General features: G+C 56.1%; 98 protein-coding genes and 2 pseudogenes (1 of these 100 running past the window's edge). 45 read left to right on the top strand and 55 right to left on the bottom strand.

Annotated features, from left to right (window positions below; all coding sequences use genetic code 11):
* Positions 1 to 85: 85 nt before the first annotated feature.
* From VQ830_RS12180 to VQ830_RS12170, 3 genes are read right to left on the bottom strand one after another with little or no spacing between them, the layout of a single operon-like run.
* Positions 86 to 862: a MetQ/NlpA family ABC transporter substrate-binding protein gene (locus tag VQ830_RS12180; protein ID WP_337268366.1), complete on the bottom strand. Its 777-nt coding sequence runs from the start codon at positions 860 to 862 to the stop codon at positions 86 to 88.
* A 42-nt stretch (positions 863 to 904) separates the two neighbouring features.
* Entirely contained in the window at positions 905 to 1,573 is a 669-nt protein-coding gene (locus VQ830_RS12175) for a methionine ABC transporter permease (RefSeq protein WP_337268365.1), read from the bottom strand.
* A complete protein-coding gene (locus VQ830_RS12170; RefSeq protein ID WP_337268398.1) occupies positions 1,563 to 2,594 on the bottom strand; it encodes a methionine ABC transporter ATP-binding protein in 1,032 nt (343 codons plus the stop codon). Before VQ830_RS12170 ends, VQ830_RS12175 begins: the two co-directional genes overlap by 11 nt.
* A 535-nt stretch (positions 2,595 to 3,129) precedes the next feature.
* Between VQ830_RS12170 and VQ830_RS12165 the strand changes: the two genes are divergently transcribed.
* Positions 3,130 to 4,299 carry a hypothetical protein gene (locus VQ830_RS12165; protein WP_337268364.1) on the top strand — a complete coding sequence of 390 codons (1,170 nt, stop codon included), beginning with the start codon at positions 3,130 to 3,132 and terminating at the stop codon, positions 4,297 to 4,299.
* A gap of 181 nt (positions 4,300 to 4,480) precedes the next feature.
* Here VQ830_RS12165 and VQ830_RS12160 read toward each other — a convergent pair whose 3' ends face one another.
* The 8 genes from VQ830_RS12160 to VQ830_RS12125 all read right to left on the bottom strand — a co-directional run bounded on the left by VQ830_RS12160 (position 4,481) and on the right by VQ830_RS12125 (position 12,222).
* Entirely contained in the window at positions 4,481 to 4,732 is a 252-nt protein-coding gene (locus VQ830_RS12160; protein WP_337268363.1) for a hypothetical protein, read from the bottom strand.
* A 284-nt stretch (positions 4,733 to 5,016) separates the two neighbouring features.
* The gene (locus VQ830_RS12155; protein WP_337268362.1) at positions 5,017 to 5,721 is read right to left on the bottom strand and encodes a TfuA-like protein; all 705 of its coding nucleotides are present in this window, start codon (positions 5,719 to 5,721) and stop codon (positions 5,017 to 5,019) included.
* The gene (locus VQ830_RS12150) at positions 5,718 to 6,947 is read right to left on the bottom strand and encodes a YcaO-like family protein (RefSeq protein ID WP_337268361.1); all 1,230 of its coding nucleotides are present in this window, start codon (positions 6,945 to 6,947) and stop codon (positions 5,718 to 5,720) included. The genes VQ830_RS12155 and VQ830_RS12150 overlap by 4 nt, the downstream gene beginning before the upstream one ends.
* Positions 6,948 to 6,972: 25 nt before the next feature.
* A complete protein-coding gene (locus VQ830_RS12145; RefSeq protein ID WP_337268360.1) occupies positions 6,973 to 7,191 on the bottom strand; it encodes a hypothetical protein in 219 nt (72 codons plus the stop codon).
* A 35-nt stretch (positions 7,192 to 7,226) separates the two neighbouring features.
* Positions 7,227 to 9,179 (bottom strand): hypothetical protein, encoded by a 1,953-nt coding sequence (locus tag VQ830_RS12140; protein ID WP_337268359.1) that lies wholly within the window; start codon positions 9,177 to 9,179, stop codon positions 7,227 to 7,229.
* Positions 9,180 to 9,496: 317 nt separating this feature from the next.
* A complete protein-coding gene (locus VQ830_RS12135) occupies positions 9,497 to 10,291 on the bottom strand; it encodes an SDR family oxidoreductase (protein WP_337268358.1) in 795 nt (264 codons plus the stop codon).
* A complete protein-coding gene (gene dgoD / locus VQ830_RS12130) occupies positions 10,285 to 11,433 on the bottom strand; it encodes a galactonate dehydratase (protein ID WP_337268357.1) in 1,149 nt (382 codons plus the stop codon). The genes VQ830_RS12135 and dgoD overlap by 7 nt, the downstream gene beginning before the upstream one ends.
* Before the next feature lie 42 nt (positions 11,434 to 11,475).
* Positions 11,476 to 12,222, bottom strand: coding sequence for a FadR/GntR family transcriptional regulator (locus tag VQ830_RS12125; RefSeq protein WP_337268356.1), 747 nt, complete (start codon positions 12,220 to 12,222; stop codon positions 11,476 to 11,478).
* Positions 12,223 to 12,381: 159 nt separating this feature from the next.
* On the opposite strand from VQ830_RS12125, the gene VQ830_RS12120 reads away from it, so the two are divergent.
* The 4 genes from VQ830_RS12120 (at position 12,382) to VQ830_RS12105 (ending at position 16,842) form a co-directional block, all read left to right on the top strand.
* The gene (locus VQ830_RS12120; protein WP_337268355.1) at positions 12,382 to 13,365 is read left to right on the top strand and encodes an arabinose ABC transporter substrate-binding protein; all 984 of its coding nucleotides are present in this window, start codon (positions 12,382 to 12,384) and stop codon (positions 13,363 to 13,365) included.
* 74 nt (positions 13,366 to 13,439) lie between these two features.
* Positions 13,440 to 14,945 carry an L-arabinose ABC transporter ATP-binding protein AraG gene (araG, locus tag VQ830_RS12115; RefSeq protein WP_337268354.1) on the top strand — a complete coding sequence of 502 codons (1,506 nt, stop codon included), beginning with the start codon at positions 13,440 to 13,442 and terminating at the stop codon, positions 14,943 to 14,945.
* Between the two features lie 38 nt (positions 14,946 to 14,983).
* The gene (araH, locus tag VQ830_RS12110; RefSeq protein ID WP_337268353.1) at positions 14,984 to 15,937 is read left to right on the top strand and encodes an L-arabinose ABC transporter permease AraH; all 954 of its coding nucleotides are present in this window, start codon (positions 14,984 to 14,986) and stop codon (positions 15,935 to 15,937) included.
* Positions 15,938 to 15,945: 8 nt separating this feature from the next.
* Positions 15,946 to 16,842 (top strand): aldose 1-epimerase, encoded by an 897-nt coding sequence (locus tag VQ830_RS12105; RefSeq protein ID WP_337268352.1) that lies wholly within the window; start codon positions 15,946 to 15,948, stop codon positions 16,840 to 16,842.
* 87 nt (positions 16,843 to 16,929) lie between these two features.
* On the opposite strand, the gene VQ830_RS12100 is transcribed toward VQ830_RS12105, so the two are convergent.
* The 5 genes from VQ830_RS12100 to hutI are packed head-to-tail and all read right to left on the bottom strand — an operon-like array spanning position 16,930 to position 22,803.
* Positions 16,930 to 17,496, bottom strand: coding sequence for a HutD/Ves family protein (locus tag VQ830_RS12100; RefSeq protein WP_337268351.1), 567 nt, complete (start codon positions 17,494 to 17,496; stop codon positions 16,930 to 16,932).
* Positions 17,497 to 17,527: 31 nt separating this feature from the next.
* A complete protein-coding gene (gene hutU / locus VQ830_RS12095; RefSeq protein ID WP_337268350.1) occupies positions 17,528 to 19,201 on the bottom strand; it encodes a urocanate hydratase in 1,674 nt (557 codons plus the stop codon).
* Between the two features lie 15 nt (positions 19,202 to 19,216).
* Entirely contained in the window at positions 19,217 to 20,017 is an 801-nt protein-coding gene (hutG, locus tag VQ830_RS12090; protein ID WP_337268349.1) for an N-formylglutamate deformylase, read from the bottom strand.
* Positions 20,018 to 21,553, bottom strand: a complete 1,536-nt coding sequence (gene hutH / locus VQ830_RS12085) for a histidine ammonia-lyase (RefSeq protein WP_337268348.1) — start codon at positions 21,551 to 21,553, stop codon at positions 20,018 to 20,020.
* Entirely contained in the window at positions 21,550 to 22,803 is a 1,254-nt protein-coding gene (gene hutI, locus VQ830_RS12080; protein WP_337268347.1) for an imidazolonepropionase, read from the bottom strand. Before hutI ends, hutH begins: the two co-directional genes overlap by 4 nt.
* A gap of 119 nt (positions 22,804 to 22,922) precedes the next feature.
* On the opposite strand from hutI, the pseudogene VQ830_RS12075 reads away from it, so the two are divergent.
* The 3 genes and pseudogenes from VQ830_RS12075 to hutC (VQ830_RS12065) all read left to right on the top strand — a co-directional run.
* Positions 22,923 to 23,882: pseudogene (locus VQ830_RS12075) on the top strand (formimidoylglutamate deiminase); the annotation flags it as partial.
* 14 nt (positions 23,883 to 23,896) lie between these two features.
* Positions 23,897 to 24,397, top strand: a pseudogene (locus VQ830_RS12070) (amidohydrolase family protein); the annotation flags it as partial.
* 62 nt (positions 24,398 to 24,459) lie between these two features.
* Positions 24,460 to 25,194 (top strand): histidine utilization transcriptional repressor HutC, encoded by a 735-nt coding sequence (gene hutC / locus VQ830_RS12065; RefSeq protein ID WP_337268345.1) that lies wholly within the window; start codon positions 24,460 to 24,462, stop codon positions 25,192 to 25,194.
* A gap of 70 nt (positions 25,195 to 25,264) precedes the next feature.
* On the opposite strand, the gene hutC (VQ830_RS12060) is transcribed toward hutC (VQ830_RS12065), so the two are convergent.
* On the bottom strand, positions 25,265 to 26,020 hold the full coding sequence (hutC, locus tag VQ830_RS12060) for a histidine utilization transcriptional repressor HutC (protein ID WP_337268344.1): 756 nt from the start codon (positions 26,018 to 26,020) through the stop codon (positions 25,265 to 25,267).
* 171 nt (positions 26,021 to 26,191) lie between these two features.
* Between hutC (VQ830_RS12060) and VQ830_RS12055 the strand changes: the two genes are divergently transcribed.
* The 6 genes from VQ830_RS12055 to solA all read left to right on the top strand — a co-directional run bounded on the left by VQ830_RS12055 (position 26,192) and on the right by solA (position 31,972).
* On the top strand, positions 26,192 to 27,028 hold the full coding sequence (locus VQ830_RS12055) for a transporter substrate-binding domain-containing protein (protein WP_337268343.1): 837 nt from the start codon (positions 26,192 to 26,194) through the stop codon (positions 27,026 to 27,028).
* Positions 27,029 to 27,116: 88 nt separating this feature from the next.
* Positions 27,117 to 27,842 (top strand): ABC transporter permease, encoded by a 726-nt coding sequence (locus VQ830_RS12050; RefSeq protein WP_337268342.1) that lies wholly within the window; start codon positions 27,117 to 27,119, stop codon positions 27,840 to 27,842.
* A complete protein-coding gene (locus VQ830_RS12045) occupies positions 27,842 to 28,546 on the top strand; it encodes an ABC transporter permease (protein ID WP_337268341.1) in 705 nt (234 codons plus the stop codon). The genes VQ830_RS12050 and VQ830_RS12045 overlap by 1 nt, the downstream gene beginning before the upstream one ends.
* Before the next feature lie 12 nt (positions 28,547 to 28,558).
* A complete protein-coding gene (locus VQ830_RS12040) occupies positions 28,559 to 29,335 on the top strand; it encodes an ABC transporter ATP-binding protein (protein WP_337268340.1) in 777 nt (258 codons plus the stop codon).
* Positions 29,332 to 30,849 (top strand): HAL/PAL/TAL family ammonia-lyase, encoded by a 1,518-nt coding sequence (locus VQ830_RS12035; RefSeq protein WP_337268339.1) that lies wholly within the window; start codon positions 29,332 to 29,334, stop codon positions 30,847 to 30,849. Before VQ830_RS12040 ends, VQ830_RS12035 begins: the two co-directional genes overlap by 4 nt.
* The gene (gene solA, locus VQ830_RS12030; protein ID WP_337268338.1) at positions 30,833 to 31,972 is read left to right on the top strand and encodes an N-methyl-L-tryptophan oxidase; all 1,140 of its coding nucleotides are present in this window, start codon (positions 30,833 to 30,835) and stop codon (positions 31,970 to 31,972) included. The genes VQ830_RS12035 and solA overlap by 17 nt, the downstream gene beginning before the upstream one ends.
* Before the next feature lie 94 nt (positions 31,973 to 32,066).
* Here solA and VQ830_RS12025 read toward each other — a convergent pair whose 3' ends face one another.
* From VQ830_RS12025 to VQ830_RS12015, 3 genes are all read right to left on the bottom strand, one after another.
* Positions 32,067 to 32,258, bottom strand: coding sequence for a CsbD family protein (locus VQ830_RS12025; protein ID WP_337268337.1), 192 nt, complete (start codon positions 32,256 to 32,258; stop codon positions 32,067 to 32,069).
* A 338-nt stretch (positions 32,259 to 32,596) separates the two neighbouring features.
* Entirely contained in the window at positions 32,597 to 34,939 is a 2,343-nt protein-coding gene (locus VQ830_RS12020; RefSeq protein WP_337268397.1) for a methyl-accepting chemotaxis protein, read from the bottom strand.
* A 240-nt stretch (positions 34,940 to 35,179) separates the two neighbouring features.
* A complete protein-coding gene (locus tag VQ830_RS12015) occupies positions 35,180 to 36,922 on the bottom strand; it encodes a putative bifunctional diguanylate cyclase/phosphodiesterase (protein ID WP_337268336.1) in 1,743 nt (580 codons plus the stop codon).
* A 338-nt stretch (positions 36,923 to 37,260) separates the two neighbouring features.
* Here VQ830_RS12015 and VQ830_RS12010 point away from each other — a divergent pair, with 338 nt between their 5' ends.
* A complete protein-coding gene (locus VQ830_RS12010) occupies positions 37,261 to 37,569 on the top strand; it encodes a hypothetical protein (protein ID WP_337268335.1) in 309 nt (102 codons plus the stop codon).
* A 55-nt stretch (positions 37,570 to 37,624) separates the two neighbouring features.
* Here VQ830_RS12010 and VQ830_RS12005 read toward each other — a convergent pair whose 3' ends face one another.
* A complete protein-coding gene (locus tag VQ830_RS12005) occupies positions 37,625 to 38,899 on the bottom strand; it encodes a D-tagatose-bisphosphate aldolase, class II, non-catalytic subunit (RefSeq protein ID WP_337268334.1) in 1,275 nt (424 codons plus the stop codon).
* A gap of 140 nt (positions 38,900 to 39,039) precedes the next feature.
* On the opposite strand from VQ830_RS12005, the gene VQ830_RS12000 reads away from it, so the two are divergent.
* The 7 genes from VQ830_RS12000 (at position 39,040) to VQ830_RS11970 (ending at position 45,903) form a co-directional block, all read left to right on the top strand.
* Complete coding sequence (locus tag VQ830_RS12000; protein WP_337268333.1) at positions 39,040 to 39,825, top strand: DeoR/GlpR family DNA-binding transcription regulator; 786 nt, start codon at positions 39,040 to 39,042, stop codon at positions 39,823 to 39,825.
* Complete coding sequence (locus VQ830_RS11995; RefSeq protein ID WP_337268332.1) at positions 39,822 to 40,778, top strand: N-acetylglucosamine kinase; 957 nt, start codon at positions 39,822 to 39,824, stop codon at positions 40,776 to 40,778. The genes VQ830_RS12000 and VQ830_RS11995 overlap by 4 nt, the downstream gene beginning before the upstream one ends.
* A gap of 1 nt (position 40,779) precedes the next feature.
* On the top strand, positions 40,780 to 42,030 hold the full coding sequence (locus VQ830_RS11990) for an extracellular solute-binding protein (protein ID WP_337268331.1): 1,251 nt from the start codon (positions 40,780 to 40,782) through the stop codon (positions 42,028 to 42,030).
* Entirely contained in the window at positions 42,030 to 42,932 is a 903-nt protein-coding gene (locus tag VQ830_RS11985; RefSeq protein WP_337268330.1) for a carbohydrate ABC transporter permease, read from the top strand. The genes VQ830_RS11990 and VQ830_RS11985 overlap by 1 nt, the downstream gene beginning before the upstream one ends.
* A complete protein-coding gene (locus VQ830_RS11980; protein WP_337268329.1) occupies positions 42,932 to 43,783 on the top strand; it encodes a carbohydrate ABC transporter permease in 852 nt (283 codons plus the stop codon). The genes VQ830_RS11985 and VQ830_RS11980 overlap by 1 nt, the downstream gene beginning before the upstream one ends.
* A 13-nt stretch (positions 43,784 to 43,796) precedes the next feature.
* A complete protein-coding gene (locus VQ830_RS11975) occupies positions 43,797 to 44,741 on the top strand; it encodes an SIS domain-containing protein (RefSeq protein WP_337268328.1) in 945 nt (314 codons plus the stop codon).
* Positions 44,742 to 44,844: 103 nt separating this feature from the next.
* On the top strand, positions 44,845 to 45,903 hold the full coding sequence (locus tag VQ830_RS11970) for an ABC transporter ATP-binding protein (protein WP_337268327.1): 1,059 nt from the start codon (positions 44,845 to 44,847) through the stop codon (positions 45,901 to 45,903).
* A gap of 20 nt (positions 45,904 to 45,923) precedes the next feature.
* Here VQ830_RS11970 and VQ830_RS11965 read toward each other — a convergent pair whose 3' ends face one another.
* Together VQ830_RS11965 and VQ830_RS11960 are read right to left on the bottom strand one after the other, a co-directional pair.
* Positions 45,924 to 47,756, bottom strand: a complete 1,833-nt coding sequence (locus VQ830_RS11965; protein WP_337268326.1) for an ABC transporter ATP-binding protein — start codon at positions 47,754 to 47,756, stop codon at positions 45,924 to 45,926.
* 25 nt (positions 47,757 to 47,781) lie between these two features.
* Positions 47,782 to 48,978, bottom strand: coding sequence for an aminotransferase class V-fold PLP-dependent enzyme (locus VQ830_RS11960; RefSeq protein WP_337268325.1), 1,197 nt, complete (start codon positions 48,976 to 48,978; stop codon positions 47,782 to 47,784).
* A gap of 195 nt (positions 48,979 to 49,173) precedes the next feature.
* Between VQ830_RS11960 and VQ830_RS11955 the strand changes: the two genes are divergently transcribed.
* Positions 49,174 to 49,911 carry an IclR family transcriptional regulator gene (locus tag VQ830_RS11955; RefSeq protein ID WP_337268396.1) on the top strand — a complete coding sequence of 246 codons (738 nt, stop codon included), beginning with the start codon at positions 49,174 to 49,176 and terminating at the stop codon, positions 49,909 to 49,911.
* Between the two features lie 8 nt (positions 49,912 to 49,919).
* On the opposite strand, the gene VQ830_RS11950 is transcribed toward VQ830_RS11955, so the two are convergent.
* From VQ830_RS11950 to VQ830_RS11920, 7 genes are all read right to left on the bottom strand, one after another.
* Entirely contained in the window at positions 49,920 to 50,414 is a 495-nt protein-coding gene (locus VQ830_RS11950; RefSeq protein WP_337268324.1) for a RidA family protein, read from the bottom strand.
* A 33-nt stretch (positions 50,415 to 50,447) separates the two neighbouring features.
* A complete protein-coding gene (locus VQ830_RS11945) occupies positions 50,448 to 51,656 on the bottom strand; it encodes an amidohydrolase/deacetylase family metallohydrolase (protein WP_337268323.1) in 1,209 nt (402 codons plus the stop codon).
* Positions 51,657 to 52,481 carry an ABC transporter permease gene (locus VQ830_RS11940; RefSeq protein ID WP_337268395.1) on the bottom strand — a complete coding sequence of 275 codons (825 nt, stop codon included), beginning with the start codon at positions 52,479 to 52,481 and terminating at the stop codon, positions 51,657 to 51,659.
* 50 nt (positions 52,482 to 52,531) lie between these two features.
* Positions 52,532 to 53,473 (bottom strand): ABC transporter permease, encoded by a 942-nt coding sequence (locus VQ830_RS11935; protein ID WP_337268322.1) that lies wholly within the window; start codon positions 53,471 to 53,473, stop codon positions 52,532 to 52,534.
* 60 nt (positions 53,474 to 53,533) lie between these two features.
* Positions 53,534 to 55,063, bottom strand: a complete 1,530-nt coding sequence (locus tag VQ830_RS11930) for an ABC transporter substrate-binding protein (RefSeq protein ID WP_337268321.1) — start codon at positions 55,061 to 55,063, stop codon at positions 53,534 to 53,536.
* 251 nt (positions 55,064 to 55,314) lie between these two features.
* Complete coding sequence (locus VQ830_RS11925) at positions 55,315 to 57,150, bottom strand: CHASE2 domain-containing protein (RefSeq protein WP_337268320.1); 1,836 nt, start codon at positions 57,148 to 57,150, stop codon at positions 55,315 to 55,317.
* Between the two features lies 1 nt (position 57,151).
* The gene (locus VQ830_RS11920) at positions 57,152 to 60,775 is read right to left on the bottom strand and encodes a FecR domain-containing protein (RefSeq protein WP_337268319.1); all 3,624 of its coding nucleotides are present in this window, start codon (positions 60,773 to 60,775) and stop codon (positions 57,152 to 57,154) included.
* 130 nt (positions 60,776 to 60,905) lie between these two features.
* On the opposite strand from VQ830_RS11920, the gene VQ830_RS11915 reads away from it, so the two are divergent.
* Positions 60,906 to 61,445 carry a Pycsar system effector family protein gene (locus tag VQ830_RS11915; RefSeq protein ID WP_337268318.1) on the top strand — a complete coding sequence of 180 codons (540 nt, stop codon included), beginning with the start codon at positions 60,906 to 60,908 and terminating at the stop codon, positions 61,443 to 61,445.
* A 57-nt stretch (positions 61,446 to 61,502) separates the two neighbouring features.
* On the opposite strand, the gene VQ830_RS11910 is transcribed toward VQ830_RS11915, so the two are convergent.
* Positions 61,503 to 62,774, bottom strand: coding sequence for an ROK family transcriptional regulator (locus VQ830_RS11910; protein ID WP_337268317.1), 1,272 nt, complete (start codon positions 62,772 to 62,774; stop codon positions 61,503 to 61,505).
* A gap of 163 nt (positions 62,775 to 62,937) precedes the next feature.
* On the opposite strand from VQ830_RS11910, the gene VQ830_RS11905 reads away from it, so the two are divergent.
* From VQ830_RS11905 to VQ830_RS11875, 7 genes are all read left to right on the top strand, one after another.
* On the top strand, positions 62,938 to 64,494 hold the full coding sequence (locus VQ830_RS11905) for an FGGY-family carbohydrate kinase (RefSeq protein ID WP_337268316.1): 1,557 nt from the start codon (positions 62,938 to 62,940) through the stop codon (positions 64,492 to 64,494).
* Positions 64,495 to 64,655: 161 nt separating this feature from the next.
* Positions 64,656 to 65,669, top strand: coding sequence for a substrate-binding domain-containing protein (locus VQ830_RS11900; protein WP_337268315.1), 1,014 nt, complete (start codon positions 64,656 to 64,658; stop codon positions 65,667 to 65,669).
* A gap of 115 nt (positions 65,670 to 65,784) precedes the next feature.
* Entirely contained in the window at positions 65,785 to 66,771 is a 987-nt protein-coding gene (locus VQ830_RS11895; protein WP_337268314.1) for an ABC transporter permease, read from the top strand.
* Positions 66,771 to 67,574, top strand: coding sequence for an ATP-binding cassette domain-containing protein (locus VQ830_RS11890; RefSeq protein WP_337268313.1), 804 nt, complete (start codon positions 66,771 to 66,773; stop codon positions 67,572 to 67,574). Before VQ830_RS11895 ends, VQ830_RS11890 begins: the two co-directional genes overlap by 1 nt.
* 51 nt (positions 67,575 to 67,625) lie before the next feature.
* Positions 67,626 to 68,657, top strand: a complete 1,032-nt coding sequence (locus VQ830_RS11885; protein ID WP_337268312.1) for a hypothetical protein — start codon at positions 67,626 to 67,628, stop codon at positions 68,655 to 68,657.
* Complete coding sequence (locus VQ830_RS11880) at positions 68,654 to 69,673, top strand: carbohydrate kinase family protein (protein ID WP_337268311.1); 1,020 nt, start codon at positions 68,654 to 68,656, stop codon at positions 69,671 to 69,673. The genes VQ830_RS11885 and VQ830_RS11880 overlap by 4 nt, the downstream gene beginning before the upstream one ends.
* Positions 69,674 to 69,983: 310 nt before the next feature.
* Entirely contained in the window at positions 69,984 to 70,403 is a 420-nt protein-coding gene (locus VQ830_RS11875) for a response regulator (RefSeq protein WP_337268310.1), read from the top strand.
* A gap of 33 nt (positions 70,404 to 70,436) precedes the next feature.
* Here VQ830_RS11875 and VQ830_RS11870 read toward each other — a convergent pair whose 3' ends face one another.
* From VQ830_RS11870 to VQ830_RS11860, 3 genes are all read right to left on the bottom strand, one after another.
* Entirely contained in the window at positions 70,437 to 71,561 is a 1,125-nt protein-coding gene (locus tag VQ830_RS11870; protein ID WP_337268309.1) for an NAD(P)/FAD-dependent oxidoreductase, read from the bottom strand.
* Between the two features lie 39 nt (positions 71,562 to 71,600).
* On the bottom strand, positions 71,601 to 73,115 hold the full coding sequence (locus VQ830_RS11865; protein ID WP_337268308.1) for an amino acid ABC transporter permease/ATP-binding protein: 1,515 nt from the start codon (positions 73,113 to 73,115) through the stop codon (positions 71,601 to 71,603).
* Between the two features lie 85 nt (positions 73,116 to 73,200).
* Complete coding sequence (locus VQ830_RS11860; protein WP_337268307.1) at positions 73,201 to 74,037, bottom strand: ABC transporter substrate-binding protein; 837 nt, start codon at positions 74,035 to 74,037, stop codon at positions 73,201 to 73,203.
* A 215-nt stretch (positions 74,038 to 74,252) separates the two neighbouring features.
* On the opposite strand from VQ830_RS11860, the gene VQ830_RS11855 reads away from it, so the two are divergent.
* Positions 74,253 to 75,323 (top strand): LacI family DNA-binding transcriptional regulator, encoded by a 1,071-nt coding sequence (locus tag VQ830_RS11855; RefSeq protein WP_337268306.1) that lies wholly within the window; start codon positions 74,253 to 74,255, stop codon positions 75,321 to 75,323.
* Here the strand turns inward: VQ830_RS11855 and VQ830_RS11850 are convergent.
* The 3 genes from VQ830_RS11850 to VQ830_RS11840 are packed head-to-tail and all read right to left on the bottom strand — an operon-like array spanning position 75,304 to position 77,887.
* Positions 75,304 to 75,840, bottom strand: coding sequence for a flavin reductase family protein (locus VQ830_RS11850; protein ID WP_337268305.1), 537 nt, complete (start codon positions 75,838 to 75,840; stop codon positions 75,304 to 75,306). The two genes, VQ830_RS11855 and VQ830_RS11850, sit on opposite strands and share 20 nt — an antisense overlap.
* A complete protein-coding gene (locus tag VQ830_RS11845) occupies positions 75,837 to 76,730 on the bottom strand; it encodes an aldo/keto reductase (protein WP_337268304.1) in 894 nt (297 codons plus the stop codon). Before VQ830_RS11845 ends, VQ830_RS11850 begins: the two co-directional genes overlap by 4 nt.
* On the bottom strand, positions 76,730 to 77,887 hold the full coding sequence (locus VQ830_RS11840) for an LLM class flavin-dependent oxidoreductase (RefSeq protein WP_337268303.1): 1,158 nt from the start codon (positions 77,885 to 77,887) through the stop codon (positions 76,730 to 76,732). The genes VQ830_RS11845 and VQ830_RS11840 overlap by 1 nt, the downstream gene beginning before the upstream one ends.
* Positions 77,888 to 77,977: 90 nt before the next feature.
* On the opposite strand from VQ830_RS11840, the gene VQ830_RS11835 reads away from it, so the two are divergent.
* From VQ830_RS11835 to VQ830_RS11810, 6 genes are all read left to right on the top strand, one after another.
* The gene (locus VQ830_RS11835; RefSeq protein ID WP_337268302.1) at positions 77,978 to 78,682 is read left to right on the top strand and encodes a GntR family transcriptional regulator; all 705 of its coding nucleotides are present in this window, start codon (positions 77,978 to 77,980) and stop codon (positions 78,680 to 78,682) included.
* A 168-nt stretch (positions 78,683 to 78,850) separates the two neighbouring features.
* Complete coding sequence (locus VQ830_RS11830; RefSeq protein WP_337268301.1) at positions 78,851 to 79,927, top strand: ABC transporter ATP-binding protein; 1,077 nt, start codon at positions 78,851 to 78,853, stop codon at positions 79,925 to 79,927.
* A 47-nt stretch (positions 79,928 to 79,974) separates the two neighbouring features.
* On the top strand, positions 79,975 to 81,210 hold the full coding sequence (locus tag VQ830_RS11825; RefSeq protein ID WP_438617754.1) for an ABC transporter substrate-binding protein: 1,236 nt from the start codon (positions 79,975 to 79,977) through the stop codon (positions 81,208 to 81,210).
* Positions 81,211 to 81,325: 115 nt separating this feature from the next.
* Positions 81,326 to 82,252, top strand: a complete 927-nt coding sequence (locus VQ830_RS11820; protein WP_337268393.1) for a carbohydrate ABC transporter permease — start codon at positions 81,326 to 81,328, stop codon at positions 82,250 to 82,252.
* 3 nt (positions 82,253 to 82,255) lie between these two features.
* Positions 82,256 to 83,113, top strand: a complete 858-nt coding sequence (locus tag VQ830_RS11815; protein WP_337268300.1) for a carbohydrate ABC transporter permease — start codon at positions 82,256 to 82,258, stop codon at positions 83,111 to 83,113.
* Between the two features lie 86 nt (positions 83,114 to 83,199).
* On the top strand, positions 83,200 to 85,197 hold the full coding sequence (locus VQ830_RS11810; protein WP_438617785.1) for an alpha-glucosidase: 1,998 nt from the start codon (positions 83,200 to 83,202) through the stop codon (positions 85,195 to 85,197).
* Positions 85,198 to 85,435: 238 nt separating this feature from the next.
* Here VQ830_RS11810 and VQ830_RS11805 read toward each other — a convergent pair whose 3' ends face one another.
* Positions 85,436 to 88,519: an efflux RND transporter permease subunit gene (locus tag VQ830_RS11805; protein WP_337268298.1), complete on the bottom strand. Its 3,084-nt coding sequence runs from the start codon at positions 88,517 to 88,519 to the stop codon at positions 85,436 to 85,438.
* Complete coding sequence (locus VQ830_RS11800) at positions 88,516 to 89,616, bottom strand: efflux RND transporter periplasmic adaptor subunit (RefSeq protein ID WP_337268297.1); 1,101 nt, start codon at positions 89,614 to 89,616, stop codon at positions 88,516 to 88,518. The genes VQ830_RS11805 and VQ830_RS11800 overlap by 4 nt, the downstream gene beginning before the upstream one ends.
* A 218-nt stretch (positions 89,617 to 89,834) precedes the next feature.
* On the opposite strand from VQ830_RS11800, the gene VQ830_RS11795 reads away from it, so the two are divergent.
* On the top strand, positions 89,835 to 90,581 hold the full coding sequence (locus VQ830_RS11795) for a response regulator (RefSeq protein ID WP_337268296.1): 747 nt from the start codon (positions 89,835 to 89,837) through the stop codon (positions 90,579 to 90,581).
* Positions 90,574 to 91,914 (top strand): ATP-binding protein, encoded by a 1,341-nt coding sequence (locus VQ830_RS11790; RefSeq protein WP_337268295.1) that lies wholly within the window; start codon positions 90,574 to 90,576, stop codon positions 91,912 to 91,914. Before VQ830_RS11795 ends, VQ830_RS11790 begins: the two co-directional genes overlap by 8 nt.
* Before the next feature lie 97 nt (positions 91,915 to 92,011).
* Here VQ830_RS11790 and VQ830_RS11785 read toward each other — a convergent pair whose 3' ends face one another.
* Complete coding sequence (locus tag VQ830_RS11785) at positions 92,012 to 93,028, bottom strand: YeiH family protein (protein ID WP_337268294.1); 1,017 nt, start codon at positions 93,026 to 93,028, stop codon at positions 92,012 to 92,014.
* Between the two features lie 686 nt (positions 93,029 to 93,714).
* Between VQ830_RS11785 and VQ830_RS11780 the strand changes: the two genes are divergently transcribed.
* Together VQ830_RS11780 and VQ830_RS11775 are read left to right on the top strand one after the other, a co-directional pair.
* The gene (locus VQ830_RS11780; protein ID WP_337268293.1) at positions 93,715 to 95,523 is read left to right on the top strand and encodes an IlvD/Edd family dehydratase; all 1,809 of its coding nucleotides are present in this window, start codon (positions 93,715 to 93,717) and stop codon (positions 95,521 to 95,523) included.
* Positions 95,524 to 95,752: 229 nt separating this feature from the next.
* Positions 95,753 to 96,511: an SDR family NAD(P)-dependent oxidoreductase gene (locus VQ830_RS11775; RefSeq protein WP_337268292.1), complete on the top strand. Its 759-nt coding sequence runs from the start codon at positions 95,753 to 95,755 to the stop codon at positions 96,509 to 96,511.
* Between the two features lie 13 nt (positions 96,512 to 96,524).
* Here the strand turns inward: VQ830_RS11775 and lldD are convergent, their stop codons facing one another.
* Positions 96,525 to 97,691, bottom strand: a complete 1,167-nt coding sequence (lldD, locus tag VQ830_RS11770) for an FMN-dependent L-lactate dehydrogenase LldD (RefSeq protein ID WP_337268291.1) — start codon at positions 97,689 to 97,691, stop codon at positions 96,525 to 96,527.
* A complete protein-coding gene (locus tag VQ830_RS11765) occupies positions 97,688 to 98,437 on the bottom strand; it encodes an FCD domain-containing protein (protein WP_337268290.1) in 750 nt (249 codons plus the stop codon). The genes lldD and VQ830_RS11765 overlap by 4 nt, the downstream gene beginning before the upstream one ends.
* A 171-nt stretch (positions 98,438 to 98,608) precedes the next feature.
* Between VQ830_RS11765 and VQ830_RS11760 the strand changes: the two genes are divergently transcribed.
* A complete protein-coding gene (locus VQ830_RS11760) occupies positions 98,609 to 99,052 on the top strand; it encodes a hypothetical protein (protein ID WP_337268289.1) in 444 nt (147 codons plus the stop codon).
* 207 nt (positions 99,053 to 99,259) lie between these two features.
* Positions 99,260 to 99,649, top strand: a complete 390-nt coding sequence (locus VQ830_RS11755) for a RidA family protein (RefSeq protein WP_337268288.1) — start codon at positions 99,260 to 99,262, stop codon at positions 99,647 to 99,649.
* 76 nt (positions 99,650 to 99,725) lie between these two features.
* On the opposite strand, the gene VQ830_RS11750 is transcribed toward VQ830_RS11755, so the two are convergent.
* The 6 genes from VQ830_RS11750 to VQ830_RS11725 are packed head-to-tail and all read right to left on the bottom strand — an operon-like array spanning position 99,726 to position 105,758.
* Positions 99,726 to 100,307, bottom strand: a complete 582-nt coding sequence (locus VQ830_RS11750; RefSeq protein WP_337268287.1) for an NAD(P)H-dependent oxidoreductase — start codon at positions 100,305 to 100,307, stop codon at positions 99,726 to 99,728.
* Entirely contained in the window at positions 100,304 to 101,713 is a 1,410-nt protein-coding gene (locus VQ830_RS11745; protein ID WP_337268286.1) for an FAD-binding oxidoreductase, read from the bottom strand. The genes VQ830_RS11750 and VQ830_RS11745 overlap by 4 nt, the downstream gene beginning before the upstream one ends.
* A gap of 1 nt (position 101,714) precedes the next feature.
* Complete coding sequence (locus VQ830_RS11740) at positions 101,715 to 103,028, bottom strand: cytosine deaminase (protein ID WP_337268285.1); 1,314 nt, start codon at positions 103,026 to 103,028, stop codon at positions 101,715 to 101,717.
* Positions 103,028 to 103,867 carry an ABC transporter permease gene (locus VQ830_RS11735; RefSeq protein WP_337268284.1) on the bottom strand — a complete coding sequence of 280 codons (840 nt, stop codon included), beginning with the start codon at positions 103,865 to 103,867 and terminating at the stop codon, positions 103,028 to 103,030. Before VQ830_RS11735 ends, VQ830_RS11740 begins: the two co-directional genes overlap by 1 nt.
* Positions 103,864 to 104,706: an ABC transporter ATP-binding protein gene (locus VQ830_RS11730; protein WP_337268283.1), complete on the bottom strand. Its 843-nt coding sequence runs from the start codon at positions 104,704 to 104,706 to the stop codon at positions 103,864 to 103,866. Before VQ830_RS11730 ends, VQ830_RS11735 begins: the two co-directional genes overlap by 4 nt.
* 35 nt (positions 104,707 to 104,741) lie before the next feature.
* Entirely contained in the window at positions 104,742 to 105,758 is a 1,017-nt protein-coding gene (locus VQ830_RS11725) for an ABC transporter substrate-binding protein (RefSeq protein WP_337268282.1), read from the bottom strand.
* A 152-nt stretch (positions 105,759 to 105,910) separates the two neighbouring features.
* Between VQ830_RS11725 and VQ830_RS11720 the strand changes: the two genes are divergently transcribed.
* Positions 105,911 to 106,861 carry a LysR family transcriptional regulator gene (locus tag VQ830_RS11720; RefSeq protein WP_337268281.1) on the top strand — a complete coding sequence of 317 codons (951 nt, stop codon included), beginning with the start codon at positions 105,911 to 105,913 and terminating at the stop codon, positions 106,859 to 106,861.
* A 1-nt stretch (position 106,862) separates the two neighbouring features.
* On the opposite strand, the gene VQ830_RS11715 is transcribed toward VQ830_RS11720, so the two are convergent.
* From VQ830_RS11715 to VQ830_RS11685, 7 genes are all read right to left on the bottom strand, one after another.
* On the bottom strand, positions 106,863 to 107,657 hold the full coding sequence (locus VQ830_RS11715) for a creatininase family protein (protein ID WP_337268280.1): 795 nt from the start codon (positions 107,655 to 107,657) through the stop codon (positions 106,863 to 106,865).
* Between the two features lie 634 nt (positions 107,658 to 108,291).
* A complete protein-coding gene (dinB, locus tag VQ830_RS11710) occupies positions 108,292 to 109,389 on the bottom strand; it encodes a DNA polymerase IV (protein WP_337268392.1) in 1,098 nt (365 codons plus the stop codon).
* A gap of 146 nt (positions 109,390 to 109,535) precedes the next feature.
* Positions 109,536 to 109,949: a methylmalonyl-CoA epimerase gene (gene mce / locus VQ830_RS11705; protein WP_337268279.1), complete on the bottom strand. Its 414-nt coding sequence runs from the start codon at positions 109,947 to 109,949 to the stop codon at positions 109,536 to 109,538.
* A 10-nt stretch (positions 109,950 to 109,959) separates the two neighbouring features.
* Entirely contained in the window at positions 109,960 to 112,098 is a 2,139-nt protein-coding gene (gene scpA, locus VQ830_RS11700; protein WP_337268278.1) for a methylmalonyl-CoA mutase, read from the bottom strand.
* A 161-nt stretch (positions 112,099 to 112,259) separates the two neighbouring features.
* Positions 112,260 to 114,272: an acetyl-CoA carboxylase biotin carboxylase subunit gene (locus VQ830_RS11695; RefSeq protein ID WP_337268277.1), complete on the bottom strand. Its 2,013-nt coding sequence runs from the start codon at positions 114,270 to 114,272 to the stop codon at positions 112,260 to 112,262.
* A 3-nt stretch (positions 114,273 to 114,275) separates the two neighbouring features.
* Entirely contained in the window at positions 114,276 to 114,653 is a 378-nt protein-coding gene (locus VQ830_RS11690; protein WP_337268276.1) for a hypothetical protein, read from the bottom strand.
* Positions 114,654 to 114,671: 18 nt separating this feature from the next.
* Positions 114,672 to 115,343: the 3' portion of an acyl-CoA carboxylase subunit beta gene (locus VQ830_RS11685; protein WP_337268275.1), read on the bottom strand. 852 nt of this gene lie beyond the right edge of the window; only the last 672 of its 1,524 coding nucleotides appear in the window; its start codon lies off the right edge, out of view — the gene reads right to left on this strand; it ends in the stop codon at positions 114,672 to 114,674.

Raw genomic sequence — 115,343 nt, 5'->3', positions numbered from 1 at the left:
GATGCAACCCTGTTGTGCCGCAGAGGTAAAACGCTGCAGAGTTGAGAATGCGGCCCATCGCGGCAAACCGCATTCTCGTGAGAGCTTACCACGAAGCGATCAACGCGCCTTTGAACTGATCGTTGATGAACTTGCGAATGCTTTCATCGTGATAGGATTCGACAAGGGTTTTCGCCCAGGGTGCATTCTTATCAGCGGCACGCACGACAATAACGTTCGCATAAGGAGACTTATCGCTTTCGATGGCAATAGCATCCTTGCGCGGGTTAAGCCCAGCTTCCATCGCATAATTCGTATTGATGACGGCGGCATCGACGTCTTCGAGCGAGCGCGGCAACTGAGCTGCGTCTATTTCTGCAAAGTCGATTTTCTTCGGGTTCTCGGCGATATCAGCCACGGTCACCTTGATGCCAGGATTTTCCTTAAACTTGATCAGTCCTTTGCTGGCGAGAACCAAGAGCGCACGACCTCCATTGGTGGGATCGTTCGGAATAGCAACGGTCGCGCCTTCCTTGAGGTCGTCAAGGCTCTTCACCTTCTTGGAATAAACGCCCATTGGCGTTGTGATGGTGGTGCCAATGCTGACAAGATCGAATTTACGGTCGGCGATCTGATTGTCGAGATAGGGCTGATGCTGGAATGAATTGGCCTGAATGTCGCCATCGGCGAGCGCCTGATTGGGAACGACATAGTCGGAGAATTCGACGACTTCGATGTCCAGTCCCTTCGTCTTTGCGACCTCAGCAACCTTTTCCATGATCTGTGCATGTTCGCCAGGTGTCACGCCAACTTTGATTGTTTCAGCAAAAGCCGATCCTGCTGCGAGAGCGGCCAAAGCTGCCGCGATGATGAGTCTCTTCATTGGATGTCTCCTTGGTGAGTTTATTGTTGTGTCTTTCGAAAATCAGCTCTTGCGGCTTCGTTTGTCGAAGCGACGTGCCAACCAATCCCCAGCGCTTTGAACGGCCTGGACCAGGATGATCAGCACCAGAACGACAATGGCCATCATTTCCGGGTTAAACCGTTGATAGCCGAAGCGAATGCCAAGGTCGCCCAACCCCCCGCCGCCGACGGCCCCGACCATGGCAGAATACCCGATCAGGCTGACAATGGTCATCGTCAGCGCCATCAGAATGCTGGGTCGGGCTTCAGCCAGCAGCACCTTGAAAACAATCTGGGAGGGCGTTGCGCCCATCGCACGCGCCGCTTCGATGAGCCCTTTATCCACTTCTCGAATGGCCGCTTCCACAAGACGAGCAAAAAACGGAATGGTGGCGATCGTAAGAGGCACGATTGCCGCCCAAGTGCCGATCGAAGTGCCAGTCAAAAGTCGCGTTAATGGGACGATCGCGACAACTAGAATGATAAAGGGCGTCGAGCGCGCCGCATTGACGAGAAGTCCGAGTGTCTTGTTGACGGCCGGTGCAGGGAAGAGCTCTCCCTTGCCGCTGGTCGCCAGGAAGACACCCAGGGGAAGCCCGATCAATGAACCAACGATGCCTGCGACAAAAACCATTTGCAGGGTCTGAACCAAGGCTTTGGAGAGAAGGTTGAAGATCATATCAGGCGACATAACCGAGCACCTCCGTCTTGAGCTGCGTTTCTGCGTAGAAGCGATCGGCACGGGCAACGACGTCGGGCTCTGCCGAATAGGATACGACGAGCGAGCCAAAAGGCTCGCCGGCAATTTCCTCGATAGCGCCGGCAAGGATGTTGACGTCCGCGCCGAGTTCCGCGACCAGCCGTCCGGTCAGCGGCCTGAAGGCCGTTTCGCCGAAAAATACCAGCCTGACCAAAAGTCGGTCGCCGGCAGACGGTTGTGGCTTGATCGCGGAACTGAGCCAAGGCGGCAGTTTCAATGCAGAGGACAGCAAGGTGCGCGTCGTGTCGTGTTGCGGTCTTGTATAAACATCGAAAGTACGGCCTGACTCGACAATATGTCCGCCGTCAATCACCGCAACATGGCTCGCAATCGCTTTGACGACGTCCATCTCATGCGTGATCAAGAGGACAGTCAGGCCAAGCTCACTGTTGATCCGTTTCAGGAGCTCCAGGATCGACTGTGTCGTCTCGGGATCGAGCGCGGAGGTTGCTTCATCTGACAGCAATAATTTTGGATCTGTCGCAAGAGCGCGGGCAATGCCGACACGTTGCTTTTGGCCGCCGGAGAGTTCGGCTGGATAGTTCGCAGCTTTGTCTGAGAGCCCAACGAGTTCAAGCAGAGGGCCGACCTTGGCGCGGATTGCCGCTTGATCGAAGCCCGCAATTTCCAGAGGCAGTGCCACATTCTCGAAGGCGCTGCGCGACGACAGGAGGTTGAAGTGTTGGAAGATCATACCGATCTGCCGCCGAAGATCGCGAAGCTGCTGAGCACCAAGCGCTCCAACATCGACACCATCCACCAGCACCTTTCCCGATGTGACGCTCTCAAGTCCGTTGACCATTCGAATGAGAGTGGATTTTCCAGCGCCTGAGCGGCCGATGATGCCCATGATCGCGCCGCGGTCAACGGCAAGGTTTATATCGGCAACGGCCATGAACCCGCCATCGCCGGCCGCGCCGTAGCGCTTGCTCGCTTTTTCAAATACGACCATAGGATGTGGATGCATGGCGCCCGCAGCCGTCGTTCGGCCTGTATCGTGCCCCGCATTTTGCACTGTCATCTAAACTTCTCGCGTTTCAGTATCGCAAACTGGCGGCTCTATAACTGCAAATCCGCAGCTTGGGCAATCGGGTCCTATGACCGACACACACCATGTGACAAGCGAGATTTTGAATGGAAAGAGGCGGCGAAATATCTGCGGGTTTGTTCCATCAGCGGGTTATCTCATGCTGACCGGCGGCTGCCGAGGGATCATTGTTCGTGCAACTGATGCGGCAAAGAAAATATTCCTAAGACGTCGGCTCGATTTCACGATCTATTTTTTTTAAAAGCACAAGATATCGAGCCATGCGACACGCTTTGTCCGAGAGCCCGCGGTTGATGCAATGCCGAATGTTCGAGCGCGAAAGCTTTTTGGGTTGACTCATGGCTGCTATCGGATTGAGGCGAAAGCACAACTCTACTAAGACGTTCATCAACCCGTATTTTACACAGCTATGACGGGCGGGCCGCGGGAATACCGATGAATGATGATGATCAAAGGGTCGATGAAATTAATGGATAACACCTCCACACCCGCTGCCGACATGAGATGGACCTTAGCGGATCTTCTGAGCAGCTACCGCTTTTGGGCGCTTTATCTTGCAACACTCTTCGCCACGATTGGCGTCCAGATCCTCAATCTATCGCTTCCTTTGATTTCATCCTCACTCGGCGCCAGTTATCAGGAGATTGGCATCTTTTCACTCGGCTCCAATATCGGTTTGATCCTCGGTGCGTTTACAGCTTTTTCCGTCGCGGGACGCAGTCCCCGTGCCAGTTTGATGATCCCGCTAATCGTCGCGGCCGCTGTGGCGCTGGCTTTCCTGCTAGTCCCTGGCTTGTGGACGAGCCCTTTGCTTCTTTTCGCAATGGGCGCTACGATTGGTACCGTCCACACGCTATTTCCACTGGCCACCGCAACTTTTCTGGTCGGCGCGCGGCCATCCAAGATCGACTTCGGCTGTGCTCTTGCGCTTCTGTCCATGACATCGCTAAGCACCACCGCTGCCTCCTTCATGCCAGTTTATCAAAATGATCGAAGTGGCGAGACTGTCATTTTTGCCTTGCTCGCTTGTTTGGTTTTGGCTGCAATTGTCTTGGCTCCGGTGCGTGATCTCGATTTCAGCAAGGCGCCCCGACCTCGACACAAAGCGTTCGCGCCACGCCGTCGCTCTCCGCTCCTCATCGCGATTATCTATATCTTACCCATCATCGCTCTTCTGAGGCTTCTTTTTATCGCCGCTTCCGGTCAAGGCGAAGCCCTAGAGAGCCCAAGCTATGGGCCGTTTGGATCGGTTGCTTCGCTTGCGATCTTCCTGGTCGCTATGCTCATATATCTGGCATACTGGGTCTACCGTATTCATGGCGAGCTGGCGGGTGTCGCTGCCTCACAGCGGCTTTTGACGCCATTCAGCGCGATGTGTATTGCGATCTTGATACCGCTTGGGTTACCCGTCATTCTTATGACGCTCGCTGATTTTATAAATGATCGCGCGCGGGAAAATGGAACCAAACCGCTGATCTCCATTCCGGTGGTCGTAACCTTGAGCTTGATATTCCCGCCTCTTGCGATTGCTTTGGTTCAATATGGCGCCAACAAGAGCTATGGGATAAAGATAATCGAGCCCTCGCAGATTTCCGGACAGGCAATGTGATCCCGTTCTTGAAGTGGCGAGAATTTCGGCCAAACTGATTGGATGTTGCAGGTACAACGGACCCTCAGTGCATCAGGTCAAGGTGAGGGTCGATCAAACAATACCGGCCCGGAATATGGATTTCCGGGCCGGCTAAATGTCCAGGATTTGGACTATTCCTGCGATTCCTTGGGGTGAAGGCTCAGTGCGAGGAACTCGATGCCAGTCGCGCAGCAGACTTTTCGAGGACGACCCCATTCACATCTCTTACGCCGCACTTCGCCAGCTCTTCGAGGAGCGAGCTCAAAGCCTGATCCAGGCAATAGGCCGAATTCATAACGTCAAGCTGCTTGCAGCTTTCGCGGGCATAGGTAACCAAACGCGCAATGGCAGCAAGATCGCTGACCCGATCTTCCAGTTCGATAGCGGCATATTCAGACGATTTCGTAGGCATACTTATTCTCTTACCCTCTCGGCAGTTGGCCTTCGGGGAATAGATAGCCAATGAGCGTCATGAATGCGCGTGACACCGGCGTGACACAGCTTCAGTGATTATCCCGGTCACGCGCGCAACCTATAGTCGCTGTAGTGAGCGCGCGTTTTTTAATGGGTCTTGAGACACAAGCACATTGGACGAGACGGGGGAAAGGTGATCAGAAATTTTTATTTATAACCCAATACTTTAGATCTTTTCGTCCGTCTGCTCGAACGGATTGACCGAAATTTCTGCCATTGATCTCAAAGGCTCCGGCGCCATTGCGCTGTCGAAATGAAGCTCCAATCCTTTTCTGCTGAGTGACGAATATCTTCAGCCGCCTCCACCGCAGCAATGAGCTCCAACGCATCGCGTCGCTTTTGATCGACGGCATTGCTGAGAAGAAGGTCTTCCAGCCTATTGCGACTGGAGCCGTCTGATAGGTCGGCCCGGGCAACGACACTGCGATAAGTCCGATCCTTGAAGAAAAGTCTTTCGGCGCTTGCGCGCAGAATTTCATATTCCTGTCGATCGAGCTTTTGCCGTGACAGAAGATGATCGAGCGTGGCAATCACGTTCACGAGCGGTTCGGATAGTGGGAGATAATTCAGCTCCGTCGGACCATGGATCTGGGCAACATCTGAATCGTCGATTAGCTGGCCATTTGCATAGGACGTGAAAATCTTGCCGATCCCGATCATTCCATAGACTTGGCATTCCGCAGCCCGAAGCGCGCCCATGCTCCCGGCGCCATAAACACGCACGCCCTTGGCTAGGGCAAAGAGAATTTCCTTATGACGCACCGGTGCGGCATCTTCAAAACAACCATCGACAATTCCGATGACAGTTGCGCCTTCATTGGTCGCGTCGAGTATATCCCTGTGCATAGCAGGACCTCTTATTTCGATTGTATCGGAAACGAGATCTGTCGCATCGGTCACTGTCGGTCCGACAAAAATGATTTTCATGACGCTGCCAAGCTTTGCATGATGGCCCGCGCGCCAAAGCGGCGTCTGCGGTTGCCGGCTGGATTTTCGAGGCTAGGAACAATAACCTTCACAACAGCGATGGGAACGTTGACAGGCGTTAGCGACACCGCGATCACCGGTCCAATGTTCCTTTGACGAAGGCGGTCGAGAAGATCGGAGAACATCTGCTCGAGAGGCTCCGACACAGGTTTAAATGACGCCTGTCGTTCAGACAGCCGCCCTTGCGGGTGTGCCTCGAAAAGGCGTTGGATCTCGCGGGGGAGGGAGCGCGTGAATGTGTCCGGATCGATATCGTCGCGCGCCCCGCTTATATAGGTGAGTCTCGACTGGATCGCTTCGGTCATGGCTCTAATGACTGCCCGCACCGCAACTGGATGTGCGCCGTTGCCTTTGGCGACCTCGGTGAGACGGACGCAGGTTTTCGTTTCAATGCCGGCAGGGCCGATGAAGGCCGCAAAGCATGGAACGCCGAGGTCACTCGTGATGTCGAAAAGCCGATGCGTCAATCCAGCCGCCTCAATCCGACGCACGAGATCGTCGATGACATGATTATCAAAGCTTGTAGCGTCACAGCAGCTGTCAAAACGTTGCTTCAGTGTGGAAACATTCCAAAGTGTCTCCGCGTCTCGCTCGATACGTTCTAGGAGCCCATGGAAACTCGCTTCGGCAAAGGTATTGCCCGAGGCCAATCCATCGGACGATTGCCAGAAACGAGGCGTGTCGGATCTGCGATCGAGAACCACAGCGTCGCGGGGCACCCACATCGTTCCTCCGCCGAGGATTTCGCAGCCTTGAACCCACTCGAGGGTTTCATCCTCGGCAATATCCTGCGCCCCGTGAGCGATCAGATTGTCGAGCCGGTCAATGGCATCTCCTACTGACGAAAGGTATGCTTGCGTCTCGCGAACCGAGGTGATCGCCGGCTCTGCAGCGATGGCCCGCTCGAGCGCTTCCATTGTTGCGGAGATCCGGGCGTCGGCATCAGTAATACCTTTGCCATGATGCGTAACAATAGAGTAGGCGTTGGGTGTAACAGCACTCCAGACCGGTACGCCGATCCTGTCGAGGCCGGTCAGTCGACAAACGCGAGTTATGCCGTATTGCGCCAGAAGCGGTTCTACGCGACGAAGCGTTTCGTCAGGTGGACAAACACGGTCGCTATACGTGAGTCGGTCGCCTCTGGCGTCGGATCGTGCCGCTGTCATGGAGCGAAGCAGCCAGCCGTTCAGCCTACCCGTCGAGGTGGCCGGACAGCGCCTCGGCCGCCGAACCAACGACGACAGAAAAGTCGACGCCCTTGATGATCGTTGCCCCGCTCGCCCGCAATTTCAAAGCCTCTCCCAACGGGCCCGATGCCGGCGTTGCCAAGGGCGTAACCGTGCCGGCGTCCAGATCGGCAACCCATAGCTTATCTTCTCCCGGCAATCCGATTACGACGACTTTTGCCATTTTTCCTGTCCCTCACTGTTGATGATGCCGCTGCTTTAAAAGCCTGCTTTTCGCAGACCCTCGCGATAATGATCTTTTTGCCATTGTTCCTTGAACGGAACGGCGGCAAGCCAAGTGTCGATCTCAAAATCCGGGTTGGTGTCGCGCGCCTTGCGCACGAAATATCTCGCGCGTCGCTGATCGCCCAGCATCGCCCAACTGGCGGCCGACAGACGATTTGCAAGGCCTCGGTCGGACATCCGGCCGATGTAGGATAGCGCTGCCTGATAGTTGCCGAGGCAGTAGCTCGCACCCGCTGCGGTCCATAGATACACATCCGGCGAAAGAGGATTAAGATCGATCGCCTTCTCGATCTTCACGAGCGCTTCACGAGGCTGCGATGCGTGCACCAGAGTATCGGCGTAGTCCGCCGCGACATCGGCATAATGCGGACTGAGCTTTTCCGCGAGTTCCAGCGCTTCAACGCTTCCATCGATGTTGCCCAGCAAGAGGGTTGCTACGCCAAGCTCCTTATAGCCGGCAACCATGCCTTCACCGGTCTCGATCGCCCGGCCAGCATATTTTTCCGCTTCCTTCAGAAGTTGGGCATCGCCGCGTGCCGTGATCAGCCATTCGCGGGCGTATGTTCGGGCTATTCCGCTCAAGGCCGGAGAAAAATATCTGCTGTCGGTCAGCGCGGTCCGAAACTCGCGGCGCGCCCGTCTGATGTCTGGAAGGGTGAGGTGCTTTAGGTGTCGCTGTCCAAGAAGATAGTGATGGTAAGCAACAGGACTGCTTTCGAAATATTCCCTTGAGACCTCGTTCCGTTTGATTTGATCGCCGATCGCGATCGCTATTCGTGCTGCAATCTGTCTTCGCTGCTCGGCCAGCTTGTCTGCGTCCATGTCGTATCGGTCTGCCCAAATAACCTCGTCATTGGCGAAGTAGATCAATTGAGCAAAGAGGCTGGGCTGGCCGCCCTGAACGGATAGTTTTGTATCAAGCACATAGGAGATCGCGTGACGCGCAATTGTCTCAGCTTTGTCCGATTGGCGTCCGATCTGGGCTGCAGTGTAAGGCGCGATGACGGAGACCGACGCGAGCGAGCAGAGCCCTATCGTGACGTCTTCGATCAGGGCCTCTGCAAAGGGCAACAACTTATGGGATGCCGCCGTACCACCCAAGGGAGGAAGAAGCACAAGTCGCGGGACCGACCGAGGCACGATTGCCGCCGTTTCGGTTGATCCAACACCGCGGTCGTTCTTTGCCGGATCCAAAGCATTGGCGGGCTGCGGCTCTAAACTCCTCGTAGCGGGATCCTCGAAATGCTCATCGCCGCGTGGAAAATTTTTCAAGTCACCATGGATTTGGCGAATGATGCTGCCAGTACCTGCCGGCACCGCTTCGGCTAGCGACTGTTCTTCGTTCAGAAGAGCAAGGACTGCCTCATTGTTTGGATCGTGCTGAAAGACCTCGAGCGCAGACTTGCGCACCAATGCCCGTTCGGATGCGGATTTCGCATGGGGAATCGCTTCCATGAGCGTGCCGGAAAGTTTGCTGAGATGGCTGCGCTGTTGTTGGTAAATCCAATTCCCAAGGGCTCGTCCAGGGTTTTCAATCCTGTCGAGAAACAGCTGGCTCGGCAGTCCCGCCAGTAGACGTAGATCGCTGAGGGGATCGGGAGATGGAGGTGCCTGCAAGGCGGCGAGATCGCATTCAAGTGCACCCTCCAGCAGTGTAATCTGGGTCGGGCTAGTCTCAAGAAATCGAGCACCAAGCTCTTGCTGACGGGCATCCATGCGGGACAGGGTCTTGCGTAGGTTGGCATAAGCCTGCGCCGGCTCAAGATTGTCCCATAACAGCTTTGCCAGCGTCGATCGCAGTTCGAAACGCTGCGGGCAGGTGTAAAGATAAGCAAGGATGATCAGACCCTTCTCAGGGAATGGCACCTGCTGTTCCATGGGATCGAGAAGCCGAAGCCAGCCTATTGTATGCAGTTTGAAGACCATCGCTTGCTCGCTGCTGTTGCTCACATCCTGATAGACCAAATTGCGCGGGACGCTACAGTATTGGCGCGAAAATCAAAATTGATTTTCAAGATAAACGGCTGCGTAGGCACAGACGATTGTCGCTTGCGTTAGAAGATGACGTCGGCATCGGGCGCGCCAACTGTTCCTGCTCTGGCTATTGAGAAAGCAGCTTTTTGGCAAGACGATCTTATGGCAAAGACGAGGTGTGACTGGCTCCCGCTGGTTCTCGCCAGGCCGAATTCGAGCACATACGTCCTGTGCAGCGCGGCGGCAGTCCGGAGGAGATTTATCGCAGTTTATTGGTGCTGTATGACGCTTAGTCCGCCATCAATCGTCAAGCAGGCGGCGTTCATAAACCGGCACTCGTCTGAGATCATGAAAACCGCGGCAAGGGCAATTTCTTCTGGACGCGCAATTCGGCCTTGAGGATGCAGCTTCATTGTCTCGGCCTTGGCTGCTTTTGGATCGGCAAAGCTATTCCAGTAGTCAATGACTTTCTGCGTTTCTACATAGCCCGGCGCCAGCGCATTAACCCGCACCCCGCGCCCGGCATATTCGATGGCGAGTGACTTTGTCAGCCCCAGCAAGGCATGCTTGGCAAGAGGGTAAGGAAAGGTGCTTGGAATGATGGTGAATGCGTGTGTGGATGCGATATTTAAAATGGCTCCGCCGCCTTCTTCGATCATGAGGGGAAGAACGGTGCGGCAGCAGTTCCAGGCGCCCTTCAGGTTGATGTCGAAGCAGCGGTCCCATTCCTCATTGCTGATCGAGAGCGGCTCTGAAAACACGTTGACGCCGGCGTTGTTGATGAGCGCGTTCGGTTGACCGATTGCCTCTGCGCCCTTCGCAATGGCGGCAGCGATGCCGGTCTGTTCGGTGATGTCGGCCTCCGCGTGAAAAAGCTGTCCTTCTTCGACTCCTAGCGCGGCCACCTCGCGACCGAGGAGATCGCCATCTCGGTCGAGGAGGATCAGGCTTGCTTCTTCGTCAAGGCATGCCTTTGCGATGGCAAGGCCAATGCCTTGGGCAGCGCCTGTGATGACGATGCGCTTTCCGGACAGCCGGCCCCTGCGCTGCGTCCCCCTCACCATTCCGCAAAGCTCCCATCTTCGTGCCGCCAGACCGGGTTGCGCCAGCGATGCCCTTCCTTTGACCTTTCGATCACATAGTCTTCGTTGACCTCCACGCCGAGGCCGGGTCCTTGCGGGATCGCGACCATGCCATCGGCATAGGCAAAGACCTCCGGATTGGAAATGTAATCGAGAATGTCGTTGCTCGCGTTATAATGGATGCCGAGGCTCTGCTCCTGAATAAAGGCATTGTGGCTGACTGCATCCACTTGAAGACAGGCGGCGAGTGCAATGGGGCCAAGAGGGCAATGCGGCGCCAACGCAACGTCATAGGCCTCCGCCATCGCCGCGATTTTGCGGCATTCGGTGATGCCCCCCGCATGCGACAGATCCGGCTGGATGATATCGACATACCCGTCCGCCAAGACCTGCTTGAAGTCCCAACGCGAAAAAAGCCGCTCTCCCAACGCGATCGGGGTCGAACTGTGATTGGCAATTTCTCTCAGCGCCTCTCGATTTTCGGAAAGCACCGGCTCCTCGATGAACATCAACTTGTAAGGCTCAAGCTCCTTTGCGAGGACCTTCGCCATCGGTTTTTGCACTCGGCCATGAAAATCGACCCCAATCCCGATATGCGGACCGATCGCATCTCGGATCGTCGCGATGGTCTCGACCGCCTTGTCGATTTTTTCCCAGCTATCGACAATTTGCAGTTCTTCGCAACCGTTAAGCTTGATTGCCTTGAAGCCGCGGGCCACCACCTCCCGGGCATTGCGGGCCACATCGCCGGGTCGATCCCCACCGATCCAGGAATAGACTTTGATCCGGTCACGCAACTGGCCACCTAGAAGTGAATGCACCGGCTGGCCGAGCGCCTTGCCCTTGATATCCCAAAGCGCTTGATCGATCCCGGCGATGGCGCTCATGTGCACAGCGCCGCCCCGATAAAATCCGCCACGATACATGACCGTCCAGTGATCCTCGATGAGAAACGGATCTTTGCCGATCAGATAATCTTCCAGTTCGTGCACGGCAGCTTCGACGGTGAGGGCGCGGCCTTCAACGACAGGTTCGCCCCATCCGACAATCCCTTCATCGGTCTCGATCTTGAGGAAGAGCCACCGTGGCGGCACGATGTAAGTAGTAAGCTTGGTGATTTTCATGGAAGATATCCGTGATGTTGAAAACGCCTGCTCTGTGGCGGCTCACTTGTGCTTGAGGGCCGAGGCAAGATCGCGCGCTGCCAACTCCAGCATGCGGGTCGAGCATTCGCGTGCCGCAGCGCTGTCGCGCATCCGTAGCGCTTCAACGAGCTCGCGATGGATATCCAGCGCTTCGTCGTGGCGCTCAACCGCCTGGTTGGAGGTCGAAAGCGAATATTTCAGCGCAGCGTGAATTATGCCGGATAGCTGACGGAAGACTTGGTTATGGCTAGCGCGCAGCAGAATGGTGTGGAACGCCACATCGGCTTCAGTGAAGCGATCATTGTTCCCCTCGAGCTCACGCATGGCAATCCAGGCCTTTTCAAGGTCGGCGACGTCCTGTGTAGTTGCCCTGGCTGCGGCAAGTTCGGCTGCCACCGGCTCAATTGTGCGGCGAGCCTCCAAGATGCAACCGACAAGATCGAAGTCATAGATACGCGGACCGATCCAGTCGAGCACCTGTGCGTCAAGGATATTCCAGTCGTCCTTGTCACAAACGGTAGTCCCGACCCGCGATCGGCTTTTCACCATGCCTTTCGATTCGAGGATTTTGAGCGACTCGCGGATCACAGTTCGACTGACGCCGTAGAGTTCGCAAAGATCGCTTTCGCGCGGTAGAAGCGTGCCGGGGGAGTAACGATCGTCGCAGATATCGAGCGCGAGGGCGGCGGTGACGTTCTTGCTGACGCGGGGACGTTTGCCCTTACCTGCCGGCTCGTCTATCGCCGAACCTGTCGCTGCTTCGTCCATCTGTATCTCCCTGCCGCCGCCCGCTTTCACATCGGTGGATTAGCGGATTTATGTCAGACACTGTTACCTTATTCATCATACCAATACAATTGACTGGTAGGATGAAAGCGCATAATCATCCACTATCTGCATGCAGCAGTGTTTTTTGGGAGGAAGACAATGCACTTTTTCAAGGCCGCCATCCTGGCGGGTACAGTTGCCATGATCGCGGCAGGCTCAGCCTTGGCTGCCGACATCAAAATCGGCTTTGTCGTCAAGCAACCGGAAGAACCATGGTTTCAAGACGAATGGAAATTTGCGGAAGTAGCCGCGAAGGAAAAAGGCTTTCAGCTCGTCAAGATCGGCGCAGAAGACGGCGAAAAAGTGCAGTCCGCGATCGACAATCTGGGTGCGCAAGGCGCGCAAGGCTTCATTATCTGCACGCCGGATGTGAAGCTCGGTCCCGGCATCGTGGCAAAGTCCGCGGCGAATAACCTAAAGCTCATGACAGTGGACGACCGGCTGGTCGGCGCCGATGGCAAGCCACTCGAAGCCGTGCCGCATATGGGGATTTCGGCGACAAAGATTGGTGAAGCTGTTGGGCAGGCGATCGTGGATGAAGTTAAGAAGCGGGGCTGGGATCCAAAGACGGTTGGCGCAATCCGCGTCTCCTATGACCAGCTTCCAACCGCCGTTGACCGCGTCGAAGGTGCCATTTCCGTGCTCGAAAAGAATGGATTTCCCAAGGCCAACATATTCGACGCTCCGCAGGCAAAGACCGATACTGAAGCTGCTCTGAACGCTGCTACGACGGTCCTCAACAAGCATGCAGACATCAAAAACTGGGTCGCATTCGGCTTGAACGATGAGGCGGCTCTTGGTGCCGTACGGGCAACCGAAAGCGTTGGCATTGCACCTGAAAATGTAGTGGCCGTTGGCATCGGCGGTGCGGAGTCGGCCATCAACGAGTTTAAAAAGCCAAAGCCCACCGGCTTCGTTGGAACCGTGATTATCTCGCCGAAGCGTCACGGCTATGAAACCGCGATTAACATGTATGAATGGGTTGCGAATAACAAGGAGCCTGAAAAGCTGATCTTAACTGCCGGTCAGCTTGCACTGCGCAGCGATTATGCAGAGGTGCGCAAGCAACTGGGTATCGAATAGGTCCAACAGGGTCAATTAACCGAACTGGTCTGGCGGCAGACGCCGTCGGACCAGCCGTCGTGAAAGGGGCAGGCGTGGCAGATTTTCTGGAATTTCGCGGAATTTCCAAAGGATATCCTGGCGTTCAGGCTCTCTTGGACGTCAGTTTTGGCGTTGCACGCGGTACCGTTCATGGATTGATGGGTGAAAATGGTGCCGGCAAGTCGACATTGATCCGTCTTCTTTCTGGAGATCAGCATGCCGATAGCGGTGAAATCATAATTGACGGCACGGTGCAGACCTATTCTTCCGTGCGCGACGCCTTTGATGCCGGCGTTCTCGTCATTCATCAGGAGCTGCAGCTTGTTCCGGAATTGACTGTTGCAGAGAACCTTTGGCTTGGCCGCTTTCCAGCTCGTGCAGGTGTGCTCGACCGCAAGCGGCTTATCTCAGAAGTCAGCGCGAGGTTGCGCGACTTCGGGATCGACGTCAGTCCATCGGCCAAGATCGCATCGCTGTCGATCGGCGAGCGACAGATGGTTGAAATCGCGAAGGCTGTGATGCTCGACGCGCGGGTCATTGCGCTGGATGAACCAACCTCTTCGCTCTCTTCCAAGGAAAGTGAAATTCTGTTCTCGCTCATCGCGCGGCTGAAAGCGGGGGGTACCGTCATTCTTTACGTCTCCCATCGGCTCGACGAGATCTTCCGATTGTGTGACAGCATGAGCGTTCTACGGGACGGCAAACTCGCGGCCCATCATCCCAATATCTCGGCGATCAGCCGGGATCAGGTCATTGCCGAAATGGTCGGCCGCGAAATATCGAATATCTGGGGCTATCGACCCCGACCGCTTGGCAATGTACGGCTGACGGTTGAGAACCTTTCAGGGCCTCGTCTTCCCAAACCCATTGGGTTTGAGGTGAAGGCAGGTGAAATTTTGGGCTTCTTTGGTCTAATCGGCGCGGGACGAAGCGAGATGACACGCCTTATATTCGGCGCGGATATCCGGCGCTCGGGACGTGTCCTCATAGACGGAAAGGCGGTTGCGCACGACAGTCCACCATCCGCCATCCGTGCCGGTCTCGTTCTATGCCCGGAAGATCGCAAGCATGAAGGCATCGTTCAGGGGCGGTCTGTTGAAGAGAATATTGCTATTTCCGCACGCCGCCTGTTTTCGCCTTTCGGGCTCATTCGACCGAAGAAGGAGGCGGCATTGGCTGATCGTTTCATCGGTCAACTGAGAATCCGTACGCCCTCGCGCCAGCAGGACATCGTCAATCTTTCTGGTGGCAATCAGCAGAAAGTCATTCTCGCACGTTGGTTGGCGGAGGAGGGTGTCAAAGTCCTTGTGATCGACGAGCCAACGCGCGGGATCGATGTCGGTGCAAAATCCGAAATCTATGCGCTTCTTTATGATCTGGCGGCAAGCGGCATTGCTATCGTCGTCATATCCAGCGAACTGCCGGAAGTCATGGGGATCACCGATCGCATCATGGTGATGTGCGCAGGTGAGGTCACCCGGGAGTTTCAGCGCGCCGATTACGATGAGCGGGCCATCTTGGCCGCCGCCTTCCCCGATAGGCGTCAAGACGTCGCTTGAACCCGAATTTTGATCCGCCTTTGACAGAGAGCCGGCACATGCAATCAATCAAGAAAATTCTTCTCGGCGAACAAGGGCTGGTCGTCATCTTCGCGCTCGCCTTCGTTCTTGTGTCGGTGACCGTGCCGAATTTCCTGACCGAGCGTAATATGCTTGGTCTGCTTCAGTCGGTGGTTACGATCGGGATCGTTGCCTGCACGATGATGTTCTGCCTTGCCTCCCGAGATTTCGACTTGTCGGTCGGTTCGATCGTCGCCTTCTCGGGAATGGTGGCGGTCATGGCCTCCAACACAACCGGCTCGATCTTTCTTGGGCTTCTGGCCGCGATTGCCTGCGGGGCGATTGTCGGCTTCATCAACGGCGTGGTGATTGCCCGATTTCGCATCAACGCCTTGATCACGACCCTTGCCACCATGCAGATCGTCCGTGGTTTTGCACTTATTTCCTCAGATGGCCGCGCCGTTGGGATCAACGATCCTGCATTTTACGATCTGGCCTTGTCACGTTTCCTTGGCGTGCCGGCTCCGGTTTGGCTCATGGGCCTCTTTTTCGTCATCTTCGGCTTCGTGCTTAATCGCACGATCTTTGGAAAGAATACGCTGGCGATCGGCGGAAATCCGGAAGCTGCGCGCCTTGCTGGCGTTAATGTCGTCACGATGCGGATCTGGATCTTTGCCCTGCAAGGGCTCGTTTGCGGCGTTGCCGGTATTTTGCTTGCCTCGCGCATCACCTCCGGTCAGCCGAACGCCGCGACTGGTCTTGAACTTTCCGTCATCTCCGCTTGTGTCCTCGGCGGCGTTTCGCTTGCCGGCGGACGCGCCGCGATGACCGGCGTGATTGTGGGCGTGCTCATCATGGGAATTGCGGAAAACGTGATGAATCTCTTGAATATTCAAGCATTCTATCAGTATGTCGTGCGTGGCATCATTCTGCTGATTGCTGTTCTTCTCGACAATCTGCGTGTTTCAACAGGTGTCCGCGGGCGCCGCTAGGACATGCTATGTCGGACATCGTCGAATTGCGGAATGGAGATTGCAGGGCGGTGGTTTCGCCGGCCGCCGGTGCGGTTCTCAGCGCTGAGGTGCGGGATGAATTGCTCCTGATACCGGTAAAGACGCCGGGCCTCGCCTCGCAGCGGCATGGCCGCGAGGCCTGCTTTCCTTTGGTTCCGTTCGGCGGGCGTGTCGAGGGCAACGCCTTTCAGTTTGATGGCAGACATCATCTCCTTGCTCCAAATACTGAAGACCCATTGGTTCTGCATGGCGACGGCTGGCTGCGCGAGTGGGACGTCGCTGAGGTTTCTGAAAAGCATGTGGACCTGACATTCGAACATCAAGATAACGAACGTTCGCCTTACGCCTATCAAGCCGCACAGCGCATCGAGATTTCAAACAATGGCTTGCGCCTTAGCCTCTCAGTCGAGAACCAGGGGCGGCAAGCTCTTCCGTTCGGCATTGGCTTTCATCCCTATCTTCCGGCGACATCAGATTGTACTGTGCAATTTGATGCCGGTGCTTATTGGACAGAAAGACAAATGCATCTGCCGGGTGAAAAACGTGCGATGGATACGGATAACGATTTCTCTCAGCCGAGGACGGTGCCTGATCGTTGGATCAACAGCTGTTACGAATCGTGGTCCGGTTTCGCCTCGATAAGGTACAGCTCCGGCTCCATGATCCGGATAAGCGCCGATCCGCTCTTCAACCGCCTGATGGTATACAAACCGGCCGGTCGGCACGATTATCTGTGTTTGGAGCCGATGAGCCATCGCCCAAACTCGCATGCCTGTCCACTGTTAGATGGTCTGGTTGCATTGCCGTGCGGCCACCGGCTTAGCGGTTCTATAAGCATAGAGCGAGTTTTGATCGACGACAAGGTCTTGACTCATAACGCCTAAAGCAAATCGGAAATACCGATCAAGGCCCTGAGGCGCGGTCAGTTACGCAACGGAAGTGAAGCCCATCATCGCACCGCTATCATTGTGCTATCGTACCGCAAAGATGTCGATGCGGAAGAAATTGCCCGATGCCTCGACCAAAACGTGCTCTTTAAAAGAAATGCTTTGGAAGATAGCTGCATCCAAGGGACCCAGTTCTCGCTCATCGATGCGCGCGGCGCTTAAAGCGAGTAGGATCGTCACCTCTGCAGTCTGGTCGAAGGAGATCTGCTGCAGTCCCTCGACCTTCTTCACGCGGTGCGAAAACCGACCGCGGCGCGTCATAATGTTAAGATCCTTGATCGGGCCGTTCAAAAGAGAGGCACTGGTTTGGACATCTCCAGGAAACGAGAATGGTTGCGAGCCGATGTTCAGCGAGATGGGATCAGCACCGGCAACCGAAAGCTTAATTCCTTGCCCCTCGATGACACTCAACGTGCGATCTATGTCATCGAAGAGTGAAAATGGTCCATCAGTATCGACTGAGGCTGTGCTGACGCGCCAGCCAAAGTCGCCAATTGCCGCATTTGATGGGAAAACGGCGATTTCTACCGTCTCCCCTTTTCCGTTCTTCCACGGCATGTGCTTGTGATCGCAGGCGCGACGTAGTTCCAAAAGCCCTGTCTCCGTGCCAGCTGGTTTATGATCAATTGCCGAGAATGCCTGGCAACCGCAGACCTTTTTCTTTCGCGCAGTCGATGGCAATGTCGTAACCTGCATCGGCATGACGCATGACGCCGGTTGCCGGATCATTCCATAAAACACGTTCCAAACGACGTGCTGCATCGTCCGTACCATCTGCGCAAATAACAACGCCCGAATGTTGCGAGAAGCCCATCCCGACCCCACCGCCATGGTGCAGCGAAACCCAAGTTGCCCCTGATGCGGTATTGAGAAGCGCGTTGAGGAGCGGCCAGTCGGAAACGGCGTCGGATCCATCTTTCATCGCTTCCGTCTCGCGATTGGGCGAGGCAACAGAGCCGGAGTCAAGATGGTCGCGACCGATCACGATCGGCGCTTTCAGCTCGCCATTTTTGACCATCTCGTTGAAAGCAAGCGCGAGGCGATGACGATCTCCCAGTCCAACCCAGCAGATACGTGCCGGAAGGCCTTGGAAGGCGATCCGCTCACGCGCCATATCGAGCCAGTTGTGAAGATGCTTATTATCGGGCAGAAGCTCCTTAACCTTGGCATCCGTCTTGTAGATATCCTCGGGATCCCCCGACAGGGCTGCCCAGCGGAACGGGCCGATGCCGCGGCAGAACAGCGGACGAATGTAAGCCGGGACGAATCCTGGAAACGCGAAGGCATTCTCCAGCCCTTCATCCTTGGCGACCTGGCGGATATTGTTGCCATAGTCCAAGGTTGGAACGCCAGCATTCCAGAAGTCGACCATCGCCTGCACATGCACCTTCATCGAGGCGCGTGCAGCTGCCTCGACTGCTTTGGGATCGCTCTCCTGCTTGGCGCGCCATTCACCGACCGTCCAGCCGGAGGGCAGATAGCCATGCACTGGATCATGTGCCGAGGTCTGGTCGGTGACAATATCGGGACGAACGCCGCGGCGCACGAGTTCCGGAAAGATGTCAGCGGCATTGCCGATCAGCCCGACAGACTTTGCCTCGCCTGCCTTTGTCCAGGTGTCGATCATGGCAAGTGCTTCATCCAGTGTATGCGCCTTTGCGTCGACATAGCGGGTCCGAAGGCGAAAATCGACACGGGTCTCGTCGCATTCGACCGCCAGGCAGCAAGCGCCGGCCATTACAGCAGCAAGTGGTTGCGCACCGCCCATGCCACCCAATCCGCCGGTCAGGATCCATTTGCCTTTGAGGTTTCCGTCATAGTGCTGGCGACCGGCCTCGACGAAGGTCTCGTACGTGCCCTGAACTATACCCTGCGTACCGATATAAATCCACGAACCGGCAGTCATCTGCCCATACATCGCAAGGCCCTTTTTATCGAGCTCGTTGAAATGCTCCCAGGTCGCCCAATGCGGAACGAGGTTCGAGTTTGCGATCAAGACGCGCGGTGCGTCCTTGTGCGTGCGGAACACGCCAACCGGTTTGCCCGATTGAACGAGAAGTGTTTCATCCTCGTTAAGATCCTTCAGTGTCGCGGCGATACGATCGAAGTCATCCCATGTGCGGGCGGCACGACCGATCCCGCCGTAAACGACAAGTTCATGCGGGCGCTCAGCTACATCAGGATCGAGATTGTTCATCAGCATCCGAAGCGGTGCTTCGGTCATCCAGCTCTTGGCATTCAGTTCGCTTCCCCGTGGGGCGCGAATCTCGCGTTCATTATGGCGCGGATCGGTCATTCGAGTTCTCCCTCTTTATTGCTTTAAGCTGTGCGCGGCATCTTCCATGCGCGTCAAAATTTCTTTCAAATGGAAGCGCAATCGGTCGGCTTTGCTCTTGTCGTAAGCAAATGGCGGCGCCTCCGTTTCAAGATGTGTTGATTGTGCCAGCTCCATCTGGATGGCATGAACCTGCTGTTGAGGCTGGCCATAATGACGGGTCGTCCAGCCGCCTTTGAACCTGCCGTTCAGTACACTCGTAAAGCCGGCGGCATCGCACGTCACGTTAACGGCAATCTGTTCGATCGATGGATCGCAGGTTTTGCCCATGTCAGTCCCGATATTGAAATCAGGAAGCACGCCTTCAAAAAGGAACGGGATTTTCGAGCGGATAGAATGGCAGTCATAGAGGATCGCGACGCCGTGAATCGCTTTGACACGCTCTAACTCCCGAAGCAGCGCTTCATGATAGGGGCGATGAAACTCTTGCAGCCGGTGAGCGATGTCTGTTTCAGTCGGCTCTTCACCAGTTTTCCAGATCGGAGCACCGTCAAAATCTGTCGTCGGCACAAGCCCTGTCGTATTCTGTCCCGGATAAAGGCTGGCCCCTGATGGATCGCGATTGGCGTCGATGACGTAGCGGTGAAACGTGGCTCTGACGGTTGTGGCGTCATTGAGCAGGCCATCGTAAAGCTCATGAATATGCCAATCGGTGTCCGCGAGGAGCCGTCCGTTTTCGTTCAGTCTTTGCGCAATTTCTTCTGGCACAAAAGTACCGGTGTGGGGCAGGCCCAGGATCACGGGCGAGGAGCCCTGCCTTACGTCAACGACATTCATTCAAGCCTCCAGCTTTGGAAGGATACCATCGGAAACGGAAGAGATAAGGTTTCCGGACGAAACGAGATCGCTCGCTATGGCAAGGTCCGGGGCCATGTATCGATCATCTTCGAGGCTTGGGATCGAGGCGCGCAACGTCGCCATTACTTTCTCAAGTTCCTCGCTTGTCTTCAGCGGGCCGCGCAGTTCGATACCCTGAATTGCGGTCAGTGCTTCAATGCCAAGGATGGTGAAGAGGTTTTGCGTCATAGCGAGCAGACGGCGTGCCCCATGGCATGCCATCGAGACATGATCCTCCTGATTGGCGGAGGTTGGTGTGGAATCGACCGATGCTGGGTGAGACATCTGCTTGTTTTCGCTCATCAGCGCAGCCGAAGTGACTTCCGCAATCATCAAGCCGGAGTTGAGGCCGGGCTTCTTCGACAAGAATGCCGGCAGCCCATATGAAAGCGAAGGGTCGACGAGCAGGGCGATTCGCCGCTGTGCAATCGCTCCGATTTCGCAGATGGCGAGTGCCGTTTGATCTGCGGCGAAAGCAACCGGTTCTGCGTGGAAATTGCCGCCGGAGACGACGGAGTTATCCGACAGAACGAGTGGATTGTCAGTTACGGCATTGGCTTCGATTTCCATCGTCCTTGCCACCTGGCGCAGAAGATCAAGGCAAGCGCCATCGACCTGAGGCTGGCAGCGGATGCAGTACGGATCCTGAACGCGCTCGTCGCCCTCGATATGGCTCACCCGGATCTCGGAGCCTTCCAGAAGCTGCCGTAGTGCGGCACCGGCATCGATCTGGCCTTGGTGGCCGCGAAGCGTGTGAATATCGGGGTGGAATGGAGCGGAAGAACCCATTGCCGCATCGGTCGACATCGCACCGGTGACCAACGCGGTTTGCGCTGCCCTGTGCGCTCTGAAGAGGCCGGCAAGCGCGAGCGCCGTCGAGGTTTGCGTTCCATTGATGAGGGCGAGCCCCTCTTTGGCTGCCAGAACGACGGGCTTCAGGCCAGCGGCTGCCAGCGCCTCGGCGCCGGGCTGTCGCTTGCCTTGGTAAAAGGCTTCTCCTTCTCCCATCATAACGGCGGCCATGTGCGCCAACGGCGCGAGATCTCCCGAAGCGCCAACAGACCCTTTTTCAGGAATGACTGGCGTAACGCCGCTTTCCAACATCGATTCGATGAGCCGAACAAGCTCAAGCCTGACGCCGGAAGCGCCGCGTCCCAGCGAGACGAGCTTCAAGGCCATGATCAGGCGAACGACATTTTCAGGCAGCGGCTCCCCGACGCCGCAGCAATGGGATAAAATCAGGTTGCGCTGCAGGGTTGCGAGATCTGCTGAATCGATCTTGATGGACGCTAATTTCCCAAAACCGGTATTGATCCCATAGACGGGCGCGTTTCCAGCCGCGATTTCCGCGATGCGTCGTGCGCCCTTTTCGATAGCCGCATCGAAAGAGCGGTCGAGCTTTGCCGATGCGCCATTCCAGTAAATGTCAGCCAAAACCGTCAGGCTCACCGTCCCCGGCTGCAGAACAACGCTCATGATAGGCTTTCTCCCTTAAAAATACGCGCATGCACCGGATTGAACCCGATGCGGTAGACCAGTTCTGCCGGGCGCTCGATATTCCAGATCGTAAAGTCTGCGGACTTGCCAGCCTCCAGCGTTCCGGTCTCATGTAAAAGGCCAAGCGCACGGGCCGCTTCCCGCGTTGCACCGGCAAGGCATTCCTCGACCGTGAGGCGGAAAAAGGTCGCAGCCATGTTCATCGTCAAAAGCAATGATGTCAGCGGCGATGTGCCTGGATTGCAATCCGTGGCAATGGCAATTTTTGCCCCCGCCTGACGCAAGGCGGCGATCGGCGGCAATCGGGTTTCCCTGATGGCATAAAAAGCGCCCGGAAGCAGAACAGCAACAGCGCCTGCAGCTGCCATTGCAGCGACACCCTCGTCATCGAGATATTCGAGATGATCTGCAGACAGCGCGCTAAAAGATGCCGCAAGTTTTGCTCCGCCCAAATTCGACAGTTGCTCTGCGTGAAGCTTCACCGGCAGACCGAGGGATTTCGCCTTTTCGAAAACGAGACGCATTTCCTCCACGGAGAAGGCGATGCCTTCGCAGAAGCCGTCGACAGCATCGATCAGCCCGGCTGAATGGCCCTGCTCCATCCCAGGGAGAATTACTTCGTTGATATAGTCGCCGTTGCGATTCTTATACTCGGCTGGCGTCGCATGTGCCGCAAGATAAGAGGTCACGACGCGAACGGGACGCATTTTCTCCAGCATACGCGCAACGCGCAGCATCTTGAGTTCCGAGTCGATCGAAAGGCCGTAGCCCGACTTTATTTCTATGGTTGAGATCCCTTCTGCGAGCAGGGTATCCAGCCGGGGCAGCGCCTCAGCCGCAAGCTCCTGTTCGCTGAGAGCTCTCGTGCCGCGAACGGAAGAAACGATCCCGCCCCCTGCCTTGGCGATCTCTTCATAGGTGGCGCCGTTCAAGCGCATCTCGAATTCCATGGCGCGATTGCCGCCGAAGACCAAATGAGTGTGGCAGTCGATCAGCGAGGGCATGACGACGCGCCCTTCACAATCGTGAACAGTCGAAAATTCCTTGGCGTCGAAAGGCATGGAGGCCTCTGGCCCAACATAAGCAAGACGACCATCGTCGACGACGATTGCCCCTGCCTCAATTGGATCAAGCCCGGGACGATCTTCTGCCAACGACAGTATGCGTGCATTTCGCCAGAGGCAGAGGCGCTTGGAACCGGGGGAGGCTGAATTTTCGCTTTCGCTCATTCCGATTTGCCTTTCATTCTCTCTCAACATGTATATACATATTTTTGACGTGACAAGGAAAATCTGCGCTCTTCGCAGCATGGCGAGGGCAGGATTGACGGGAGCCCAAGGGGATGTCGATGAGCACGACTTTATTTGCAGGTCAGGCACTGTTGCCGCATGGCTGGGAAAGCAATGTGCGCTTGACGATAGCGGATGGTGCAATTGCGAATGTAGAAGCCGGGGCATCGCCGGGCGCCGGCGATGAGCGCCACGCCGTCCTTGTTCCTGCGATGCCAAACATTCATAGTCACGCCTTCCAGCGTGCCATGGCTGGGCTCGCAGAAATTCGCGGGTCTGAGGGCGATAATTTTTGGAGCTGGCGGACAGTGATGTATCGCTTTGCTCTTTCAATGACCCCGGATCACGTCGAAGCCGTGGCGGCCCAGCTTTACATGGAAATGCTCGAAACCGGCTTTTCGCGTGTCGGCGAATTTCATTACCTCCATCATGATAAGGACGGTAAACCCTACGCAAATCCTGGTGAAATGGCCGAGCGTATTGCGGCAGCATGCACGGAGACTGGTCTGGGTCTGACTTTGCTGCCGGTTTTCTATGCTCATTCAGGTTTTGGTGGTTCTGCACCCATTGAAGGGCAGCGGCGTTTTATCAACGATCTCGACCAATTTTCGCGCCTTATGGAAAATTGCCGGACGATCGTCAAAGCTCTACCGGGCGCGCGTCTCGGTGTTGCTCCGCACAGCCTACGCGCAGTTACGCCAGATGAGCTTTCAGCGCTCCTATCCGTTGCCGAAGGCCCGATCCACATCCATATTGCGGAACAGGTCAAAGAAGTGGAAGATTGCGTAGCCTGGTCAGGCGCAAGACCGGTCGAGTGGCTTCTCGATCATGCGCCGGTAGATAAAAACTGGTGCTTGATCCATGCGACGCATTTGATTGAGCGTGAGGTCAAGGCGATGGCCAAAAGTGGTGCCGTTGCAGGTCTGTGCCCGATCACGGAAGCAAATTTGGGTGATGGAACATTCGAAGCGCCAGGCTACCTAGAGAACGGCGGAAATCTCGGTATCGGGTCGGATTCCAATGTGCTTATCNAAGTGGTGCCGTTGCAGGTCTGTGCCCGATCACGGAAGCAAATTTGGGTGATGGAACATTCGAAGCGCCAGGCTACCTAGAGAACGGCGGAAATCTCGGTATCGGGTCGGATTCCAATGTGCTTATCTCTGTAGCCGGCGAACTGCGACAGCTTGAATATTCGCAGCGCCTGGCGCGGCGCTCTCGTAACGTCATCGCCGCAAAGAATGGTTCTGTCGGCCGCCGGCTTTTCGATTGCGCCCTGTCCGGCGGCGGCATGGCGCTGCATGCGCCGAGCAATCTATCTGTCCGATCGCAGGCGGACATCGTTTCCCTCGATATCAAAGCAGCGCCCTATCTTACCGCAGACAATATTCTCGATCACTGGCTTTTTGCCGGCGGCCCATGTGTCGAAAGTGTTTGGGTGGCAGGGGTTAAGAGGGTGGAGGGCGGCCGGCATGTCAACCGCGAGGCTATTCACAAACGATTCCTGGCGGCAATGCAGGAATTATTGAACGGCTGACTATTCTTTTACGCTGATGCTATGCACCGCAAAGAAGACCTCATAAAAGTGACAGGCAGCCGTTGAGCGAAGCGACCCTCCATAAAAAAATCCTGACGGACATCGAGCAGCGGATCGTGTCCGGCGAGTGGCCGCCCGGCCATCGGCTTCCATTTGAGATCGACCTTGCCCAGCAATATGGTTGCTCTCGAATGACGATGAACAAAGTCATGGCGGAACTGGTCAGGGCCGGCTTGATCGAAAGACGAAAAAAGTCGGGAAGCTTCGTCACCCAGCCAAAGGCGCAATCTGCTGTTCTCGATATCCATGATATCAAGGATGAGGTTCAATCGCTCAGCCTTGCCTACCGCTACAAGCTTGTTTCACAGGTGCGTCGGAAAGCAAAGGCAAGCGACAAAGCACGACTCGGTCTTGCTGACGACGCCGATATTCTTGATATCACCGCTTTGCACTTTGCGGCCGAAACGCCATTCTGTCTCGAAGAACGGTTGATTAATCTCAGCTGTGTTCCGCAAGCCGCCGACTTCGATTTTAAAGATGTGGCCCCTGGCCCATTTCTTTTGGCGCAGGTGCCATGGACAAGCGCGCAACATCGCATTCAAGCTGTTTCAGCCGGTAAATCCGAAGCCAAGCTGCTCACCCTTGATCCCCGACAAGCCTGTCTTGTCATCGAGCGCCAGACCTGGGGGCAGGGCGGCCCCGTGACGCTCGTCCGCTTCACATATCCCGGGGAACGCCACATTCTGACGGCACGCTTTCAACCCACTGCCACGAGCGATTTACCTGCCTCATCTTAATGAATTGAGCGAGTTGTCGGACAACCTCACCTTCATATTTCTCGTAATATGCGCCCGGTCCCATATACAACTAGAATTCAGGAATTGTGCCGTTGCGGCTTTCCAATCGGTAACGGTGCCCAGGATAAACGATGCGCGCCAGCGAGATGACGTCGCGGCCGGACCAAGTGCGCCGACGGATCATTAAGCATGGTTCCGTCTTAAGCATCATCAGCAGCTTGCATTCCCATGGCTGCGGCATGATGGCCTCGACGACGTGCTCGGAGCCGCTTAACGGCGCCACCTCAGAAAGATAGGCATTCGGCGTCGTCAGCGAGAAATCCTGGGCGAGATAATCCGGGGCGCGCTCGGGATGAACATACCTGTCTTCGATCTGGACCGGTACGCCCTCTTCGTGATGCACGATCAGGGAATGAAACACATCCGCGCCGATTTCAACGCCGAGCGCGTCAGCAATATCAGGTGCTGCGGCCTTTTTTGCCAGCACAACAACTTTTGCCACATGTGCGTGGCCCCTGTCCGCAATCTCATCGGCAATGTTTCGAACCTCGAAGAGGGCCGATACACCTTTTCGTTCCGCAACGAATGAACCGACGCCTTGGACGCGTATCAGTTCGCCCTCATTCGCAAGCTCGCGCAAGGCCCGGTTGGCGGTCATTTTGCTCACGCCGAGCTCGATCACCAATTCGGTTTCGGACGGAACGCGGTGCTTCGGCGGCCATTCGCCGCTGTGGATCTTATCGAGAATGATTTGCTTGACGCCGACATAAAGAGGCGTAGCGTCATTGGCCACAAGGTCTTTCTTGATCAAGCCAGTACGCTTCATTGCCTATCCTCTGGGCATCACAGTCATTTGCTGCAAAAGTAAACTTCTTTCTTGCGCAATTCAAATTTTTTCTTATGGTACCATATACAACTTGGTGAGAGCCAAGCGGCAAGCCGGCGGCAAGATCGGTGACGAAAGTAATGCGAACCAAACTTCAGAGGACGAAGAAAAATGAATTTCCGTAGATCGATTTTGATTGGCTCAGCTCTGTTCGCTGCTTTTGCCATGCCGGCAGCCGCGAAAGATTGGAAGAGCGTCACCATTACCCTTGAAGGCGCTTACGCTCCTTGGAATTTGACGAATGCGGATGGCAGCCTCGGCGGCTTCGAGCCGGAGCTGGCCAAGGTTCTGTGCGAACGGGCAAAGCTCGAATGCAAGCTCGTTGCCTCGGACTGGGATGGCATGATCCCCGCGCTGAATGCCGGAAAGTTCGATGTCATCATGGACGCGCTTTCGATCACTGACGAAAGAAAGAAGATCATCGACTTCACGATCCCTTACGCTGCAACGCCGGCGGCTTTTGCAACGGCGAAGGACGGCCCGCTTGCCAAAGCAGCGGGAACTGGAGCGACGATCAAGATGACGCCTGGCCAGACGGGCGTGAAGGAAATCGAAGCGCTCAAGGAAGCATTCAAGGGTAAGACGATCGGCATTCAGGCTGCGACCGTCTACGCCAAATTCGTCTACGACAACTTCGGATCGATTGCCGAAATTCGCGAGTACAAGACCGGCGCCGACCGCGATCTTGATCTCCAGAACGGTCGCATCGACCTTGGTTTCGACGACGCTGTGTATTTTGCGAATGCCTTTGCTACCAACGATGCGCTTGCATTCACCGGCCCAGAGATCGCGGGCTCAATCTGGGGCGAGGGCGAAGGCCTTGGCATCCGCAAGGCCGACACGGACCTTCGCGACAAATTCAATGAGGCGATCAAGTCTACTCTCGCCGACGGGACCGTCAAGAACCTCTCGATGAAGTGGTTCAAGATGGACGTGACGCCGCAATAACAAACGCGGTCTCCTTCGTAGAGGATCTTCGGCTTGATGCCGAAGGTCCTTGCTCTTGTTCCGCGCGCCGTCGACGGGAGAAGGTCTTATGGCTAGTTTGACGTTGTTGGGCTTCGGTCCGACTGGATGGGGCGCTCTCCTTCTGGTCGCTACACTTTTGACGCTGGCGGTGACGGCTGCCGCGCTTTTGGTTGGTGCTGTTCTAGGAACGTTGGTTGCGGCGGCGAAGCTCTCCGGCAATCTGGTGCTTGTAACGCTCGGCAATTGCTACACGACCGTTTTCAGGGGTGTTCCTGAGCTGCTGATCATTTATCTGATTTACTTTGGCGGATCTTCTGCCGTGACCGCTTTGGGCCAGTGGCTGGGTTACGACGGCTTTCTCGGTCTGCCATCCTTCGCCGCAGGCGCACTCGCTGTCGGGATCATATCGGGCGCATATCAGGCGGAAGTCTACCGCGGTGCCTATCTCGCAATCTCGAAGGGGGAACTTGAAGCGGCATCGGCCATCGGCATGCATCGCTCTTTGAAGCTTCGCCGGATCATCATTCCACAGGTGCTGCGATTTGCGATTCCTGGGCTTGGCAACGTCTGGCAGTTAAGCCTCAAAGATTCAGCCCTTATTTCAGTGACAGGCCTTGCCGAACTGATGCGGACTAGCCAAGTCGCGGCGGGTTCCACCCGGCAGTATTTCCTGTTTTTTATTGTTGGCGGGCTTTTGTATCTTGTTTTGACTAGCCTTTCGGACCGTGTCTTCAATACCGCTGAGCGGCGCGCCAACAAAAGCATGCCGCATTCGTCGATGGGGAATGCGTGATGGATCTGGCTTTCCTTTACTCGACGATGATCACATTGTTGCAGGCCGTGCCGACGACATTGTTGCTCTTTTCTCTGTCAGTTTTCTTCGGCGGCCTTCTCGCCCTTGTCATCGTGACGATGCGCGTTAGCGGCAACCGCCTGCTGTCAGGCTTTGCAAAAGGCTACATTTTCATCTTTCGCGGTTCGCCTCTGCTGATCCAGATGTTTCTGATCTTCTATGGTCTTGGACAGTTCGGATTCATTCGCTACTCGTTTTTGTGGCCATTCCTGCGTGAGCCGATCGTCTGCGCTATTCTATCGCTGGCCCTTTGCACGGCCGGCTATTCAGCAGAAATTTTCCGAAGCGGCATTCGCGCTGTGCCTGCTAAGGAGATTGAAGCCGCCCGCGCGATCGGGATGTCTGGTTTTCTTCTCGTCAGGCGTATCATCGCGCCTGTCGCCTTTCGCCATGCCTTGCCTGCTTATTCCACCGAGATCGTCTTGATGATGAAATCGACGGCTTTGGCCAGCCTTGTCACGGTATGGGAAGTGACCGGAGTTGCGCAGCGTCTGATCCACCAGACATACCGGACGATGGAAGTCTTTCTTTGTGCGGCTTTGATCTATCTCGTCTTGAATTTTGTTATCCTGCAAGCCTTGGCATTGCTGGAATATTCGCTTTCGAAACATCGTCGCGCTGTTGCGCCGGCCGTGAAAGCGTAAAGAGGTTTTCCGATGTCAGATGACGTTCGCCTTTCAGTGCGTAATATCCGAAAGACGTTTGGCACGCATGAAGTCCTGCGGGGCATTTCACTCGACGCTCGCGACGGCGATGTGATCTCGCTGCTTGGTGCGTCGGGGTCGGGCAAATCGACCTTCCTGCGTTGCATCAACCTTCTGGAGACTGCCACGGAGGGGGAAATCTGGGTCGATGGCGAACAGATCCGGATGACCAAGAAGAAGGGGCGCAGCAACCCAGAAAGCCAAAAGCAGGTCGATCGCATTCGCTCTGAACTCGGCATGGTCTTCCAGAGCTTCAATCTGTGGTCGCATATGACGATCCTACAGAACATCATCGAGGGGCCTGTGCATGTGCTGAAGCGGCCCAAGACCGAATGCATTGCGGAAGCGGAGGCCCTTCTGGAAAAGGTAGGCATCGCGGATAAGCGGCATGCCTATCCCGCACATTTGTCCGGTGGCCAGCAACAGCGCGCCGCCATTGCAAGAGCACTGGCGATGAAGCCGAAGGTCATGCTCTTTGACGAGCCAACATCGGCGCTTGATCCGGAACTCGTCGGAGAGGTTTTGAGGGTCATGCGTGCCCTCGCGCAGGAAGGCATGACGATGTTGGTCGTCACGCACGAAATGAGCTTTGCCCGAAACGTGTCAAACCGCGTCATCTTCATGCGCGAAGGCTTGATCGAAAGCAGTGGCACTCCGGATGAGATGTTCTCCACCCACACATCTCCTCTCTTCAGGCAGTTTATTGGCCATTTTGGTAGCGGCCAATGACGGTTGTCCTTGGCAATGCAACGACCTGGCGGGAAATTGCGCGCATCGGCGCTGGAGAAAGCCCCACATTAAGTGATAAGGCGCTTGAGAGGGTCGAACACGCGCGTGAAGTGGTCGAAGCCATCATCGAACAAGGCATCCGCGCCTACGGCATCAACACCGGAGTTGGCGCTTTGTCCGATACGATCGTGGATCGTCCGTCACAAAGCAGGCTGTCGCGTAATATCATTCTCAGTCATGCCTGCGGCGTTGGAACTGCGCTCCAGGCACGAGAGGTGCGCGCCATTATAGCCGCGCAGATTACCAACTTCTGCCATGGTTATTCCGGGGTTCGCTCGGAGGTGGTCCGTCTTCTCACGACGTTGATTGCCCGGGACTGTATTCCGGAGGTCCCTGCAAAAGGGTCTGCCGGCTACCTTACACATAATGCGCATACGGCACTGGTCTTGATCGGCGAAGGCCATGCCTTCGTCGATGGACAGCGCAGAACCGGACGCGACGCATTAAATGCAATTGGAGTTTCACCAATCGTTCTTCAGGCAAAGGAAGGCCTTAGTCTGGTGAACGGTACGGCCTGTGCAACCGGCTTGAGTTCGATTGGTCTTTATCGCGTCGAACGGCTGCTGGACTGGGCCGACGCTGTGGCTGCCCTCACCCTGGAGGCCGTCGGCTGTCAGATGACCGCATTTGCCGAAGATGTGCTTGCCTTGCGACATTCTGCGGGAATCGCGAAGGTCGGGGAAAAGCTCAGAGCGAGACTTCAAGGCAGCGCATTGATTGCGGCGGCGTCTGGCCGGCGTACGCAGGATGCTCTTAGCTTGCGGGCTGTGCCTCATACGCACGGCGCGGCCTGGGATATCTTCGAACGTTGCGGAACGGTTGTCGATCAAGAGCTTGCTTCCGTTACTGATAATCCGGTGGTTTCCGGCACGAAAGACAATCCGGTCGTTTCATCGGAAGCGCATGCTGTCGCTCCAGCGCTCGCTCAGGCCGCCGATGCGCTCGCAATTGCTGTTTCACAGGTTGCGGCTATGAGCGAGCGGCGTATGGACCGTCTGGTGAATCCGCTGGTCAGCGGACTGCCGCCGTTTCTCGCCTCCGATGCGGGAAGCCAATCCGGCTTTATGATCGCGCAATATACCGCTGCCGCGTTGAGCAACGAGAACCGGCGGCTGGCAGCGCCAGCCTCGACCGATGGCGGCATTACTTCGGCATTACAAGAGGACTTTCTGGCGCACCCGACCGCCGCCGCGCTCAAGCTGCTGTCCATCATCGATAATGCAGAATCGATCTTGGCGATCGAGTTGATGGCTGCCGCCCAGGCGCATGACTATCTGGCTCATCAAGGCACACGGGCATCAGGCACCGACGTTCTCTATCAGATGGTGCGTCAGACGGTATCCACCTATCGTGACAATCGGCCACTTGCCGAGGATATAAAGATGCTATCAAAGCTGCTCGCGACTGATCGACCAGCAGATGCTGGGAAAAGTAACAATGACCATAGAATATGATGTTGCGATCGTCGGCCTTGGCGCCATGGGCAGTGCCGCTGCCGCATTTCTTGCTGCAAGAGGCGCGCGCGTTCTCGGTATCGAGACGCACTTTCCTGCACATGCGCTGAGCTCCTCGCATGGCGATAGCCGCTTGATCAGACTTGGTTACTTTGAAGACCCGTCTTATGTGCCGTTGCTTCAGAGAGCCTATCAAAATTGGCGCGCCTGGGAGGCTGCACTGAGGACCGACTTGCTTTTCGTCGCCGGCGTTTTGCAGATCGGCAAGGCAGACAGTAAGATTGTTAGCGGAACTGAGGCATCCTGCAAACTGCATGGATTGCCTTATGAGCGTCTTGACAAGACGGAAACGGAGAGACGCTTTCCTGCATTTAAGCTCGATGAGGGTGAGGTTGCCGTCCTTGACCCGCAAGGCGGCTATCTGAAGCCAGAAGCTGCGGTCATGGGCGCGTTGAAGATTGCTGCCGCACATGGCGCCGAATTACATTTTGGGGAACGTGTCACGGCATTGGAACCTGATGCTCGAGGCGTTTCGATCGTGTCGTCGACGGCGCGCTACCGCGCCAGAAAAATAATCGTTGCAACAGGAGCTTGGGTTGCCGACCTTGTTCCCGCACTGCGCCCATATGCCATGCCAATTAGGCAGGTGGTCGCGTGGTATCAGCCGCAGGATGGCTTCGTCGCGCAAGTCGGCCGGATGCCGTGTTTCCTGAGAGATGAGGGAAACGGTGGATCCTACTTCGGCTTTCCGGCACTTGGCGCTGATGGGGTTAAGATCGGCCGCCACGCGCATTTCATGGAGCCGATCGATCCGGAAAAGCCCAATCCACCCGTCAACGAGAAAGACAGAGCGCTTCTCGATGATTTTGCTGTCAGACGCCTTCTGGGGGTAGCCTCTCATCGTGTGCGAGAAACGACCTGCCGCTATACCATGCTTCCGTCTGAGGACTTTCTCATCGATTTCCTGCCGGGCCATGACAATGTCGTCATTTCATCTGCATGCTCCGGACACGGCTTCAAATTCATGAGCGTCGTTGGCGAAATCCTCGCTGATCTTGCACTCATCGGTGAGACCCAGCTTCCACGATCTTTATTTTCCTTCCACCGACATTTCGGCGCTTGAACAATCTCTCACATAGAAAAGCCCGCCTAACAAGACGGGCTCTCAAATCTACCGAGGTCAGCCTAAAGCGCCTGCCTCACGCAACAGCGGCATTTTATGCCTTGTCTACGATGCCCTTGACGGCATCCTTGACTTTACCTTTGGCCTGCTGAGCGTCGCCTTTTGCTTCCTGCGCGGCGCCGCGGGCTTCCATGTCAGGATTGTCGGTTGCTTTGCCGATGGCCTGCTTGGCCTTGCCGGTCAGTTCGTTTGCCTTGCCTGCGATCTTATCAGAAACTGAACTCATAATAGTACCTCCTTGGTGTATTATGACATGCGAATCATCGAGAGACTGTCCGGTCTATCGCCGGCTAACGCCTCCGATCAGCTTCGGCATGCCGATACACCAAGAAAGGCTCTAGCTGGCTTTTCGTTCCATGTAGCCAAAACTTTTAAGCTTCATTTATTCTCATCCGTCCGCGTCATCGAGCTCTTAGCCAATGAATTCGAGTAAAAACTTATCAATGCCAGGAAGAAAATCGGCCATTGCATCTACTATACGATGCAATTCGGCGCAGTGACTGCGCCGAATGGAAGATATTAGATTTTGTTCATAGGCGCTGCTGTGAAACAGCTCGCTCTCATTCAAAATTCTTCCCAGCTGTCTGCTTTGGTCGCCGATCCGCCGCTGACTGCCTTTCGGGGCGCAGGCGAGGGTGCCGGGGCGCGGGCTTGTGCCATAGGCTCGGCTGCTGCCGCGCGCATCGTCTTGGCCGTCGCCCTCAAAGCAGATCCGGGGCCCACAGCGCCAGCGACCTGGAACCTTGCAACAAGGCTTCGCAAGGTGTCCGACTCGCTGCGCAGCGACATGCTGGCGGCGGTTGTTTCTTCTACCATCGCCGCATTTTGCTGGGTGACCTGGTCCATCTGATTGACGGCGATGTTGACTTCCTTCAGGCCGGACGCCTGCTCGCTTGCCGACGTCGAAATCTGACGGATTAATCCGTTGATTTGCATGACTTGCTGAGCAATTTTATCCAGTGACTTCCCGGCTTCACCAACCAATGTCACGCCATCTTGAACCTGAGTGGCCGAGGCGTTGATTAGAGCCTTGATCTCTTTGGCTGCATTAGCCGAACGCTGTGCAAGCTCACGCACTTCTTGCGCGACGACAGCAAAGCCCTTGCCGGCTTCGCCAGCGCGCGCCGCTTCCACGCCTGCATTCAGAGCAAGCAGGTTGGTCTGGAAGGCAATCTCGTCGATCACGCCAATAATTCTGGAAATTTCCTGTGAGGATTGCTCGATACCGTGCATGGAGGCCACCGCCTTTTGAACGACGCCGCCTGATTTTTCTGCATCCGACACCGCAATTGAAACGGCATTCGCCGCAGCGCCCGCATTCTCGGCGCTTGCATTCACCTGCTCGGTCAGTTCGTTCAGGGCCGCAGCGGTTTCTTCAAGGCTGGCTGCCTGGGTTTCCGTCCGCTTTGCAAGATCGGCGGCGCTTTCAGAGATCTCTCCCGTTCCAGCTGCGATATTGACGACGCTGCCATTCACGGACGCGATCGCTTGTTCGAGGCTTTCGACGGCGTTGTTGAAGTCCCGCTTGATCGCTGCATATTCGCCAGGGAAATCGTCAAGGATGCGATAAGTCAGGTTGCCCTGCGACAGCTGAGCCAAGCCTCCGCCGAGAGCGGAGACCACATGCTGCTGCACGACAGCCGATTGATTGCGTTCGGCTTCGCTTCGGCGCCGTTCGCCCTCGGCCGCATTGCGCTGTGCGTCGGCTTCGGCGGCAATCGAATGGCTGTCGGCTAGTCGGTGGCGGAAACCTTCCAGAGCTTTGGCCACCATGCCGATCTCGTCCTGACGTTCTTGGTTCGAGACATCATTGCCATAGTCACCCTTGGACATCCGCTCGACGTCGCCAACCAGACGATGCAGCGGACGCTGTGCCAAGCCGCGGACGGCGAGGAAAAGCGAGATCATCACCGCGCCCAGAACAATGACACCCCCCAGGATCATCATCTTTGTCTGCTCGGTGACCGGCGCACTGATCGCGGTGCTCGGGATATCGATGATCACGGCCCAGGTCGTATTGACGCCAGGAACGGCAAATGGATAGAGCAGACGGCTGAAGCCTTCGCCAGTGTCCGTCTTCAGGTTCTCCAGCAGAGCGCTCTTGCCTGTCGATAGAGCGGATTTGACGTCGTCAGCACCTTCAGCCTGATAAGGCTTCATGAGCTGGTCGTCTTTCGGCGCAACGAGCCATTGGCCGCCTTGTGCGACGAGAAGCACTCTTCCGGTTCCAAACGGCTTCAATGCCTTCAGCTTATCGGAGAGAGAACGAAGGGAGATGTCCACCCCGCTTACCCCGATCATCTTGCCTCCTGACATAACAGGATAAGCAATCGAGCTCATTGTTGTCGGGACATCGGTTCCCTCGGCAAGGTAGGGAGCCGTGATGGCGCCTTTGCCGCTTTTGGCAGCAAGCGCATACCATTCCGCGTCGTATTTGGCCGCGAATGTTGAGTATTGGATCGCACCGTTCCGGTCCTTCGACCAATAGGGTGTGAAGACTCCATCCGCATTCGCGCCGAGATTGGCCTGACCTTTGACTTCATCTTTTCGCCCGTCGATCGCGGCAGGCTCTTCGGCCATCCAGCTTCCGAATGCGAAAGGGTTCTGCTCGAGATTCGCTCTCAGAACATTGGTAATCCCTGCGCGGTCAAGCGACTTGCCTTCATGCGCACGACCAATGACACCCGCCATCGTGCGGGCTGCGCTAGCCAGTTCGCCGACGTCTCCGGCAATCTCGCGCGCAATAGCCTTAGCCTCCGCATTGGATTGCTCCATGGTCAGCGATTGGACCCGGTTGCGGGTTTGCGAGATGAGCACGAGGTTTGATAGAAACAGCACGAGCCCGATAGACAGGCCCGTTACAAGAAGCAGCTTAGCTGCGATCGAGCGAGAAAAGAAGGCAAACATCGACAAGCCTTGGGAAGGTAAGATCAGCACGCAAGGACATTCGTACTACGTCGTCATGGCGCAGCCAGGTGCAGCATGATGCACACCTCACAAGAACGAGTATCTTAGACATTTGAATATTATGTTAAGTAAAGATTGCTGGTTCGCGCGCGACCGGGCCCGTTTCCTAAGCGCCGGCCTCTCGGAACTGACCCTTCGTCGACGATCGTCAGGAGGCTGGGCGTCCTGACGTTCCCATGGTTAAACTGGCAAGTCTTGCTTTGTTGAGCCGTTGCCTTGAGCTCCAAGGCGCGCAACGACCTTGGCGGCGGGCTCGGGACGGCCGAAGGCATAGCCTTGCAGTACGTCTGCTCCTAGGGCGGTCAGCACATGGGCATGATCCAGTGTCTCTACGCCTTCTGCAACCACCTTCATGTTGAGAGCCTTGGCGATGTCAATGAGCGATCTTATCAGGCTACGCTGGGTCGGGTTTTCCAAGACGGGCAAAACGAGTTGGCGGTCGATCTTCACGCGGTCGGGGCGAAGCTCGAGAAGGCCCAGAAGCGATGCATGGCCTGATCCTAGATCATCGATTTCGATCTCGATGCCGCGACTTCTGATGCTGTTAATGTTTGCCCTGATCTGGTCGCTAAGCGTGTCAAGAAAGATGGTCTCGAGCAGTTCGAAGCTGAGCTGACCTTCCATGACGGGAACTGAATGAAGTGTGTCAGCAAGGTGCCGCGCTGCCAAACGCGATGCAGAAAGGTTGACCGAGATCCGGGGTACTTTGAGACCTATCAACGTCCAGCGCTGTATATCAAAGACAACACGTCTTAAAATCGCATCGTCGATCTCTTCTATCAGCCCGTTCGCCGACGCCAGCGGCAAGAAATCGCTTGGTAGGCGGATAGCCCCCGGGGTTTCCCACCGCGCGAGCGCCTCAAGCCCACAAATTGAGAAATCATCGGCGCGAACTTGTACCTGATAGTGAGGTACGATCTCGCCATGACCGATCGCGCGGCGCAGCTCTTTCAGCATAAGTTTTTCGCCATGAAGTCTGGCAGCCAATGCAGGCGTGAAGACCTCGTCCCTATTCCTGCTCTTATTCTTGGCCTCGTAGAGAGCAACGTCAGATGATGCTAAAAGGGAAGAAATCTTGTTTCCGTCGGCGCAAGCAATTCCGGTCGATATACCGATAGTATAAGCGTCACCGTTGATCATCATGGGTGTGGACAGTTTTTTTCGAACCTGCCGCATGATTTCTTGAGCCCGGTGCTCATCGCCATTGGGAATGAGAATAGCAAATTCGTCGCCACCAAGCCGTGCGGCGATCTCACCTCGCTTCAAGGCACTTGAGAGAATCGCGGCGACATTCTGGAGAACGATGTCGCCGCCCACGTGACCAAAGCGATCATTGACCTCCTTGAAGTGATCGACATCGATGTGACACAGCGCTGCGTGGCCTTTCGCTGCCCTCAACAGTGTTGAATAGACAGCATCGAATGCCCTTCGGTTCGGCAGACCGGTGAGATGATCTTCTTCCGCTGCTCGTTTTGCCTCTGCCCTGCTTCGCTCTGCCGTTTCACGCTCCTGAGCGAGCAACTCGTTTCGCTCGACGTCCTCCGTGATATCCCATTCCGCGCCGATGAAGCATTCTTCGCCCGCACCATCGACAAAGAACTTTGCGCGCGAGCGAATATGTCTGATCTCACCGCTCGACAGGACGATACGGAACTGTGCTGCATAATCGCTCTTGGTTGCAATCGCTCTCTCGAATATTTCGTTCGCGTTGTCGCGGTCGTCAGGATGAAGACTTTCCAACCACGCAATATCCAGTTGCGCTTTTCCTACGCCGTATAGCTCTCGCAGCCGCTCGTCCCAACGCGTCTGATTGCGTGCGATATTATGATGCCATAGGCCAATCCCGGAGGCATCCAGGGCGACTTCGAGCTGCAGTACAAGTTCATCGACCTGATTGTGAGCCCATTGCAGCTTGCTATCCATCTTCACTCCCCCCAACGGGAGATTATGCCGAGACTTGATTAGGAAAGGCTGAAAATACCGGCGTCACTGTATTACCTTCGAAAAGGCATCCGACCTCGTCAGGGTTTGCATCTGTGCCACTCAATCGACGCCACAGCCTGAGAAGACGATCCCAATGGCATGACTGGTTTTGCAGGGATCGCGCTGGTGGAGCGGGATATCTGCTGCGGCAGTGGTTCCCCATCATGATCAACTTGGCCTTCATCCCGCAGATTAACAGTTCATTAACCAAGAAAGTCCTTCGCGTCATGATTTTCGTGAGGTTTCGCGTTACCACCGTGGCTGGCAAGGAGTGAATGATGGGACAAAGTTATTCGGCGTATCTCAAGACGGCACTTACCGCCAAATCGGTGCGTCAGATTTATGCTATCGCAATTGCAATTTATGAAGATCCAAGCAGCTCCACCCAGCTTAAAAGCGCGAGCGCAAACTTGATCAAGAAAGTCGAGCAGATCATCGATCTGCCGATCGCGAGAGCTGCGTTTGTCGCCTCGATCTGGCGGGACTTCCGGCGTCTTCAATCCACGCTTCAGATAGAGGAAACAAGGTCAAACGCTGTTTCCGCCCGAAAATTAGAAAATTGCACTCACTATTTTCAATCCAATTAAACGCCGAAACACGCGAAGGCGTCCAGCCGGACGAATATGGTCTTGATGCTCGTGTTCAGGCATCGTCCGCTGGACTGCAGGCGTCGGCATAATTACGAAGAACGCGACTTATTGCTGTTCTCGCAAGAGCCTCGGCCGTGGGTGCGGTCCTGCCCTCCCGTACTTCTGGCCATGCCGCACCCAGGAACTGGCTTATAAGAGTTTCCGGAAGCGACTGGCTTCCGAGCCTAGCCATTAAGGACGCGACTGCGGCCTGGGCCTCGGACGTTGTCCAATAATATCGAACTCGGTCTGAATAGCTGTAGTGGCGTTGTAGTGCCTGTTCGGCTGCGGAACCAGGATAGTATTTGGCCCAATGGTCCGGTTGGCTAAGCATGAGCGCCTCCATCGTCGGCTTGAGGGAAAGCGGTTCGCCATCAAGTTCGGCGGCGATAGCGTCAAGGCCGTAGAGCGCCTCGCGCACCGCGAAGGTCAGCCCTGGGCCGACCTTCAGGATCGAGAAGCCGTCGCGGACCAACGCGCGAAGACCTGCTGGCGTTTGATAATCCGTCGAATGAGCCTCGAACACGAAACCAGGAAGCTCGTCAAGGCTCGCCGACAGGTCGCTGGCACTCTCGGGCTTGTAGGAAACCACGTTCTGATTGCCGAATTCAACGCCGGGCTGCACCACCAGCCCAACAGCGCGCTCGAAGGCCTTTTCTAGCCCCTTGGCAGCGAAGGCGCGCCGGTGAACATCAACCGTGGCCTTGGCCGATAGCGGGGACGTGATCTCAAGATGTTCGACTTCCTCAAGAGCGCCACCTGGAACCGGAACCTCGGTTCCAATCACATAGACCGGCTCTTTTATTGCTTCGGTCTCGGCAATGGCGGCGAGCCGGGCGGCGCGGCTTGCGGTCGCTTCGTCGTTGAGCGCTAACGGCTCGTTAGCGCAGCCCATGGAACAATCCAGATGAATTTTCTCAAAGCCGGCTGCCGCATAGGCTGCAACCATTACCTCTGCTTTTTTGAGCGCTTTTTCTGCCGAAAGATGCTTCCACGGATTTGGTCCGAGATGATCGCCTCCGAGGATCAGGCGGCGGGTATCATAGCCAATCTCGGCGGCAATTCCCTCAACAAAGATGCGGAAGGTGTGCGGCGTCATCCCCGTATAGCCGCCATCCTGATTGACCTGGTTGCAGGTCGCTTCGATCAGGACGTCTCTGTCCAACTCCTTTCCAAGCATGAGGGCTGCGCGAATGACCTGCGGATGTGCCGAGCACACAGAGGTGATTCCCATATGTCTGCCGGCCCGGTGAAGATTGGGGAGGGAGCGAAGCAAATTTGTCGGCATGGTTCACCTCCTAGGGCAGCGTGGCGGAAAAATCTGAAAACGATCAATAACGATCATAAACATGATTGACAATGATCCAATTATGGGAAAATCTTTGCCTGCATTGAACGCATTGATAGTTGGAGCCCTCCCTTTTCGCCATGAAACCAGACCGTGCTCAAGCCATCCGACAATTCCTGTTTTCGAACGGTTCCTCTGCGATTGCAGCGATCGCGCAGGCCGTTGGCGCGTCTATTCCGACGCTAAGGCGCGATCTTGCCGAGCTCGAGGAAATGGGTGTCGTCGTGCGAACCCACGGCGGCGCGCGACTGGCTGATCAGTTTGAGGTCGAAGTGGCTTTCGAACAGCGCGAAGCCGCAGCAATTCTTGCTAAGCGTGCTATTGGTGATCTCGCTTATGAGATGCTGCAGCCGGGAAGCTCGATCTTTCTCGACTCTGGTACGACCGTCCTCCAGCTCGCCCGCCGCATCCGCGTCAACCCTTTGCCGCTCAACGTCTTCACGAATTGCCTGCCCGCAGCGCAGATGCTGATCGATGTGGAAGGGGTGAAGGTGACCCTCCTCGGCGGTCAATTGCGCAAGGAAAATTCCTCTGTCGTCGGCCCCCTCGCTGAGGAGATGTTGGAGAGGCTCTGGTTTCGCCAGTTGTTCCTCGGTGCCGGCGCGATCGCCGAAGATGGGGCGATGAGTTCTGTCGACGAAAACGAGGCACGGCTCAACTCGGTCATGATCGCGCGTGCGGAGCAACGCATCCTGCTCGCTGACGCCAGCAAATTCGGTCAGCGTCTCACATATCGGGTCGCCTCAATCACCGATGTTCAGACGTTGATAACGGATGAGGGCTTGTCACCCGAATGGGCTGAACGCATTGCCGGGTTCGGGCTGCGTCTGCGTCGTGCCGAAATTCCGCAGGCGGCCGCTGCATGAGCCTGATCTTCGGCCTGGATTCAGGGGGCAGCAAGACGATCGCCGCGGTGGCCGATCTCGATGGTCGAGTCCTTGACTTCTGGCATGGTCCTGGCCTTGATCCAATGGCCGGCGAAGGCTGGATTGAAGAGCTTGGGAGGGTCGTCTCTGCTTTCGGCGACGGCCAAATATTTGCAGCTGCAGTGCTCGGGCTGTCTTGTCATGGCGAGATTGACGATATTTCAGCTCTTCAACAGAGCGTTGCGAGGTCTCATTTCGCGATCCCGCATCTCGTTCTGAACGATGTCGAGGTCGCCTGTGACGGTGCCTTCGCCGGTAGCGATGGCATACTGCTGCTTGCAGGAACGGGCAGCATGGCATGGGCAAAGCGGGGCGGTCTCAGCTCCAGGTATGGCGGGTGGGGCGAGGTCTTTGGCGATGAGGGGTCCGCCTTCTGGATCGGGCGCGAAGCACTTTCGCTGGCCACTCGCGTGTTGGATGGACGGCTAATCGATCTATCGGGCGAGGGTAGGGTGTTTGCTGACAGCATGCTGGAAGCCTGCGGTGTGTCGGCGGACGGCCTGATGGATTGGGCCTTTCATCGACCAGATCACCGCGCTGCCCATGCCGCGCTCGCCAGAACCGTTTCTGCACTGAGCAATCAAGGTAACGGACCGGCGAAAGGGCTTCTGAAGGCCGCAGCCGAACGGCTCGTGGAGCATGTCACGGCGGCCCGTCACGCGCTCGCCGATCCAAATCTTGCCTGGTCCTACGCGGGCGGCGTGTTTCGATCCTCTCTCATCTTGGCTGAGGCAGCGCGGCTTGCCGGCGCTCCTCTTAAGCCCAAGCTCCCACCGATTGGCGGTGCTCTATGGCGGGCAGCCGTGCATTCCGGACAACCTCTTACCGATCATTTTCTGAAGACGCTTGCCACACATCTCGAAGACCATTCACCGCAACAGGAGATAAAATAACATGAAACGTCGTATACTGTTGTCTGCCGCCGCAGTGCTGGGACTGGGCGCGGCCATTCTTCCATTCTCCGCATTTGCAGCCGAGCCACTGTCGGTTCTGCTGCCGCCCTGGGTCACGCTGCCCAAGGAAATGACCGATAAGTTCACCGCAAAAACCAAAGGCACGCTCGACGTGCAGACACTTGGCTGGGACGAAATCCGAACCAAGATCGTCACGTCGATGATGGCAAATACGGCGCCTGCTTCAGCGACGGAAATGGACTGGTCCTGGGTTGGCCAATTCGGTAGTGCTAACTGGTATGACGATCTCTCGGGCGTTTTGAGCGACGACCTCAAGAAGGATCTGCCGACGACATCGATCTTTACATTTGATGGCAAGCTGATCGGCGTGCCCTACAACAACGATTTTCGTATTCTCATCTACAACAAGGCGCATTTGGCAAAGGCCGGTATTTCTGCCGCCCCGAAGACACCAGACGAACTTCTGGCTGATGCAAAGGCCGTGAAGGAAAAGGCCGGCGTTCAGTATCCGATCGGTCTGCCGCTTTCGGCAACGGAGGGTTCGGCGACCGCCTGGTATCTGCTCACGAAAGCCTTTGGCGGCGATCTTTTCGACAAGGATATGAAGCCGCTGTTCACCGAAAAGGATAGCGGTGGCTACAAGGCGATGGCTTTCGAAGTGCAGGCGCTGAAAGACGGCTTGATCGATCCGGCATCTACATCGCTCAAGGATGTTGAAATCCAGGAACTCTTCAAGTCTGGCAAGATCACGTTCGACGTTGCCGGTTGGGCGGGCAACCTAGCCGTCTATTCCGACGCCACGAAGTCACAGGTGGCCGCAGATGCCGCTGCCGCCTTGATCCCCAACGTAAGTGGAAAATCCCGCACCATCGGCTTGCCCGGTGCACTCGGCGTTCCCGTCTCCGCCAAGGACAAGGAAGCGGCGCATGCATTTATCAACTGGATGCTCGATACAGAGACCATGGAGGACAATTACCTGAAGCTCGGCAATCTGCCGACGCGCTTGTCGGTTCTTCAAAAGCTGAACAAGGATGGCAAGCTTCAGCAGGGCGATATGCTGATCGCCCAGGCTGGCTTGGTTGAGCCGCTCTTTCCGTCAGGAACGCCCGGCTGGTATCCAGAATTTTCGGCAGCCGTTGCGACGAATTTAAATGCTGCGGCAAAGGGTCAGGTCTCGATCGACGATGCGCTAAAGGCAATTGCCGAGGCTGCGAAAGAGGCTCAACAGTAATGGCGCAAAGCTTCCAAAAGAAGCGCGCTTTCCTGAACAGGGAGGCGCGGCTCGGCCTCGGCCTCTCTCTTCCTATCATTTTGATCATGGGCGCCCTGGTAATCCTGCCCTTGATCTTCACCGTGATCGAGAGCTTCTATCGGGTCGAACCGATGAAGCCGGGTATGCCCTTTGTGGGCCTGCGCAACTATGCCAACCTGATGGTTGACGACAATGTACTGACAAGCTGGATGAACACCTTCATCTATGTTGTCATAGCCGTAGCCATCGAAACTCTTGGCGGTCTTGGTGCAGCGCTCGTGCTCAACAAGGCGAGGGTCGGACGCCGCTGGCTGCTCGCCGCCGTCATCCTACCCTGGTGCCTGCCACCTGTTGTGAACGCCATCATCTGGCTCTGGATTTACAATCCAAGCTACGGTCTACTGAATGGACTATTGAAGGCTGTCGGTCTGATTGCCGAGAATCACGTCTGGTTCAACGATCGAATGACGGGCCTCTTCCTGGTCGCCGTGGTTCATGCCTGGCGCATGCTGCCGCTGACGGCGATCATTCTTCTCGCGTCACTGCAGTCCATTCCGACCAATCTCTACGAAGCCGCTCGTTTGGACGGCGCATCGTCGTGGAAGCAATTCAAGATGATTACCCTGCCGTTGATTTCGAGCGGCCTTGCGATTGCCCTCAGCCAGTCTACCGTTTTTGCGTTCAACCTCTTCGATGAGGCCTGGATCCTTAACGGCAGTTCCATCGGCACGCGCAGCGTCATGGTGCAGGTCTATATGTCCGCCTTCCAGAACATGAAATTTTCGCTCGGTATGGCTCTGTCGATTTTGGCAATGATCGCGTCACTGATGGTGTCCGCCATCTATGTTTTGCGGGTCTATAAAGAGACGAGGTTCGATTGATGCGCCGCGTCGGATTCTATGTCGCGGCGACGGTGTTGCTGCTTTGGTCGCTTGGCCCCGTTTATTGGGCGCTTGCCACCTCGCTCACGCCGCCCAATGCGCTCGTCAGTGATCATCTGAGGCTTTGGCCGGAAAGCGTGACGTTCGAGCATTACGCCAAACTTTTCGGTGCCACCTCGACAAGCCAGGGGAATGAGGTTCAATCTGTTTGGCCGCAATTTTCGCGCGCCTTCCTCAACAGTGTCGTCACCTCGCTGGTAGCAACGCTCGCGACGGTGATCATCGCTGCATTTGGCGCTTGGGCTTTCGTAAGGCTGCGGTTTCCGGGCCGAGACTTCTTCTTTGTTCTCATCGTCGCAACGCTAGGTGTGCCAGCCTACACCGTCATGATCCCGCTTTACCGCATCATGATTGCCGCAGGCCTCGTTGATACCTACCTCGGGATCACGCTCATTTATGTTTCGGCCTTCTTGCCCCTGGCGCTATGGCTGATGCGGAGCGTCTACCAGTCGATGCCGCTATCACTCGAAGAAGCAGCTTGGCTCGATGGCGCCTCCAAGCTTTATACCTTGGTCAGGATCGTACTGCCGTTGGCCGGTCCGGGCCTCATGGCGACGGCTCTTCTCACGTTCCTCTCGGCCTGGGGCCAGTTCATGGTTCCGTTGGTCTTTTCGCCGACGCTCAGCACTAAGCCGCTGACCGTTCTCATCCCGGAATTCGTCACCCGCAATTATGTGGACTATGGCCTGATGAACGCTGCTGGCGTCATCGCCATCGTTCCTCCCGTGCTGTTGGTGATCTTCCTCAACCGGTTCCTCGTCCAGGGCCTGATGGCCGGCGCGAGCAAGTAAAGGATATTATCCCATGAACCTTACCGAAAAAGTCATCCGCGAACAGTTTCCCTTCTGGGATAAGGCCTTAGCGCAGCCGCTCCCAGAGGTGGAGGGAAAAACCATAATCGTAACAGGGTGCGGAACATCCTTTTATCTTGCGCAGACGGTCGCAGCTGCTTTCAACCACAATGGCCGGAATGCGATTGCGGTACCGGGCGCCGAATGGGCGCGCCGGATGGAAGATTATCTTGCTGATCGAAGCGATGTGACCGTGATCGGGCTCTCCCGCTCCGGCACGACGACCGAAACTATTCAGGCCATGGACGCTTCCCGCAAGGCCGGCCTACGAACCATCGCGATTTCCTGCGAAGCAGATACGCCAATTCTAAGGGCTGCAGATGTCGCGGTCTATTTGCCGACGCATAAGGAAGAAGGCATCGTCATGACGGTGTCGGCATCGTTGATGTTGATTGCCGGTCTTCGCATGGCGGGCACTGTGCTTGGATCCGTTGACGAGGCAAAGGCGGCGCTCGCAGCGGCGGAAGGATGCGTGCCATTGATCCGGGGCAGGACTCATTACGTCTATCTTGGAGGCGGCGCCCTTTACGGTATGGCGACCGAGGGCTGCCTGAAGCTTCAGGAGATGTCGATTACCTATAGCCAAGCGTTCCACCCTCTCGAATACCGCCATGGGCCTATCAGCCTGATTGATGACAAATCCGTAGTGGTCATTCTCTATTCGCAAGACACGGTGCAGGAAGAGGCATTGGTCGCGGAGGATGTCCGTAAAAAGGGTGCAAAAGTCATCGGTCTCGGCGGGCCAGGCGACCTTGAAATCTCTCTGTCGCAGACCGGTGCCGCACGCGCGCTGGAAGTGCTTCCCGCCTTGCAGATCATCGGCGAGCGCGTCGCAAACCAGAAAGGCGTCGATACGGCCGCCCCCCGCCATTTAAGCAAGGTTGTCATTCTCGGCTGAATTTTCGTTTCAACCTCGCCGGGCCTGACTGTTGGCCCGGCAAAACTCATATCGCAGGCCGGTGTCAGCATGGCGGCCGGCTGCCAATCCGCAAGAGGGCGTCATGGCACAAGTATCCCTGAACATGGTCGAAAAAGCCTATGGCACGGCCAAGGTCATGCACGGCGTCAGCTTTGACGTGGCGGATGGCGAGTTCGTGGCGCTGGTCGGACCGTCGGGCTGCGGAAAATCGACCTTACTCCGTATGGTGGCAGGTCTGGAGGAGATCAGCGAGGGAACCATCTCCATCGGTCGCAGGATCGTCAACGATGTCGAACCGAAGGACCGGGACCTTGCCATGGTATTCCAGAACTATGCGCTCTATCCGCATATGACGGTGCGCGACAACATGGCCTTTTCGATGAAGCTGCGCAACGCTCCCCAGTCAGAAACGGTTGCGCGGGTGAATGAGGCTGCCAGGATACTTGGCCTCAGCGAATATCTCGATCGCTTGCCAAAGCACCTGTCTGGCGGTCAGCGCCAGCGCGTTGCGATGGGGCGCGCGATCGTCCGCCAGCCGGCGGTTTTCCTGTTCGACGAGCCGCTCTCAAATCTTGATGCAGCGCTTCGCGTACAGATGCGCGCCGAAATTCGTGCACTTCACGATCGCCTTGGCTCAACCTCCATATTCGTCACACACGACCAAGTCGAAGCGATGACGATGGCGGACCGGATTGTCGTCTTGCGGGCCGGCAGGCTGGAACAGGCAGGCGCACCACTCGATCTCTACGATCGGCCTGCCAATGCTTTTGTCGCAGGTTTCATCGGCTCTCCGGCGATGAACCTCCTTACCGGCGAGGCTCGGGCGGGAAGAGTGCGAATTGGCAAATCGCTGGAGGTTGCTACCGCACCTCACATCTCCGGCCCTGTTCTTTGGGGCATTCGTCCGGAGCATTTGGATCTCGTATCCGAAGTATCGCCCGGCGTCATGTCCATGCGGGTAACCGCGGTTGAAAGCACTGGCCACGCCACATTCGTGATCGGCGACGCGAACGGCCTTCAGGTCACCGCGCTGTTCACAGACCGGCCCCATATTGTCCGCGGACAAACCATTTGCCTCAGAGCAAAAGCCGATAAGACCCATCTCTTCAGCGCGACTACAGGTGCCCGCATTGATGATTAGAAAGAGGTCATGCGGTTTTGCTAGACCGCGACCAGATGATCAGGGCCGACAGTACGATATTCACGAACCGGTGCGGCAAAGTTCGGCGGGCGGATAGGGCTCTTCAGTTCCTCAACGGCGGCCGTGAGCCTTTCGCGTCGACGGTCGGGGTCTGGCACGGGTACTGCGGACAATAACCGGCGTGTATAGGCGTGCTGAGGATTGCCGAATACTTCGGCTCTTGGACCGATCTCAACAATTTCGCCCAGATACATTACCGCGACACGGTGACTGACACGCTCCACCACAGCCATGTCGTGGCTGATGAAGAGAAAGGCCAGATCAAGACTTTGCTGCAGGTCGAGCAGAAGGTTAATGACCTGCGCCTTGATGGAAACGTCGAGAGCCGACACGCTTTCATCGGCGACGATCATCTTAGGTTTTAGGGCCAGGGCGCGGGCGATACAAATTCGCTGACGCTGGCCGCCGGAGAATTCGTGCGGGTACCGGCGCGCCATGTCAGGCGATAGCCCGACACGGATCAGCATATCGGCGACCATCGCCGCAGCCTCTTTCGAGGTTCCAAGGCGGTGCTCAAGAAAGGGCTCGGCAATCGCTTCGCCGACTCGAAGGCGTGGATTTAGCGAAGCGAACGGATCCTGAAAGATCATTTGCACAGTGCGGCGCATCGCCCTCAGCTCGGCCTTTCCAAGTCCGAGAACTTCGCGACCCTCCACCTTGACCGAGCCGCCGTCCGGCTCGATCAGGCGCATGATGGCGCGCCCCGTCGTCGACTTGCCACACCCGGATTCGCCGACGAGGGAAAGCGTTTCACCCCTGCGCAAATCAAAAGAAACATTTTCGACCGCATGGACCCTGCCGGTCAGCCGCCCGAGTGGCCCCGAAAAAATCTCGAACCGTTTCGTCAGGCCCGCAACTTCCAGAACAGGTCGTTCCGCCTGGACGGTTGTGGGTGTCTCGACAGGAGCCTTGGCCTCTCCCGTTGCCATATCCACGACAGGGAAGCGCAGGGGTTGACTGTAGCTTTGCATGGACCCCAGGACGGGAACGGCGGACAAAAGAGCACGGGTATAAGGATGTCGTCCCCGATGGAAGATATCGGCTGTGGCGCCAGTCTCAACCGCTTCGCCGCGATACATCACGACGGTGCGGTCAGATATCTCGGCAACGACGCCCATATCATGGGTGATGAACAGGACAGAGGTTTTCTCTTCTTCCTGCAGCATTTTGATAAGATCAAGGATTTGGCCCTGTATCGTTACGTCGAGTGCCGTCGTCGGTTCGTCGGCAATCAAGAGTTTGGGGCGTGAGGCAAGCGCCATGGCAATCATCACGCGCTGACGCATGCCGCCTGAAAAGCGGTGTGGATATTCGTCGAACCGCGCCGATGCCGAGGGGATTCGAACCTTCTCCAGAAGCCGGATCGTCTCGAGCCTGGCCTCGCGTTGCGACATTGGCCTATGGCAGCGCATGGCTTCCGAAATCTGGTCGCCGATCGTGAAAAGGGGATTGAGGCTCGTCATCGGATCCTGGAAGATCATCGCGATTTCGTTGCCGCGCACCTCGCGCATCTCGTTCTCGGACAGCGAAAGAAGGTTTCGTCCGCTGAGCAGGATCTCACCCTCGATGCGGCTGAATTCCGGCTGCAGGAGCCGCATGATCGACAGCGAGGTGACGCTTTTCCCCGATCCGCTTTCCCCTACGATCGCAACCGTCTCGCTCTGGCCCACCGAAAAGGAGAGATTGCGCACCACCGGCACCAAAGTCTTTCCATTGCGGAAGGACGTGGTCAGCGAGCGAACCGATAGAACCGGATCGCGCTCCACTTGTTCCAGTTTGCCCGTCTCGTTCATACCGTCCGTTCCTCTTTATCTAAACTCAGTCCGGCCAGCGCAGTGCGCCGTCGAAGCGGTGCCGGCTCAGATCTTCGAAGGGAGTTGCGATAATTTCGTTGGAGGCGCGCGCCTTGTCGAGTTCCTCTATCAGCCGCTCCGCAACGATACGTTCCTGACCTGGATGCAGGTTGCAGGGATCGAGGTAGAAATAATGATGTTCGACTTCATGATCGCGCACGATAATCGGTGGAGCACCGTTCCGTAGCCGCGCAGCCAGATCCCAGGCTGTAATGTGGGCTTCGGCAGGATGAATAATGACCCGCATGCGATCCAATGGATTGTTCGTTGGGTCAGGCTCGATCAGGGCCGTCACGCCTGGCCGCCCGTCCAGCGCCTTATGCCACAGCTCAAGATAGGACGTCTCCCGCTCTCGTACGGCGGCATGATCGCGCTTTTCCCAGGCCTCAAGAGCGGCCATCACGCCGTAAATACTTTCCTTGCCGACCTTCATTCCGCGTCCGATCCCCATGTTTTGGAGAAAGGCGTTGCGGACGAGGTCCTTGCGACCGGCGACGATCCCTGAGGTCGGCCCGCCGAGGAACTTGTGGCCGGAGTAAAGCACGATGTCTGCACCTTGAGACAGGAACAGTCGCAGATCATATTCGGACGCCGCGTCGACAATGACCGGCACACCCTTGGCATGGGCAATCTCGACAAATTCCTTCAGGTTGAGAAGGCCGTAATCCACAACATGGTGTGAAACGACATAGACGGCAGCGGCCGTCCGGTCCGTGATCGCATTTTCCATATGGTATCGATGGGTCGAGGTCGCCTGACCAACCACAACGACCTTGCCGCCTGCCAGACGGATCCCCTGATCCACCGGTGCGCCGTAGCTGACGATATGACCCATCTGAAGAACGACCTCATTGCGGGTCGAGGCGGTTTCCGGCAGCCGCTCAATGGCCAGAAGATCGGGTCCCGTGATGCAGCCGGCGACGGCCAGGCTGATGCCGGAGGAGCAAGAGGCGGTGACAAAACCAGCCTCGCCACCCGTCAGGCGTGCGATAACAGCACTTGCCTTGCGCTGCAGGTCATTGATCTCGACAAATTGCGGCAGGATATCTGCCATCGCCGTGACAGCTTCCGGCACGACGATGGACGCGCCGAGGCTCGTCATCGTGCCGGAAACGTTAATTACAGGCCTTAGCCCGAGCCGGATGCGTAGGTCTTCAGTCATCGTCGGTCTCCACAAAGCTGGACGGCAAGCCATGAACTAGATCGACAGCTATGCCATAATAATATAATAACGACCCCGATAGGCACGAGGAGCATTGGTTTGAGTGCAGAACGATCATCGGCAGCCCGCTTGGCGCAGGCAACGCTGGCGGAGGACAATGCGTTGCCTGCCGCGCGTCGCTCGCGTGTCAGCGGCATGGACCGCGCCCTGCAGATCCTTGATTACCTTTACGAACTCGGCTCTCCGGCAGGCGCCTATGCCATTGCTAAAGCGGTGAAAGCTCCGCTCTCCACTGTTTATGTCACCGTCGACGATCTCGTGGAAAAGAACATGCTGACGCGCACGGCTGACGGCGCGATCTGGCTTGGCCCGCGGCTCTATCATTATGGTCTCGCCTATGCTCGCTCGCTCGACTTCATGAGTGTTGCGACCCACGAAATGCACGACCTCTGCCGTCAAGCGGGTGAAACGGTACAGGTGTGCGGCCGTGACGGCGACCACATGCTGGTGCTGGCGATGGCTGATGGACCGAGCCATTATCAGGTTGCCTCGCGGGTAGGCACGCGTGTTCCATTGAACTGGACGGCATCGGGCCGCCTGTTGGTCGGCCATTTGCCGGCGGAGGAGCGTCTTGAACTTTTTGCGCGCTGTGCCCGCACTTCTCCAACCGGCCGTGCGGTTGTTGATCCACGGGAACTGTCTGACGCTGCTGGCAAGGCATTTTCCGAGCGTCTTTCGATTCAGGTGGCTGAATCCGATTACGCCGTCGCCTGCATCGCTTCCCCGATCTGCAATCGCGACGGTGCTTGCGTTGCCACGATATCGATCGTTCTTCCCGAGCAGAAGGTCATGTCCGATGAAGGGCGATACAGCGAACAGGTTCGTGCCAGCGCGGCGCGGATCGAAGCTCTGATGGGATGGCGCGATCGCTAAGGCCATTGTCAATCCTTCAATGAGACGATTGCCTCGATCTCGACGGTGATATTGCCGGGGAGTGAGCCGAAACCGACGGCCGAGCGCGCATGACGGCCGCCCTCTCCGAAGACCTCGATGAAAAGATCGGAACAGCCGTTGATGACTTGAGGATGATCCTCGAAATTCGGCACCGCATTGACCATTCCGAAGAGTTTCAGCACGCGTTTCACGCGCGAAAGGTCCCCCAGCGCTTCATGCATCACGGCAAGCAGATTGATGCCGACGAGCCGTGCGTGCTGATAAGCAGCCTCGATATCTACGGTGTCGCCAACTTTGCCGGCATGCAGCGTCCCGTCGGCCTCGCGCGGGCCTTGTCCGGATAGGTATAGAATATCGCCCTCGCGCACATGGGTCACGAAATTGGCGACGGGAGGCGGTGCCGCAGGAAGTTCGATGCCGAGCGTCGCGAGGCGCTCATAAGCTGAACTTTCTCCGGCGCTAGTTGCAGTTAAGGTCGTCAAGGTCGTCTCCTGTGAGGGCGATTAGGCGTATTATCAACGCCAGGAATAGCCGTGGCTGTGGCGAACAAGCTTGCGCGCACGAGGCACATAGCGGCTGGCTGTGATGGCCTCCGTGCCAATCACCGCATAGCGCGGCTCGAACAGGCGCTTGAGTATCGATACGTCGCCATTGGAGTCTGTTGCCTCAAGCTCGCCGTCCACAAGGTCGAAGAGCGTGAAGTCGGCGCGCGTACCGACGTTCAACCGGTCGCGTGTATCCAGCCGGATAACTGAGGCGGGCGCGTGCGTCACGGCATCGATCACCTTTTCGAAGGGCATGCCGACCGACAGCAGCTTGGACATGGTCGTGGCAAGGTCCCAGACCGGGAAATTCATGGAGTGATCGTGCAGGTCTGTGGAAATGGAGAAGGGCAGCAAACCGCGTGCGATGGCTGCTTCTGCCACCTTGAATGAGAAGGAAGCGCCGCCGTGGCCGATATCAAGTCGGATACCGTTTGCAGCACATCGTTCCGCCAATGCGAAAAGATCCTCATCCTCCAGAATACTTGATCCCGCCTTGCCGTTGAAGCAATGCGTGACCACGTCACCCGGACCTAGGATTTCCAGCACCTCGTCATAAAGGGCAGGTGGTTCACCCACGTGCACCATCATCGGCAACTTGAGGATCTTGGCGATTTTCTTGCCGAGCTTGACGGGGGTAACACCCCAGGAGCCGGTGATCACATGGCTGGCACGCACTTTGAGCCCGACGATGTGCTCACTGTTATCGGCGTAGCACTGCAGGATGCGGTCGAGATCGATGTCCTTGATGTCGCGCAGCTCCGGCACGCGGTTGCACGCGACGAGGCCAATCGATCCCAGGTTCAGGAATGCTTTGATGCGCTCGCGTGATGGCTCAATGATATATTGGCGAAAGCCATGGAAATTTGCCTCGCCGGCCGAACCCGCATCGACAAGCGTCGTGACACCGCGTTCGGCGCCGCAGTCTGACGGCCTGAGCGAGATATCCGTGCCGCCGTGCCAGATATGGACGTGAAGATCGACCCAGCCAGGCGAGATCCAGGAACCGCCGCCATCGATACGGCGCGCTCCTTCCGGCACTGGCAGCGATGGGCCTGTCGCTGCCACTCGTCCCTCGGCATCGATAAGTATGTCGATTTGGCCGGTGGCAGTGGCGTCTCCGAAGGCAATGGGCTTGACATTGGCGATGACCAAAGGTGTTCCGGCGGTTTGCGCATCCATTTAAAGGTCCTTTCGAAGTCGCGGATCGAGCATGTCCCTCAGGCCGTCGCCGACCATCTGCAGGGAAAGCACGGAGAGAATGATGGCCAGCCCCGGGAAGTAGGTCATCCAGTCAGCCTGGCCGATATATTGCCGGCCGCTGGCGATCATCGTGCCCCAAGTCGGAATATCGGGGCTGACACCGAGGCCCAGGAAGGAAAGTCCCGCTTCTGCCAACATGGCGCTCGCAAAGAGAAAGGTCGCCTGCACCAGGATTGGCGAAAGCAGATTACGCAGCACGTGCCTGACCATGATGTGGAACGTCGAGATGCCGAGTGCCTGCGCTGCCTCCACATAGGGAAGCTCGCGGATGACGAGCGTCGACGCCCGCACAATCCGGGCAAGACGCGGCGAATAGACGATCGACAGTGCTGCGATGACGGTGGCAAGCGAAGGACCGAGCGCGGCGACCAACGCAATAGCCAGCAGGATATCGGGAAACGCCATCATCGCATCGATCAATCGAGCGATCGGTGCATCGAGATGACGGAAGAAGCCGGCGAGCAAGCCCAGGCTGACGCCGATCAGTGCCGAAATCACCACGACGGATGCCCCGATAGTCAAAGAAAGCCGCCCGGCAAAGATCGTGCGGGATAGAACGTCGCGGCCGAATTCGTCGGTGCCGAACCAGTGGGTCCAGCTTGGTGGCTTGAGCCGGTTTACGATTGATAGCTTGGATGGCGAATAAGGCGCGATCAGCGGTGCCAAAAGAGCAACAAGTGCGAATACCACGAGAATTGTCAGTCCAATCGCAACCGTCTTGCGCGACAAAAGACCCATCAGCATTCGGCGGCCGGCATTATCGCCTGTCGGGGGCGTCAATGTGGTGTCGGTCATTAGTAGCGCACCCTTGGATCAACGAGGATGTAGAGCATGTCGATGGCGAAATTGATGAGGACATAAAGTCCGGCCACCACCAGAAGTGTTCCCTGAATCACTGGATAGTCCCGCCGCAGCACAGCGGAAACGACAAGGCTACCGACGCCTGGAAGGCCGAAGACGGTTTCGGTAACGACCGCGCCCGACACCAGCACTGCCGCGGTGAGACCGAGGACCGTTAGGATCGGAATCAGAGCGTTCTTGAGAGCATGCTTCAAGACCACCCGCCGCTCGCTCAGGCCCTTGGCTCGAGCCGTCCGGACGTAATCATCTCCGAGAACGTCGAGCATGGAGGCGCGCGTGAACCGCAGGATCAGCGCGGATGAAACGAGCCCGAGCGCAAGTGCCGGCAAGGTCAGATGATACATGCGCTCGAAGAAGCTGGAGCCCGGGCCACCGTAGCCTGAAACGGGGAAGATCTGCAGCCGCACTGCGAAGATCTGCATCAGGATCAGGCCCAACCAGAAGCTGGGGATGCTGGCGGCTAGCATCGCGAGCGTCGTTGCGGCCTGATCGATAAAGGAGCCGCGCCGATGGGCGGCATAGATACCGATCGGCAGCGCGATCAAACTCGCGATGACGAGCGAAAACAGGGTCAGAAAGAAGGTCGGCTCTGCCCGTTCGATCAGTGCGCTGGTCACGGGGATGTTGAGGAAAATCGACTGTCCCAGATCACCCTTCAGGAGCTGACCAAGATAGAACACATATTGTATCAGGATCGGCTGGTCGAGCCCGAGACGCGTGCGCAGCGCCGCCACATCTGCCGCTGTCGCATCTGGCCCAAGCATCACCGCCGCCGGATCGCCGGGCGTGATGCGAAGGATGACAAAGACGATGGTGACGACCAGAAACATCACCAGCACCATGCCGAACAGGCGGTTGAGGATATAGCGTATCATAGGGAGCTCGCCGTGGCCGGGGGCAGGCGGCACTGGGCCGCCGACCGGTCGAAGTTGCTGTCATTGCTTCTTGATAGAAGCGTTCCAGAAGTAGGGCCACGGAGCAGGGTCCACGCCATCAAGCGTTTTCGATTTGGCGGCGACGGCGTTGAAGTCGCCGATCTTGATCAGCGGTAGCTCGTCGTAGATTGACTTTTGAACGTTGGCCCATAGTTCAACGCGTTTCTTCGGATCGCTTTCAGCTGTGAAGGCATCAACCGCGGCCTTGCGTGCCGGCGTGTCCCACCAGCCGGGAGAACTGGTCGACAAGGCTCCGATCAAGGCCGGCTCTGGCAGGAAGGGGCTGTGCGTGATGTAGATGTCCCAGAGCTTTGGATCCGTACGCCTTTGCGTCAGCGTTGCCCAGTCCACCACCTGAAGATCCACGTTGAGGCCGGCGAGCTTCAGATACTCTGCCGCGACCTGTGCCATCTTGTAGTGGAATTCATATTGGCGGCTTGTCAGGATCCGCAGTGGCTCGCCCTTGTAGCCTGCCGCCTTCAACTCTTCAGCAGCCTCTTCAGGATTGGCGAGATTGTAGTTGCCCTCAACACCTGCTTCGGTATGCCAGCTGTAGCTTTTGGGATAGTAAGCACCGTCAAGCGCGTAAAAATCCTTGCTTCCGAAGGCGGCGGCCAGCATGTCCTCCATGCTCAGTGCCTTTGTAATAGTCTTCCGCACCGTCAAGTTGGATGCGATCCCCTCTTTGGTATTGAAGACAAAGACCGGATAACCGAAGGGTTTGAGCATCATTGCATCTGAGGCGCTCGACGCCTTGATGCGATCATAGCTCTCTACCGGGATCGAATCGACATATTGATATTGACCGGAAACGGCAGCTTCCACGCGGGTATTCGCATCGGGCACGGGCACGAAACGGATTTCGTCGAGATACTGATGCCGAGCGCCACCATAGCCATCGCTCTCGCCGCTGCGCGATTTATAGCCGTCAAAACGCGTGAGCTGAATATACTGGTCGGCCTTGCGTTCTTTCAGCATGTAAGGGCCCGTGCCGATGAACTCCTTCATCGGTTCATCCTGCTTTTCGGACGGGATGATGATGGCGGCGGAGTTGTTGAAGGCAAGCAAAGACAGCAAAGGCGCATAGGGCTGCTTTAGCGTGATCTTCACGCCGTCCGCGCCATTCTCCGCAATTTTGTCAATAAAAGCGGATGCCTGCTTGCCACGTGTGGCCACTTTCATCCAGCGATTGAGAGAGGCAACAACGTCCTTCGACGTCATGTCGCTGCCGTCATGAAACTTGATGCCGGTCCGAAGCTTGATATCGTAGGTCTTGCCGTCCGCGCTGATCGTCGGCAGATCCTGCGCAAGGAGTGGAGTTACGTTCCAAGTCTTATCGAAGGTGTAGAGCGTCTCGAAGATATGCTGAGTGACAATGCCGACGAGATCGGCAGTCGAAACCATGGGGTCCAGCGTCGGCGGCTCGCCAATAGTCGCAACGTTGATGACCCCGCCTTTTTCCTGTGCAGGAGCTGCGCCGGCAATCGCTATGATTGCGGTGGTGACCAGGAAAGCCAATTTCATTCGCATTAAGACACTCCCACGTTCTCGTTGTTCCATTATTATGTTATTTAGATTTTTATAAGAGAATAGCGGTGTGGGTGCGTCTGTCAATACGGAAGGACAAACTTCCGCGGGAAACTGCGCGCTGGCGAAGATTGCCCTTTTGGACAAACTGACGCCATCTGACGTATCCGTCCCGCCTTGAAGGATCCGGGATGAAGAATGTTGGCGCTTGAGGAAGATGGTTTAAGAGGTGATCTGAGAGGCTGCTCTTGGCTCTAAATCGTCGTAGTCTTCCGGCCATAGACCGAGTAAACGGGCGACAGTTCGGTGCGGCCTTTCACTACGATGCGATCGACTTCCCTTACGTTGAAAAGATGTGAGACCTGTCGCGCTGTCTCCTCGCCGATGAGCAGAGGAACTTCGTAATTTTTTGATGCGCCCTCCAGTCGGGACGCCAGATTGACGGCATCTCCGAGGCACGAATAGTCAAACCGTCGCATCGAACCCATATTGCCGACGACGCACTCACCGGTGTTGATGCCAACGCCCATCGCCAGATAATGTGCGGTGCGATCATTCGCCTTGGCTTCAGCCTCGAGTTCCCTGTTGAGCGACGCGATTGCTTGTTGCATCGCAAGGGCCGCCTCGACAGCGTGCTGTGCGTGTTTCGGATCATCCAAGGGGGCGTTCCAAAACGCCATAATGCAATCGCCCATGAATTTGTCGATGGTTCCTCCATGATCCATGACGACATCCGAAAGCGGCGTCAGAAGACGATTGATCAAAGTCGTAAGTTGTTCCGGATCATCCTTCAGAGTTTCGGCAATGGTTGTGAAGCCTCGGACATCGGAAAACAGGATGGTCAGAACGCGTCGTTCCCCACCAAGACGCAATTGAGCAGGATCGGACGAAAGCCGCTTCACGAGATCCGGCGAGAGATATTGGGAGAAGGCGCGCGTAATCTGTTTCTTGTTTCGCCGCTCCTCGGCATAGTCGAACGCTGCTTGTCCGATTGCAACGGAAGCAAAAGCAATCGATGCCGCGACAGGTGAGATGAAAATGTGCTCCAGCCTCACGGCAAGATAGCTGGCAGCGACGAAAACAATGCCCGCACCTAACGCTGCCCAAACCGTCCAGCCGCCAGTGCTGCGCAGAACCGTCACAGCAGCAAAGGCAATCGCAGCCAGAAGGCAGAGGACGGACGTGACCGTACTACCTCTTGCGATCGCCAGATTGTGACGCAAGTTGTCGAAGATGGTGGCCTGTATCTCAACGCCTGACACGAGTTTGCCCGTGTGGACTGTATAGGCAGTCGCGAATGCGTCTGCACCGCCTTTGTCAATCGACGGTGCATTCTGCAAGCTGAGGCCGACCAAAACGACACGGTCCTTGAAGATGCCCTTTGGCAAGAAATTTTGCGGGTCGAGAGCCTGATAATAGGAAACCGTTGGATAGGTTCTGGCCGGTCCGAAGGTTTGAACCAAGGCAGCTGTCGCGTTTCCATAGGCTTGATTGTCCGCAATCGATGCAAGTACGCGCGCAAAGCCATCGTCATACTTCGGGATGGTGCGGAATACGCCATCGCGGCTAAGATCGATCGAGGCAATGCCAGCCTTTGCGCCCGCCGCCGTAAAATCGGCAAGTGGCAAAGCGCGTATAGTCTGGTCTGCCTGCGGGGTGGGGATAGTGGTTTCGTCCCCTGCAAGAACCACATCTGACCTCACTGCGGCAGTCATTGCAGCGTCATTGCCTGGTGTCGATGGCTCCGCCATGATGATGTCAAGTCCGATCGCCTTCGCCCCGGACGCTCGCAACTGCTCAATCAAACGCGCATGCAGAGATCTTGGCCATGGCCATTGCACGTTCAGGGCAGACAACGACGGTTCGTCGATTGCAACGATGACGGGCGCATCATCCGGCAAATCTGGCAGGTTGATCGTCGAAATGAGATCGAAGCTTCGAAGCTCCAGCAGTTCCCAAGCGGGCAGTCTTGAGAGAGCGATGATCATGATGAAGACCGCAACGCAGACGATCAACAGTCTTAGATGCCGCGAACGCAGGAGCTTGTGGCTTTGCCGTAGCTCCGCAAGCTGGTGTGACGCCCTCAGCATTTCAGAAACGAACCTTCAGCGTTCCCTTGAAGACGCGTCCCCAGCCGTTGAAATCCGAGGAAACCTTGAACTTTTCATCCAGCAGATTGTAAGCTGCGGCTTCAAGCGCGAACCTCTTGTCGAGCGGCTCCCAGATAAGGCTTGCGTCGAGCGTCCAGTAATCATCCAGTTTCTGTCCGCCGACATCGCCATACCGCTTCCCGACGGAATTTGCGGCAACGGTAGCGCGGATGTTTGCTTCGTTCACCCATGTGAGAGCAACCTGTGCCGAATTCTTGGGAAGGAAGACGATGTCGCGGCCGAATGTGGCGCTGGCGGGATCCCTGTCATCAGAGGCCGTAAGAGCATACGTCGCGGAAAGACCGAAACCGTGGCTAAGCGCTACGTTTGTTGTGAAGGATACGCGGTCCGCCTCAGCCTTCCTTGACTCGAATGAAGAGCGGATGATGATGTCGTTGATCGATAGATCACGGAAGCGCTGGTGTTGATAATCGACTGTGGTAAAGAGCCAATCGTTCCATTCCGCATCCCATCGCGCCGAGAATGTATCTGAATAGCCTTCGACGCCGATACCAAATTCATTTGGCTGCATGCCGAGGATGCCGATCGGGCCAAGCGTGGGTGTTCCGGTGTCTGTCCCCTGTCGAATATACCCAACCCTGAGCCAGTGACCTGACACGGGTGACCAGCCGAGCCCAATGCGCGGCTCCAGCCGTGTAAAATCAGTGACATCGCCTTGCAGAAGCGTTCCGAAAAGGCCGTACTCGGCCTTGAGGTCTGGCGTTATCTCATGCAGCAGATCGACATAAGCGCGGCCATAGGTTTCATCGCCTTCGGTTGTTGTCGTTCCGACTGGGATTCCCACAATAGAAGAGGAGCTTATGCTCTTGTCGTGAATAATCCCGCCTTCGATGCCGTAGCGCCAAGTCAGGTCGTCGTCGCCGAGCGTATGATTGACGGCTGCGACATAGCTTTGCTGTCTGACATTGGCTTGCGCGCCAATTGCTGCTGGTAAAGCTACGGTCTGATCCAGGGTGGTATCCAGAGCGCTGTAGAAGACAGCTGCATTCACTACGTCCCGGTAGCCGAATGTATGGCTCCATCCAAGACCAGCGGTCGTGAACTTGTTGTCGAGACCGTAGATGACGCCAGCAAAGGGGACGACGCCCGGAACGGGAATATTGAAATCAAACTTGGAGTCAGAGTGATTGATATAGCCGACGACCCGATCATCCGGGCTGACGGTCGCCGTCAAATATGCGTTTCCGCCGAGAATTTTTGTATTTGAATCGACATCAAGCGCGCCAAGGCCTCGGTCAAACTCCCGGCTCGTATCCGGTGTTTTTTCCCACCGGAAGTTTGCATACCCACTGACGGGAACGGGCGTATTGGAAAAACCCTGAATTTCGGCCTCTCCGATCAATCCCGCCTTGCTGCCAACAAGCGTCGTGCCGACACCCAATGAGCCTTCCAGAAAGGGCTGCCGCAAAAGATTGGCTGAGCGCGAACGACCGGAAATCATGTGCGGATCGAACATCAGGCCCTGAATGAGCGAGGAGAAAGATGCGCTGTTCTGCCGATTGTTGATGACGCTGTCGCCATAAAGAAACGAGTTGGCGAGCGGATTGACGTTGCCGCGAAGAGACTGGTCGATGTAAGAGCTGCCGCTGAAAGGATCAAAGACCACATCGCCGTAATATTGCCCCCAGGCGTCGAGACCCTGCAGGCGAAAGGCATTATTAAGCGTCGAACCCGCATCCTGATTGGCGCCCAACGAGGTATAGTTACCGCCTCTTGCCCTCGTTCGGCGCAAATATTCTTGCGCATTGCGGATTGCGCCATCCGCATCGTAGCTGTCTATGGCCAGAGCGGTTCTGAAGGATGAGATCACTGGGTCGTTCTTGTCGAGCCGATCGGCATTGTCCAGTGCCTGGTTTGAAGGTTCGCGATCTTTGTTCTCGTAGTGGGCTGCCGCCAGCAGAAGCTGCGCCTGCGAATAGGCCGGGTTGGCAGTCGCTGCCGCAAGTAGGTCGTCTACTGCCTTTTCGGTCTGGTCAGTTTGCAGGTAATACCGTCCTCTGGCCAGGAGGGCTACGGCAAAAGCCGGGTCGGCCTCCAGCGCCTTATCAATCTCCTGTTTTGCTTCTTTGACCCTCGATTGATCGAGAAGAAACACAGCTAAATTGGCATGGCCGATCGGATCGTCGGGATCAAGTTCCACGGAGCGCCGTAGAGCTGCCTCCGCTTCTCGGGATGCACCTCTCTCGGCCTGGAGCAGACCAAGGTCGTTCCAGGACATGGCGTCACCCGGCGCGATTGCAATCGATCTGTTGAGATCGCTTAGAGCGCCGTTCAGATCACCTTGGAAGTCGCTTTTGTATCGGGCGCGCGCCTGAAGCGCATTGGGCTCGTCAGGATCGAGCGATAGGGATCGATCAATTGCCTCGCGCATCTGAACGCGATCATTGATGAGTTGCGCGAGCATGGAGCGCAAGGCGGGAAGCGTTGCATCGGACGGGTAGCGCGCTTCCGCGTCCTTGATCGTCTTAATGGCTGCCGGAATATCCTGAAGGAAACCGGAAGTGTAGGCCTTCATGACAGACGCATAGGGGCCAGTGACATGCGACGGCGGCTTCTCCTGGCGGTTTGGATCTGCAAGCGAGCGAGCATAATAGGCGCCATACGCCGCAATACTGCGTCGCCTCGAGTCCAGCCCGGCTTGAGCCTTTTGGAAGAGCTTTGCCGCCTCTCCATAATTTTTTCGAGCTCCCGCCACTAGAGCCTCAATCAACGCGATCCGCGCTTTTTGGCGTGAAGACAAAGGCCGGCTCAGCGCGATGCGGAGCGATTGTAGCGCGGCGTCTTTTCCGTCGAACGTCAGTTGAACTTCGGCAAGCGTGATCCAGTCTTCCGTTGACCGCGCCGTTTCAGGAAGCGCGCCAAGCCGTGCGCGTTCGCGGCGCATCTCTTGGATTGGCAAGGGGGAGGCGGGCATGAACGTAAAGCCGCTTCGCAACGTCAGATAAAAAAGCATCTGTTCGTGGTCATCGGGCGCAACGATGATCAGTTTGCGTGGTGCCTGGCCAATTGTTGCAACGGCCGCTTCTCCCTGCGCAACCTGCACGCTGCCATGCTCGTTCTTGAATTCGACATGGCCTTCCAGCACGATCAGAGAGGTTTGATCTCCTTTAACGGTCAAGGTCCAGTCGGTGCCGCGAATGGCAGCCGCGGCAGCTGGCGTCTCGACCGTCAGGCCGGAGCCTCCGCGCTGCGCGCGGGCCCACATGCTGCCGGATTGAAGGTTGAGGATGGTATCGCCGCTCGATGCCATCTGCTTGACCTGCAGAGAGGAATTCCTGCCGAGTCGGACTTGTGTGTGATCGGCAAAAAGAATGGCCAGTTGGCCGGTCGCGTTGGTGCGAAGCGTATCGCCGCCGAGAAGATCCTGATGAAGCTCGACGTTGCGCCAGTCGGACAAGTCGACGAAGCGCACCTCTTCACCAGACTTGCGGTCAATAACAGAGCCGGATGGCGATGAAATTCTCTGGATTGGATCGGCTTCTGCGGGCGTCGCCGATGTGACAGCCAACAGCAATAGCACGATGCCCCCGCATCTGTACTTCATGTCTCAAGTCCCCCAGTAGTAATCTCCTGAAGTTTGCTTGGCGCAATGTCAATATCAGAGTATTCGAATATGAAATTTTAGTAGAGGCGTGTATTGTCGGCTACACTTCTTGGGGGCACGGGGAAGGACAATGACGGATTTTAGTCAGTCAGACGAGCTGATGGTAAGCGAACCTACCAAAGCTGGCATCAACTCGGCCTATTTCGATCACATAAAAAAGATCAACGATGTCTTCTATGATCAGATAAAGCTTTCGGATCAAAAGGCTGCTTATATATTTACATTCATGCTCGCATTCCTCGTCAGCTCAAGCGAGGGAAGAGCGGTTTTCACTGTTAATCGTTACCTTGGTGCGACCGCTCAGGGAATGGTCCTTTCCGCCATTTTGGCGACGGCATCGATCCTTTGTATTCTTGCAGCAATCCTCGTTGTTCTACCGCGCCATGTCTCCAAATCAACGTCACTCTTCTGGGGCGCCTGGCCAAAATTGCGCCAGGGTTTTCTGGATGCGGCTTACAATGCGGATCGAGATTACCTGTTTTCGCAGTATGTCGATAACGCCGACATTCTCTCGGGGATCGCTAGAAGCAAATACCGATGTGTCGTCTTTGCTTTCCGAGCTCTCATGGTAACCGTAGTGTCGTATGTGCTGCTTCTTGTGCTGATATAGCTGCCTATGCATGACGTCTTCGCGCGCGCTTGGATATTCACAGATTATCCGCGCCTGCTAATTGCCGGGGCTGCGGCGCGGGCGTGGTTTCTTGGAAGGCTCTGCCGTTCTGCTTTTGTCGCTCGCACTTCTCGCAGCGAACCGTTCCAAGACGAGGCCGACCTTACCTGGAGAGAAGACATCGCCCAACAGCAAGTAGGCGGCGCCAAACAGCGCGCTGTCCTCGGTCTCTGTTGAAAGAACGATGGTAAGGTCGCGCGTCGCGAGCGGCAGGCAGCGCTGGTATACGAGTTCGCGAATGCCTGACAGCAATAGCTCGCCGCCTTGCGCCAGGGTTCCGCCGACGACGATAAGGCTTGGATTGATGATGCTGACGACGTCGGAAATCACTTCGCCAATCGTGCGTCCAGCGGCCCGCAACAACATAAGTGCTTCAGGAATCCGTTGTTGAGCGAGATTGATCACATCACGAGCGTTTTCAGCGGGAATGCCGAGTGCCGAAAGATCCCTGGCTACCGCCCAGCCTGCCGCACGCGCTTCGACGCAGCCGAACTTGCCGCAACGACAGAGCGGGGCGTCTTCAGATAGAAACTGAATGTGACCTATATCGCCGGCGGCTCCCTGGGCGCCACGAAACAACCGGCCACCGCTCATCATACCGCTGCCGATGCCGGTGCCGATTTTCACGAAAAGCATGTCTTCAGCGGGGGGAAAGCGCCGTTTATGTTCGAAGATCGTCATCAGGTTCACGTCGTTTTCGACGTAAACCGGCACTGAAAATCGTTGCGTCAAGCGTCCGATAATATCGAACTCGTCCCATCCGGTCAGAACCGAGGGCCCGACGACAAGGCCCCGCTTGAAATCGACGGGCGTTGGTAAACTAAGACTGATGCCAGTGAACAATCCATGGGTCTGCTGCGCCTGTCGTGCTAGCGCTTCAAATGCATCCTCCATCTGCTTGAGGATCGAATTCGGCCCTTGATCGACAGAAAAGGACAGGGTCGATTGCGCGATAATTGCCGGACCGAGATCCATTGCCGCAACGTGAATGTGGGTCTCACCGATGTTGGCGACCAATAAAAAGCCGCTCGCTGGGTCGACGGCCAATGTTCTCGTTGGCCGCCCGCCGCTCGGCAAGGTCTTTTCGGTTTCGCGCACCAGCTGGCTTTCCAGCAAGGCATTGAGGCGTTGGGTGACTGTGGCTCGCGACAGCCCGGAAAAGTTTAGTAGTTCTGCACGTGACGATGCTAATCCTGTCGCAATGAGCGACAAAATCTCTCCTGCGCCTTCGAGCGTCGATCGGGAATGAGTTTGCCTTCGACGTGCCATTGCAACTCCTATCGTTCCTCCGCTTTAGCGGCAACCGGAGAAGAGATAAAGCGACCTGCAGAAATAAAGTATTCGAGATAACTTATGTATTTTTTTAAACATAAGATTGCCAATCTCTGTTCGATGAAGATAAATGTGGAGCCTCTTCAACTATGGAGCGCTCTTGGCACATTATCTCATCGGTCTCGATTTCGGATCAGAATCGGCGCGCGGCGTCTTGATAGACGTGGGCACAGGGCAGCAGGTGGCCGAGCGTATCTGTGCTTATAAGCACGGTATCATAACGCAGTCGTTGCCGGACGGAACGTCGCTGCCACCGGCGTTTTTTCTGCAGGATCCCCATGATTATCTGCAAGCAGCTCGCGACATTCTGACAACGCTCGGCGAGGGGCGGATCGTCGATGGCATTGGCATTGGCTTTACGGCCAGTTCACCTCTTCCGGCACGATCTGACGGTGAGCCGCTGTCGCAATTCTATCCCAGCGAGCCGCATGCATACGTCAAGCTCTGGAAGCACAACGCACAGATCTATGCCGATCGGATCAACGCACAACCGTCCCCCTATTTCCAAAATTTCGGCGGGCGTGTATCGGGCGAATGGCTGCTTGCAAAGGCCGCTCAGATTGCTGATGAGGCACCTTCTGTCTGGGCTGAAACCGAGCGCTTTATCGAGGCCGGCGATTGGCTCGTCTGGCAGTTGACCGGCCAGGAGGCGCGGGGCCTGGGTTTTGCTGCCTATAAAGCACAGTTTTCCTCGGAAACAGGCTATCCGGAGGACGTCGTGCCGGGTCTTGTCCCCCGACTTTCGAGGCCATTGGCAGTCGGGTCGCGGGCAGGATCGCTCACGCAGTACTGGCGTGGGATGACTGGAATAGAAGGAGATGCTTCCGTTGCCGTCGCTGTCATCGACTCCCACGTAATGCTGGCCGCAGTTGGCGCTGTCTCGCAAGGCTGCTTCGTTGGCGCTCTTGGGACCTCGGCAGCTTATCTCTACCTCAGTGACGCCTATAAGCCCTTGCCGCCGGGCATTGAGGGCTTCGCCTTTAATGGCTCCATGCGCAATATCTGGTGCTATGAGGCAGGCCAGCCGAGTTTCGGCGATACGCTCGCTTGGTTCGTTCGCACATTTCCGCGAGGCGCCGACATGGCAAGCAGCTTTAAACGCTACAATGAAGACGCCGCGAGCCTTGGTCCCGCGGCAGGGCGCATGGTTGCGCTCGATTGGCTCGGCGGCAATCGGGTGCCATTTGCTGACGGTAATCTCTCAGGTCTTCTCGCTGGTCTCAGCCGGCAAACAACAGCCGCCGAAATTTACCAGGCTTTGATGGAAAGCCTCTGCTTTGGCGCACGCATGGTGTTCGATCTGTTTCCGCAAGGTGGACTTCAGCCTGAGCGCGTGCTTATGGCAAGCGGCTTGGTACGCACCAATCCTCTCTTGATCCAGATCATGACAGATGTCTTTGATCGTCCGATTGAAGTGCCGGAGATCGCCAATATTACGGCAGTCGGTGCCGCGATACATGGTGCGGTCGCCAGTGGCGTGGTCGTAGACTATGTCGAAGGCGCAGCCCGTTTCGGAGCGAGGAACCTTATGCGCTTTGAGCCACGACGGACCAGTTCTGATATCTATCAATCTGTCTATGCCGTCTATCGAGACTTGGCAGGCCAGCAAGACATCCATTCCGTCATGCATTCCCTCAAGGATCTTCCAGCAGTGTAATTTACGATCAGCCAAGGCTGTTTTGTATAAAAATACTCAAAATAACTGCCTAATTAATTTGACTTTATGCAAAATCGATGAGTTAATCATCCTGGCCTTTGAGGAGAGGCTTGCCGGACGGGCTCCAGCGCCTAGAGGCATTGCACATTCGGGAGGAATTCATGTCGTTTTATCGGATTCGCGCATACGCTCGTTCGCATGCGTATCGAGCTAGTGTCGGTGCTTGCGGTCTTATGCTTGGTTTGGCCATCGCACCCGGCATGGCTGGAGCGCAAGACGTCATCGTCGGTCTCGTCACCAAGACCGAAGTCAATCCCTTCTTCGTCAAGATGCGGCAGGCGGCTGAAGAGCGCGCCAAGGAGAAGGGCGTGAAATTGATCGCCCGAGCCGGTAAGTTCGACGGTGACAACGAGGGGCAAGTTGCAGCCATCGAGGCATTGATCAGTGCGGGTGCCAAAGGCATCCTTGTAACACCGAATAATTCGTCCGGCATGTTGAGCGTTATTAAGAAGGCTCGTGACGCTGGCGTTCTGGTCATTGCTCTCGATACGGCGACCGACCCGGCTGAAGCAGTCGATGCCACCTTCGCCACAGACAATTTTGAAGCCGGTGTGCAGCAAGGTGCTTACGCGCGCAAAGCAATGGGCGACAAAAAGGCTATCGTCGCCATGCTTGACGGTACGCCCGGAGGCACAGTCGATACGTTCCGCCACGATGGATACCTGAAAGGCTTTGGTCTCGAAGCGAATTCCCCCTCCATTGCAGGTTCGGCGATCACGAATGGCGCGCAGGACAAAGCCCAGATCGGTATGGAAAACCTCCTATCGAAGAATGGCGACATCAATGCTGTCTACACGATCAACGAGCCAGCAGCGGCTGGCGCCTATGCAGCGCTAAAGTCCTTCGGCAAGGAAGGCGACGTTATGCTGACTTCGATCGACGGCGGATGTGCAGGTGTACGCGACGTCAAGGCTGGCAAGATTGCCGCCACCGTCATGCAGTTCCCTTACAAAATGGCGTCCATGGGCGTCGATGCCGTTGTGGAGTACGCGTCGTCTGGGAAGAAACCAAGCGGGTTCGTGAATACCGGCTCTTATCTCATCAGCGATAAGCCCGTTCAGGGGCTGGAATCCAAGGATACCGCCTGGGGACTCAAGAACTGCTGGGGTGACTGAGATGCACCTCTAGCCCTAAAGCGCACCAAGCCGCGGGGCCGATGTCGACTATGGATCCGACTACCGAGAGAGGCGGTCGGATTCCTCTAACGGTCGTACCAGGAATGAGGGTTTCATGGAAAGAGCAGCCGTTTCCACTCCGGACAAGTCGACGAGTTTGAAGACCCGCCTCTTCAACGCGCCCTCGGTTGGGCCGCTGCTGGTTTTGATTGGCTTTTGCCTGATTTTCGCGATCACAAATGAACGTTTCTATGCAACGCATAATTTGTCGATCATCCTTCAGCAGACCGTCATCATCGGCGTTTTGGCCATTGGTCAAACCTTGGTCATTCTTACCGCCGGCATTGATTTGGCTGTTGGTGCAATCTGCGTTCTTGGCACCATCGTTGCCGGCAAATTGACAAACTTGGGCTATGACCCCGTTTTATCGATGGGTTTTGCTGTCCTGCTCTGCACCATATCGGGTTTGGTCGCCGGCAGTCTGGTCAGCGCGCTGAAACTGCCGCCGTTTATCGTGACGCTCGGTATTCTCGGGATTTTGACGGCGGCGCTGCGATTGATTTCGCAGGGCGGTGCATTTGCCGTGCAAGATCCGTTCCTGGCTTGGACCGGAAACACGATGAAGCTGGCGGGCTTCGTGACGACCTATGGCGTCCTCGTCATGTTCGCGCTCTATGGCATTGTCTGGTTTATGCTGAACGAGACGAAATGGGGCCGGCATGTCTATGCGATCGGCAACAACAAGGAGGCGGCACGCCTCGTCGGCATCCCTGTCAATCGTCATCTGGTGTCCGTCTATACGCTTGCAGGACTTGTCTATGGCATTGCCGCCTGGCTCGCCCTCGGTCGCATTCCAAATGCCGATCCAAATGCCATGCAGACCGCCAACCTCGATTCCATCACGGCCGTTGTCATTGGCGGGACAAGCCTGTTTGGCGGCCGCGGTGGATTGGTCGGTACGCTTATTGGAGCCTTGATCATTGGCGTTTTAAGAAATGGTCTCACTCTCGCCGGTATCGATCCGCTTTGGCAGGATCTGGTGACGGGCATTCTGGTCATCGTCGCCGTCGCCTTCGATCAGATGTCGCGGAGGAAAAGCTGATGTCGATGAATACCACCAACTTGGAAGGTCGTTCCTCAGCCGATCAGCCGCCGAGCATCGTCATGGAAGCGCGCAACCTTGTCAAAACTTACGGTCATGTCACGGCTCTTGACGGCGTCGATTTTGAACTGCGCGCCGGGGAGATCCTTGCTGTTGTCGGCGACAACGGTGCCGGCAAGAGCACGCTCATCAAGGCTCTTACTGGAGCAGTGCGGCCAACCAGTGGTGAGATCTTGGTGGACGGGGTCCCAGTGCAATTCAAAGGGCCACTGGAAGCGCGGCAGGCAGGTATAGAAACCGTCTACCAGGATCTCGCTGTCGCACCGGCCCTCGACATTGCTTCCAATCTTTTTCTTGGCCGCGAGTTACGGCGGTCGGGTCTCATGGGAACTCTGTTTCGCCGGCTCGACAAAAAGCGCATGCGCGAAGACGCGCAACGCGCGATGAGCGACCTGAAATTCCGGCTTCCTGCGATTAACAATGCCGTAGAATCCCTGTCGGGGGGACAGCGGCAAGGTGTCGCTGTTGCGCGTGCAGCTCTGTTCGCGCGCAAGCTGGTTATTATGGATGAGCCCACCGCTGCACTCGGCGTTCGGGAAACAGGCCAGGTGCTGGAGCTCATCCGCTCTATTCGCGATCGCGGTCTGGCGGTTGTTCTCATCAGCCACAACATGCCCAACGTCTTCGATATCGCAGACCGCATTCATATCATGCGGCTGGGTCGGCGCGCTGCTGTCGTCACACCTCAAAGTCACTCGATGAATGATGTGGTGGCGATCATGACCGGGGCCGCAAAGGCATGACCTTTTGTCCAGCTCGCCGAGGAGCGGACTGATCATCAATGGAGCTAATGAATGTATCGTCTCGACGAGAAGCTTTCCCGAATTCGTGCCGGTCAATATTCCCGCAGCGACTTCATCATTGCTGATGCCAAGGACGGGGACATGGGTCCCAGTATTACCTCGTGCGGGCCTAAGCGCGAGAAGGACGGCAGTTGGTCTCGTTATTATACGCGACCGGAATTCCTCGAAAACATCCGTGCGATCGTCGAACAGGACATCGTCGATATCATGCTGACGTCCGCTTCCAACATGGAGGCATTGATCGACATGGGCGTTTATCGAGACAGCGCGGTCAAACCCGCCATTCGCGCCAACGACACGACCGATGTGTGGGTGTGCCGTGGTGCCGGATATGTGCGGCATGCATCGCGACCGTTCCGCACTGCGTCTTTGTCGCGTGTCATGACAGGCACCGTTGATCCCGCACCAGGAAAGCCCGTCACCGGGACGGATCTGGGACTTTATTCGATTACATTCAACAATGATCTCGAACGTGATCATCAGGCGCTGGAAGAGTTTGGATCCTTCCGCGACGATGCCGCGCGAAACAACTTCAAATATTTCCTGGAGGTATTCAACCCGAACGTCGAAAGCGGGATCGACGGCGAAAAACTACCATTTTATATCAATGACATGATCATGCGATGCCTGGCAGGCGTCATGAAGGCAGATCGTCCTCAATTCCTGAAGATCCCCTTCAATGGAGCGAAAGCGCTTGATGAACTTGCGTCCTATGATCCAAGTGTTCTCGTGGGCGTGCTGGGAGGCGGTGCGGGGACAACCCGAGATTGCTTTGAGCTTTTGCATCAGGCGGAGCGGTTTGGCGCAAGAGTCGCTCTGTTTGGTCGCAAGATCAATCTTGCGGAAGATCCGCTCGCTATGGTTCGCTTCATGCGCGAAGTTGCATCTGGCACCATAGCGCCAGGCGAAGCCGTCAAGGCCTATCACGCGAGCCTTGAGAAAGGCGGTATAACGCCAATCAGGGAGCTATCGGCCGATAACGTCGTCACCGAAAATGTCCTGAAGCCGGAACAGAGCAAATGATATCCGAGCGCTTCGGAATTTTGACCGGTGGGAGCTGGGTGGTCGATTACAATCGTACCGTCAGCCATTGGCCGGGAGAGGATTCCCTTGCAGAACTCTTGGATGAAGAGCGCCATGGCGGCGGTCCGAGTTGCAATCTTGCCATCGACGTCAAGATACTTGACGCCAGGATTCCAATCGAGACGATTGGTCTTGTGGGAGACGATGATAACGGGCGGTACCTGCTAAGCCTGGCAAAGGGGGCCGGGCTCGACACGCGGCAGATGAAGGTAACGAATGCCGCTGCGACACAGTTTTGCGACGCGTTCGTGTCTCGCGCGTCCCACAGACGAACCCATATTTTTCATTCCGGTGTGGGGGCACTCTTGACGCCGGATCATTTCGATTTCTCCAGCACCCGAATGCGATATTTGCACCTCGGTCTACCAGGCGTGCATCCCCTTCTCGATCGTCCATGGCAAGACGAGCCAAATGGCTGGGTGGCAATCCTTAAGAAGGCACGTGCCGCTGGTCTTCAAACCAATCTCGAGCTTGCGAGCATCGCAAGCGAGTTGATGGCCGCGCTGGTCGCGCCCTGCCTTGACCATCTCGATTTTCTGATCGTCAACGATCGGGAGATTGGGGCCATCGCGGGCTTGGAGACGGTACGGTCTGATGAGACTGATCTCAAAGCTTGTCAGGCAGCCGCACATGTTGTGCTTGCAAGAGGCGCGATGCAAAAGGTTGTCGTTCATTGTCCGACTTTTGCCCTTGCGGTAAGCCGCGATGGGGAGAGCATTACCTTGCCATCAGTCGCCATTCCCGAAACTGAAATTCGCGGCGCAAACGGGGCAGGCGATGCCTTTGCCGCTGGTATGCTCTACGGTATACACGAAGACTGGAGCCTGAAGGCGTGTCTACGCCTTGCTCATGCCGCTGCCGCCGTCTCGTTGCGCAGCGTCACAACGACAGGCGCAATGGTGTCTTGGCAGGAATGCCTTGCCCTCGCTGATCAATGGGGATCCCGCGAGCTGTGACTGGATAATACGATGTTTGGTTTGATGTTAATGTTCGTAAACTCAAACCTTTGCTCGTCGCTTTGCACGTTCAGTAATGACTTCATTGATGAAGATTCGAAAGAATAGAATTATCAATTGCTTATCGCGAACTACGTCTTAAAGCGACGTGTCAAATTTCGGGCGCGAAAGGCCGCCCGACTTCATGGGCCTGCCGTTAAAGGCGAGTTAGTTCGCATTTTATTAAACATATACTGATTTCTTTTCCGCCTAAGCTGACCTGTTTTTCATCTTGACGCGTTGAATCGTCGTCAACAGCGGGAGACAAGACATGACGTCGATGGCAGCAGTTTTAGTAGTCGATGACGAAGCCTTGATCCGCATGGCTCTTGCGGATGCACTGTCTGAGGCCGGTTATGCGGTGATTGAGGCATCCACTGTCCTGGAGGCAGTGGCGGCTCTGGCGCTTCATGAGAATATCCGAACGGTTATCACCGATGTTGATATGCCGGGTCCTCTCCACGGCCTCGACCTTGCAAGGCTTGTGGCAAGTACCATGCCGTTGACCCAGATCGTCGTGGCCTCCGGCCATAATGTCCACGCAAAAGACTTGCCGCTAGGAGCAAGTTTCCTGCCCAAGCCCTACAACATCGATGCACTCGTACGCGATCTTCCGCGATTGAGGGAAAAGGAAGCCGAGGCATTCAGGGCGTCCAATGTTATCCGCCTGGAAAGATTTGTTAGACGATAGGGCTGGCATTGCTGCCAGCCTAAAATTTGCATCCTATGCCGCAAATCGTTCCGGGCGGAACGTCGCGAGCATGGGGTGACGCAGGCCCGTCGCCATCTCATAGGCCGTCAGTTCTCCGATGATCAGGCCTAGCGTCGCCCCGCTATGGCTGAACGCGACATGACAGTTTTTCACCGATGGCAAAACCCCAACAACCGGCTCGCCGTCGCCTGGGATGGGTTTCGGCCCAGCGCGATACCATTCCACTTGAAGTCTTGGATTGCCGTCCAGTATTTTGGAGGCCTCGGCGAGCAATCCGTCAACCGTCGACTGCTTGACGTGGTAGCTCCCATCGTCTCGCGTTTCGACTTCATCTGCTGCCCAGTCTGCATCAATAAAGAACGAGCCGCCCGGCGCTGGACGAACAGCAACCCGTGGTGTGTTCAAGACAGCTTCCAGAGGATGCTGCAGTGGCTTTGTCGCGACGAGCAGAGCGATCGGCGTCCCATCTTTGATCGGCTGGTTGAGCTCCCCGGCCATTTTCGGAACCGCCGCCCCAGTTGCGATCAATACGGCATCTACGGAGAAGCGTTCACCTTGAATGGTTTCAGCGCCAACCGCGCGTCCATTCTCAACGACAACCTTTGCGCTACCTTGATCGGTGACGAGCTTTCCTCCAGCCTTTTTGAACTCTTCCGCCAGGAATTTTACGAGCGATGGCAAATCAACCCATCCCTCGCCGGGATTGAAAATCGCGCCTTGTGGGGTCACCCTCGCAGGATTAAGGCCGGGTGTCACTGCCGCGATTTCCTTCGGTTCAAGATGTCGAGCATCATAACCGAGGGACACTTCATGTTGAAAAGCGGCTTCGATCTCATTGCTTGCGTCGTCCGCATCCCAAGTCAGGCCCCCCTTGAACGACAGCCACTCCACCGGGCCAAGACGGCTTGCAAGCGTGCGATACCGGTCGATACCGGCCATCCGCAACAGGTGATAGGGATTGGAGCGCATACGCGCAGAATTGAGCCACGAAAGTGATCGACCGGACGCGCCATTGGCCAGAGGTCCGTCATTGATCAACGTGACCGCAACGCCATGGCGTTGGAGGTGAACAGCGCTGGAAATCCCAAAAATGCCGCCGCCTATGATGACTGCCGAGGAAATTTTTGTCTCATTCATTGTCGTTCTTCCAAGTTTGGTTCTTCATAAAAAAGGAAATCAAAGGACTTCCGCCAGGAAGCGCTTGAGGCGTGGGCTCTGGGGAGAGTCAAAGATCGCATCAGGCGCGCCCGCCTCGACGACCCGGCCCTCATCCATGAAGATGACCTGATCGGCAACGCGTCGCGCAAAGCCCATTTCGTGCGTCACGACCACCATCGTCATGCCGCCCTCTCCAAGCTGAGCCATCAGGTTCAACACGCCTTTGACAAGCTCTGGGTCGAGCGCGCTGGTCACTTCATCAAAGAGGATCACTTCAGGATCCATCGCCAGCGCGCGGGCAATGGCGACACGTTGCTGCTGGCCGCCTGACAATCCGCCTGGTCGATGATGCTGACGGCTTGCCAGACCAACATCGGCAAGCCTTGCCTTGGCGATGCGCTCTGCCTCTGCCTTCGGCATGCCCTTGATCTTGATAAGAGAAAGCATGACGTTCTCGAGCGCGGTGTGATCCGGGAAGAGGTTGAAATGCTGGAAAACCATCCCGACGCGTCTGCGCAGCTTTTCCGGCTTCAGCGCGAGGATATCTTCCCGATCGAGCAGGAGCGTGCCGCCTTTGGGCTCCACGAGACGGTTCAGGCAGCGCAGTAGCGTGGATTTTCCAGAGCCCGACGGGCCAATGATGCAGGTCACGCTCCCCGGCTTGACAGTCAGATCCACGCCCTTGAGAACTTCAAGCTCCCCATAGGCCATATGCAGACCTTTCACCTCAAAGCTGCCGCCCTTGAATGCCGGACGACCTTTGTCTTTGGGCCGGTTTGCATCATCCAGTTCCGAGACCTCCTCGAGACCGCTCGTAATGGATGAGGGCCGCTTGCCAAGCCTTAGGCGATTATCGATGGCGTTGACCACATGCGTCAGGGGAACCGTGACAACGAGATAAAAGATGCCGGCGAGCAAAAGCGGTGAAAGATTGCCTGTCACAACGGCCTGATCCTGACCGACGCGGAAAATTTCGCGTTCGGTTGCCAAAAGCCCGAGGAAATAGACAAGGCTCGAATCTTTGACATTGCCGATAAACTGGTTGACGAGCGCCGGCAAAACGCGCCGCACACCCTGCGGTACGACGATCAGCCGCATGCCCTGACCATAACTCATGCTGAGGGCACGGCAGGCCTCCATCTGGCCGCGATCGATGCTCTGTATGCCCGAGCGAAAAATTTCGCCGATATAGGCGCCCGCAATGAGGCTAAGCGCCATGATGCCAAGAGGGTAGGGCGACGGTCCGAAGAGCTCCCGCCCAATGCGCGCGAAGCCTTGGCCGATCAGGAGGATGGTGACGATGGCGGGAAGGCCGCGGAAGATATCGGTATAGATGCGCGCTGGTATGCGCAGCCAGGGCGAGCGCGAGATTCCCATGATAGCGAGGATCATTCCGATGATAACGCCGAGCACGGTCGAAGCTGCCGCAAGGATGAGGGTGTTCTTCAGGCCGACTGTCAGCATGGTCGGCAAAACCTCGGCCATCGCGTTCCAGTCAAAAAAGCTTCGCCGCAGGTTCTCAAACCAGTTCATAAGTGACACTCTCTAGGAGTAAGGAGCACCGCCAGGTCTAGCGGTTGCGAAAGGGCCCCGGTCGCAGGGACCAGGGCCGACTACCTCATTTCTTGGGAAGATATGCCTCTGGCATCGGTGAACCTGGGAACCACTTCTCATAGAGCGTTTTCCACGTGCCGTCCTGCATCGCTTCATGAAGCCCCTTGTTCAAAGCTGTGCGCAAGGCGTCGTTGCCTTTGCGAACGACAAAGCCTGCGGGCGCGTCGAAGCTGGGGATGTTGATGGCGACCTTCAAGCTGGGATAGCGCGTCGTATAGTCCTTGGCCGCTTCGTAATCGAGGAAGTGAGCGTCGACCGTTCCATTGTTGAGAGCCGACACGGCAGAGTTGTTGTCGGGAAATTTGACGAGGTCCGTTTCCGGAAAGTTCTTCTGCGCGTAGATTTCCTGAAGCGTACCTTGTACGACGCCCAACCGTTTGCCTTTCAAGGCGGCGACATCGGTCAGCTTTGCATCTGCCGTCAACACGGAGAGATAACCGGCAAGATAGCCGTCCGAGAAGTCGACGGTCTGTCTGCGCTTTTCAGTGTTGCCGATTGCCGCGACGGCAACATCGAAACGTTCATTTGCGACGGAGGGCAAAAGTGCGGAAAATTCCTGGCCGGTGAAGACGACCTGATCCTTTTTGAAGCCCATACGCTCCGCGACGTTCAGGAACAGCTCGATATCAAAGCCGGTGAAGGTCCCGTCGGCCTTGGTGAAGGTGTAAGGCTTTGAATCGCCCATCGTACCAACGCTGATCACTTTGGGATCGATGAGATTATATGGATTATCTGCAGCAACTGCATTGGTGGCTATGCCGCCTGCAACGGTGGCGGCAACCACGAATGCGGCGGCACGGAAACGGGTCAGCAAGGCGTAAGATATCTGCGCGGGGTTCATTTCTTGTTCTCCATCTGGTGGCAAGTTTTTTGGGACAGGTCTTGAACGTAAGCCGTACCAGAAGGGATATTTTCCCTTCGCGACATCTTCGCCGCCCATCTCTCATCTTTGCAAAGAGACCGGTCTCAGATGTGATGAGACCGGTCTCTTTGCTGTAAACGAATTGATATATTCGCGTTGACCGGCCGTCAATATGTCTTGTAAAGCATTGTTTCATGGATGACGCAAAACCTCAGAAAGCAGCGGCCACGGTCGCCGATGTCGCTCGCGCCGCGGGTGTTTCGAAAGCAACTGCGGCCCGTGTGCTTGGGCGCTACGGGGTTGTCAGTGATGCCGTACGCGAAAGGGTCGAAGCGGTTGCCAAGGAGCTGGAATATCGGCCGAATGAGTTAGCCCGCAGCATGACCACAGGGCGCTCCGGCACGATTGGTGTTGTCGTCGGTGATATAGAGAACCCGTTTTTTAGTTCGGCGGTTCGGGGAATTTCTGATGTTGCGCGTGCTGCTGGCTTCAACGTCGTCCTCGCAAATTCCGGTGAGGACGTCGCCTTTGAACGTTCGGCGGTCAAGATGCTCGTCGCCAAGCGGGTCGATGGCCTCATCGTTTCGCCGGCAAGTGACAGCGATATCGAGCATCTGATAGAAATTCTGAAGACCGGTCGGCCGATAACGTTGCTCGACCGGGCAGTCAAGGAATTGCGCGTTGATATGGCCACGGCCGACGACAGGGCAGCAGCCAGCGCGGTCGCACAATTGCTCATCGATCGCGGCCATCGCAACATTGCCTATCTCACCGCCTGCGGCGTACCGGGGCAAGTCTATCGCGGTCCGGTGGATCTTTATACCGCCTCGGTGCGAGAGCGCGTGGAGGGCTTTATCGACGCCTGCAATCGCAATGCGGTTCAAGGGACGGTAAGGCTAGGTGCCGTCGGCGCCAAACAAACGCGAGCGATCGCAAAGGATTTGCTGGATGGCGACGCTGCCCCGTCGGCAATCATTGCATCTGATAGTTTGATCGCACTCGAACTCTTCAAAGCGGCGCGCGATATGAATATCGGAATTCCGGATCGGCTTGCGCTCGTCTGCTTTCATGACGCTGATTGGACCTCGGTCACCTCGCCTTCGGTCACTGTTGTGCAGCAGCCCGTCTATCAACTGGGAGAAGCCGCCGCTAAAATGTTGATCGAGCGGCTTAAGGGAAAAGCTGGGGCGCCGCGTCATCAGGTTTTACCGACCGCGTTGATCGAACGTGGCTCCACGGCTGGCCTCATTCCAGAGAAGATGTAAAGCCGCCGAATACGCCCTGAGAAAAGCAGAGAGGGTCTCCTTCGCGGTGGGCAGCGCGCAGAACATGCCCGATGAGGATTGTATGATCTCCGGCATCGTGACGAGCGGCAATTGAGCATTCAAACCGTGCGAGCGTCCCGTTGATGATAGGCACACCCTCTTCATTGCCGATCCAGGAAATCCCCTCAAATGCGCTGCCGCTTTTCGCAAAGCGTACGGCGATGGCTGCTTCTTCCTTCGCCAGGACATGAACAGCAAAATGCGTCGCTTCGGAGAAGAAGACATAGCGAGAAGAAGTCTTCGCGACAGACCAGAGGATGAGTGGTGGGTCGAGCGAAACGGATGTAAAGCTGTTGGCCGTCATCCCTAAAGGCCCATTCCCCGTTGCTGTGGTTACGACGGTCACGCCGGTTGCAAAGCGACCTAATGAGCGACGAAACTCATCACCCGTGTTGCCGTTAGGAACAAAGCTTTGCTCTCGTGTGACGGGCCCCGTCTGGAGCGGATTTTGCCTCATGCCACATCTCGGCCAATGGCGGCAGTGTAGAGTTCAAACCAGGCCTGACGATCGATCACGACCTTTGTTGCTTCCGAGATGGTCTTGATGCGCGAAAGGGAGTTGGTACCGAGCACGGGAAGGATCTTTGAAGGATGGGCGAGAAGCCATGCAACGGCGACCGCGCTTTTTTCAGCGCTTTGCGCGGTTGCAATCTTGTCCAATCGATCAGAAAGCGTGCGGTTGGTTGCATCAAAAAGACGTCCCCCACCGAGTGGCGACCACGCCATCGGCTTTACCTGCCGCTCCTGAAGGAATGCAAGATCGCCATTTGTGAAGCAATCGGCTGCCAGCAGGCTGATTTCAATCTGGTTGGTTACCAACCTTTGGCTCATCGCCGACTGTAGAAGGCTAAAGTCCCAGGGTCGGAAATTGGACACACCGACCGCTTTTGCCTTACCTGATGCGACAACCGCATCAAGAGCAGCGCCCGTCTCTTCCGGATCGATCATCGGGTCCGGCCTGTGGATCAAGAGGAGATCGACGTGGTCGGTTCCCATCTCGCGCAAAGAGGTCTCCAGCGATGCTTCGATGTGCCGACGGCTTGTGTCATAATGCTTGACGCGCGCGGCTGCATGGCGTCCAGCCGGTGCAACGATGCCGCACTTCGTCACGATCTCGATGCGATCACGCAAAGAGGGTGTCTCTTTCAGTGCGCCACCGAAGATCGCTTCGCCCGTGTATCCGCCATAAATGTCTGCGTGATCCATGGTTGTAATGCCTTGCTCGAGACAAGCTTCGACTTTCGCTCTCACATGGGCAGACGAAGTGTCGGCATCGTCGCCGAGACGCCATAAACCATAGACAAGGCGGCTAAATTCTACATTGGCGGAGAGGCGGATTCGTTCCATTAGTGACGTTTTCCCGTTCCAAGCGGTGTTGCAGGGGTTGAAGCAGGGACGCGGCCCCGGACATGTGGCAGGGAGCATGTCTTCATCTGCGGCAAGATTCTGGTTCCGAAATGCTCGGCCTCGTCCAGATGCGGATAGCCGGACAGAATGAAAGCGCGAATGCCCATCTTTTGATAATCTTCCAGTTTTGTCAGAACCTGATCGGTTGACCCGACAAGGGCCGCTCCGCATCCAGAGCGCGCGCGCCCGATCTCTGTCCATAAATGCGGTTCGACATAACCATATTGGTCGGCAAGTTCGCGCATGCGTGCCTGATGCGCAACGCCTAGAGAAATGCTGTCATGAGCGCGTTCACGGATCAGTTTTCCATATTCATCGTTCAGCTTTGAAACGAGATGCTCCGCGTAGTCGCGCGCTTCTTTTTCAGTGTCGCGAACAATCACATGTACCCGCAGCCCGTAGTCAAGCGTTCTGCCATGGGCTTCGGCTCTGGCATGAACCGCGCGCATGCGATCAGCAAGCTGCTCGCGCGTTTCCGGCCACATAAGATAAACGTCGCATTGCGCGCCGCACAGTTCGAGAGCGTCAGGGGAATAGCCGCCAAAGTAGAGAAGAGGACCACCGTTCTGCTGATACGGGCGCGCCGGTTCCGTTGAGACGCCCTTGAAGCGATAGATCTCGCCTTCATGATCGATGCTGTCCTGCGTCCATGCTTGGCGCAGGATCTGCACGACTTCATGGCTTCTGAGATAGCGATAAGCGCTATCCGCAACTTCGCCTGGAAAATCCGAACTGATGATATTCAGCGTTAGGCGGCCTTGCAGCATATGGTCGAGCGTCGCGACCGTGCGCGCCAGCATGATCGGCTGCATCTCGCCGCAACGTATAGCTGCCAGGAAGTTAATGTTCTGCGTGATAGGTGCGCAACTGGCGACAAAGCTCAAGGTGTCCTGGCCGACCTGATACGACGAAGGGCACAATATATTGCGGAAGCCGAGCTCTTCTGCCTTCCTGGTAATTGCTGAACAATGCGCCCAACTCGATCGCAGATCGTCTTCAGGCACCCCTAAATAGCGGTAATCGTCCGAGCAGAGCGCCGAAAACCATGAGACCTCGGCGGCATCCAGATCCGGAGAGGTAATCGGCACGACAGTCATCTTCTTCCTCCACGTTCTCGGATTGTCTAATGGGTAGCACTATGCGATACGTAGATCAATCGTGTATCAATTCGAGGGTGACGATACCGCATGAGGCATCTTCGAGGAAGCCTTCCGGCTTATCTTCAGATTGTCGAATTCCTGGTGAGAGAAATTTCTGCCGGCCGTTTGGGCGATGGCGAGAAGCTTCCGCCCGAGCGCGACATGGCAACTAACTTCGGGATCGCCGTTGGAACCCTGAGGAAGGCCTTGGCGGAGCTAGAAACGCGGGGACTTCTTCGTCGCATTCAGGGGTCTGGGAATTACATTCGCGCGATCAGCGATCCTCATAGTATTTATTCGATGTTCCGACTGGAGCTGATTGGCGGAGGCGGGCTGCCGACTGCTGATGTTCTCGATGTCGAAAGACTTGATAAGCCGAGCTTTCTGCCGCCATTTGGGCGTTCGGACCAAGCGCACAGGATCAGGCGATTACGACGGCTTTCAGGTCAGGCCGCAGCCTTGGAGGAAATCTGGCTCGATGGCAGCTTTATCGAGACAATTTCCCGGCAGGATCTCTCAGACTCCCTTTATCTTTTTTACAACACGCGTCTCAGATTGAGGATCATCAAGGCGGAAGATCAAATCGGCCAGGGCCAAGTTCCGGACTGGAGCCCCGCTTCCTTTGGACTTAAGCCGGGCGAAAAAGCTTGCTTGGTTAGCCGCAACAGCTACATGACGGAACAGCGGATTGCCGAAATTTCCTTCAGCTGGTTTGATCACAACGTCGCGCGCTACGTTTCACGATTGAAATAAGCGTCGTGGAAGATATTCGTGGAGGAAGGTTGTTGCCACAAATTGACATTATCAAGAATTCCATTGCTTTTGACCTATTGATAAGTCGTTACAAGAGGGCTCACGTCGGTGACCCCGGAAGTGACTATTAGAGCCGGTACTCTCAGGGCTGCAAGAAAAGGAGAAGGCATGGCCTCTGTAAGCCTGCAGAAGCTTGATAAGAGTTACGGCGCGCTTCACATCGTGAAAGAGATTGATCTCGATATAGCCGATGGTGAGTTTGTTGTTCTGGTCGGTCCATCCGGTTGCGGAAAATCGACGACCTTGCGCATGATTGCCGGTCTTGAGGAGATCAGCGGTGGTCAGGTACTGATTGGTGACAGGGTGGTCAATAAATTGCCGCCACGCGCCCGCGATATCGCGATGGTCTTTCAGGATTACGCGCTTTATCCGCATAAGACAGTCGGCGAAAACATGGCTTTCGGTCTCAAGGTTCGCGGTGTTGCCAAAGACGAGGCTGCGGCGCGCTTGCGCGAGGCTGCCGAGATGCTTGGTATTTCCCATCTGCTCGATCGGCGTCCCGGACAGTTGTCCGGTGGGCAGCGCCAGCGTGTGGCCATGGGGCGCGCATTGGTGCGGCGCCCACAGGTGTTCTTATTTGATGAGCCGCTCTCCAACCTCGATGCGAAATTGCGTGGCGAGGTCCGCACGGAGATCAAACGTCTGCACCAGACAATGGGCACTACCATCATCTATGTGACGCATGATCAGGTCGAAGCCATGACACTCGCCGACCGCATCGTCATCCTCCGTAACGGTGTCATCGAGCAGGTCGGTACACCCGATGAGGTCTACAATCATCCGCATAGCGTGTTTGTTGGCGGCTTCATCGGCTCACCGTCCATGAATTTCACAAAAGCCAGAGTGAGCGGCAACCGCATCATTCTGGATGAAGAAAATTCTCTTCCGCTTGCGACGGGGCGGCCGAGAAACACTGTGGTCAGCGAAGGGCAGGAGGTTCTTGTCGGTTTGCGTCCCGAACATTTTGCGCCTTTGCAGGAGGGAAGCGTCGAACTGACTGTGACGGTACAGATCGTCGAGCCGCTCGGCTCCGATACACTGATTCATTTTAAGCTTGGAAATTCTTCTGTCACCGCCAGAATGCCACCGGATTTTCGCGCGGCATCCGGCCAGAAGGTTACGATCGGGGTCAACCCCGCCAAGCTTCATCTTTTTGACATAGCATCAGAAAAGGTGCTGAAGTGAACAATGGGGGACGATGTCAACGACATCGTCGAAGTGGAGGGAAACATATGTTGAGACAAGCGGCCTTCGCCGTAGCCTTGTGCATGGCAGTGGGGGAACTTTCGTCGCCTGCGCTGGCCGATACGCAGCTGAAAATTTTTATTTCCGCGCAAAACCAGCCCGACGTCTGGCGAGAGGTGCTGGACCGCTATGAGGTGCAACATCCAGGTGTCAAGGTAACGATCGAAACGGGTGGAAATACCTCAGAACTTCAGGCGCAATATCTCAACACGGTAATGTCTGCAAAGGATCCGGGCCTGGATGTCCTACAGCTTGACGTCATTCGTCCAGCGCAGTTTGCCGCAGCGGGTTGGACGAGCGAGTTCGCCGGCAAGAATATGAGTTCGTATCTGCCCACATATGCCGAGGCAAATACGGTCGATGGCAAGATTGTCGCTTTGCCGGCTTTTGCCGATTCCATGTTTCTCTACTACCGCAAAGACTTACTCGATAAATACAAGATAGCCCCGCCCAAGACCTGGGATGAATTGAAGGCGGCGGCCAAGACCGTGCTTCAAGGAGAAGGCGGCGGCGACCTGCAGGGCCTTTCTTTTCAGGGCAAGGCGATCGAGGGAGCTGTCTGCACATTCCTCGTGCCCTATTGGAGCCAGGGAAAGAACCTCATCGAAAACGGCAAGCTGACCTTCGACAAAGATGCCGCGGCGAAGTCGCTCAGTCTTTGGAAGAGTTTCGTCGACGAGGGAATAGCCAAGAAGAACATTTCCGAAGTCGCGACAGACGATACGCGTAAAGAGTTTCAGGCGGGTAAAGTCCTCTTTGCGGTCAACTGGTCCTATGCTTGGGCACATTTCCAAGGTAAAGATTCGACCGTCGCCGGAAAGGTCGGCGTCGCGCGCTTGCCGGCCCTTGGCAATGGCTCTCAAGCAACGTGCCTAGGCGGCTGGGAGTTTGGCGTATCGGCCTTTTCGGCCAATCAGGAGGAAGCCAAGAAGCTTGCCGATTATCTGAGCAGTCAGGACGTGTCCAAGTTCATGGCGGTCAATGGAGCCTTGCTGCCGACTTATGCCGATCTTTACAAAGACCGTGATGTCTTGAAGGCTGCGCCGTGGTTTTCCGAGGCACTTCCGGTGGTGGAGACGGCCAAAAGTCGCCCTGTGACGCCGCGTTATAACGAGGTCAGCGAGATTATACGCACGACGGTCAACGGCGTTCTGGCAGGCGTGACGGCGCCCGACACGGCCGCAGACCAGATGCAGAGCCGGCTTCGCCGCATCTTTCGGTAAATCTTTTTTCTATAGGCATGAGGAAAGCAGGCCGCCGGCGAGGCCTGCTATCTCCTGGTGAAGATATAGAGACATTGATAATGGGAATATTGTGATTCAGGACGATCAGGTGGCGGTGGGTGTATCGCAGGTTAAGGGCAACCGAGATGAAGCCTTGGGAGGGTGGACGCGTTGGCTGGATCTCGGCGATCGCGCGCTTGCCGTCGTGCTGCTCGCGCCTGTTGCCATTCTTCTTGCCGTGCTGATCATCTATCCCGTCGGTCGCCTGATCTATTCGAGCTTTTTCGATCTTTCGCTGACATCCGGGCTACCCGCACAGTTCATCGGTTTCGACAATTACCGATCCATGCTTGACGACCCGACATTCTGGGAAGCAACGTGGAATACGATCTTGATCACGGTTGTCACAGTTCCTGGTGCCCTGCTGGTTGGTCTCGCCCTGGCGCTGCTTGCTAACCTGCCGTTCAGGCAAAAATGGCCGGTACGACTGTCCCTTCTTATTCCTTGGGCTTTACCGCTTTCCTTCGCGGGCCTGATCTTCGCTTGGTTCTTTCATTCGGAATACGGTGTCGTCAACGATATCCTGATGCGTCTTGGTTTTCAGGGCATCATCTGGTTCAACTCGCCCGAATGGGCACTTGCTGCCATTTGTCTGACGATCACGTGGAAAACATCGTCATTTATGGCGCTGATCATCCTGGCGGGCCTTCAGACCATTCCGAAATCGCTCTATGAGGCCGCAGATGTGGATGGAGCCGGGCGCATCAGGCAATTTTTTGAAATCACTTTGCCGCTATTGAAACCTTCGATCATTGTCGCACTGATCTTCCGCACCATTACGGCGCTCCAGACCTTTGACATTCCCTTCATGATGACGGGCGGCGGCCCTGGGACGTCCACAGCAACGCTTGCCATGTATATCCATCAAAATACTGTGTCGTTCCTTGATCTTGGCTATGGGTCCGCTCTCGCTGTCGTCATGTTTCTTCTGTCGATGGTGATTACCGCGCTTTACCTGCGCATCATCAGGACGCGGATCTGACCGATGAATCTCGAACGTTCCTCCAACTCGTACCGCTCTGTTTTTTCCGGCAAGCCGCTTCGCTTCATCGCGGCGAGTATTCTTTTGGTCAACGGGTTATTTCCTGCCATCTGGATCTTGTTTACGTCGCTTAAGACTGAGGCGGAATTGACGCTAAAGCCGATCAGTTGGCTTCCGCATTCTCCTACCATCGCAAATTACATCACGGCTTTTTCCGATCAGCCGTTGCATCTGTTTCTGTTCAACAGTTTTATGGTCTCGCTGCTATCGACCTGCCTGACATTGTTAATTTCCATTATGGCAGCTTACGCATTGGCACGGCTTCAGATCCCCTATCGTGGCTTGATCCTGGCTGCGATCATTGCCGTCTCGACCTTTCCGCTGGTGACATTGCTTGTCCCGTTGTTCGAAATCATGCGGGCGCTCAATCTTCTCAACACCTGGACTGCACTCATCTTGCCCTACACGATCCTTTCGCTACCGGTATGCACGCTGATCCTCGTGTCATTTTTCGAGGGAATCCCACGTGATCTGGAAAATGCCGCAATGATCGATGGTTGCACGCGCTTAGGCGCATTGTTCAAGATCGTCGTACCGCTCTGCGCGCCTGGCGTCTTCACGGCTGGGATCTTGTCCTTCGTCAATGCCTGGGACGAATTTCTGCTCGCCTTGTCGTTCAACTCCAATCCCGCACTCCGTACGCTGCCCGTCGGGATTCAGCTTTATCAGGGCGAGTTCGCCTTTCCCTGGCCTGTCATCTCTGCGGCGCTGGTCGTGGGCATTGTGCCCGTTGCCATCCTGATCGTCATCTTCCAGGAGCGTGTGGTTTCCGGCCTGACGAGCGGCGGCATTAAAGGATGATCATGCTTGAGGAACAGTCTGTCGTCTGTGATACGGCAAACGAGGTTAGAGATTGGGGTTCACGATCTGCGGGCGATTATGCAACAATCAGGCTGCAGGCCTTGCCGGACGGTTTCAAGGTCTACCTCGGCGGCCATCTCGTCCTCTCGCACAGCGCAGCTTCGCCCTGCTTTTTCGTCGGTATCGGCCAAGAGCGGATCGATATGTATCGCGGCAATTTCGACATCGAAGATTACGTTGTCGAGCGAAGCCCGCTAAGATACGCGCAAATCGAGAACAACAACGTCCTTCTTGCTGTTGCAGAAGGTCACGCACCGCGGCTTCGACTGATCGTGAACGCGGGGTCGATTGCCATTGAGCCAATGGACACAACGATCAATCGGCTTTGGCTGCGGATCGCTGCGGAAGCCGGTGAGCATGTCTGGGGTGGCGGCGAGCAAATGTCCTATTTCGACATGCGCGGCCGACGCTTTCCCCTTTGGACGTCCGAACCCGGTGTTGGACGTGACAAGTCGAGCGAGCTAACGTTCAAGGCAGATATTACGGCAAGAGCAGGCGGCGATTACTACCACACAAACTACCCGCAACCGACCTATATTTCCTCTCGGCATTATGCGCTGCATGTCGAGACCACCGCTTACAGCGTCTTCGATTTCCGCCGCAACGAGTTCCACGAGATTGAGATCTGGGCAATTCCGGAGAGGATCGAACTCTACGGAGCGGCCAGTTTCATTGAACTCGTCGAGACATTATCCGGTCGCTTCGGCCGGCAACCCGCCCTGCCAGACTGGGTCTATAATGGCGCAATTATCGGCCTCAAGGATGGCGTCAACTCGTTTACCCGTCTGGAAAAGATGCTTGACGCAGGCGTTGCCGTTTCCGGTTTATGGTGCGAGGATTGGGTGGGCCTTCGCCAAACGTCCTTTGGCGCGCGATTGTTTTGGGACTGGCAGGCAAATGAACTGCGTTACCCTCAGCTTCACCAACGAATTGACGAACTGAGATCAAAAGGAATTCGCTTTCTCGGTTACGTCAACCCCTACCTGTGCACGGACGGCAGTCTCTTTCCCGTTGCCGAGGCCGCCGGCTATCTCGCGACCAGCAGCGAGGGCGGCACCGCGCTTGTCGATTTCGGTGAATTCGACTGCGGTGTGATCGACTTCACAAATCCTGACGCTGCTGCATGGTTCGCTGACACCGTCATCGGCCGCAATATGTTGGATTACGGTTTGAGCGGCTGGATGGCCGATTTCGGGGAGTATCTGCCAGTCGATGTCGAACTGGCCAATGGGACCGATGCAAAACTCATGCATAATGCATGGCCAACGCTTTGGGCCGAGGTAAATGCCAGGGCAGTCGAAAGCCGAGGCAAGACCGGCGATGCTCTCTTCTTCATGCGAGCCGGTTTCACCGGTGTGCAAAAGCACTGTCCGCTCCTCTGGGCCGGCGATCAGTCAGTCGATTTCTCCCGACATGACGGGCTTGTGACCGTTATCTGCGGCGCACTAGCCTCCGGCCTGCTCGGCAATGCCTATCATCATTCCGACATTGGCGGCTATACGAGCCTTTTTGGCAATGTTCGCTCTGCAGAGCTAATGATGCGATGGGCGGAAATGGCCGCCTTTACTGCCGTCATGCGTACCCATGAAGGAAACAGGCCGCGCGAAAATCTGCAAGTCGACGAAGATCCTAGCGTCCTTGCTCACTTTGCGCGCATGACGCAGATCTATGTGCGCCTTGCACCCTACTTGAAAGCGCTTTCTGTAGAAGCTGCGGATCGGGGACTTCCAGTACAGCGTCCACTTTTCCTTCATCATGAAGACGATCAGCGGACCTATCAAATACAGGACAGCTATCTCTATGGTGCCGATCTGCTTGTTGCGCCAGTCTGGCAGGCAGGACAGACGACGCGTCGTGTCTATCTGCCAACTGGCACAGCATGGATCCACCTTTGGAGCGGTCGTCAATATGACGGTGGAACCGAGGTCGAGATCGATGCTCCATTCGGCGAGCCCGCTGTTTTCCGCCGAAACGACAGCGCTTTCGCATCGCTCTTCGATAGCCTTAGAGACATCGAGAGGTGAATCGTAGCCTCGCATAGTACAGCAACTGAACGACATTCGCTCGAACGGGCCCGATATCGTTTTCTAATTGCGAGTGTTTAAAAAAGGAGACCCACTTCCGTTTGACCTGAAGCATCATCATCAGGCGGATAAAAAGGGATAATGAAAAGTTTTTCGTCATAAAAACTGAGTGCGATTATATGCACGAACATGAAATGAAACTGAGGATGCGTAATAAATTTCGCTGCTGAGCTCAGATTCACGCAAAGATTGGCTTTTTCTCCTGCTTTAAATCTTTCTGGATGAGAAGCGACATGGCCGCTGGGAGCAGCGTCAAGGTAAGCACCGTGGCAACCGTAAGCCCGCCGATGATCGCAATCGCCATAGGCTTCCAGAAGATTTCACCGGCAATCGGGACCATGCCAAGAATGGCAGCACAGGCCGTCAACAAGATGGGTCTTGCGCGATGACGCGTTGCCGACAGGATCGCATTGCGCGCGTGCATTCCCGTTTGGATGTTTTGATCAATTTCTTGAATGAGCAAGACGGCATTGCGGATGATCATGCCGGACAGGGCAATGACGCCAAGCTGTGCTACGAAGCCCATGGGGGTACCTGCCGGCAACATAGCGCCCACGACACCGATCAATCCAAACGGCGCCATGCTCAGAGCAATCCCCATGCGTGAAAAGCTTTTCAACTGAATGATCAGCAGAAAGGCGATCACAAACAACATCATGGGTATAATGGCAATAATGGAAGAATTACCTTTTGCGGACTCTTCGGAAATCCCGCCTGCCGTGATGGAATAGCCCATAGGCAAATTCGATCTCAGCGTATTGAGCTCATCATCCAGCCTGGCTGCGACGCTGGCGGCTTGCGCGGGGTCTTGAACATCGGCCTGCACGGTAATCATCGGCTTGCCCTGACGTCGCCAGATAATGGGATCTTCCATACCGTTCTCGATGCTCGCGATCTGACGGACCGGAATATAGGATCCGTCCGCAGTCCGGAGCTGGATATTACCGATGTCGGCCACCGATTTGCGCTCGGTGTCATCTCCTTTGACGACCACATCGACCAGTCTGTCTTTGTCACGCACAGTCGTCACTGTTGAACCTGAGTAGATCGCAGCAACCTGGCTTGCGATCGACTCCGAGCTGATCCCCAGGGCTCGTGCCTGCACTTGGTTGACGTCGATGGTAACGGTTTTTTGCGGCTCGCCGGCAGTGAGATTGACATCGCGGGTTGAGCGATCCCGGCCGAGAATGTCCGCCACCTTTGCGGATAAAAGGCGAACTTGCTTGTAATCGGGACCGGCAACCCTGAACTTCAGAGGCCATCCCACGGGAGGGCCAAGCTCAAGAGGCGACACGCGCGAAATGATATCGGGAAAGCGCTCGGCAAGCACGGCCTCAATATGCCGGCGAACGGCTTCTCGTTTTTCAACGCTTTTGGCGACGACCACTGTCTCCGTGACGTTGTCATTGTCGAGCTGCAGGTCCATCGGCAGATAAAAGCGAATGGAGCCTGACCCGATATAGGTGATGAAATGATCGACATTCCGGTCGGACCTGAGGATCGCCTCGAGCTCTTTTGCGCGCCGGTCTGTGGCTTCTCTCGATGCATTTTGCGGCAAGGTAAGGCTGATCAAAAGCTCCGGCCGGTCTGAAGAGGGAAAGAACTGTTGTTGAAGTTGCCCGGCGCCGAGCAACGACAATCCCAAAGCAACCAGGGCAACGACAACCGTCAGTTTACGACGCTTCAGTATCCATTTTTGTATTCTATGAAAGGCAAACGTCGCCGACCCCACTCTGTGATGGCCTTTGGCAATCTTGACGGGAAGGATCCACGTTCCAAGGATCGGCGAAAACAGGACGGCGACGATCCAGGACGATATAAGTGCGATCAGCACGACCATAAATAACGAGAATGTGTATTCCCCCGCGCTCGAGGCTGCAAAGCCGATGGGCATAAAGCCTGCAATCATCACCAGCGTTCCCGTCAGCATCGGAAAGGCCGTCGTCTCATAGGCATGTGTTGCAGCAGAGTTGCGCGACTTGCCCTGCTCAAGGCAGGAGATCATGCTCTCTACCGTAATCATCGCGTCATCGACGAGAAGGCCAAGCGAAATGATCAAGGCGCCGAGAGAGATCCGTTGTAGTCCAATCCCGGCAATTTCCATACCGACAAAGGTGAGTGCAAGAACAAGCGGAATGGAAGCCGTAATCACAAGGCCAGCCCGCCAGCCGAGGGATAGGAAAGAAACGGCAAGCACGATGACGATCGCTTCGATCAGGGTTTTCATGAAGCCATTGACGGCGTCTTGAACGACGGTGGATTGGTCAGCGACTTTGGTCATGTCAATGCCATGAGGGAGTCGATCGGCAATCGTCTTCATTCGCTCGTCCAGAGATCGACCAAAGGCGAGTATGTTTCCGTCTTTCGCCATAGAGATGGCCAGACCAATAACATCCTTCCCATTCACCCTCACGGACGCGGCTGGTGGATCCATGGTTTTACGAGAAATGTCGGCGATGGAGTTCAAACGGATAAAGCGGTTCCCGAAATTCAGCGTAACGTCACGCAGCATGTCCTCGGAAGCGAAAGCACCGCTGACCCTCACGGACACCTTTTCCTCACCCGTTTCGATCGTCCCGATCGGACTGACGGCATTCTGCGCGCGTAATGCATCGATCGCGGCAGAGGGGTCGATTCCAAGACTTGCCAGACGGCTGGACGAAAAGGTAACGACGATCTGCTCGTCCTGCGCTCCCAGGATATTGACTTTGCCAATGTCAGGCAGATCGAGGATATCCTGACGGACAGCTTCTACCCGGTCTCTCAGTTCGCGCTGGGTAAATCCATCGCTTCTGAAAGCGTAGATGCTGCCGAACGTGTCGCCGAACTCGTCATCAAAGAATGGACCTTGCACGCCCTCGGGTAGGGTCGCCGAAATATCGGAAATCTTCTTGCGCACTGTGTACCAGATCCTATCGATCTGGTCGGGCGGCGTGTCGTCGCGCAGGTTGACCATGATGACGGCCTGACCGGGACGAGTATAGCTCTGGGTGTAATCGAGATGCGGAGTCTCCGCGAGCTTCTTTTCCAGCTTGTCGGTCAGAAGGTTCGCCGTGTCAGTAACGCTGGCACCCGGCCAACGCGCGCCGACCACCATGGTTTTTATGGTGAAAGGCGGGTCCTCGTTGCGGGACAGCTTTTGGTAGCTAAGACTGCCGGCAACAAAGGCGGCCAGCATCAGGAAAATGACAACAGGCTTTTGATCGATTGCCCATTGCGAAAGGTTGAACCGGATCTTTTGCTGAATCATTTTGACGTTCATAGGGTGCCGTCCTTCTCGAGGCTGACCTTCTCCCCGTTGCGCAGCTTGCTGACGCCAGCCGTTGCCACGATGTCTCCATCGGCAAGGCCGTCTGAGATGTACATGTTCTGGTCGGCGTAGCGCTCTATGGTCACGGGGCGTAGAGAAAGCGCCTGCTGAGCTGCCTCGAATACGAAGACGGCCTGCTTACCCGCATCGTTTGCCAAAGCAGAAGATGGAACTTTGAAAAGATGCTTTGGTGACAAAACGACCTTGCCAAGGACGGCTGCACCGAGCGGAAAGTCACTCGCGGTACCATCCAGTCCGACCTTGACGCGGTAGGTGCGCGTCGTCGCATCCGCCATCGGTGTGACTTCACGGACTTTTCCCATCGCTTTTTGGGAGGGGGCAGAGATGAGGTTTACCTCGACATCGCTGTCGGCGAGCTTTTGATCCAGCAATTGCTCAGGCACGTCAAAAACGGCATCTAGTTCGGTGTTTGTGCTGAGCGTCAGGATTGTCTGGCCCGCCGACACGGTTTGGCCAGTGTTGACTGCCACGCCGGAGACAATGCCATCACGTGGGGCTTTTACATCGGTATAGGAGAGGGTCTGTTCCGCATTGGCAAGGGCTGCCGTTGCAATCTCCTGCTTGGCTTTGGCCGCTTCCAGATTGGCGTCACCTTGCTCAACTTGAGCAAGAGAGATCGCGTTCTTTGAGAAGAGCTCCCAGTTGCGACCTGCAGTCAGATCGGCAATGTGGGCATCGGATGTTGCCGCATCGAGTTGTGCCTTGGCCGATGCCACGTTGTTGATCGACGGTGTCTTGTCGACGGAGGCGACAAGATCGCCTGCTTTGACCTCCGTGCCGGTATCAACGCGATAGGACAGTAGGCCATCGAGCCTAAAGCTCATCGGCGTTTCATACCGTGGTCGGATTTCTCCTGTTTGACTGAAGGTATCTCCGATCAGTTCGGATTTGACTGTGACAGTGCGAATGGGACGCGGCGGCTTTGGCGCAGCGGTCTGCTCATCCGAGCATGCGCTTACAATACCGGTAGCTAACGTCAGGCTGACTGCTAGAAAACGCCTTGTCTCTTTTGCTCGATATAGCGGCATGGAAACTCCACTTTGCTCCACGATCCTCCGACTTTGCATGGATCGCATGCACCGCTTGTCTCACCTTCCGGGCAGATGATGTGTTGAATGATGTTAAGTTTTGTGTCTGATCGAAGGGTTGTTGAGCATGGCTGCAACAAAACTTAACAATAAGCCCGCCGCAGAGCCGTCGCCGATATGGTAAAGCAAGGGCGCGCATGGTTTGGAATGGCGATCGCATGGATCAGAACGAACGTTTAGGGTTGGAAAGCCCTCGCATTCTTATTGTCGAGGACGACGTCCAGATTGCAGACATGCTTCGTGCAAGTCTTATCGAGCAGGGCATGCTCGTCGAAGTCGCCGGTGATGGGACGGCGATGGATGCCAAAATGCGTGCCATGGCCTTCAGCCTTGTGATCCTCGATGTCATGCTGCCGGGAGAAGACGGCTTTAGCATTTGCCGCAAGCTTCGCGCCTCCAGTGATCTGCCGATTTTGATGCTGACCTCGGTTGGTAGCGATGTCGACCGGATCGTCGGATTGGAACTTGGTGCGGATGATTATGTGACGAAGCCATTCGTGCTGAGAGAACTCATGGCGCGAGTCAAGGGACTGTTGCGGCGGGCGAAATCCGCGGCGGTCAAGAGCGATGCAGGACGCAAGCGCCAATTTCGCTTTGAGGGATGGCGGGTTGATCCGGTTCGACGCCAGGTACACGATCCAAGCAATGCCCGCGTTTCCATGACCACTCACGAATTTGACCTGCTTTTGGCCTTTTGTAACAATCCAGGGCGGGTACTGACGCGCGAGGAATTATTGACGGTCACTCATGCCGGTCTTGCCGGTCCCATCGAGCGGAGCGTCGATGTTCATATCAGTCGTCTAAGGCAGAAGATCGAAGCCGACCCCAAGGATCCTGTCTTGCTCAAAACAGTCCGTCTCGGCGGTTATTTGTTTGCTGCCGATGTGGAAGAGATCGATGGATAGGTCTTTGCTCAACGCCCCGAAAACTCTGCGCGGACAGATTATTCTCATCATTCTCGCGGCTCTTGTGATCGTCATCTTTGGCGGACGCGCCCTGGAGCGGTTTGTCCGTGATAGTTACGCAGTGCCCAATCTCGAAAATGCAGCCGAGCAGGTGAGGACGATCGCAAGTCTCCTGTGCAACGCCTCGTCCACCGAGCGTGATATCATCCTTTCAAATGCGCGTCGTGCAGGTCTGGATCTTCGCGTGGAGCCTCTTACAGCCTCCGAGGATTTTACCACGTCTCCTGAGATGCAGGGCTTGGCGGAGAAGACGGTCGACTTTTTGTTTCCTCCTGATGGAGATGAACCTCTTGGCGGCTGGCGCGCCTTTAAGGACGGTCATCGCGTCATCGCGGAAAGGATAGACGATGGCAGCATGCTCGTTTTCTTCGGATTTCCCGACGCGATCTTGACGACCACCTTCTTCGCTCAGAGCTTCTATTATGTGGTGGCTGTCATCACCCTCATCAGCTTCTTTTTCGTTTTTGCCATTCGTGCTGTGACCGAACCGATCAAGAAGATATCGCACGCCGCTATGCAGGCTAATATCAATGACAGCGGGCAGATCTTCGCGGAAGAAGGTTCAGTCGAGATACGTTCGCTCGCTCATGCGCTTAACGGGATGCGTCACCGAATAAAGACGATGGTCGAGGCGCGCACCCGCATGCTGCGCGGCATCAGCCACGATGTTCGCACGCCTTTGACCCGGCTTCGGCTCCGCGCGGAGCGGATGGAGAATGACGCTGTTAAGGATGCTCTGCTCGCCGATATCGATCATATTGACAAACTCCTGACCGAAAGTCTGAATTATCTGCGCGACGACTATGCGATGGAGGCCGTTGAGCGGGTCGATCTCGGCAGCCTTTTGCAAACTGCCTGCAACGATTTCGCGGATGTGGGATACGATGTTTCCTATCAGGGTCCCAACAAGTTGACGGCGGAGTGTCGCCCAACCTCTATAACACGCGCCGTGACCAATCTCTGCGCCAATGCGGTGAAATTCGCATCGCATGTTGAGGTTGGACTTTCGCAAGAAGGGGACGACTATGTGATTGCCGTCATTGATGATGGCCCGGGCATTCCGGACCATCTTCTCGATAAGGTTTTTGAACCCTTCTTCAAGGTTGACGCCTCGCGTCGCGATAAAGATGCCGGTTTTGGCCTCGGGCTTTCGATCGTTGCCGAAATCGCTCATCTGCATCATGGGAGCATCACGCTTGCCAAGCGTCAGCCTCACGGGCTTATCGCTGAACTGAGAATACCCGTGTCAACCTTGGGGAGTTCTTCTTATTAGCGTTTTCGATCCCGATGACCGTCTTGCTCAATTTGATTTCCTGCAAGAGCGACAGATAGGCATCGTTCGATGAACCTGCAGTGGCCGATGCTTGTGGTCAGAGTGCCGGCAGGAAAGTCAGGGTCAAGGCGGCCAAACCGGAAAGCGCTAGAATAGAGAGTGTTCCTGCCGCCAGCACGCGGCCTCCTGAAGCCAGCACCGTCCTCAGATTGACAGAAAGTCCAAGTGCAGCCATCGAGATGGTCGTCAGGAAAGTCGATAGGGACCGCATTGGATCGAGCGCGCCCTGAGGAATCCACCCCGCAGAACGAACCAACATTAGCACGACGAAACCCGCAATGAACCATGGGATAACGGCGGCGCCCTTCCAGGCTTTGTTCAACCGCTGCTCTTTGCGGCGCGTGAAGCCGAGCACCATCACAACTGGCCCTAGCATTAGTACGCGCATCAGTTTGACGATCGTCCCGATCTGCGCGCTCATAGCCCCCACCGGCAGCGTGGCAGCAAGCACCTGAGGAACGGCGTAGACTGTCATCCCAGCGACGATGCCATATTGCCATTGGCTGAGGTGGAACAGCGCGAAAGCAACTGGCAGGAGAAGGACCACGACAATTCCGAGGGCTGCGGTGAACGCAATTGACGCAGCGACTTCATCGGAATCGGCGTCAATGACCGGCGCTGCCGCAACGATCGCGGAGTTTCCGCAGATCGAGTTGCCACAAGCGACGAGAAGCGCCAATCGACTTGGTAAGCCCACGGCGCAGCCGATCGTATAGCTGACGATCAGCGATATCATGACGACGCCGGCTACTGTCGCGAACATGGCCGCACCGGTACTGGCAATGCTGCTGAGGCTGATCGAAGCCCCAAGAAGCACGATGGCAAGCTCTAAAAGGTATTTGGAGGCGAATTTTACGCCATGAAGAAAGTTGTTCGACAGGCCGCAGAAAGTATGAACGAGCGTGCCGAGGATGATCGAAACAACCAGTCCGTCCAGAAGAACTGATCCGATGAGAGCACGCTGGATCTTTTCTGTAGCCAGAGCACTGGCGGTGATGACGATGGATAAGATGAGACCGGGTAAGATGTCTTTTGCTTTTGAGATCGCTGACATGACGTAAAACCTTGCTGTGATGCGTAAGTCATGCCACTTCCGAATCTCAGCTTCTATCGAATAGTGTTGCACGTTTCATTCGAGAAAATAGGATGGTTATCCTGAGACGTTCGAGCAGGTTTCACTTTGTGGCGGTCGCGGAAAGGGCATCTGAAAGCGCGCAGCTGAAGTTTTGAACTTCCCGCCCTCTGCGGGCGGCGCTTCAATTAGGCTGCTGGAGGCCTCAATGTCCGTCTTGTCGAGTTTGCAGGGCGACGCATCGAACTCACCAGCGACGGCAGGTTGATCTTCAAGCAAGCGAAGGAGACTGTTTCACGTTCCAAATCTGCTGAAGCGGTTCTGTGCGCTCTCCGTGATCTGAAGAGAGGCTCTATCGACATCCACGCTATCCAGGCGATCGGACGCGCAAAAGTTGATCGAGATTTTGAACGACAGGGAGATGACGCGCGGTTAGCCATCTGTTGATCGGATTTAACGATGTACGGAACCGTATGAAGGCGTTTCGCCCTTGTGCAAAGGGCTTGATCCTCATTAGGTTGCTTCGCGAAAGGCATGGCCATCTGGTCTGTCGAGGGAGGGGCGGCTCTGTCGTATGCGAATATCGGAAGGCTGTATGCGGATTTGATATTATACAAGCATGTGGCCTTGAGGTATCTGCCTACTAGAACTGCCAGAAAGGCGAGGAAATGAGCGACAATTCCAATTCCAACACTACAGGCAAGCTGCGTTCGAGAGCCTGGTTTGACAATCCGGCAAACGCCGACATGACGGCGCTTTATCTTGAGCGCTATATGAATTTCGGCATCAGCCAGGAAGAGCTTCAGTCAGACCGACCGATTATCGGCATTGCGCAGACCGGCTCCGATCTGTCTCCGTGCAATCGCCACCATGTCGAGCTCGCTCATCGGTTGCGCGAAGGCATCCGCGAAGCGGGTGGTATCGCGATCGAGTTCCCTGTTCATCCGATCCAGGAAACCGGTAAGCGCCCGACGGCTGGCCTTGATCGTAACCTTGCCTATCTCGGCCTTGTCGAAGTGCTCTACGGCTATCCGCTTGACGGCGTTGTGCTGACCATCGGCTGCGACAAGACGACGCCTGCCTGTCTTATGGCGGCGGCCACCGTCAACATTCCCGCTATCGCGCTATCCGTCGGACCTATGCTGAACGGCTGGTTCCGCGGCGAGCGCACCGGCTCAGGCACGATCGTCTGGAAGGCGCGCGAGCTTATGGCCAAGGGTGAAATCGACTATCAGGGCTTCGTAAAGCTCGTTGCCTCGTCTGCACCGTCCACCGGCTATTGCAACACCATGGGCACGGCAACGACGATGAATTCGCTCGCTGAAGCCTTGGGCATGCAGCTTCCCGGCTCTGCAGCCATACCGGCACCCTATCGCGATCGCCAGGAAGTGGCATATCGAACCGGTCTTCGCATCGTCGACATGGTTCGCGAAGACTTGAAGCCATCCGATATTCTGACGCGTGAAGCCTTCATCAATGCCGTACGTGTGAATTCTGCCATCGGCGGATCGACGAACGCGCCGATCCACCTCAATGCGCTTGCCCGTCATATCGGCGTCGAGCTGACAATCGACGATTGGCAGAAATACGGCGAAGAGATCCCGCTTCTCGTTAACCTGCAGCCGGCCGGTGAATATCTCGGCGAAGATTATTACCATGCTGGCGGTGTTCCCGCCGTCGTCAACCAGCTGATGAAGCAAGGCCTCATTCATGAGGACGCGCTGACAGTCAACGGCAAGACGATCGGCGAAAATTGCCGCGACGCGGTGATCGAAGACGAGAAGGTAATTCGGCCCTACGAGCAGCCGCTCAAGGAGCATGCCGGCTTCCGTGTACTGCGCGGCAATCTCTTTACGTCTGCCATCATGAAGACGAGCGTGATTTCGCCGGAGTTCCGTGAACGTTATCTTTCCAATCCGAACGACCCCGAAGCCTTCGAAGGCCGTGCCGTCGTGTTCGATGGACCGGAAGATTACCACAAGCGAATTGACGATCCTTCCTTGGAAATCGATGCGCACACCGTTCTCTTCATGCGCGGTGCTGGCCCCATCGGCTATCCGGGCGCTGCGGAAGTCGTCAACATGCGCGCGCCGGACTACCTGCTAAAGCAGGGCGTTCGCTCGCTCGCTTGCATCGGTGACGGGCGTCAGTCGGGCACTTCGGGCAGCCCTTCGATCCTCAATGCCTCTCCGGAAGCTGCTGCTGGCGGCGGTCTTGCTCTTTTAAGGACCGGCGATCGTGTTCGCATCGACGTGGGTCGCGGCACCGCAGATATCCTCATTTCGGATGAGGAATTGGCGGAGCGGCGCAAGGCTCTCGAAGCGCAGGGCGGCTACCCATATCCGGATCATCAGACGCCATGGCAGGAAATCCAGCGAGGCGTTGTCGGTCAGATGGAAACCGGCGCTGTTCTGGAGCCTGCCGTGAAGTATCAGCGTATTGCGCAGACGAAGGGTCTGCCGCGCGATAACCACTAGTAACAGTCTCGAGCCGGCCAAGCCGCTGCTCGAGCCTATCGGACAAGATTATGCACCTATAAAACGGCGGCCGGTCATTCGGTCGCCGTTGTTCGTTGGGGCCGAACTCTCTGAAGCCCCTGCTGCCTTCCGAGGTTCTGGATAAAGGCTTATCTTTTCTGCTTGAGTGACGACAATTTCACGTGTCATGCATGAAGCATCGTTGTTGGTGTCGGGGGAAAGATTGCTTATGAGCAAGTTAGCAGTGGTGACTGGAGCAAGTACTGGTATTGGCCGCGTGCTTGCCAAGGCTCTCTCAAGGTCAGGCTTCGCCGTCGCCTTTAGTTATCGCTCTCACGAGGATGCGGCTGTCACGCTCGTAAACGAGATCGAAGAGGCAGGTGGACGCTCGATAGGCATAGACTGCGATGTCGCCGATCGTGCACAGGTTGTCGATTTCTTCGACCACGTATCGGCTTGGCATGGCGCTCCACCCGCAGTGCTTGTCAACAACGCCGGCGTCCAGACGTGGTCGCCGCTACTTGATCTCGATGAAGCTTCCTGGGACAAAGTGATCGCAACCAATCTCAAAGGATGTTTTCTCAACACCCAATGCGCCGCAAAACTTATGGTCGCGGCAGGGCAGGGGGGAGCCATCATCAATATCGGTTCAGGCTGCAACAAGATCGCCTTCCCGAACCTTGTGGATTATACCGCGTCAAAAGGAGGGATAGAACAACTGACGAAAGTCTCGGCAGTGGAACTCGGCCCATATGGGATCACCGTGAACTGCATCGCGCCAGGTGCGATCATGACGGACCGTACTGCCGAAGAATCGCCGGATTATCCTGAGACATGGTCGAAGCTCACCCCGCTTGGCCGCGTTGGCAGGCCAGAGGATATTGCCGGTCCCGTGATTTTCCTCACAACACCGGCTGCATCCTTCATCACCGGCCAAACGATTGGGGTCGATGGCGGATTGTTCTCCAAGCCAGCCTGGCCCTATTAGCTCTTGATTGAGCTTATTCCGCAGCGAGCGCCAGGGGTTTTTCAATTTCGCGAACGAGGCTTTCGCGGGAAATCTCACGCACAGTTTTTGCACCCGTCAGTGTCATTGCCACCCGCATTTCCTTCGTCATGATGTCGAGAAGATTTTCGACGCCTTTTCTTCCTGCTGTCGCGAGGGCATAGATGAAGGCGCGTCCGATCAGGACGCCATCGGCGCCTTGTGCAATCATACGCACGACATCCAGCCCAGAGCGAATGCCGGAATCGGCGAGGATCGTTAGCTCGCCTTTCACTGCTTCTGCGATCATCGGTGTCGCGCGCGCCGAAGACAAAACGCCGTCGAGCTGGCGGCCGCCATGATTGGAAACAACGATGCCGTCAGCGCCGAAACGAACCGCATCGCGGGCGTCTTCGGGGTCGAGAATGCCCTTGATGATCATGGGACCTTTCCAGAATTCCCGGATCCATTCCAGATCACCCCAGCCGATCGACGGATCGAAATTGGCTCCCAACCAACCGATATAGTCGCCAAGCGCCGTCTTCTGGCCGCGATAGGCGGAGATATTCCCGAGATCATGTGGGCGTCCCATCAATCCCACATCATAAGCCCAGGCCGGATGGGTGACGGCCTGCACCATTCGGCGTGCTGCCGCGTTAGGTCCGGACATGCCAGAGTGGGCGTCGCGATACCGCGCGCCGGGGACCGGCATATCGACAGTGAAGACCAAGGTTCTAATGCCTGCGGCCCATGCCCGTTCTAGGGCATTCTTCATAAAGCCGCGGTCCTTCAGCACATAAAGCTGAAACCAAATGGGACGCGATACCTGTGACTGTACTTCTTCTATCGGGCAGACTGAGACGGTCGACAGCGTGAAAGGCAATTTCTTCGATGCCGCTGCTTGAGCCGCCTGTACTTCGCCGCGGCGGGCGAACATGCCTGTGAGCCCCACGGGGGCGAGGGCAACCGGCATCGAAAGCTCCTCGCCAAACAATGTCGTCGAGATATCGACATTGCCGACGCTTTTTAAGATGCGTTGCCGGAGTGCGAGATCGGAGAGATCGCCGACATTGCGACGCAGCGTATGTTCGGCATAAGCGCCGCCGTCGATGTAGTGAAACAGAAAGGGCGGGAGCCGTCGCTTTGCCGCCTCGCGATAATCGGTTGAGGATGAGATGATCATGAAGACGGTTCCCTATTAAGACTGGATAAGGTCAGTGCGGCGCGACGCTGTCTTGCGGCATCTTCTTCGATAGGCCGTAAGCTGAGTTCGACAAAGGCCAGATGCTCAACGGCCTCGCGCCTTGCCGTATCGGCATCGCCACGGATAATGGCTTCCGCAATGGCTTTATGCTGTTGGTCTAAGCCTGTTGCCGTATCCGGCAGATCGTAAAGCCGTGACAGGCTCTGCGAAATGCAGGCCTGCAGAAGATGAAAAAGGCCAGCCATGATCTGCTGAAGAACCGCATTATGAGAGGCTTCGGCAATCGCCATGTGAAATTCGGCATCTGCGCCCGGGTCTATCGCGACAGGTGTCGAGGTAGCTCCAAGCACGGCTTGCAGTGCCGACGTGATGCGCCGTCGATCGTTCTGGGTTGCTCGCAGTGCTGCATAGTAGGCGGCGTCGGCATCCAGCGACTTGCGAATTTCAATGACATCTTGCCAAAAGCCAGGTTCTGTTTCGGCCAAGCTCGAAAGCGTCGATAGCCTGCCGGCGAACGGCTTATCTTGCAGTTCCGAAACGAAAGTTCCGCCACCCTGACGAGCCTTGAGAACGCCACGGCTGGAGAGCTGCTGAATTGCTTCGCGCAGCCGTGAACGCGAGACGCCGAAATCTGCGGCAAGCTGCCGTTCTGGCGGAAGTCTGTCGCCCGCCTTCAAAGCCATCTGCTCTATCAGCGCCTCAATTTCCTGGCTAACGCTTCGCATTAAATGGTCGGACCAATTCGGTAGGAATACAAGGTAGACACTATATTTCGCATAGATGAGGGCGTCTCACAAGATCAGTGGTAGGACCAATGGGAGTTTGTTGGTATTACTCCTCGGTGGCGGGAACGGCTTCCTTCAACTGACGTTAGGAATGAAGAAAGGGAGCTTCTCATGTCTAACGTTTCACGTAGTGGCGGAACCGATTTCAACAATGCGACATCTTCCACTCATTTCGGAAGATCGGTTGAAAGTCAGGCGCAGATCAAGGATGCGACCTTGTCGGCGTCGGACGGCGGCGAAGTTCTGAATATTTATCAACTCTCCCCTGTCGCCGAGACCAAGGATCCCCGCTGGGACAACGCGCCTGCCCACGGGACCGTTACTGTCGCCGCGCGAACACCGGGCGACGCGCGGATTGTAGCGGCAAGTCGCGAGTTGGATTTCATGGAAGTTGACGCTGCACCGGCTGAAGATGTCACAACATCCAATGCCAGTGCGTTTCGTGACGAAAAGCTTTACACTGTCATTGAGGTGCAGCATGGCGTCGCCGGCCTACAGCGCGGCGTGATCGACGGCGAAATCTCAACCGAAACTATAAAGCCTGTCCAGGAGTAAGGCCGCCGCGAAAGGCAGCGGGACTATCGCATCCGGCAACGTGCAGTCTGCGCGATGAGGTCGTGTTGCTGTGCGGTGTCACCGACCGCGAAAGATAGATAAGCGTGCATCTTGTAGGACCGGCACGCTGCCTTTGTTCAAAATAAATACCGCTTTGATGGCGGATGTTGTAGTCTCCGTCTCCTATAGACAGAGAGCAGCCAGCCTATGCCAAAGATACTGAATCCCTCATCCGTTCGCGCTCCCTTCGGACACTACAGTCACGGGCTCTTGGTGTCGCCTGGAGCCTCATTGCTCGTGACGTCCGGACAACTGGGAATCGGGGCAGATGAGGTTGTCCCTGATGATGTCGAAGGACAAGCAGACCTGTGCTTCAAGGCGATCGACGCTATTTTGGCTGAAGGCGGAATGAGCTTTGCTGACGTCATTCGCGTCAACGGATTTGTTACGCGGCGCGAGGATTTTCCCATTTATATGGCGGTGCGGGACCGCTACACGATGGATCCTAAACCCGTTTCGACACTCATCATCGTCAATGGCTTCACGCGGCCAGAGTTTCTGGTTGAGGTGGAAGTTACTGCCGCAAAGATCCTTTAGTCACCTAGTGGCCCTGTCATACATGCGCGTCAGCCGCCGATCCGAGCCGCTTATTATTGATGCAGCATAGCGAGCGTCAAAAACGCTCCATCGTATGCCTGACCTTCTCCACAAATTTGCCTCTGGTTTCGGCCGTGCAGTTGTTCATGTCGTAATGCGCGAGAAAATGGACTGGTCTGCGCGGATCGATCTGTGCGCGCAGAACCCGCTTGACGATCTTCTTCGGCGGGTTGCCGGCGACGAACGCGCGAAAAGGGGTTGCGCCGTAAGTCAGAACAGCACCTAGTTTTCGGATATGGCGGAGTTTGGATTGAACTTTCCCATCCACCAAGTCGAAGGAAACGCCGGGCAGCCAGACGCGGTCGAAATATCCCTTCAGGATAGCCGGAAAGCCGAAGTTCCAGATTGGCGTAACCAACACCAGCCCCTCGGCCTGCTTCAGCCTTTCGACGTAAGGCCTCACGAGCGCGGTATTCTCTGGATAGTCGTGATAAACCATGCGGTCATGGCACGACAGGACCGGGTCGAATCCTTCCGCATACAGGTCACAAGCATCCACTTCGTGGCCGGCGCGTCTGAGCGCGGCTGTTGTCTCATGATAAAGCGCTTTGCCGAAACTTTCCTCCACTGGATGTGAGTGCAAGACGAGAACCCTCACGACATCTCCATCACATTCGTCAGACCTTTGAAGAGAAAGTTCTTGCCAGCTGTGAAGTCGAAATCAGGATTTTCCCAGGCGATCATCTTGCCGGGATTAAGAAGCCCCTTCGGATCGGTCTCCTGTTTGAAGGCGAGCTGAACCCTGTCCGTTTGCTTCATTCCGCCTTCCTCCAGGGTGTAGCGGTGCGGATTGAAGATCGGGCATCCGTGGTCTTCATGGATCCGAATGATCTCCTCGAGCCGCTCTTTCGTCGTATAGCGGACAAGCGGTAGCCCCGAGCACTGAACTTGGCCGTCGAAACGCATGAACTCGAGATGGCCGATGACTTCGTCACCAAATTTGCGGACCATCGCATTGACCTTGGCAACGTGATCAGGGGCCGGGTATTGGACCTGCAGATACGTGAAGTTCGGATCGACCTTCAAGGCCCGCAGCGTCGTGTGGTTCCATGCCAGTTCATAGGCATGTGGAATGCCGCGCATGCTCTCGATTTTGTCGGACCGAAAGATGATTTCACCCTTGTGCGCCCGCGCAAAGGCCACAAAGGGCTCCATGGCATGCGGCGCGACCATCAGCACCACAACCGATTGACCCTCACGGATATATGGTTTGTGTCGCGTGAAGTAGCTGTGTGGGATGGGCGCGGCGATTGGCGCGAGCTCTTTCACCAGAATGCCGCTCGATCGTGCCAAGGCATCGGAAAAGCGAACACCATCCATGAAGTCGTCATACCCCACGAGCACATCGACCCAGTCATAGGCCGGAGCGAGCGGCATTTCTACTTCGGTGATGATGCCGTTCGTGCCATAGGCATGGCTGACCTTCTGAAGATCCCAGCCTGTAAGGTCGAGGGTTCTCGGCTCAGCCTCCATAGTCACGATCCGCAATCTGAGGATATTGCCGATATCGCGAAGGCCGCCCCAGTTAATGGAGCCGACGCCGCCGGAGCCTCCGGCGATGAAGCCGCCAATGGTCGCTGTTTGCGCGGTCGACGGATGAAAGCGAAGTTCCTGACCAGAATGCGCTTTAGTCTGCTTGTCGAGTTGCGCAATCACGACGCCAGGCTCGCAGATCACACGACCGGGGTGGATTTCCTTGACCTTGTCCATGCCTGCAAGGTTGAGAACGATGCCGCCGGACAGTGGCATCGCTTGTCCGTAATTGCCAGTTCCTGCACCGCGCGGCGTTACGGGGATACCGGCTGCGTACGCGACTTTAAGCGTGCGGATGACCTCCTCTTCGGTCTTTGGCGTCACCACCAGATCGGCTGTTACATTCTCGAGCTGCTTCTTCAAAATCGGCGAGTACCAGTAGAAGTCTTTGCTTTTCTGTCGGACCAGTGCGGGATTGTCCTCGATGGCAATCCCTTCCAGGTCCTGCTTGATTTTTTGATAATCGATCACATCATGCTCCTGTAAGGCTATCGAGTTCCCGGTAGTCAGGAAGACTTGCTTCAACGATTTTGCCGCGACGCAGGACTGTCCTGTCTGACTGCGGGCGCGACAGAAACTCGCTCCAGCGGCGCGCGCTGAACAAGACAAGATCCGCGGGTTGGCCTTGTTGGATCCTGCCGATATCCGTTCGACCCAAAATGTCTGCGGCGGATGTTGTCACAACGCGTGCAGCATCGGTGAGCGGATGGTCTAGATGGATGATCCTGACGGCTTCGCGAAAGACTTCGACAGGATCGAGATCGCCGAAGGCGTAAAATGGATCGCGCGTATTATCCGAGGCGACGGCGGTTGTAACGCCCGCCGCCGTGAGTTCCTTGAAAAGCGTAACGCCGCGCCAGCGCGGTGTTCTGTCAGCGTAACGATCTTGCAAGTACATATTGCACATCGGCAGAGAGATGACGGATATGCCCGCTCTTGCCACCAGGTCTATCGTTTGCTTGGCGCGCTCCTCGTCCTGACGCGCAAGCGAGCAGCAATGACCCGCCGTAACCTTGCCTGCAAACTTGTGGCGCAGAACCGTTTCAGCCACGGCACGCAAAGTTTCGGCGTCAGGATCATCGGTCTCATCGATGTGCAAATCGACATCAAGCCCGTGTTCTTCTGCCGTCTTAAACAGTTTTTCAAGTTGCGCTGTCAGCTGCGGTCCCATCTTCGGTACGCCGCCTAGCAAACCATTGCTTGTCTTGAGCACATGGATGAGGTCTGAAAAGTAGGGCGCGTCGTCCATGGCATCGAGCGGGAAGAGGGCGACTGCCTGTAGCGCGAGCCTGTCCTTCCAGGCCTCACGCAATGACGTGAAAACCTCAAACGAGATCCGATGCTGCGGGGCAAGAGAGTCTATATGCGTTCGAATGAGGCCTGTGCCGTGGGCATAGGCACAGCGCAGTGAAAACTCCATACGCTTGTGCACGTCCTGCGCGGACCAGTTTTCCCGTCGATCCTTATCAACTGTTTCGAGGGCGCCTTGAAATGTCCCGTCGGGATTGGCGTTTCTCTGCCAGATATGGCCTTTATCGAGATGCGTGTGCGCATCGACGAAGCAAGGCCACACCATGCCCTGCTGGAGATCGGCCTTTGCATAATCGGAAGGCGCCTGCCCCTTTGGCAGAACGGCCTTGATCACTCCGTCCTCGATCAAAAGATCAGCTTCCGAGAGGCCGTCCTTGCTCGATAGTTGATGACCGGCGATCGCGACCGAAGGAATGGTCGTGTTGACGAGCGCAAAGCGGTTCTGATCAGGTGGCAAGATAGAAAATCGAGACATTAATTCTCCCGTTTCAGGCTGCTTTCATGCCAGCGATGGAGGCTGAGCCAAGCGATGAATGAGGTGGTCGCGAAGATCACGACGCCCAGCATCGACAACATGATAAGCGCCGCGAAAAGCCGGGGAATATTCAACCTGTATTGTGCTTCGAGAAGCCGGAAAGCCAGCCCGGATCCGGCGCCCGCCGAGCCTGCTGCAAATTCTGCGACGACAGCTGCGATCAAAGCAAGTCCGCCGCCAATCCTCAGTCCAGTCATGAAATAAGGCTGCGCAGCAGGAAGCTTAAGATAGACAAGTGTTTGCCAGCGTGACGCGCCGTATAGTTCGAAGAGATTGATCAGATTATGATCAACGCTCTTCAAGCCCTGCACCATGTTTGACAGGATGGGGAAGAATGCAACCAGGAAAGCGCAGATCAAGAGTGCGGCCTGTGTTGAGGGCGCATAAATCAGGATGAGCGGCGAAATTGCCACGATGGGCGTCACCTGCAGGATGACTGCGATTGGATAAAAGGCAATCTCGATCCATCGGGACTGAACCAGGAAGATGGCAAATCCCACGCCGCCGACTAGAGCCAAAAGGAGTGAGATCATAGTAATTTTGGTCGTCACCCATAGTGCAGGTGCAAGCGTACCCCAATCTTTGATGAAAGCTTCTGCCACGGCAAACGGTCCGGGCAGGATATAGGGCGGCACGCCGGACACCTTGACGTAGAGCCCCCAGATCAAAATGAGGGCGGCCATCATCAGGATGGGCATTGAGATCCGCAAGGCGAGTTCACGCGATTGTTTTGCCGAGAAAGAAAAGCCTGACGTGTTCTTGGGGGTCGGCCCGCTCATGAGTGTCCGTCCGTTTCTGAACCCATTGCTTCCAGCAAGGCTCTAGATACTTTCTCGCAGGCCTGCCGATAATCCTCGGAAGTCCGATAATGAGTATTGCGTTCCACCGAGGTCAGCAGCGGAAACTCGCTGTGAACACGCCCGGGCCTTGCCTTCATCACCACGATGCGGTTGGAAAGGTAGGCGGATTCGAATACCGAATGAGTCACGAAGACGATGGTAATGCCTGTGTTACGCCAAAGCTTCAGAACGTCGTCGTTCAGCTTCTGGCGTGTGATCTCATCGAGCGCTGCAAAGGGCTCGTCCATCAGAAGAAGCTTGGGTTTTGTGACAAGCGCCCGCGCGATCGAAACGCGCATTTTCATGCCGCCGGATAGCTCGCGTGGATAAGCTTTGGCAAAATCCTGCAAATCAACGGTTTCGAGTGCCGCTTCGATATCCTCGCGCACTGCCGACTTTGGTCTGCCTGCCAGCCTTAATGGCAGGTAGACATTATCGAACACCCGCTTCCACGGCATCAGGGTTGGCTCTTGAAACACAAAGCCGATATCGCCTTGGGGTTTCCCATTGGCACCAATACGCGAGCTTGGCCAGTCGATCGACCCCGAGGTCGGATCGCCAAGACCAGCGATGATGCGCAAAGCCGTAGACTTGCCGCAGCCTGAAGGGCCAAGAAGGCTTATAAATTCGCCTTTTTCAATGTTCAGGGACATCTCGGATAAGGCGGTCGTGCCATTGGAGAAGCGCTTCGACACTGACTGCATCGTGACGAGCGGTCTCGGTCTACCCTCCTTTGGCGGTGTGCGCTGTCCCTCTTGGGATATCACGGCTTGGATCATGCTAGGCTTGTCCCTCCTACTGGCGGTTCAGCCAATTACTTCCTGAGATTAAGGCCTACCCCTTTGCAGACGAAATTTGCGGTGAACGCCTTTTTATAGTCGGTCTCGGGCTTGAAAACCTTGATCGCAACCATCTCGTCGAAGAACTTCTTATAATGAGCGTCGGTCATGCAGCCGATGCCCTTGTCGAGGGCCTCGCCGGACTCGATGATCCCATATTCCTTCATTCGTGCAATCGAATAGGCGATCTGGGCATCCGTCATTTCCGGATTGTCTTTTTTGATCAGCTCGTTTGCCTTGCTGTTGTCGCCGTAGAGATAGTTGTACCAGCCTTCAATTGATGCATCGACGAAGCGCTGCACCACGTCGGGTTTCGTATCCACCATCGTTTGCGTGGTTGTGATCATGGTCGAATAGGGCGCATAGCCGTTATCTGCCAGCAGGAAAACCTTGGGCTTCCAACCCGCCTGCCTTTCGATTTCATAAGGCTCCGAGGTGACATAACCTTGTTGAGCCGATTGCTTGTCGGCAATGAAAGGCGCAGGGTTGAAGTTATACGGCTTATATTGCTCATCGCTGAAGCCTGGAAAATTGGCCTTCATCCATTCAAAATAGGTAATATAGCCGTCCTTGCTGAGAAAGAGTGTCTTCAGCTTTGCAAGGTCGCCGAATTTTTCGACCCCCGCATCAGGATGAGCGATGAGGACCTGCGGATCCTTCTGGAAGATGGCGGCCACATCGATGAGCGGAATGCCCTGTTCCACTGCGGAAATTTCGCCTTGTGGACCGCCCATGTAGAAATCGATCTTGCCAGCGATCAAGAGGGAAGTATTGGCCGCGTTCGGGCCACCCTGGACAATGGTGACGTCAAGGCCATGCTTTGCGTAGGTCCCGTCTGCGACGGCTTGGTAAAAGCCACCATGTTCTGCCTGCGCCAACCAATTCGTACCATAGGTAACCTTATCAAGTGCGCTGGCCGGCGTGTTGAGCGCCAAGACGCTGGTCAAAGCTATGCTGGCGAGAGCGGCTGCCTTTCCTAAAAGTCCAGTCATTATATGCTGTTCCCCTACAAAGGGCCGCCCGATGCGGCACAATTTTCAGACATTTGATCGGTTGCTTCGCTCGTTGAAAAGCATCAAAATTCGTCCACATCGATGCCTTTTAGGCATCTATCTCTTCGCGCGATCAACAAAGGCGTTTGTCGATGCTGCATTCCAGAAAACTGCTCTACATCAATGAGATTGCCCGGTGCGGCTCGATCCGCAAGGCAGCGGCGCGCCTCAACGTCGCGTCCTCAGCGATCAACAGGCAGATCCTCGCCCTAGAAGAGGAGATCGGTGCGCCTCTCTTCGAGCGTCTTCCACGAGGTCTACGCCTGACCGCGGCCGGCGAACTTTGTATCGAACATATCAGGGAAGTACTGAAGAATTACGACCGCCTTGAAGGGCGCATCCGTAACCTGAAAATGCAGCAAGCCGGAAAAGTCAGGCTAGTCACAACCGTGGGACTTGCGTCAGGACCGCTCGCGCAGATTATCACGCAGTTCCAGGCCGAGCATCCGCGTGTCTACTTTCATGTGCGCAGCGATGCGGGAACGACGACGGCCAATCCGGTCCTCACCGGCGAGGTCGACATCGGGCTTGGCTTCAACATACCGGTGACGCCGGGCATTCGAGCACTCGGCAGTTTCGATATCCCGATCGGTGTCGTCCTGCCGCCCGGCCATCGCCTGGCCGCCGCTGGTCCAATCAGCCTTGCCGATGTCGTTCAAGAGCGGCTGGTTCTAGCGCAGACGGGCACGAGCCTGCGCGACGTCATCAATCTGGCGCTCTCGCGGCTAGATACGCATGTCGAGCCGGTTCTTGAGACAAATGCGTCTGAGATGCTGAAGAAGCTTGTAAAAAGCGGCGCCGGAATCACCCTGCTCAACCCGCTTGATGTTATTACCGAGTGCCGCTCTGGTGAGCTGGTGTTCAGGCCACTTGCGGCCCCTCATGCCCGCTCTCAGCCTATGAAGCTCTTCGCAAGATCGCGGTCACCGCTTGACGCGGTCACGAGTTTGTTTGTCGAATATCTTTCGACGGAGCTTTTAAAACTCGTCCAGGAGTTGGAGAGCAAGGGGCATATTCGCCGAGACGCAGCGGGACATCCCTGAGCTATCGCATATAGAGATTTTCCAAATCGTAGGTCTTTAGATCCAGCAACATCTCGATAAAGCCTTTCGCTTGATGTCGGCAAATGGCTTCACCTTTTTCCGCCGTCGCCGCGGATGCGTCACCCACAACGCCGTTCGGATTGAGGTCATGTGCGATCCAGGCCAGCGAATGAGGTGGTAATGGCTGAAGATAGTGCGACTGTTCGCGCATGGCTTCCGCATGCGAGCGGAAGTTTTGGGCTTTTTCCATGCGAACCAGATCGGGCCGGAATTTCAGCATCAGCGACGTTTCGACGTCGCCGCCGTGAATGCCATATCGGAGTTCATGGTCAGTGACGAGGCCTGGCGGATGACCGAAACGACCCCACTGCGTGGAAACGACAGCCATTTGGTGACGAACGCGGAGCTCTCGTGCGACGATGCTCATAATGTCCACATTGCCGCCGTGCGAGTTGACGATCACCATCTTGCGAAGGCCGGTCTCGTGAACCTTTGCGCCGATCGCGGTCCATACCTGGATGAGAAGTTCTGCCCCGAGAGAAAGAGTGCCAGGGCCGTAGATATGTTCGTTCGCCTTGCCGATTTCCTGCATTGGCAGCACCAAGATGTCGAGATCATCCGGCTTCTGTCGCCGAACCTCTTCCAGCATCCCCTTGGCTATGGCGACATCGGTCGCGACAGGCAGATGCGGGCCGTGTTGCTCCGTCGATGCTATGGGAAGAACGGCAATTGTCTTGTCCGGCGAGAGTGCCTTAAAGTCCTCGGTCGTCAGTTCATTCCAGTAAAATGCTGTCATGCCTACCTCCTAAGAGCAAACGGGACAATCCGACGGGATCTTCGCTATGCCATCCGGTCGTTCACCCGCCATCTCTGCGGCACATGGGTTCCCCGACCTAAATCCGTGTTGACGCTCAGCGCGGCAGAAACACGCCTCGCCGGATTGAGTAAGACAATTCACGCGCATCCGGGAAGCATCGATTTGCGCCAGTAGCGGTGCCTTTTTGCGTGCGGTGGAATGATGGTCGATCGACGCTATCGGGAAACGACGTGACAGCTGATAAAAAATGCTAAGCAGCGGTTTCGGTGACTTGAGAGCCGATGCCGCCTAACTCTAAGGCACTTTTAGCTCTGACTGGCATGCTGCTCTTCGTTTGACGCATAGCTGCTTCGCAAACATATGCCTACTGGCTGAGCATTTGTTCTGTTACATATTTGTCCATCGAAGCAGCGTACCTCCTCCCATGTTGCTTCGATGATAGCAGGCAAATCACTCCTCCTCCCAGATTTGTCTGCATGAACAGCCGCTTATCCTCCTCCCAAGCTGCTGTTCGACATTTCGAAGAGCCTGTCGCACCTCCTCCCGCGACGGGCTCTTTCGTTATGTGCGGTTTTGTGGACGAAGATCCGTGGGGCGGACCAGGCAGCGAAAATCACAAAGGTAGCGCCAGTTGTAACAATGCGTTTTCCTGTTTCTGCTCAAGGGATGAAAGCGTCACGCCCAGCAACCGGATCCCCTTGCTCACGGGAAAAACCGGCGTCAAAAGTTGAGCGACGATGTCTTCGAGTTCGCCAATCGTTGAAAGTTGCAGCAGCGTTGTTTTGCTGCGGGTTATTTGCTGAAAGTCGCTGTATTTTACCTTCAAAGTCACTGTTTTTGCACCAATGGCATTGGCTTCGCAGTAACTCCATACTTTCTCGATCAGCGGCTGAAGGGCTTCGCGCGCGGGCTCGTAATGATGGATATCGTCAGCGAAGGTATCCTCCGAACCGACAGATTTGCGCACGCGGTTCGGCTTGACCTCTCTCTCATCGATCCCGCGCGCAATCCCGTAAAAATATCCGCCTGATTTCCCAAAATTTGCAATGAGGAACGTTAGATCCTTTTCCCTGAGGTCCGCCCCCGTTTCTATTCCCAAGCGGGCCATCTTCTCTGCTGTTGCGGGCCCTACGCCATGGAATTTCTTCACCGGCAACCGCTCAACGAAGATTGGTCCGTTTTTCGGCGTGATGACGAAAAGTCCATCAGGCTTACGCTGATCGCTCGCCATTTTTGCGAGAAACTTGTTGTAACTCACCCCTGCAGATGCGGTGAGGCCCGTGGCGGCTTTGATTTCGGCGCGAATTCTTTCGGCGATCTCGGTCGCCAATTCGATCCCGAGCAGATTTTCGGTGACATCAAGATAGGCCTCATCGAGCGAGAGCGGCTCGATCATCGGCGTATATTTGGCAAAGATCTGACGGATTTGTTGAGAGACGGATTTGTAGACGTCGAAACGCGGTTTGACGAAGATCAGATCAGGGCAGCGACGCTTTGCGGTGACTGACGGCATGGCAGAGCGCACGCCGAAGACGCGTGCTTCATAGCTGGCCGCCGCAACGACGCCTCGCGCCGAAGAGCCGCCAACGGCGACAGGCTTTCCGCGAAGATCAGGGTTGTCGCGCTGTTCCACGGAGGCATAGAAAGCATCCATGTCCACATGAATGATCTTGCGAACCTTGTGCCCCTCGACTGCCGTTTCTTCGTTCATGATGCCGCCTCGCCAAACGCGGTTGCGCATCCGCTTCATTCAACCTTCTCATCATGCCCGCCGAACGCTATGCGGGTTCAAAGAATGCCGATAAGAACAAATAAAGAACGAAGATGCAGTGAGCAAGGTGAAAAGACGTCTGCCAGTTATAAGTCTCTGATTTCTTCCAGCTCGATCAATGTCCCGAAAAAGTCCTTCGGGTGGAGGAAAAGAACAGGATTGCCATGCGCTCCGATCTTCGGCTTACCATCGCCGAGGACACGTGCCCCTGACGCTTCGAGGAATCGACGCGCCGCCTCGATGTCTGCGACTTCATAGCAGATATGGTGCATGCCGCCGTTCGGAGTCTTTTCCAGGAAAGATGCGATAGGAGAACTATCACCCAGCGGTTCCAACAACTCAACTTTGGTATTTTCCAGTTCGACAAAGGCAACCGTCACGCCATGATCTGGCAAGGACTGAAATGCAGATATTTTCGCGCCGAGGCAGGCTCGATAACGTTCTACGGCTTCCTGCAAATCCGGAACGGCAAGCGCGATGTGATTGACTCTTCCCAGCATGAATTTCCTTTTAATCGTTCCGACGGCGGCCTTCAACGAGATCGAGCACCACTTGTGCTGCATCCATCACATTGGTGCCAGGCCCGAAGATCGCCGCGACACCGTTCTCGCGGAGAAAATCATAATCCTGCCTCGGAATAACGCCGCCACAGACCACGATGATTTCTCGCTTCGAGGCTTCTCTTAATTCTTTCACAAGCTGCGGCAAAAGCGTCTTATGGCCTGCGGCGAGTGAGGAAACGCCAACGACATCGACGCCATCGCGGGCGGCCATGGCGGCCGCCTCCTTTGGCGTCTGGAAAAGTGGGCCTGCCACGACGTCAAAGCCAAGGTCGCCAAAGGCCGAAGCAATGACTTTGGCCCCCCGGTCATGGCCGTCCTGGCCGAGCTTTGCAATCATGATCTTTGCCTTGCGGCCAAGGCCACCGGCTGCTTTGGCAAGGCGCTCCTTCAAGATCAGGAATTCTGGTTCGTCGCGGTAAGCATCGGCATAGACCTCGCCAATGACCGTCGGTGTTGCATCATGGTCGCCAAAGACCGACCGTAGGCAATCGGAAATTTCGCCGACTGTGGCGCGTGCTCTAGCCGCCTCGACGGATAGCGCGAGGAGATTGCCGCTCCCATTCGTCGCAGCATCGCGAAGTGCCTTGAGCGATACTTCCACGGCGCTCGCATCGCGTCGGCGCTTGGTCTCTTCAAGACGCTTGATCTGCGCTGTTCGAACCGCCGAATTGTCGATTTCGAGAATATCGATCGGGTCTTCGTTTTCGAGCCGGTAGCGATTGACACCAACAATGACTGCATCGCCCTTATCGACAGCTGCCTGCCGGCGTGTAGCGGCTTCTTCGATCAACCATTTCGGAAGGCCCGCAGCAACAGCCTTTGTCATGCCGCCCAATGCTTCCACCTCTTCGATCAGCGCCCATGCTTTCTCGGCAAGCGCGCTGGTCAGGCTTTCGACATAATAGGAGCCCGCCAGGGGATCGACGACATTTGTGACGCCCGTCTCATACTGCAAGATGAGCTGGGTATTGCGTGCAATTCGCGCGGAAAAATCGGTCGGCAGAGCAATAGCCTCATCAAAGGCGTTGGTGTGGAGAGACTGCGTGCCACCAAGCACAGCAGACATTGCCTCGAACGCCGTACGGATGATGTTGTTGTACGGATCCTGCTCGGCAAGAGAAACGCCCGAGGTCTGGCAGTGAGTGCGCAACATGAGCGACGATGGTTTCTTGGGCTCGAATTCGGACATGATACGCGACCATAAAAGCCGTGCGGCCCGCAGCTTGGCCGCCTCCATGAAGAAATTCATGCCGATGGCGAAGAAGAAGGAAAGACGGCCGGCGAACTCGTCGACCGACAAGCCCTTAGCCAGTGCGGCGCGGACATATTCGCGGCCATCGGCAAGGGTAAAAGCCAGTTCCTGCACCAGCGTCGCGCCAGCCTCCTGCATATGATAGCCGGAGATGGAGATGGAATTGAACTTCGGCATCTCCCGCGCCGTAAATTCGATAATGTCGGCGACGATCCGCATGGATGGCTCCGGCGGATAGATATAGGTGTTGCGGACCATGAATTCCTTGAGGATGTCGTTCTGGATGGTTCCAGACAGGGCGTCTCGCGGTACGCCTTGTTCCTCACCCGCGACAATGAAGCTTGCCAGAACCGGAATGACCGCGCCGTTCATCGTCATCGAGACGGACATTTCACCGAGCGGAATGCCATCAAAGAGGATCTTCATGTCGTCGACACTGTCAATGGCAACGCCAGCTTTGCCGACGTCACCTTCCACGCGCGGATGATCGCTGTCATAACCGCGATGCGTCGCCAGGTCGAATGCGACCGAGAGGCCCTTTTGACCGGCGGCGAGATTGCGCCGGTAGAATGCGTTGGATTCTTCGGCAGTCGAAAAGCCCGCATATTGCCGGATTGTCCAGGGCCTGCCGGCATACATCGTCGCCCGTGGCCCTCGCACGAAAGGCGCAAAGCCCGGCAGATTGTCGAGATGTTCGAGGCCCTCCAGGTCCTCTGCGGTGTAAAGTGGCTGAACGTCAATCCCCTCGGGCGTCTGCCAAACGAGCTTTTCCGGAGAGGTTCGCAGTTCGCTTTCGGCAAGGCTTCGCCAGTCGGCAATCGTCTTCTTCGTCATGATGCCACTCCTCCCGATTCAATTTCGCCTATCGGTACAGCATCCTTCTGAAAATCGGAATCGAATATCGGGCCGTCTGAGCAGGAACGAAAAATGCCTGCCGGCCCTATCTTAGGAGATATGCATGAAAAGCTGGCAGGTCTTGACGTGCTATTCGACGCTCACTCAAATTCCAATATCAATTCGTCAACGGCAAGGCTTGCTCCTGTCGTTGCGGCGATACGCTTGACAGTGCCGCGCCGCTCTGCCTTCAAGAGGTTTTCCATCTTCATCGCTTCGACCGTCGCAAGCGGCTGGCCGGCCTCTACCACGTCGCCTTGCGAGACGAGAACGGACGTAAGTAGCCCCGGCATCGGGCAAAGCAACATTTTAGACGTGTCGGGAGGCAGCTTTTTGGGCATCAAGCGTGCCAGAGCGGCAACATGCGGCTCGCGAACGGTTGCGGTGATGTCGATACCGCGCATCCGCAGCCGAACTGTCGTTCCGGTAAGCTCCACTTTGACGCCAATGATATCGCCATCGACCGAGAAGGCGGCATGGGTCATGCCGGGTCGCCAATTGCTTGAGACCCGAAGCACGAATTTTTCGGAGACCGTCACCGTTAAAGTCTCGTCCTCCGCTTTCGATGCGACCAGGACGGCATGCTCTTGATCGGCAAAGCGGACAACCCACTGACTGCCAACGATGCGCCGGTGATTGCCAATCGTGCCGGAAATTGCGGCCGCCCGTGTTTGAAGCCTCTGGTTAATGACGGCTGCAATAACCGACAGCTGCCGCGCGGTCGTCTCATCCGGCAAAACGCCATGGAAGCCATCGGGAAACTCTTCGGCAATGAAAGCTGTTGTCAAGTCGCCCGCACGAAAGCGTGGATGCGCCATGACGGACGCCAGGAAGGGCAGATTGTTTCCGACACCTTCGACCTCGAAGTTGTCGAGCGCTGACGCCATGGCAGAGATAGCTGTCGCGCGATCGCGTCCCCAGCTGCACAATTTCGCGATCATCGGATCGTAGTAGATCGAGATTTCGCCGCCTTCATAGACGCCGGTGTCGTTACGAATGATCGTTCCGTCCGGGTGCGTTCCCTCCTGCGGAGGTCGGTAGCGGGTCAAGCGACCGGTCGAGGGCAGAAAGTTTCGGTAAGGATCTTCGGCATAAAGGCGGCTTTCCATCGCCCAGCCATTCAACTTTATGTCGTCCTGTCCAAACGACAGCCTTTCCCCATTCGCGACGCGGATCATCTGCTCGACAAGGTCGAGGCCCGTGACGAGTTCGGTCACGGGATGTTCGACCTGGAGTCGCGTGTTCATCTCCAGAAAGTAGAAGTTCCGCTTGCCGTCGACTATAAATTCCACGGTGCCGGCCGAAGTGTAACCCACGGCTTTGGCAAGGGCGACAGCCTGTTCGCCCATGGCTTTTCGCGTCTTAGCATCGAGGAAAGGGGAGGGAGCTTCTTCGATGACTTTCTGGTTCCGCCTTTGGATCGAACATTCCCGTTCACCCAGATAAACGACGTTTCCATGCTGATCGCCGAGAACCTGGATCTCGATATGTCGGGGCTGATCGACGAATTTCTCGATGAAAATGCGATCGTCGCCGAACGAGCTTTTAGCCTCGTTTCTGGATGCTCGAAAGCCTTCGCGCGCTTCTTCGTCGTTCCATGCAATACGCATGCCCTTGCCGCCGCCGCCAGCCGAAGCCTTGATCATAACGGGATAGCCGATCGAAGCTGAAATCGTGACGGCTTCTTCCGCATCCTCGATTAGCCCCATATGCCCGGGAACTGTCGAGACCCCCGCCTCCGCGGCAAGCTTTTTTGAGGTAATCTTGTCGCCCATCGCTTCGATTGCACCGGTCGGTGGTCCGAGGAAGGCAACGCCTGCGTCCTGGAGCGCTTTGGCAAAGACTGGATTTTCGGAAAGAAAGCCGTAACCCGGATGCACGGCGTCGGCTCCCGTCTGCCGGATGGCATTAAGGATTGCATTAATGACGAGGTAAGACTGCGAGGACGGTGCCGGGCCGATCGCAACGGCTTCATCAGCCATTTTAACATGCAAGGCATCCTTGTCGGCCTCGGAAAAAACGGCAACGGTGGCAATACCCATACGTCGCGCGGTTTTGATGACCCGACAGGCAATCTCGCCGCGGTTAGCGATCAGCAGCTTCTTAATTGCCACGGTTTAAATCTCCAGCACGTCTTCAAAGGCTTCGGGAAATGTCTGGCGTGCCACCTTCTCATTGATGACAAGCATGGCTTCGTAGGACTGCGGATCAAAATCCTTATCGAGGGCAACGACTTCGCGGCCAAACAACAAGTTCAATCTTGCCGCGTCGAGATTGCCGCGCTCGAAAGGCTCGGGGCCGAAATAATGCCAAAGCGCGTGCAGGAACGCGGCATCGATGAGATGTTCCTGCGTGCCCGGGCGGGCGCGGCGCGGCAGCGCCTTGATTGGCGTCACACCCCTTGGATTAGCGCGCCGGATGGTGAATTGGACGCCCGTGCCCGGCATGCCGGAAGGAAAGCCACGGTGCTTGGTCATGTCAGGAAGATTGGCCATGGTCTCGTTCTCTACGCATCAAAGCGGGATTGTGTCGTGTTTTTTCCAATGCGTCGTCACCTGCTTGCGCCTCAGGGACGCGAAAGCGCGTGCAATCCTACGACGGGACGAATGAGGCATGATCACCTCATCGATGAAGCCGCGCTCGGCCGCGATGAAGGGATTGGCGAAACGCTCTTCATATTCTCGGGTCCGGGCCGCAATCTTTTCAGGATCGTTCAATTCCGAGCGGTAGAGAATCTCGGTGGCCCCCTTGGCGCCCATCACGGCAATCTCTGCCGTCGGCCAGGCATAGTTGATGTCGGCTCCGATATGCTTTGAAGCCATCACGTCATAGGCGCCCCCATAGGCTTTGCGGGTAATCAGCGTGACCATGGGCACGGTGGCTTGCGAATAGGCAAACAAAAGCTTTGCTCCGTGCTTGATGACGCCGCCGTACTCCTGCGCAACACCCGGTAAAAATCCGGGCACATCGACCAGCGTCAGAAGAGGAATGCTAAAGGCATCGCAGAACCGCACGAACCGCGCGGCCTTGCGCGATGAATCGATGTCCAGGCATCCAGCCAGTACCATAGGCTGATTGGCGACCACACCGACGGTTTGGCCCTCAAGGCGAATAAACCCTGTGATGATGTTTTTCGCGAAGGCCTCCTGCTGCTCCAGGAAATCGCCTTCATCGGCAATCGCGAA

The sequence above is a fragment of the Oryzifoliimicrobium ureilyticum genome (assembly GCF_037199735.1).
GTDB lineage: Bacteria > Pseudomonadota > Alphaproteobacteria > Rhizobiales > Rhizobiaceae > Rhizobium > Rhizobium ureilyticus.
This window is presented reverse-complemented; position numbering and strand designations above follow the sequence as displayed.

Excerpts from the sequence above, each read along its gene's own strand:
- VQ830_RS11835 (WP_337268302.1), top strand. The coding sequence starts at position 77,978 with ATGAGGCATCTTCGAGGAAGCCTTCCGGCTTATCTTCAGATTGTCGAA.
- VQ830_RS12170 (WP_337268398.1), bottom strand. The coding sequence starts at position 2,594 with ATGGTCGTATTTGAAAAAGCGAGCAAGCGCTACGGCGCGGCCGGCGAT.
- VQ830_RS12010 (WP_337268335.1), top strand. The coding sequence starts at position 37,261 with ATGGGACAAAGTTATTCGGCGTATCTCAAGACGGCACTTACCGCCAAA.
- VQ830_RS11805 (WP_337268298.1), bottom strand. The coding sequence starts at position 88,519 with ATGAACGTCAAAATGATTCAGCAAAAGATCCGGTTCAACCTTTCGCAA.
- VQ830_RS11995 (WP_337268332.1), top strand. The coding sequence starts at position 39,822 with ATGAGCCTGATCTTCGGCCTGGATTCAGGGGGCAGCAAGACGATCGCC.
- VQ830_RS11945 (WP_337268323.1), bottom strand. The coding sequence starts at position 51,656 with ATGGATGCGCAAACCGCCGGAACACCTTTGGTCATCGCCAATGTCAAG.
- hutC (WP_337268344.1), bottom strand. The coding sequence starts at position 26,020 with ATGAAGCGTACTGGCTTGATCAAGAAAGACCTTGTGGCCAATGACGCT.
- VQ830_RS11860 (WP_337268307.1), bottom strand. The coding sequence starts at position 74,037 with ATGAACCCCGCGCAGATATCTTACGCCTTGCTGACCCGTTTCCGTGCC.
- VQ830_RS11955 (WP_337268396.1), top strand. The coding sequence starts at position 49,174 with ATGGACCGCGCCCTGCAGATCCTTGATTACCTTTACGAACTCGGCTCT.
- VQ830_RS11740 (WP_337268285.1), bottom strand. The coding sequence starts at position 103,028 with ATGTCTCGATTTTCTATCTTGCCACCTGATCAGAACCGCTTTGCGCTC.
- VQ830_RS11775 (WP_337268292.1), top strand. The coding sequence starts at position 95,753 with ATGAGCAAGTTAGCAGTGGTGACTGGAGCAAGTACTGGTATTGGCCGC.
- VQ830_RS11885 (WP_337268312.1), top strand. The coding sequence starts at position 67,626 with ATGTATCGTCTCGACGAGAAGCTTTCCCGAATTCGTGCCGGTCAATAT.
- VQ830_RS12040 (WP_337268340.1), top strand. The coding sequence starts at position 28,559 with ATGTCAGATGACGTTCGCCTTTCAGTGCGTAATATCCGAAAGACGTTT.
- VQ830_RS11780 (WP_337268293.1), top strand. The coding sequence starts at position 93,715 with ATGAGCGACAATTCCAATTCCAACACTACAGGCAAGCTGCGTTCGAGA.
- VQ830_RS11765 (WP_337268290.1), bottom strand. The coding sequence starts at position 98,437 with ATGCGAAGCGTTAGCCAGGAAATTGAGGCGCTGATAGAGCAGATGGCT.
- VQ830_RS12020 (WP_337268397.1), bottom strand. The coding sequence starts at position 34,939 with ATGTTTGCCTTCTTTTCTCGCTCGATCGCAGCTAAGCTGCTTCTTGTA.
- VQ830_RS11895 (WP_337268314.1), top strand. The coding sequence starts at position 65,785 with ATGGAAAGAGCAGCCGTTTCCACTCCGGACAAGTCGACGAGTTTGAAG.
- VQ830_RS12175 (WP_337268365.1), bottom strand. The coding sequence starts at position 1,573 with ATGTCGCCTGATATGATCTTCAACCTTCTCTCCAAAGCCTTGGTTCAG.
- VQ830_RS11790 (WP_337268295.1), top strand. The coding sequence starts at position 90,574 with ATGGATAGGTCTTTGCTCAACGCCCCGAAAACTCTGCGCGGACAGATT.
- lldD (WP_337268291.1), bottom strand. The coding sequence starts at position 97,691 with ATGATCATCTCATCCTCAACCGATTATCGCGAGGCGGCAAAGCGACGG.
- scpA (WP_337268278.1), bottom strand. The coding sequence starts at position 112,098 with ATGACGAAGAAGACGATTGCCGACTGGCGAAGCCTTGCCGAAAGCGAA.
- VQ830_RS11980 (WP_337268329.1), top strand. The coding sequence starts at position 42,932 with ATGCGCCGCGTCGGATTCTATGTCGCGGCGACGGTGTTGCTGCTTTGG.
- VQ830_RS11975 (WP_337268328.1), top strand. The coding sequence starts at position 43,797 with ATGAACCTTACCGAAAAAGTCATCCGCGAACAGTTTCCCTTCTGGGAT.
- VQ830_RS11965 (WP_337268326.1), bottom strand. The coding sequence starts at position 47,756 with ATGAACGAGACGGGCAAACTGGAACAAGTGGAGCGCGATCCGGTTCTA.
- solA (WP_337268338.1), top strand. The coding sequence starts at position 30,833 with ATGACCATAGAATATGATGTTGCGATCGTCGGCCTTGGCGCCATGGGC.
- VQ830_RS11940 (WP_337268395.1), bottom strand. The coding sequence starts at position 52,481 with ATGCTGATGGGTCTTTTGTCGCGCAAGACGGTTGCGATTGGACTGACA.
- VQ830_RS11930 (WP_337268321.1), bottom strand. The coding sequence starts at position 55,063 with ATGCGAATGAAATTGGCTTTCCTGGTCACCACCGCAATCATAGCGATT.
- VQ830_RS12180 (WP_337268366.1), bottom strand. The coding sequence starts at position 862 with ATGAAGAGACTCATCATCGCGGCAGCTTTGGCCGCTCTCGCAGCAGGA.
- VQ830_RS11720 (WP_337268281.1), top strand. The coding sequence starts at position 105,911 with ATGCTGCATTCCAGAAAACTGCTCTACATCAATGAGATTGCCCGGTGC.
- VQ830_RS11830 (WP_337268301.1), top strand. The coding sequence starts at position 78,851 with ATGGCCTCTGTAAGCCTGCAGAAGCTTGATAAGAGTTACGGCGCGCTT.
- VQ830_RS11985 (WP_337268330.1), top strand. The coding sequence starts at position 42,030 with ATGGCGCAAAGCTTCCAAAAGAAGCGCGCTTTCCTGAACAGGGAGGCG.
- VQ830_RS11960 (WP_337268325.1), bottom strand. The coding sequence starts at position 48,978 with ATGACTGAAGACCTACGCATCCGGCTCGGGCTAAGGCCTGTAATTAAC.
- VQ830_RS11795 (WP_337268296.1), top strand. The coding sequence starts at position 89,835 with ATGGATCAGAACGAACGTTTAGGGTTGGAAAGCCCTCGCATTCTTATT.
- VQ830_RS12160 (WP_337268363.1), bottom strand. The coding sequence starts at position 4,732 with ATGCCTACGAAATCGTCTGAATATGCCGCTATCGAACTGGAAGATCGG.
- VQ830_RS11785 (WP_337268294.1), bottom strand. The coding sequence starts at position 93,028 with ATGTCAGCGATCTCAAAAGCAAAAGACATCTTACCCGGTCTCATCTTA.
- VQ830_RS11715 (WP_337268280.1), bottom strand. The coding sequence starts at position 107,657 with ATGACAGCATTTTACTGGAATGAACTGACGACCGAGGACTTTAAGGCA.
- VQ830_RS12135 (WP_337268358.1), bottom strand. The coding sequence starts at position 10,291 with ATGGTGAGGGGGACGCAGCGCAGGGGCCGGCTGTCCGGAAAGCGCATC.
- VQ830_RS12165 (WP_337268364.1), top strand. The coding sequence starts at position 3,130 with ATGATGATGATCAAAGGGTCGATGAAATTAATGGATAACACCTCCACA.
- VQ830_RS12015 (WP_337268336.1), bottom strand. The coding sequence starts at position 36,922 with ATGGATAGCAAGCTGCAATGGGCTCACAATCAGGTCGATGAACTTGTA.
- VQ830_RS11865 (WP_337268308.1), bottom strand. The coding sequence starts at position 73,115 with ATGAACTGGTTTGAGAACCTGCGGCGAAGCTTTTTTGACTGGAACGCG.
- VQ830_RS11890 (WP_337268313.1), top strand. The coding sequence starts at position 66,771 with ATGTCGATGAATACCACCAACTTGGAAGGTCGTTCCTCAGCCGATCAG.
- mce (WP_337268279.1), bottom strand. The coding sequence starts at position 109,949 with ATGCTGGGAAGAGTCAATCACATCGCGCTTGCCGTTCCGGATTTGCAG.
- hutG (WP_337268349.1), bottom strand. The coding sequence starts at position 20,017 with ATGAATGTCGTTGACGTAAGGCAGGGCTCCTCGCCCGTGATCCTGGGC.
- hutU (WP_337268350.1), bottom strand. The coding sequence starts at position 19,201 with ATGACCGATCCGCGCCATAATGAACGCGAGATTCGCGCCCCACGGGGA.
- VQ830_RS11875 (WP_337268310.1), top strand. The coding sequence starts at position 69,984 with ATGACGTCGATGGCAGCAGTTTTAGTAGTCGATGACGAAGCCTTGATC.
- hutH (WP_337268348.1), bottom strand. The coding sequence starts at position 21,553 with ATGAGCGTTGTTCTGCAGCCGGGGACGGTGAGCCTGACGGTTTTGGCT.
- VQ830_RS11870 (WP_337268309.1), bottom strand. The coding sequence starts at position 71,561 with ATGAATGAGACAAAAATTTCCTCGGCAGTCATCATAGGCGGCGGCATT.
- dgoD (WP_337268357.1), bottom strand. The coding sequence starts at position 11,433 with ATGAAAATCACCAAGCTTACTACTTACATCGTGCCGCCACGGTGGCTC.
- VQ830_RS12050 (WP_337268342.1), top strand. The coding sequence starts at position 27,117 with ATGGCTAGTTTGACGTTGTTGGGCTTCGGTCCGACTGGATGGGGCGCT.
- VQ830_RS11990 (WP_337268331.1), top strand. The coding sequence starts at position 40,780 with ATGAAACGTCGTATACTGTTGTCTGCCGCCGCAGTGCTGGGACTGGGC.
- VQ830_RS11910 (WP_337268317.1), bottom strand. The coding sequence starts at position 62,774 with ATGGCACGTCGAAGGCAAACTCATTCCCGATCGACGCTCGAAGGCGCA.
- VQ830_RS12025 (WP_337268337.1), bottom strand. The coding sequence starts at position 32,258 with ATGAGTTCAGTTTCTGATAAGATCGCAGGCAAGGCAAACGAACTGACC.
- VQ830_RS12120 (WP_337268355.1), top strand. The coding sequence starts at position 12,382 with ATGCACTTTTTCAAGGCCGCCATCCTGGCGGGTACAGTTGCCATGATC.
- VQ830_RS11825 (WP_438617754.1), top strand. The coding sequence starts at position 79,975 with ATGTTGAGACAAGCGGCCTTCGCCGTAGCCTTGTGCATGGCAGTGGGG.
- VQ830_RS12000 (WP_337268333.1), top strand. The coding sequence starts at position 39,040 with ATGAAACCAGACCGTGCTCAAGCCATCCGACAATTCCTGTTTTCGAAC.
- VQ830_RS11730 (WP_337268283.1), bottom strand. The coding sequence starts at position 104,706 with ATGATCCAAGCCGTGATATCCCAAGAGGGACAGCGCACACCGCCAAAG.
- VQ830_RS12045 (WP_337268341.1), top strand. The coding sequence starts at position 27,842 with ATGGATCTGGCTTTCCTTTACTCGACGATGATCACATTGTTGCAGGCC.
- VQ830_RS12125 (WP_337268356.1), bottom strand. The coding sequence starts at position 12,222 with ATGGACGAAGCAGCGACAGGTTCGGCGATAGACGAGCCGGCAGGTAAG.
- VQ830_RS11815 (WP_337268300.1), top strand. The coding sequence starts at position 82,256 with ATGAATCTCGAACGTTCCTCCAACTCGTACCGCTCTGTTTTTTCCGGC.
- VQ830_RS11970 (WP_337268327.1), top strand. The coding sequence starts at position 44,845 with ATGGCACAAGTATCCCTGAACATGGTCGAAAAAGCCTATGGCACGGCC.
- VQ830_RS11925 (WP_337268320.1), bottom strand. The coding sequence starts at position 57,150 with ATGCTGAGGGCGTCACACCAGCTTGCGGAGCTACGGCAAAGCCACAAG.
- VQ830_RS11915 (WP_337268318.1), top strand. The coding sequence starts at position 60,906 with ATGACGGATTTTAGTCAGTCAGACGAGCTGATGGTAAGCGAACCTACC.
- hutI (WP_337268347.1), bottom strand. The coding sequence starts at position 22,803 with ATGAGCGAAAGCGAAAATTCAGCCTCCCCCGGTTCCAAGCGCCTCTGC.
- VQ830_RS11800 (WP_337268297.1), bottom strand. The coding sequence starts at position 89,616 with ATGCCGCTATATCGAGCAAAAGAGACAAGGCGTTTTCTAGCAGTCAGC.
- VQ830_RS12150 (WP_337268361.1), bottom strand. The coding sequence starts at position 6,947 with ATGACAGCGGCACGATCCGACGCCAGAGGCGACCGACTCACGTATAGC.
- VQ830_RS12055 (WP_337268343.1), top strand. The coding sequence starts at position 26,192 with ATGAATTTCCGTAGATCGATTTTGATTGGCTCAGCTCTGTTCGCTGCT.
- dinB (WP_337268392.1), bottom strand. The coding sequence starts at position 109,389 with ATGAACGAAGAAACGGCAGTCGAGGGGCACAAGGTTCGCAAGATCATT.
- VQ830_RS11725 (WP_337268282.1), bottom strand. The coding sequence starts at position 105,758 with ATGACTGGACTTTTAGGAAAGGCAGCCGCTCTCGCCAGCATAGCTTTG.
- VQ830_RS11840 (WP_337268303.1), bottom strand. The coding sequence starts at position 77,887 with ATGACTGTCGTGCCGATTACCTCTCCGGATCTGGATGCCGCCGAGGTC.
- VQ830_RS12105 (WP_337268352.1), top strand. The coding sequence starts at position 15,946 with ATGTCGGACATCGTCGAATTGCGGAATGGAGATTGCAGGGCGGTGGTT.
- VQ830_RS11850 (WP_337268305.1), bottom strand. The coding sequence starts at position 75,840 with ATGAGGCAAAATCCGCTCCAGACGGGGCCCGTCACACGAGAGCAAAGC.
- VQ830_RS11755 (WP_337268288.1), top strand. The coding sequence starts at position 99,260 with ATGCCAAAGATACTGAATCCCTCATCCGTTCGCGCTCCCTTCGGACAC.
- VQ830_RS11920 (WP_337268319.1), bottom strand. The coding sequence starts at position 60,775 with ATGAAGTACAGATGCGGGGGCATCGTGCTATTGCTGTTGGCTGTCACA.
- VQ830_RS12140 (WP_337268359.1), bottom strand. The coding sequence starts at position 9,179 with ATGGTCTTCAAACTGCATACAATAGGCTGGCTTCGGCTTCTCGATCCC.
- VQ830_RS11845 (WP_337268304.1), bottom strand. The coding sequence starts at position 76,730 with ATGGAACGAATCCGCCTCTCCGCCAATGTAGAATTTAGCCGCCTTGTC.
- VQ830_RS11735 (WP_337268284.1), bottom strand. The coding sequence starts at position 103,867 with ATGAGCGGGCCGACCCCCAAGAACACGTCAGGCTTTTCTTTCTCGGCA.
- VQ830_RS11690 (WP_337268276.1), bottom strand. The coding sequence starts at position 114,653 with ATGGCCAATCTTCCTGACATGACCAAGCACCGTGGCTTTCCTTCCGGC.
- VQ830_RS11900 (WP_337268315.1), top strand. The coding sequence starts at position 64,656 with ATGTCGTTTTATCGGATTCGCGCATACGCTCGTTCGCATGCGTATCGA.
- VQ830_RS11880 (WP_337268311.1), top strand. The coding sequence starts at position 68,654 with ATGATATCCGAGCGCTTCGGAATTTTGACCGGTGGGAGCTGGGTGGTC.
- VQ830_RS11760 (WP_337268289.1), top strand. The coding sequence starts at position 98,609 with ATGTCTAACGTTTCACGTAGTGGCGGAACCGATTTCAACAATGCGACA.
- VQ830_RS12035 (WP_337268339.1), top strand. The coding sequence starts at position 29,332 with ATGACGGTTGTCCTTGGCAATGCAACGACCTGGCGGGAAATTGCGCGC.
- VQ830_RS12145 (WP_337268360.1), bottom strand. The coding sequence starts at position 7,191 with ATGGCAAAAGTCGTCGTAATCGGATTGCCGGGAGAAGATAAGCTATGG.
- VQ830_RS11855 (WP_337268306.1), top strand. The coding sequence starts at position 74,253 with ATGGATGACGCAAAACCTCAGAAAGCAGCGGCCACGGTCGCCGATGTC.
- VQ830_RS11935 (WP_337268322.1), bottom strand. The coding sequence starts at position 53,473 with ATGATACGCTATATCCTCAACCGCCTGTTCGGCATGGTGCTGGTGATG.
- araH (WP_337268353.1), top strand. The coding sequence starts at position 14,984 with ATGCAATCAATCAAGAAAATTCTTCTCGGCGAACAAGGGCTGGTCGTC.
- VQ830_RS12005 (WP_337268334.1), bottom strand. The coding sequence starts at position 38,899 with ATGCCGACAAATTTGCTTCGCTCCCTCCCCAATCTTCACCGGGCCGGC.
- VQ830_RS12155 (WP_337268362.1), bottom strand. The coding sequence starts at position 5,721 with ATGAAAATCATTTTTGTCGGACCGACAGTGACCGATGCGACAGATCTC.